The organism is Paenibacillus sp. J2R1T-4 (genome assembly GCF_059692235.1).
This window is the reverse complement of sequence record NZ_JCAUBA010000006.1, coordinates 230,686-323,322: the sequence shown is the minus strand read 5'-3', so window position 1 is coordinate 323,322 and position 92,637 is coordinate 230,686. Positions and strand designations below refer to the sequence as shown.

General features: G+C 45.9%; 74 protein-coding genes, 5 pseudogenes and 1 other annotated feature (1 of these 80 only partly in view). Of the genes and pseudogenes, 72 read left to right on the top strand and 7 right to left on the bottom strand.

Annotation, left to right across the window (positions count from 1 at the left end):
• The 14 genes and pseudogenes from AC58QD_RS13530 to AC58QD_RS13465 form a co-directional block, all read left to right on the top strand.
• A partial coding sequence (locus tag AC58QD_RS13530; RefSeq protein ID WP_497333964.1) for an OmpL47-type beta-barrel domain-containing protein occupies window positions 1–2,272 on the top strand: 2,272 nt, incomplete at its 5' end.
• A gap of 227 nt (window positions 2,273–2,499) precedes the next feature.
• Window positions 2,500–7,311, top strand: coding sequence for an Ig-like domain-containing protein (locus AC58QD_RS13525; RefSeq protein WP_497333962.1), 4,812 nt, complete (start codon window positions 2,500–2,502; stop codon window positions 7,309–7,311).
• 5 nt (window positions 7,312–7,316) lie between these two features.
• Complete coding sequence (locus AC58QD_RS13520; protein WP_497333960.1) at window positions 7,317–8,288, top strand: hypothetical protein; 972 nt, start codon at window positions 7,317–7,319, stop codon at window positions 8,286–8,288.
• 60 nt (window positions 8,289–8,348) lie between these two features.
• Window positions 8,349–8,867: an RDD family protein gene (locus AC58QD_RS13515; protein ID WP_497333958.1), complete on the top strand. Its 519-nt coding sequence runs from the start codon at window positions 8,349–8,351 to the stop codon at window positions 8,865–8,867.
• Window positions 8,868–9,066: 199 nt separating this feature from the next.
• Complete coding sequence (locus AC58QD_RS13510; RefSeq protein WP_497333956.1) at window positions 9,067–10,491, top strand: hypothetical protein; 1,425 nt, start codon at window positions 9,067–9,069, stop codon at window positions 10,489–10,491.
• A 187-nt stretch (window positions 10,492–10,678) separates the two neighbouring features.
• A pseudogene (locus tag AC58QD_RS13505) lies at window positions 10,679–10,837 on the top strand (sigma factor); the annotation flags it as partial.
• A 112-nt stretch (window positions 10,838–10,949) separates the two neighbouring features.
• Window positions 10,950–11,126: a hypothetical protein gene (locus AC58QD_RS13500; RefSeq protein WP_497333998.1), complete on the top strand. Its 177-nt coding sequence runs from the start codon at window positions 10,950–10,952 to the stop codon at window positions 11,124–11,126.
• Window positions 11,050–11,217: a recombinase family protein gene (locus AC58QD_RS13495; RefSeq protein ID WP_497333954.1), complete on the top strand. Its 168-nt coding sequence runs from the start codon at window positions 11,050–11,052 to the stop codon at window positions 11,215–11,217. Before AC58QD_RS13500 ends, AC58QD_RS13495 begins: the two co-directional genes overlap by 77 nt.
• Window positions 11,199–11,567, top strand: a complete 369-nt coding sequence (locus AC58QD_RS13490) for a recombinase family protein (protein ID WP_497333952.1) — start codon at window positions 11,199–11,201, stop codon at window positions 11,565–11,567. The genes AC58QD_RS13495 and AC58QD_RS13490 overlap by 19 nt, the downstream gene beginning before the upstream one ends.
• Before the next feature lie 25 nt (window positions 11,568–11,592).
• On the top strand, window positions 11,593–12,531 hold the full coding sequence (locus AC58QD_RS13485; protein ID WP_497333996.1) for a recombinase family protein: 939 nt from the start codon (window positions 11,593–11,595) through the stop codon (window positions 12,529–12,531).
• 602 nt (window positions 12,532–13,133) lie between these two features.
• The gene (locus tag AC58QD_RS13480) at window positions 13,134–14,834 is read left to right on the top strand and encodes a hypothetical protein (protein WP_497333950.1); all 1,701 of its coding nucleotides are present in this window, start codon (window positions 13,134–13,136) and stop codon (window positions 14,832–14,834) included.
• A gap of 8 nt (window positions 14,835–14,842) precedes the next feature.
• Window positions 14,843–18,214: a hypothetical protein gene (locus AC58QD_RS13475; RefSeq protein WP_497333948.1), complete on the top strand. Its 3,372-nt coding sequence runs from the start codon at window positions 14,843–14,845 to the stop codon at window positions 18,212–18,214.
• A gap of 119 nt (window positions 18,215–18,333) precedes the next feature.
• Complete coding sequence (locus AC58QD_RS13470; RefSeq protein ID WP_497333946.1) at window positions 18,334–18,675, top strand: BC1872 family protein; 342 nt, start codon at window positions 18,334–18,336, stop codon at window positions 18,673–18,675.
• Window positions 18,676–18,804: 129 nt separating this feature from the next.
• Window positions 18,805–19,172, top strand: a pseudogene (locus tag AC58QD_RS13465) (sigma factor-like helix-turn-helix DNA-binding protein); the annotation flags it as partial.
• A 153-nt stretch (window positions 19,173–19,325) separates the two neighbouring features.
• Here AC58QD_RS13465 and AC58QD_RS13460 read toward each other — a convergent pair.
• Window positions 19,326–19,847 carry an IclR family transcriptional regulator gene (locus AC58QD_RS13460; RefSeq protein ID WP_497333944.1) on the bottom strand — a complete coding sequence of 174 codons (522 nt, stop codon included), beginning with the start codon at window positions 19,845–19,847 and terminating at the stop codon, window positions 19,326–19,328.
• Between the two features lie 291 nt (window positions 19,848–20,138).
• Here AC58QD_RS13460 and AC58QD_RS13455 point away from each other — a divergent pair.
• The 12 genes and pseudogenes from AC58QD_RS13455 to AC58QD_RS13400 form a co-directional block, all read left to right on the top strand.
• Window positions 20,139–21,074, top strand: a pseudogene (locus AC58QD_RS13455) (4-hydroxybenzoate 3-monooxygenase); the annotation flags it as partial.
• A 53-nt stretch (window positions 21,075–21,127) separates the two neighbouring features.
• Window positions 21,128–21,202, top strand: a pseudogene (locus tag AC58QD_RS13450) (RNA polymerase subunit sigma-70); the annotation flags it as partial.
• A 259-nt stretch (window positions 21,203–21,461) separates the two neighbouring features.
• Complete coding sequence (locus AC58QD_RS13445; protein WP_497333942.1) at window positions 21,462–23,738, top strand: helix-turn-helix domain-containing protein; 2,277 nt, start codon at window positions 21,462–21,464, stop codon at window positions 23,736–23,738.
• Between the two features lie 184 nt (window positions 23,739–23,922).
• On the top strand, window positions 23,923–24,837 hold the full coding sequence (locus AC58QD_RS13440) for an ABC transporter permease (protein WP_497333940.1): 915 nt from the start codon (window positions 23,923–23,925) through the stop codon (window positions 24,835–24,837).
• Between the two features lie 33 nt (window positions 24,838–24,870).
• The gene (locus tag AC58QD_RS13435) at window positions 24,871–25,746 is read left to right on the top strand and encodes a carbohydrate ABC transporter permease (RefSeq protein ID WP_497333938.1); all 876 of its coding nucleotides are present in this window, start codon (window positions 24,871–24,873) and stop codon (window positions 25,744–25,746) included.
• Between the two features lie 101 nt (window positions 25,747–25,847).
• Window positions 25,848–27,521: an extracellular solute-binding protein gene (locus tag AC58QD_RS13430; RefSeq protein WP_497333936.1), complete on the top strand. Its 1,674-nt coding sequence runs from the start codon at window positions 25,848–25,850 to the stop codon at window positions 27,519–27,521.
• Window positions 27,522–27,704: 183 nt separating this feature from the next.
• Window positions 27,705–28,679 (top strand): hypothetical protein, encoded by a 975-nt coding sequence (locus tag AC58QD_RS13425; RefSeq protein ID WP_497333934.1) that lies wholly within the window; start codon window positions 27,705–27,707, stop codon window positions 28,677–28,679.
• A complete protein-coding gene (locus tag AC58QD_RS13420; protein ID WP_497333932.1) occupies window positions 28,676–28,894 on the top strand; it encodes a hypothetical protein in 219 nt (72 codons plus the stop codon). The genes AC58QD_RS13425 and AC58QD_RS13420 overlap by 4 nt, the downstream gene beginning before the upstream one ends.
• A 240-nt stretch (window positions 28,895–29,134) precedes the next feature.
• Window positions 29,135–29,419 (top strand): heterocycloanthracin/sonorensin family bacteriocin, encoded by a 285-nt coding sequence (locus AC58QD_RS13415; protein WP_497333930.1) that lies wholly within the window; start codon window positions 29,135–29,137, stop codon window positions 29,417–29,419.
• 166 nt (window positions 29,420–29,585) lie between these two features.
• A complete protein-coding gene (locus AC58QD_RS13410; RefSeq protein ID WP_497333994.1) occupies window positions 29,586–31,526 on the top strand; it encodes a putative thiazole-containing bacteriocin maturation protein in 1,941 nt (646 codons plus the stop codon).
• Window positions 31,523–33,466 (top strand): TOMM precursor leader peptide-binding protein, encoded by a 1,944-nt coding sequence (locus AC58QD_RS13405; RefSeq protein ID WP_497333928.1) that lies wholly within the window; start codon window positions 31,523–31,525, stop codon window positions 33,464–33,466. The genes AC58QD_RS13410 and AC58QD_RS13405 overlap by 4 nt, the downstream gene beginning before the upstream one ends.
• A 21-nt stretch (window positions 33,467–33,487) precedes the next feature.
• Window positions 33,488–35,074: a SagB family peptide dehydrogenase gene (locus tag AC58QD_RS13400; protein ID WP_497333926.1), complete on the top strand. Its 1,587-nt coding sequence runs from the start codon at window positions 33,488–33,490 to the stop codon at window positions 35,072–35,074.
• On the opposite strand, the gene AC58QD_RS13395 is transcribed toward AC58QD_RS13400, so the two are convergent.
• Window positions 35,063–35,656, bottom strand: coding sequence for a hypothetical protein (locus AC58QD_RS13395; RefSeq protein WP_497333924.1), 594 nt, complete (start codon window positions 35,654–35,656; stop codon window positions 35,063–35,065). The genes AC58QD_RS13400 and AC58QD_RS13395 overlap by 12 nt on opposite strands.
• A 337-nt stretch (window positions 35,657–35,993) precedes the next feature.
• On the opposite strand from AC58QD_RS13395, the gene AC58QD_RS13390 reads away from it, so the two are divergent.
• The 8 genes and pseudogenes from AC58QD_RS13390 (at window position 35,994) to AC58QD_RS13355 (ending at window position 46,920) form a co-directional block, all read left to right on the top strand.
• The gene (locus AC58QD_RS13390; protein ID WP_497333922.1) at window positions 35,994–36,971 is read left to right on the top strand and encodes an ABC transporter permease; all 978 of its coding nucleotides are present in this window, start codon (window positions 35,994–35,996) and stop codon (window positions 36,969–36,971) included.
• Window positions 36,972–37,844: a carbohydrate ABC transporter permease gene (locus AC58QD_RS13385; protein WP_497333920.1), complete on the top strand. Its 873-nt coding sequence runs from the start codon at window positions 36,972–36,974 to the stop codon at window positions 37,842–37,844.
• Window positions 37,845–37,908: 64 nt separating this feature from the next.
• A complete protein-coding gene (locus AC58QD_RS13380) occupies window positions 37,909–39,504 on the top strand; it encodes an extracellular solute-binding protein (protein ID WP_497333918.1) in 1,596 nt (531 codons plus the stop codon).
• 27 nt (window positions 39,505–39,531) lie between these two features.
• Entirely contained in the window at window positions 39,532–41,883 is a 2,352-nt protein-coding gene (locus AC58QD_RS13375) for a helix-turn-helix domain-containing protein (RefSeq protein WP_497333916.1), read from the top strand.
• A gap of 15 nt (window positions 41,884–41,898) precedes the next feature.
• Window positions 41,899–43,611 (top strand): DUF8769 domain-containing protein, encoded by a 1,713-nt coding sequence (locus AC58QD_RS13370; RefSeq protein WP_497333914.1) that lies wholly within the window; start codon window positions 41,899–41,901, stop codon window positions 43,609–43,611.
• A 145-nt stretch (window positions 43,612–43,756) separates the two neighbouring features.
• Window positions 43,757–44,884 (top strand): annotated as a pseudogene (locus AC58QD_RS13365) (MFS transporter); the annotation flags it as partial.
• Between the two features lie 32 nt (window positions 44,885–44,916).
• Window positions 44,917–45,243, top strand: a complete 327-nt coding sequence (locus tag AC58QD_RS13360) for an ArsR/SmtB family transcription factor (RefSeq protein ID WP_497333912.1) — start codon at window positions 44,917–44,919, stop codon at window positions 45,241–45,243.
• Window positions 45,244–45,324: 81 nt separating this feature from the next.
• Window positions 45,325–46,920 (top strand): SulP family inorganic anion transporter, encoded by a 1,596-nt coding sequence (locus AC58QD_RS13355; RefSeq protein WP_497333910.1) that lies wholly within the window; start codon window positions 45,325–45,327, stop codon window positions 46,918–46,920.
• 25 nt (window positions 46,921–46,945) lie between these two features.
• Here AC58QD_RS13355 and AC58QD_RS13350 read toward each other — a convergent pair whose 3' ends face one another.
• Window positions 46,946–47,791, bottom strand: a complete 846-nt coding sequence (locus AC58QD_RS13350; RefSeq protein WP_497333908.1) for an AraC family transcriptional regulator — start codon at window positions 47,789–47,791, stop codon at window positions 46,946–46,948.
• A gap of 189 nt (window positions 47,792–47,980) precedes the next feature.
• Here AC58QD_RS13350 and AC58QD_RS13345 point away from each other — a divergent pair, with 189 nt between their 5' ends.
• Window positions 47,981–49,237: a DegT/DnrJ/EryC1/StrS family aminotransferase gene (locus tag AC58QD_RS13345; RefSeq protein WP_497333906.1), complete on the top strand. Its 1,257-nt coding sequence runs from the start codon at window positions 47,981–47,983 to the stop codon at window positions 49,235–49,237.
• An 89-nt stretch (window positions 49,238–49,326) separates the two neighbouring features.
• On the opposite strand, the gene AC58QD_RS13340 is transcribed toward AC58QD_RS13345, so the two are convergent.
• Window positions 49,327–50,094: an IclR family transcriptional regulator gene (locus AC58QD_RS13340; protein WP_497333904.1), complete on the bottom strand. Its 768-nt coding sequence runs from the start codon at window positions 50,092–50,094 to the stop codon at window positions 49,327–49,329.
• Between the two features lie 120 nt (window positions 50,095–50,214).
• The gene (locus tag AC58QD_RS13335; protein WP_497333902.1) at window positions 50,215–51,294 is read right to left on the bottom strand and encodes a bifunctional 3-deoxy-7-phosphoheptulonate synthase/chorismate mutase; all 1,080 of its coding nucleotides are present in this window, start codon (window positions 51,292–51,294) and stop codon (window positions 50,215–50,217) included.
• Between the two features lie 530 nt (window positions 51,295–51,824).
• Between AC58QD_RS13335 and AC58QD_RS13330 the strand changes: the two genes are divergently transcribed.
• From AC58QD_RS13330 to leuS, 16 genes are all read left to right on the top strand, one after another.
• Entirely contained in the window at window positions 51,825–53,054 is a 1,230-nt protein-coding gene (locus tag AC58QD_RS13330; RefSeq protein ID WP_497333900.1) for an MGDG synthase family glycosyltransferase, read from the top strand.
• Window positions 53,055–53,560: 506 nt separating this feature from the next.
• Window positions 53,561–54,520, top strand: coding sequence for an AAA family ATPase (locus AC58QD_RS13325; RefSeq protein WP_497333898.1), 960 nt, complete (start codon window positions 53,561–53,563; stop codon window positions 54,518–54,520).
• Between the two features lie 26 nt (window positions 54,521–54,546).
• Window positions 54,547–55,770 carry a DUF58 domain-containing protein gene (locus AC58QD_RS13320; protein WP_497333896.1) on the top strand — a complete coding sequence of 408 codons (1,224 nt, stop codon included), beginning with the start codon at window positions 54,547–54,549 and terminating at the stop codon, window positions 55,768–55,770.
• A 1-nt stretch (window position 55,771) separates the two neighbouring features.
• Entirely contained in the window at window positions 55,772–57,994 is a 2,223-nt protein-coding gene (locus tag AC58QD_RS13315) for a transglutaminase TgpA family protein (protein ID WP_497333894.1), read from the top strand.
• A gap of 149 nt (window positions 57,995–58,143) precedes the next feature.
• Window positions 58,144–58,662 carry a YqeG family HAD IIIA-type phosphatase gene (locus AC58QD_RS13310; protein WP_497333892.1) on the top strand — a complete coding sequence of 173 codons (519 nt, stop codon included), beginning with the start codon at window positions 58,144–58,146 and terminating at the stop codon, window positions 58,660–58,662.
• A 31-nt stretch (window positions 58,663–58,693) separates the two neighbouring features.
• Complete coding sequence (yqeH, locus tag AC58QD_RS13305) at window positions 58,694–59,797, top strand: ribosome biogenesis GTPase YqeH (RefSeq protein ID WP_497333992.1); 1,104 nt, start codon at window positions 58,694–58,696, stop codon at window positions 59,795–59,797.
• 30 nt (window positions 59,798–59,827) lie between these two features.
• The gene (aroE, locus tag AC58QD_RS13300) at window positions 59,828–60,682 is read left to right on the top strand and encodes a shikimate dehydrogenase (RefSeq protein ID WP_497333890.1); all 855 of its coding nucleotides are present in this window, start codon (window positions 59,828–59,830) and stop codon (window positions 60,680–60,682) included.
• Between the two features lie 55 nt (window positions 60,683–60,737).
• Window positions 60,738–61,028 carry a ribosome assembly RNA-binding protein YhbY gene (gene yhbY, locus AC58QD_RS13295; protein ID WP_497333888.1) on the top strand — a complete coding sequence of 97 codons (291 nt, stop codon included), beginning with the start codon at window positions 60,738–60,740 and terminating at the stop codon, window positions 61,026–61,028.
• A 45-nt stretch (window positions 61,029–61,073) separates the two neighbouring features.
• Window positions 61,074–61,661 carry a nicotinate-nucleotide adenylyltransferase gene (locus AC58QD_RS13290; protein ID WP_497333886.1) on the top strand — a complete coding sequence of 196 codons (588 nt, stop codon included), beginning with the start codon at window positions 61,074–61,076 and terminating at the stop codon, window positions 61,659–61,661.
• Entirely contained in the window at window positions 61,651–62,241 is a 591-nt protein-coding gene (gene yqeK / locus AC58QD_RS13285; RefSeq protein WP_497333884.1) for a bis(5'-nucleosyl)-tetraphosphatase (symmetrical) YqeK, read from the top strand. The genes AC58QD_RS13290 and yqeK overlap by 11 nt, the downstream gene beginning before the upstream one ends.
• 6 nt (window positions 62,242–62,247) lie before the next feature.
• Window positions 62,248–62,595 carry a ribosome silencing factor gene (gene rsfS, locus AC58QD_RS13280; protein WP_497333882.1) on the top strand — a complete coding sequence of 116 codons (348 nt, stop codon included), beginning with the start codon at window positions 62,248–62,250 and terminating at the stop codon, window positions 62,593–62,595.
• Window positions 62,592–63,503 (top strand): CvfB family protein, encoded by a 912-nt coding sequence (locus AC58QD_RS13275; protein ID WP_497333880.1) that lies wholly within the window; start codon window positions 62,592–62,594, stop codon window positions 63,501–63,503. The genes rsfS and AC58QD_RS13275 overlap by 4 nt, the downstream gene beginning before the upstream one ends.
• A gap of 10 nt (window positions 63,504–63,513) precedes the next feature.
• On the top strand, window positions 63,514–64,284 hold the full coding sequence (locus AC58QD_RS13270; protein WP_497333990.1) for a class I SAM-dependent DNA methyltransferase: 771 nt from the start codon (window positions 63,514–63,516) through the stop codon (window positions 64,282–64,284).
• A 58-nt stretch (window positions 64,285–64,342) separates the two neighbouring features.
• Window positions 64,343–65,002: an HD domain-containing protein gene (locus AC58QD_RS13265; protein WP_497333878.1), complete on the top strand. Its 660-nt coding sequence runs from the start codon at window positions 64,343–64,345 to the stop codon at window positions 65,000–65,002.
• 361 nt (window positions 65,003–65,363) lie between these two features.
• On the top strand, window positions 65,364–66,137 hold the full coding sequence (locus tag AC58QD_RS13260; protein ID WP_497333876.1) for a dioxygenase family protein: 774 nt from the start codon (window positions 65,364–65,366) through the stop codon (window positions 66,135–66,137).
• A gap of 93 nt (window positions 66,138–66,230) precedes the next feature.
• Window positions 66,231–66,502 (top strand) — a binding site (T-box leader).
• A gap of 72 nt (window positions 66,503–66,574) precedes the next feature.
• Window positions 66,575–69,040: a leucine--tRNA ligase gene (gene leuS, locus AC58QD_RS13255; protein WP_497333874.1), complete on the top strand. Its 2,466-nt coding sequence runs from the start codon at window positions 66,575–66,577 to the stop codon at window positions 69,038–69,040.
• A gap of 133 nt (window positions 69,041–69,173) precedes the next feature.
• Here the strand turns inward: leuS and comER are convergent, their stop codons facing one another.
• A complete protein-coding gene (comER, locus tag AC58QD_RS13250; RefSeq protein WP_497333988.1) occupies window positions 69,174–70,007 on the bottom strand; it encodes a late competence protein ComER in 834 nt (277 codons plus the stop codon).
• A gap of 130 nt (window positions 70,008–70,137) precedes the next feature.
• Between comER and AC58QD_RS13245 the strand changes: the two genes are divergently transcribed.
• The 11 genes from AC58QD_RS13245 to AC58QD_RS13195 all read left to right on the top strand — a co-directional run bounded on the left by AC58QD_RS13245 (window position 70,138) and on the right by AC58QD_RS13195 (window position 81,280).
• The gene (locus AC58QD_RS13245; RefSeq protein ID WP_497333872.1) at window positions 70,138–70,578 is read left to right on the top strand and encodes a ComEA family DNA-binding protein; all 441 of its coding nucleotides are present in this window, start codon (window positions 70,138–70,140) and stop codon (window positions 70,576–70,578) included.
• Window positions 70,579–70,654: 76 nt separating this feature from the next.
• A complete protein-coding gene (locus tag AC58QD_RS13240) occupies window positions 70,655–71,950 on the top strand; it encodes a homocysteine synthase (RefSeq protein WP_497333870.1) in 1,296 nt (431 codons plus the stop codon).
• A 32-nt stretch (window positions 71,951–71,982) separates the two neighbouring features.
• Window positions 71,983–72,501 (top strand): deoxycytidylate deaminase, encoded by a 519-nt coding sequence (locus tag AC58QD_RS13235; RefSeq protein WP_497333986.1) that lies wholly within the window; start codon window positions 71,983–71,985, stop codon window positions 72,499–72,501.
• Window positions 72,502–72,687: 186 nt separating this feature from the next.
• Window positions 72,688–75,123, top strand: a complete 2,436-nt coding sequence (locus AC58QD_RS13230; RefSeq protein ID WP_497333868.1) for a DNA internalization-related competence protein ComEC/Rec2 — start codon at window positions 72,688–72,690, stop codon at window positions 75,121–75,123.
• A 114-nt stretch (window positions 75,124–75,237) separates the two neighbouring features.
• On the top strand, window positions 75,238–75,462 hold the full coding sequence (locus tag AC58QD_RS13225) for a hypothetical protein (protein WP_497333866.1): 225 nt from the start codon (window positions 75,238–75,240) through the stop codon (window positions 75,460–75,462).
• Window positions 75,463–75,482: 20 nt separating this feature from the next.
• Complete coding sequence (locus AC58QD_RS13220; protein WP_497333864.1) at window positions 75,483–75,803, top strand: hypothetical protein; 321 nt, start codon at window positions 75,483–75,485, stop codon at window positions 75,801–75,803.
• Between the two features lie 122 nt (window positions 75,804–75,925).
• On the top strand, window positions 75,926–76,729 hold the full coding sequence (locus AC58QD_RS13215; RefSeq protein WP_497333862.1) for a lipid II flippase Amj family protein: 804 nt from the start codon (window positions 75,926–75,928) through the stop codon (window positions 76,727–76,729).
• 146 nt (window positions 76,730–76,875) lie between these two features.
• Window positions 76,876–77,424 carry an RNA polymerase sigma factor gene (locus AC58QD_RS13210; protein ID WP_497333860.1) on the top strand — a complete coding sequence of 183 codons (549 nt, stop codon included), beginning with the start codon at window positions 76,876–76,878 and terminating at the stop codon, window positions 77,422–77,424.
• Window positions 77,421–78,779 carry an anti-sigma factor family protein gene (locus AC58QD_RS13205; RefSeq protein WP_497333858.1) on the top strand — a complete coding sequence of 453 codons (1,359 nt, stop codon included), beginning with the start codon at window positions 77,421–77,423 and terminating at the stop codon, window positions 78,777–78,779. Before AC58QD_RS13210 ends, AC58QD_RS13205 begins: the two co-directional genes overlap by 4 nt.
• Window positions 78,780–79,040: 261 nt before the next feature.
• Window positions 79,041–80,054 carry a DNA polymerase III subunit delta gene (holA, locus tag AC58QD_RS13200; RefSeq protein ID WP_497333856.1) on the top strand — a complete coding sequence of 338 codons (1,014 nt, stop codon included), beginning with the start codon at window positions 79,041–79,043 and terminating at the stop codon, window positions 80,052–80,054.
• Window positions 80,055–80,164: 110 nt separating this feature from the next.
• Window positions 80,165–81,280, top strand: coding sequence for an SGNH/GDSL hydrolase family protein (locus AC58QD_RS13195; RefSeq protein ID WP_497333854.1), 1,116 nt, complete (start codon window positions 80,165–80,167; stop codon window positions 81,278–81,280).
• Between the two features lie 75 nt (window positions 81,281–81,355).
• On the opposite strand, the gene rpsT is transcribed toward AC58QD_RS13195, so the two are convergent.
• Window positions 81,356–81,628, bottom strand: a complete 273-nt coding sequence (rpsT, locus tag AC58QD_RS13190; protein WP_497333852.1) for a 30S ribosomal protein S20 — start codon at window positions 81,626–81,628, stop codon at window positions 81,356–81,358.
• 232 nt (window positions 81,629–81,860) lie between these two features.
• On the opposite strand from rpsT, the gene gpr reads away from it, so the two are divergent.
• The 10 genes from gpr to AC58QD_RS13140 form a co-directional block, all read left to right on the top strand.
• Complete coding sequence (gpr, locus tag AC58QD_RS13185; protein WP_497333850.1) at window positions 81,861–82,859, top strand: GPR endopeptidase; 999 nt, start codon at window positions 81,861–81,863, stop codon at window positions 82,857–82,859.
• Between the two features lie 70 nt (window positions 82,860–82,929).
• Window positions 82,930–84,039, top strand: a complete 1,110-nt coding sequence (locus tag AC58QD_RS13180; RefSeq protein ID WP_497333848.1) for a hypothetical protein — start codon at window positions 82,930–82,932, stop codon at window positions 84,037–84,039.
• Between the two features lie 26 nt (window positions 84,040–84,065).
• Entirely contained in the window at window positions 84,066–84,875 is an 810-nt protein-coding gene (locus tag AC58QD_RS13175) for a divergent polysaccharide deacetylase family protein (protein WP_497333846.1), read from the top strand.
• A 123-nt stretch (window positions 84,876–84,998) separates the two neighbouring features.
• Complete coding sequence (locus AC58QD_RS13170) at window positions 84,999–85,787, top strand: YheC/YheD family protein (RefSeq protein WP_497333844.1); 789 nt, start codon at window positions 84,999–85,001, stop codon at window positions 85,785–85,787.
• A 256-nt stretch (window positions 85,788–86,043) separates the two neighbouring features.
• Window positions 86,044–87,285: a stage II sporulation protein P gene (spoIIP, locus tag AC58QD_RS13165; protein WP_497333843.1), complete on the top strand. Its 1,242-nt coding sequence runs from the start codon at window positions 86,044–86,046 to the stop codon at window positions 87,283–87,285.
• Between the two features lie 12 nt (window positions 87,286–87,297).
• On the top strand, window positions 87,298–88,569 hold the full coding sequence (gene spoIIP / locus AC58QD_RS13160; protein WP_497333841.1) for a stage II sporulation protein P: 1,272 nt from the start codon (window positions 87,298–87,300) through the stop codon (window positions 88,567–88,569).
• 32 nt (window positions 88,570–88,601) lie between these two features.
• Window positions 88,602–89,033 carry a hypothetical protein gene (locus AC58QD_RS13155; protein ID WP_497333839.1) on the top strand — a complete coding sequence of 144 codons (432 nt, stop codon included), beginning with the start codon at window positions 88,602–88,604 and terminating at the stop codon, window positions 89,031–89,033.
• Between the two features lie 123 nt (window positions 89,034–89,156).
• Window positions 89,157–90,971, top strand: a complete 1,815-nt coding sequence (gene lepA / locus AC58QD_RS13150) for a translation elongation factor 4 (protein WP_497333837.1) — start codon at window positions 89,157–89,159, stop codon at window positions 90,969–90,971.
• 300 nt (window positions 90,972–91,271) lie between these two features.
• The gene (hemW, locus tag AC58QD_RS13145) at window positions 91,272–92,426 is read left to right on the top strand and encodes a radical SAM family heme chaperone HemW (RefSeq protein WP_497333835.1); all 1,155 of its coding nucleotides are present in this window, start codon (window positions 91,272–91,274) and stop codon (window positions 92,424–92,426) included.
• Between the two features lie 116 nt (window positions 92,427–92,542).
• Window positions 92,543–92,637, top strand: the start of a protein-coding gene (locus AC58QD_RS13140; protein ID WP_497333833.1) for an N-acetyltransferase. The gene runs 373 nt beyond the window's last position; only the first 95 of its 468 coding nucleotides appear in the window; it begins with the start codon at window positions 92,543–92,545; its stop codon lies off the right edge, out of view.

The window sequence follows — 92,637 nt, the reverse complement described above, 5'->3', positions numbered from 1 at the left end:
CACAACGGCTTGGTCCAGTACGAATGTAACCGCAACCCTAACGTCAGGAACGGATAGCGGAAGCGGCGTACAGAAGAGCCAATACAAACTGGGAGCCGCAGGGACGTGGACGGATTACTCCGCACCTATTGCGATAAACGTTGAAGGTCAAACAACTGTGTACGCCAGGACAATGGACAATGTGGGGAATATCAGTGCTGAAGCGAGTGCCATTGCTATGGTGGATAAGACTCTGCCTAATGCCCCTGTAGTGAGATTAGACTCAATTACTGGGGGAACAGCGTTATTGAAGTGGGACCCCTCTAGCGACAATTTGGGTTTAGCTGGTTATGAAGTATGGAACGATTCAACCTTTAATACTACTCTATCCGCAGCAAGCATTCAGTTTGCTGTCACTGGTGTGACCGATAGCACATGGTATTCCTATTCAATTAAAGCCAAAGATCAGGCGGGAAATATATCCGCAGCCACCACGATTCAATTCGATAGGTATGAGCCGAATGATACCATCGCAAATGCATACTCCGTAACGGCGAGCACTTCCGTTCATTCGTATTTGCTGGTGAATGGAGACAAGGACATGTATCGTTTCCAAGCTTCGGCTACGGGGAAGCTGTCCATTAGTCTGAATTCAACAATGGCGTATTCGGTTCGCTTGTACTCGAGCAATGGAACAACCGTGTTGGCTTCTAGCACAATCTCCAACGGGCAGGCGACGATTCAATCGCATGTGGATAGTAATTCGGTCTATTATCTTGAGGTTTCAGCTTTTTCAGGCATCTATGGACTTGAGCCTTACAATTTAGCTCTCGGAAATATTGAAGCCTATCAACCTACTCAGACCTTTTTAACAGATACCGATGAGCCTAATAATACAGTCAATAATGCAACAACTGTAACCTTGCTCTCGACTAAGGCTTCGTATTTATCTTATTCCGGTGATCAGGATTATTACAAGGTCATTGCGATTAGCAGTGGCAAGCTGACGGTAGGCCTTCTTCCGCCATCTGGGAAAACATTTAAGTTGGATATCTATGGCCCGGACGGGTCTACGTTGCTCGCAACTGCCAATGGTGGGAATATCAATGGCCTGAGTGTTAACGTGCAACAAGGCTCTTCCTTTTACTTGAAAGTATATGGAGCGACTTCAGCAGACTACTCTAGCGAGAGCTACACACTTAATCTTAACTCAATCAATCCGGATACGAACGAACCTGGCAATGATAACCGAGATACAGCGCCCTTATTGAATTTCGGCTCCACTGTTCAAAGTTATATCTCTTATGCCAATGATCTGGATTATTATCGTATCGTCGGAGGAAGCCTGAAAGGTCGAGCTACTCTGCAATTAACCATGCCCTCCGGTAAACAGTATGCACTCCGAGTCTATCGAGCCAATGGGAACCAATTGTCGGGTGTGGATACGAGTATGCCTTTAATAAATAAGGCTATGTTAGATCTGGATGCGAACGCGGTTTACTATGCACAAGTGGTTGGAGTGAGCAATCAAGATGTAGATCTCATTAACAAATACACCTTGACATTAGGAACGCTTCAAGCTCAAAACGATGAACCTAACGATAGTTATGAGCAAGCGACCAGTCTTACTCCTGGATTGTCCTACTCAAGCAAGCTTGACATCACGGGGGATATAGACTTTTACAGCTTTACAGCCAACACAACAGGGCGCACAATGGTTTCTCTTCAAAGCGCTACTGGAAAGGACTACAACTTAGATGTATACAATGCGGATGGGAATCGACTACAGGCGATCAATCGTCATGTTGGAGGGATTGAACAAGCAAGTCTGCCCGTTGAGAGTGGTAAAAAGTATTACATCCGAATATCGGGTGCAGGACCAGAGGATTATTCGTTATTAAACACGTATACCGTCGAAATAAGCAGTGTGATTACGGATACCAATGAACCCTATAACGACACGATAAGTATGGCTACTCCTATAACAATGGGTCAGAGTATATCATCCCGATTATCTGCCCCCGGTGATCAAGATTATTACACCTTTGTCAAGGGAAGTTCCACGGGAACGGTCCAGGTGCAACTCAATGTTTCGGCCATTCCAACTGGCAAGAACTATGAACTTGAAGTATATGATAGCAGCGGAAATCGTTTGATTAGGAACAAGAACGGTGCAGGCCAGAATGAGAATATAACCTTTCAAGCGGCCGCGAATACGCAATATTATATCTTGGTTTATGGAGCCAGTTCCACGGACTTCGATACGGCCACGTATTCGATATCTGTTTGGTGAACTTGAGGTTGCAAGGAAGAAGGAAGAATCTATTAACCGGATCGGGTGATAATATAGTGATCAACCATTTTATGAAAATAAAGTTTAAGCGACGAGTTTCAGTACTACTATTATTGATGCTGATAATGCAAGTGATTACACCGATATTCCCGATAAGCACAACCTATGCTGAGAACGTTTACTCAGACCCTGGTCCTGCTCCGAATTGTGGTTCAGGAACTGCCGAGTTGGAAAGTATATGGCAAAGTTCGGAGGGCGATACCCATTATTATTTGACATCATGGGTTTGCTGGTACAATGATTACTCTCCTCCACAACCTTCTCCTGATTGCACCGGGGAAAGCAATTGGAATTATAGTTCTAACTATGTACATTACTTTATAACCACTTGGACTTGTCCGACACCGACGCCAACACCGACACCGACACCGACACCGACACCGACACCGACACCGACGCCAACACCGACACCGACACCGACACCACCAACACCAATGCTTCCCAGTCTGTACGTATATTCTCTGGATGACAATGACGAGTTCGTTAGTGGCACTACCGACGGCAGTAGTGTCAAAGTTTTCAAGTCCGGAATCCAAATTGGGAGTGCAACGGTCAGCGGTAATTTCAGTGTTGGAATTCCGCCACAACCTGCCGGTACTTCTTTGCAAGTTGTGGCATACAACTCCGGACAACAGAAGTCTGAAACTCGAATTGTAGCGTCCGCTCCTCTACTGCAGAATGTGAACAACGTAGACAGTAACGACGTGAAGGTAACTGGATATACAAGTGGGTCTAATGTAACCATATATCGTCTGGTTGCCGGCCAGTACATAGAAATTACACAACTGAATAGCGGCGGCTCTTTTGAGGTGACCATCCCGTCGCAGACGCCGGGAACTCAACTGAAGATTACCGCCAGAGATGCCTCCGGCAACGATACATCCATTTATCGCAATGTGTTGACAGCACCGACCCTAACTATTAAACCGATTGGATCATCATCGGTAAATGTAACGGGCACCTCAACAGGCTACCACATTTATGTGTACGCAAATGGAAATCTAGCCAACCAGATCGCACAAGGCATCGTGAGTAACAATAGTTTTAATATACCTATCGATCCTTTTCCACAGGGCAGTCAATTGACAGTCAAAGCAACCAGCTATGATGGGAGAGCCGATACTTCACAAACCATTGCAGTACAAGGTGTGCCCGCTATACTGTTGAATCCGGTAGATGTGAACGATACGACCGTCGAAGGTACGACAGAAGGTACCAACATACATGTGTACAGTAATGGCGTTCCTTTGACCTCTGTTAGTGCAAGCAATGGAAATTACTCGGCATCAATTCCACCGCAACCTCTAGGTGCTAACATTGTGGTGCAGGCAGTCGATGTGCATGGAATTTCAGGATATGCCAGTCGTACTGTCTTATCAGCACCGACTCTATCAATCGACCCAATCGATACGGACGATTTGGTCATTACAGGGAGTTCCAATGCACAGCATGCCTATCTGGAGGATGCGAACAGGAATGTGCTAGGCTATGCTTCCATTATTGACGAAAGCTTTAGCATGTCGTTAACCAGTACGATCAGCTTGGGGACCACGATCTATATTCGTGTTGAAACGACGGAAGGTGCAAACACGAGATCTAATAAGACCGTGACGACTACCACCCTGGTGAATAAGATTGATAGTAATGATATAGAGATATCCGGTACCTCTACCCCCAACAGGTTCGTGGAGGCGGTTGATGCTGCTGAAGTTGTAATTGGTTCAGGATTAGTCGCGACGAATGGCTCATTTAAATTCCCGATAAGTCCTCAATCAGCAGGTTCTGTAGTGAAAGTGAGAGTCTTTGATCACGCGGATACTCTGAAAACAGTACTTACCGCTCCTGTATTGAATGTAAATCCCGTATACAAGAACTCTAATAAGATTTCGGGTACTTCAACCGGCCATACGGTGGAACTCTCCATCAATAACGTTCTGACTTGGACGGGAGCCGTCTCGAACGAAACCTTCAATATTCCTATTCCAAAGCAGGAAGCCGGTACTCATATTTTAGTTCGCACATATAATAATGCCGATTTGAGCGACACGATTAGAACGAGAGTAGTAGAAACAACGCTGGATTACGGCGAAGGCACGATTGGCCCCGGAACGCCAACACCGGGAAATACGAATCTAAGCTGTACGATCGCGGATGCCGAGTTTAACGATGTTGAGAGCGGAGCACGGGAACTGCCCATGGACGGCTCGGTGAATCAAGCACGCATTGCTTGCAAGCAGGATGTGGACTACTTCTACTTCGACACTGGGAGCCATAGCGGACCTGTCACAGTGCTGATGAAGCCACCGGGGATCGATCTGGACATGCAGGTATACAAAGCGGGCACAACGCCAACTTCCGCCGACACGTCCCAACAACCGGCAAATACGGAAGAAGTCTTGGTCAAGACCGTAAACGTCAATGAGCGTTACTACATCAAGGTGTATTCACCTTCCAGTTCTGCGAGCAGCGATATCCCTTACGAATTGCGTATCACGACGCAGGATATGTGGACACCTGGAATACCTGCAGGAGTGTTGGCCGTTTGGGATAATGCGAACTGGAGCAACAACGGGAAATGGGCGTCAACCGATTGGACGGATGTGCCTACGGGAACCGCAGGCGTACTCGCGGATATTAATGACTATTGGGCAAGTGAATCCGATTATCTGCAGGAACTGATTGCCAATGGGGCGCCAGATGTACAAGCGTGGGCAGAGGAACAATTCAAGTGGGAGAGCCAGCGCGTCTATCTGATTACGCTGACCGTAACCGGGAATGAAGGCCAGGTGGCCTGGGCGAATCAACAGTTGTATCTGGTGAACGAGCTATTGTATGGGAACGAAGGGAACCAGGCTTGGGCCAAAAGTGTTCTGGAACTGCAAAAGCAACAAGCGGAATACCAATGGATCTACGATAACGGGTCGGATGCCGATGAGCGGGCGCGCGCCGGAGAGAAAGTAAACACGATCGGTGTGATCCTGAGTCCTTATACAAGTGACGAAGAAAAAGCAGCAGCATCGGAACGACTGCATTGGCTGGACATCCGAGACTACATGTTGCATGTTGTCGAGACGAGCGAAGACCCGGGAGCCCAGTCGTGGGCGCGAGATCGGCTGTACCTGATCGACCTGATATTGAACGGCAATGATGGGCAACGAATCTGGGCAAAGACGCGATGGAACCTGCTGGAGATTCTGGCGAACGGGACAGAAGCGGAGAAAGCGCAAGCGCAGCATGAATTGAACGTGATGGACGGGAAGGTATTCGTGAATCCTTCACCCCCTGAAAGCGGAGTAATTTTAACCTCGCCAGTCTCTAGTGTGTGCAATACGAGCCAATGTCAGGAAGTAGTATACGAGCTGCAACTTCGGTCGAGCTACGAGGTGGAGGTTAGCCAAATTCAGAACCTGCTCGCTTCCTGTACCGATCCATCCTGTACGATGGAGATGAGTCAGGCACTAGAAGCCTTGAACAATCGGTACACGACACGGACGCTTACGAACACGGTGAACGATATCGCCAACAGCTATGGGAACAGCCCAACGAGTGTGACAAGCGCGAACAGCACGAGCGTGACGATGAGCAGCATCCTGGACAGCATCGTGAAGCTGAGCGGGAAGTTTGGGCAAGGGCTGTGGGAAGGCTTCAAGGGATATGTGACGGACCTGTGGTCGTTGATCTGGAACATGAAGGATACACTCAAGGGACTGATGGCATTCTTCGATCCACTGATCGAATTTGTGAAGAGTGGATTTGACTTGAATGTGATGAAAGATTTCCTTGACGCCATTGCGGACGGACTGCTGAGTGAGTTCGAAGGCATCTGGAATAGAGTGAAGACGGGCGCGGCGCTGACTGTGGTGTTCTACGAGCTGGGGAAATTCTTCGGGGCGAAAGTAGCGGAATATCTGGGGGGATCGACAGCGAAGATCGCAGAGTTCGCCCTGAAGGTGAAAAATATTCTGAAGCTGAAGAAGCTGAGCGCTGGCATCTGTAATTGCTTCACGGCGGGAACCAAGGTTGTGACGCAAGACGGGGAGAAGGCGATTGAGCACGTACAACTGGGAGACTTTGTACTGGCGAAGAACCCGGACACAGGCGAAATGGCGTACAAGGAAGTTGATCTGCTGTTCCAGAAGGAGATTACGGAGTCGTGGAACATTATCGTTGGTGATGAAGTAATTACGACGACGGACGAGCATCCATTCTGGATCAAGGGCAAAGGCTGGGTTGTTGCGAAGGACCTCGTGGTTGGCGACTTGTTCGAGACGAGCGATGGCTCGTACTTGGCGGTTGACAAGATTGAGGTTAAGGAGCAGCATACGACGGTTTACAACTTCCGGGTTAAGGACTTTCATACGTATTATGTTTCAAATTTGAAGATTTTGACGCATAATAGTAATTGTCCGAATTTTGATCAGTTCATGATTAACATGAAAGGACAGCCGAAAGAAATTCAAATTGATACCGCAAAAAATATTGATTACTCTGCGCTGAACATTACAGAAATGAACAAGTTGATTAAGAGCGGGTTCTACGGTAATCCAGATGCACAATTTGAGGCATTGTCCAAAGCGGGCTTTCTCTATAGTGATCGGATGTGGGATTTCCCTGCGACGGATCGGGGGAATTACATTGAACTACATCTAAGTAAGACGGAGTATAAGGATTGGTGGAATATCGGTCAGCTGAGTGAAGGTTACTTTCAGACGATAGATTTTCATCTAGGCATAAGGGTAATAAGTTTGAAATCCCTAGATCCGAGTACATCGTCATATGCTGGATATGCTGCGACGAACAAGGTAATTAATTACATTGATGAATTAGATCGAGACATTACTGTAGATGGCGAAACAGCTGAGAAGATACTAAATCTTAGAATTCCAAAAGGAACAAAGGATCGTTTTGATATGCAAACAATAATTAGTTATGCTAATGACCCCGACGTAAATATTATTGTTGAGATTGAGGAGTATTAATGAATATGTCAGAGTTAAATTTTGAGATAATTATAAGTAATGAAATCGTTAGCGAATCTATAGTTGAAGTACTTTTTAAGAATTTCAAATTGTTTAACCCCCTCAGTATGAGGGGGTCAACTCTAACGAGTGCCAATCTAGTCCCATTTAATGAAAGTAAATTCTATAAAGGAATTAGAAAAGAATTTGAGAAAAAAAATAGGTTCATTTTTGCTATTGAGGCAGATAGGCAATTTTTCATATTTAAAAAAAGCATTAGCAGCAGTATGATTACCGGAAGAATAAAAACGAATTTTAACCAAGGTGCAGTAAATATTATAATACAATACGTAAATGAAGTTATGCAGAAATATAGTGGTATTGTATCGTTCATTAATACCGCTGAAGATAACTTTTGGCAAAATAATACCGACACTCAGTATTTTGAAGTAAAGAATAAAAGCCTAGAAAACTATAAGGTAATTCCTAAGCCGATGTTTCCTGACAAAGTGATTGTTGATCTAGAGGCAAATCCAGGTCATAATCACTATTCAGATGGTGCCTGGTTTGGTTCGAATTGGATGATGTGGTTTGGTAGAGAATATTTCAAATTCATACCTAAAAAAGTGCTTACAACATTTAAAGACTGCTTTGAGAACGTAGAATTACAAGAGGATATTATACGAATAAAGCTTTATGAAGACGTCTGGGATTACGAGCTCCTTGAAAATCGTGAGAAACAATGGGCGTTTAGAAAATGGACAGGTATTGATGAAGTGGCTCATGCTCTCATGAAGCAGCCCAAAATAATTGATGACCCTGCGATCCGTATTGAAACGGCAGAACACTGTCAGCATGGTGGAATAAGACGCATTACCTATTATTTCAATAGTGAGGATGAAGTGGTATCCAGATCTAAAGCGGAAGTCAGTAAGACATATGAGTTTGATCAGCACGGTAACGTTCTCTGGTCTGCGGAGGAAATAATGAAGAAATAAGTATTACAGAGTAAGGTGCGGACGGGATCAAGTCCTCCCACAATAACGGAGTGAATAAAATTGCCAATTGAGCAAATCGTATCCAATTACCGCTTTAGCATGATCGCAAGACGCTGGGCAGCGTTATGGATTGACGGAGTTATCCTGCTTGCTTTTCTCGCTATTCCAGCATTGTCTTTAAGCGAAGACACCTATCATAATACCGTCTGGCTGTGGTGCATCAGCATGTTTTCCTATCAATTTGTGCTAGAAGGTCTATTGGGTTGGACAATCGGAAAGCTATTAATGAAAATCCGAGTAGTCAACGCAAAAGGCAAACCTCCAGGATTATTTCGATCACTCATACGTAATATCTTACGTCTAATCGAAGCGAATCCCATCCTGTTTGGTGGCGGTTTAGCTGGCATTGTAGCGCTTCTATCCAAGAAACGGCAACGCGTAGGGGATATGCTGGCAAAGACCTATGTGGTGATGCGGGATGATGTGGACAAGATCACACCACCAGAGGAATCCCCGGATGCGGAACCAAGCTTCGTAAACGTTGTGAAGTCAATTCAAGACCCCGAAGTCGCTACGTAATTGTAAAAGCCGCAGCAAGCGAACGAAGCTTGCATGCGGCTTTTTTGTAGTTTGACACCATCGTATCTCCCGAATCCGGTTGAAATGCCCACCATTTCGTAAACACATATCTCAATCGACCCGTCCAAACTGCTGAGAATACGGAAGAAATCTTGGTCAAGACCGTAAACGTCAATGAGCGTTACTACATCAAGGTGTATTGCAGGCGGATATTAATGACTATTGGGCAAGTGAATCCGATTATCTGCAGGAACTGATTGCCAATGGGGCGCCAGATGTACAAGCGTGGGCAGAGGAACAATTCAAGTGGGAGAGCCAGCGCGTCTATCTGATTACGCTGACCGTAACCGGGAATGAAGGCCAGGTGGCCTGGGCGAATCAACAGTTGTATCTGGTGAACGAGCTATTGTATGGGAACGAAGGGAACCAGGCTTGGGCCAAAAGTGTTCTGGAACTGCAAAAGCAACAAGCGGAATACCAATGGATCTACGATAACGGGTCGGATGCCGATGAGCGGGCGCGCGCCGGAGAGAAAGTAAACACGATCGGTGTGATCCTGAGTCCTTATACAAGTGACGAAGAAAAAGTAGCAGCCTCGGAACGTCTGCATTTGCTGGACATCCGAGACTACATGTTGCATGTTGTCGAGACGAGCGAAGAACCAGATGCTCAGTCGTGGGGCAGGGATCGGCTGTACCTGATCGACCTGATATTGAACGGCAATGATGGGCAACGAATCTGGGCAAAGACGCGATGGAACCTGCTGGAGATTCTGGCGAACGGGACAGAAGCGGAGAAAGCGCAAGCGCAGCATGAATTGAACGTGATGGATGGAAAGGTATTCGTGAATCCTCCACCCCCTGAAAGTGGAATGATTCTAACCTCGCCAATCTCTAGTGCGTGCAATACGAGCCAATGTAATGAAGTAGTTTACGAGCTGCAGTTGCGGTCGAGCTACGAGGCGGATTATGGCGGGTTACAGCAACTGCTTGCATCCTGCGGGGTTAATGCCGCGTGTACGATGGAGGCGGAACAGGCGTTAGCTGCATTAGAAAACCGCTATACAACGAGAACGGTCACCTTAACGGCGAACGATATTGCTAACAGTTACGGGAATAGTCCAACGAGTGTGACGAGCGCGAATAGCACTGATAAAACGATGGAGAACATCCTGAACAGTATTGTAAAGCTGAGCGGGAAATTCGCACTAGGGTTATGGGAAGGGTTTAAGAACCACTTTACGAGTATGTGGTCGCTGATCTGGAACATGAAGGACACAATCTCGGGAATGATGGCGTTCTTCGATCCGCTGATTGAATTCGTGAAAAGCGGATTTGATATGAATGTAATGAAGGATTATCTGGCGGCAATCAGTGAAGGACTCCTGAGTCAATTCGAAGGTATCTGGAACAGCGTGAAAACGGGAGTAGCGTTAACGACGGTGTTTTACCAACTAGGAAATTTCTTTGGAGAAAAAATCGGGGAGTACATCATTGGTGGAGCGGGAGCGACGATTGCGAAGCTGGCTCTGGATGTGAAGGATATCCTGAAGTTGAAAAAGCTGAGCGCGGGAATATGTAATTGCTTCACCGTGGGGGACCAAGGTTGTGACTCAAGACGGTGAACGTTCCATCGAGCAAGTTAAATTAGGTGACTTCGTCTTAGCGAAGAATCCCGACACGGGCGAGATGTAGATTGGAAGCATATATTTGCTGCTGCAAACTTATGGGTTAAGTAATATCCTCTAAATAAAGTTTTAAACTAATGAGGGTCGCATATCACGGCAACAATTTTTTACATCGGTTTGTGTTCACATCGTCAAGAAGTTTGACAATACTGGAGAGGACCTGGAAGACCTGATCTCGATCGGAACGATCGGGTTAATTAAAGCGATCGAGTCCTTTTCACCGGACAAAGGAACGAAGCTCGCCACATTCGCGGCACGCTGTATTGAAGACGAGATTCTAATGTCAGAAGGGTGCATAGCTGAAACCACCATAACAAGCCTCCAATATGTTACTGCATGAGGACTAGGACAATCTTTAGTCTTCGTATAGTGGTAACGTAAAGGAGGCTTGTTGCATGGAGATACGAATTCACGAAGGTGAATATTCCAAGGAGGCTCGTTCAAATGCTTACAAATACCTGAAGGAAGTGTACAGGAGGGAGAAGCTGAACGGCGATGGCGGACGCAATTTACGGAAGGGTGTCAACAGAAGAACAGGCAAAGAGCGGATACAGCCTAAGCGAACAGACTAGGGCTTGTAGAAGTAAAGTACGATCAGGCGTAGAAGTAATCGAATATATTGACGAGGGCGTGTCTGGAGAGTTTTGGATCGACCAGCTCTAACCAGGTTAAGAAATGATGTGCGGGATGGACTAATAGAAAGAGTCATCTGCTTAGATCCAGACCGGCTTTCCCGTAAACTTATGAACCAGTTGATCGTTTCGGAAGAGCTTGAGAAAAGAGCAGAACTAGTTTTCGTTAACGGAGAATACGCGCGTACTCCAGAAGGGATGCTCTTTTATCAGATGAGGGGCGCCATTGCGGAGTTTGAAAAAGCAAAAATCAATGAACGTATGTCTCGTGGCAGAAGAGAAAAAGCCCGCCAGGGCAAAGTTCTGAGAGATTTTCAAATCTACGGATATGACTATGACGCTGAATCTGAGCAGCTGATTATAAACGAATACGAATCTTGAGCTCTTTACAAATTCGGTAGAATGGATAAAGGGTATTAACGGCATAGCAAAATACTTAACCGGTCAAGGAGTGCCTACCAAACGAAACGCAACTCAATGGCATAGGCAAGTAGTCAGACAAGTCATCATGAATAGAGCCTACATTGGGGAATTTTATCAGAACAGATGGAACACAGAGGGTATGCTCGGTAATCAATATCGGAGCGATGAGGACAAAGTGAAAATGAAGCTGCGCTCCAGAGACGAATGGATTCTTGTTCTGAGTCCACCAATTATCAGTGATGAACAATTCATGTTAGCACAGAAGTTGCTCGAACAGTCACGCCGCCTTTGGAGCGGTGTAAAGAAAAATAGTTATTTATTGAGCGGTTTGGTGCGTTGTGCAGACTGCCATAACACGTTAACCGGACGGAAAAGTAAAAATTGGGGGAAATATGTACTGGAGTATAGTGATATTAAGAATACTGCTGGCGCTAAACATAACGGTTGCGGCAATCGGATCAGCTGTGAAAAGCTCGATGAGATCGTATGGGATACCGTCTCAGGATGGCTAAAGAATCCGGAGGAGATTGCAGCGACAAAAGATGAAGAAGGAGAGCAAATCCCTTTTGAGTTAGCTGAGATCCAGCGAATCGAACAAGAACTCGAGAAGATCAAAAACGGAAGACAACGGCTAATAAACATCCTAATGGAGGAAGACTTCGGGGTAGATGATGTACGTGACAAGATAAAAGAGCTTAAGCAGAAAGAGGAGCAGCTTAGAGCTCAGAAGCAACAACTTGAAGAGAGAATAAATATTGAAGAGAACGATAAAATCAGCTTCAACATTATCCAAGAAGCCTCCGAGTATTATTTATTATCTGATAAGGAATTAACATTTGATCTGAAGCAGGATTTATTACGTAAGGTAATCCGTGAAATTCGCGTGAGTAAGGATTTGCAAGTTGATATCTTTACATTTTAATAAATTTCATTGAAGGGAACCAGATTTCGGTTCCCTTTTTTGTCGCGTTATTAAACTATTTTGAACAGAACCTTCAGCAATTCCGTATCATTTATCACGAGATAATAGTTGTAGGTTCAATGACGAGAAATTTTTATTATTACAGGAATATTTTAACTTTAAGTCGAATTAGTTAATATCAAAAACTGTTCGAAGATTTTATCGAGGGACACCATACAAAACCAATCTCGGAAATGGCTGGTGAATACCACGCCAAGATTGAGGATATTGGTTGGTTTGCTCAAGTTGCCATCGTATGCTTCACCGTAAACGTCCATGGCTTAAAATGAAGGAGTTAAAAGGCTTGTTGAGTACATGAAAAATATATTTTATTTTAAAAAAGTTGGTATGGGCTGGCGCCAGTTATGCAGAAACCTGCTTACTGGCGCTTTTTATTTTACGCAATACATTTGGAAGAAAGTCCTCTCTCGCTACTTTAGTATCGATTACTGGAAGAAATATGCAATAATTATGGATTTATTTGTTGAATTTTGGAAGAAAAAAAGGGATTGGGTTATTGTTTGTAGAATTAGTTTTGTATTTACTTAAGAGGGGTATGAAACATGGTTGAATTTAAATTACTCGAACATTGTTTTACAGATAGAAGTATTATTCCCGATTTTAATTTTCATGCTGAACAATCACATTCGTATTCTATCCTAAGGTTACAATGTCAAGCTGAGATAAGCGCCGCTGCCGACAAGGGTCCGACAATAGCGTCACCAAGACATAGAGAATTTTGCAAAAATTCACTTATAGAAGCGAATTCCCAGAATGCAGATTTATTGATCACTCCTGAATATTCTTTTCCGATGGAATTAGTTGAGGAAATATTAGATAACGATCATCTAAAACCGTCAGAAAAAAAACTGTGGTGTCTATCTTGTCAGGGTGAAATGACTAATAAGTTTTTTGAATACATCACTTTATGGGAAAGTAAAGGCGCACTAGTAATAAAAGACTCAATTAATCAACCCGTTTACTCTAGTCAATTTGTAGGTTGTCTAATTTATTTATTCCGATTAAACGATAATCGGATGTGTTTGGTTCCGCAACTTAAAACGCATGCAATGTCCGATCCGAATTTTTATTGTGAGGGAAGTGGACTTACTTTAGGAAAGACAATTTTTGTTTTCGGTGGTAATAGCCAAAATAAATTACTATCCATTATTTGTGCTGATTCATTGAACCAGAACATTAATAGGACCAATATTTTTACAAGTGGAAATAGCGGAACAATCTTGCTCCATCCACAACTAAATACCGAACCTAGAAATCCTTCTTTTTCATCGTTAAGAAGGGATTTGTATGACCAAATGCAAGGAAACAATTTAACTTACATTTCAGCAAACTGGTCTTGTGACACAAACATTGTGTTACCAAGTGGTAAGAAACTGAAAATAAAGACACCTTGGTCTTGCATTTATAATAAAAACTTGCATGTTGAAATGCTACAGGGTAAATACAAAATTCTAATCAGTGAAAATTATGACCAAGGTTTAGGCTATTGCTACTGGTCAAAGAAAAAAGTTAACATCTGGTACTCTGTAAAATTAGAGAACGCTCAGCTTATCAGGATCAGAAAACATGGACAAGCAGGTTTCAATGTAACAGAACCGAGTGAAATAAAAGCAGTTAAATATTATGAAATAGATGATAGAGGACTATTAAAATGTTTAAATAAGGTACCTGAAGAAGATAATTTAAAAGCTAAATTTGAAGAGATAGATACGGTAATAAATAATCCAGCATATTCTTTCCCAGTTGATGTTAAAGAATTTAGAGATTACTTTTTTGGTCTGTGTTTCGGGCATCTTGAGAAGGGTCAACTCATAGCAAATGAAAATGAAATATGTGACAGACTTGCCGTGCATATTGATGAAGAATGTGAAGTGTATAGGGGGAAACTCGCAGAAAATTACATTAAATTGATAAAATGCGTAAGAGATAAGCTTCCAGAACACCTTTCAGATTTAAAAAATGAACATGAATTTGAATTGTCCCAAAACTATAAGTATTTCAATTTATTTTCAAAAGGTACTCCTGATAATAAAGGGGCATATGTTGCTTTTAATTTTGATTTCCAAGATGCAAAACAAGCAGTAGAGTATGCAAAACGTGCTATTGATTTGGATAAGCATAATAGAATTTGTGTGTTTACATATAAGCCTGGAGATATTGATATTTCATACTACCCACAATTAGATACTACAATTTCAGCTGTTTCAAGAATTAGAGAAATGACCCAAATTAACAGGGGGTAAAAATGAATATGTTTAACATTAAAGATGTTTTAAACAAAAATGATTTTTCATTGATTGACACTCACAAGATATCCAACGCAATCATTTTTGATGTGTTAAATATAAATGTGGATTTTATGGAGTATGAGAAGTATTTATCTTTTTATGAAGTCGATTATGTAGTTAAAGATAATCCAGTAAGTAAGTATTTTTTTGTTCCCATTAGCTTGGACTTATTTCTTGAAATATCTAGAACTAATGAAATTTATAGCAATTTTGAGATTAAATTCATTGAACCCATCTTTTTTAAAGTGCATGGGGATTTAAGTTGGAACATATACTTTATATTCATACTAAATAACGATGATTTCATGATGCTTAATCAACTGAATAAAGGAATTGTGGAAAATAGTAAGCAGTATGCTCGTAAAATTGTAATAACAGATTCATTAATTCAAAATAATGTTCCTGTTTCCCAGATTAATGAGATACCTTCTGAAACAACTGACCTTCCTGATCCCAAGATTGACTGGTTTAGAGAACTAGAAAAAAACAATTTGCTCTTTTGCTTTGAAAAGTTTTCTAATAAAAGTGTTAATGATTATTTGTCCGGATCAAGCAAGGGGGTGAAACCCAATCTGGATCTAGATTTATTCTCTAAGGAAGAAAATTATAGCTCATCAGATATTAGTAATACTGAGGTTGAAGAAATATCATTTGGCAGCAAGTATAGAAATCATTGTTTCAAAGAAGGGACTAACATAAATTTTGCTTCTGTCAACTTACTGCAGGGTGCAAACGGATCTGGAAAAACATCAATTTTAGAGGCAATAGAATTGCTCTTTACTGGTGATATACAGAGAGAAAAATTAAAATCTAAGAACAATATATCTTATGAGTGGGATGGATTTTTGAAATTTAATAACGGGAAGACGTTAATAAGTTTACCTGATAATTTAGAGAAAAAAAATCGCGAAAGCGTATTTTATAAGAATCGTGAGAAGCGAATATCTAGAATAAATGAAGCGTTTCATCAATACAATTATTTTTCGTCAGAGGCTGTACATACTTTTTGTTTTGGTGATCAGCCTGATTACAAAACTGAATTTTCCAGAATTATTTTTGGAGAAGATTTGGCAAAAGTACAAGACAATTGGGTTCGTTACTATGATGAATTTATGGAAAGAAACTCCAAGATAGTCAAAGAAATTGAAACTATTAAATCTAGATTAGAGATATTCGGTAAACCATCAAACGATAATCATAATGTTTCAATTGGAGCGAAAATAGAACTGATTCAAGAATTAATTGAAATGATAAGTCTAGAGTTCAAGAAACCACAGGGAGATGAAACTTCGAATTTAATAGAGTGGTCGAAGGCTTTATATAAAAAAATATCATCGATTGATATCTATAGAGAAACAATTAACGAAATTATATCTGAAAATATTCAAGACTTAAATGGACTGCAAGCGAAAGAACAGGGTATAAAAAACAATATCCAATCGACAAAAGAACAACTAAATGAAATTCAAAGAATTGAGAGTGTATATCAAAGAAATCTCAAGGATAAAGAGGGAATAAAGAATTCACTTGAAAGTGAAATAAAAAATGTACATAAAGAATTAATTACTATGAATAAACTAATCGAAGATATGGCTCAAGTAAAGCACCTTTTCAATAAAGAGAAAATTGAGAGACGTGAAAAGAAACATCAAAAGTATCTACAGTTAAAATCACAATATGAAAAAGTGAGTAAGTTTTTCGAACGATATGGATATCTTCTCAATACACCAATTAATAATTACAAACTTGATGATTTAAATGAAAAGAAATTAAGTTTAGAGCGAAACATTCAACAAATAAAGGCTGATCAGAAAAACATTGAAGACGAAATATCAAAAATAAGTGCTAAGAACAATTATCTAGTTGAGCTTAAATCAAAAATTAAAGCTCTCGGAAGAGATTACCTTCATCAGAAACCCGATGAGCCTGTATGTCCACTCTGTGGAACAGACCATAAAGTTATTTCTACTCTTGAAGAGTTAATATTGATGGAGAATAAAACAGACAATCCCAAATTAATTGAACTAAATGTTCTAATCCAGAAACATCAAACAGCTTTAGTAAAGCTAACTTTTGATCTAAATGAATTAACTAAAGAGATCAAAATATTGGATGAAATTATGCACGCAGACAGCGCTTTGACTTTATTAGAGTTAACGCTTGATGCTCAGCAAACGGAGGATTATGAAAAAAAGTATAAAAAATTAGTTTTTGCACATGAACAGATGGAACAAATGAAAACTGATTTAGAAGTGTTAAACAGAGAGATTACTAACCTCTCAATAGAGGGTTATTCTCCAGAAAATTTAAAATTAATTTCAGAAATAATTACTAATCCTATTTTTCTCCCGAATACTGCTCAAGGATATGATTACGTTAATTATCAAACATATTTGAACAAACAGCTGGCTGAAAAGAATGAATTACTATTACCACTTAAAGAAAAATTAGAAATAAATATTAATGAACTGAATAGTGATAGTTCTGAGAACAAGAAAGTACAACAAAAAAAGCAAGAGCTTTCGGAAATTTACGAGTCGGAGTTTGTTAAGAAAAACAAAATTGATGGTTGGCTAGACACCGTTTTAAACAAACTTAGTTATGAAGGAGTAAGTATACAGAAATCTAAATCATTGAAAGACTGGGTAAGGTTTTTATTAAAGCTAGTTACCGAAAGTAAAGAATTGAATAAAGAAATGGACGACTATTCTAATTATCAACAACAACTTGAAATTAAGCGTTCGTTGGAAAATGAATTAGAAACAAATCAAGCTAACTTGACTAACTGTTTAACAGCAATATCCAGTCTTAAAAAATTAGTTAAATTAGAGAAGTATAGTGAAAATTTCATAAGAGCAAACATCAAATCAATCAGCAATCTTTTTTTGTTGCTGCATTCACCGAAGGAATTTTCAGGTTTGAAATTAAGTGACAATGGTGAACTAGTGGCGTATCGAAGTAATAAGAATTTTGATCATATACATCAATTAAGTACAGGTCAAAGAACAGCTGTAGTATTATCTGTTTTTTTCTCTTTGCACTTAAGTATGACTTCTGCGCCTAAATTTTTGTTGCTTGATGAACCTGTAGCAAATCTGGATGATTTAAATGTATTAGGACTCCTTGATTTTCTAAGACAGCTTAACATTCATAGAAATACACAAATCTTTTTTACGACTGCAAATCCTGTTGTAGCTGCGCTTTTTAGAAGGAAATTCAGCTTCCTAAGAAGTGGATTTAGAATGTATCACTTTACTCGCTTTGGTGAACAAAAGGTTGATATATCCATCAAAGAATTTGAACCAGAATCTGAAAAAGAAATAAAAATTGTTTAACTTATATATTTGGCAGTACAACTTAGTTTGTACTGCTTTTTCTTTTCTGGAATATTTTTAAATTTTCATTAGTATATTTGGTGATAATCTTGTCCAAAAAATTAACGGTGGGTGATTTAATGGAGAAAGATTATCCTCAAGAGGAATTAATAATAAATACCTTAATAGGTGAAAAGATTATGGGGTGGTCCTTAGTTGGGGATCACTGGATTTGTTGTGAGAATGAAATATCGGTATGGGATTTTAGACCGTTAATAAACATTAAGGATACATGGGTCATCGTTGAAAAAATGAAAGCATTAGGGTTTGGCTTTGTGCTAATCGATTCACCGAATGGAAATAAGTCGAAAGTTGTTACTGCCGACTTTGCGAACAATAATATGAGAATAATTGAAAGTGGATCAACTGCCCAGGAAGCAATATGTAAGGCAGCTCTAATCATTATGGGTGACTCAGCTTAACCGATTAGACTTAACAAAAATTTGACATGAAGTTTTTTAATTAGATATCGATGTAATTATATTGATTGGACATGCAATCTCCGTTAAGTTGGTACTAACGAGGCTCACTTGGACGGCTACACGTTTGACATTAGAATAGAGATCCTTATGCACTTGCGTTCGCTGAAAAAGACGCGTAAGGATGTTTCACTGCATGATCCAATCGGAACGGACAAGGAAGGTAATGAAATCACTTTGATCGATATCCTCGGCACGGAAGCCGACGATGTCGTCGACAAGGTACAGCTGAAGATAGAGAAGTCGAAAATATACAAAAACCTGGATATACTGGACGAGCGGGAAAAAGAAGTGGTCATCGGGCGTTTTGGCCTGGAGCATGGCGGGGAGGAGCGGACGCAATTGCCAAGGAGCTTGGGATCAGCCGCTCTTACGTGTCGCGGATCGAGAAACGAGCACTAATGAAGCTGTACCATGAGTTTTATAAGGTGAAGCGTTAGGTGTGATAGTGATGAGCTGTCACAAGGTGAGATTATCCCCTTAAATAGAAACATGCAGAGTAAGACTGTATGTTTCACTTAAGGGGGATTTTCTATTGGAGAAAAACGGAATACGAACAGGTACGATAGTAATATTTATGCATGACACGTCGGCTAGGTTAAATAACCAAGATTTTTAGATATTTCTTGGGCTACCTTTATTACTTTGTTTCTGATAGCAGTATGCTGATGTTTTTGTATCCTGTGTTTCGGCCCTACTAATGATACGGCGGCGATAACCTTGCGCGTGTAATCGCGAATGGGGGCTGCAAAGGAAACGACATCCTGTAAATATTCGCAATCGCTGTAACTAAATTCAGCTTGTTTGATCTCGATCAGTTCGTTTCGCAAGATTTCCGGATCAGTAATCGTATTAGGCGTGTAAGCTTCCAAGTTTTCCTGAAGCAGCTTGTCAACTGTCACCCTGTCTTGAAAAGCATAGAAAACTTTACCCGAACTGGTGCAATGAACCGGGTTTCGCCGTCCGACATATGACAAGATACGTACCGGATGAGAGCACTCGATTTGCTCTAGATAGACGACCTCATGATTTTCCAACACGGCAATATGTGCGGCTTCCCCTGTCTCGTTTACCAGATTCCTGAGGATCGGACGCGCCTCACGGGTTATCTCCAAGTTTGAAGTGACGATGCTGTTTAATGTAAGAATCCTTAACCCTAGCCTATATTTTGAGTTCCTGGATCCTTGATTACGAAGGACTCGCTGGCTAGAGTGCTTAATCATCGACTTATTGTGCTTTTTCCGAGCTGCAGCTCATTAGCTAAGTCGATCACTCTTTTTTCAGGTTCTTCAATTGTGAAGGAATTTAGGATCCGCAATGAATTTTTAACGGATGAGAGCAAGTAATCTCCTGTGGGTTTATCAGACATTTAAATCCCCCATTACATAAATGTCGCATATATAAGTCACCGTATCAACATACATGAGCTTACTGGCGGGAAGCATGTCACGGTTTATGCCCAGCATGAGGTTATCAAGGATTTAGTTGACGCGCGGTTCAAAGCCGGAGGAGAGATTGTGTTCAATGTTGGGGATGTAAGCCTACACGGTCTCGACACTCCGACGCCGCAAATTAGTTTCCGCAAGGAAAAGGACGGCATGCTTGAGAGTATCATTTGTGATTATATCGTCGGTTGTGACGGCTCTTGCGGTCAAACTCGGATGGCCATTCCTAGTACCACTCGCAAGGAATACCAGAAAGTTTACCCGTTCAGTTGGCTCGGAATTCTCATCGAAGCGCCGCCGTCAGCGCAAGAGCTGATCTATGCTAACCACGAGCGCGGTTTTGCTCTCCTTAGCACGCGTTCGCCCGAGATCCAACGTCTTTATCTCCAGGTCGACCCCAAGGATGACATTGCCAACTGGTCTGATGACCGGATTTGGGCGGAATTGCATGCGCGGCTTGAGACCAAGGATGGGTGGAAGCTGATCGAGGGCCCGCTCATTCAGAAAGGCATTCTCGCGATGCGCAGCTTTGTCTGTGACCCGATGCAACACGGCAGACTTTTCCTTGCCGGTGATGCGGCACACATCGTTCCGCCAACCGGCGCCAAAGGGCTCAACCTGGCTGTTGCGGATGTCCAGGTTCTGGCGCGAGGCTTGAATGACTTCTATATGTCCGGAAAAACCGAACTGCTCGAGAGTTACACCGCTACCTGTTTGCGCCGCATCTGGCTGGCGGAGCGATTCTCCGGATATATGACTTCCATGTTATACCGGCATTATGGTCATTCCCCATTCGAGCATCGCCTCCAGCTGGCCGAACTGGATTATGTGACATCCTCGCAAGCGGCATCGACCTGCCTTGCCGAGAATTACATCGGTTTGCCCATGGTGTTCTAGGAATGCAGCTTTTTACACCTTGGTTGCATATCTCGGAATCAGATAGTGGAGTCCGCTCTTATGTGTCGCGGATCGAGAAACGTGCACTAATGAAGCTGTACCATGAGTTTTATAAGGTGAAGCGGTGATAGTGAGAGGATGATCGTGCGGGTAAGCAAATAATCGGGGTATAGCATTTCGCCTGCGAGGAAGTTGGCAGTTATATGATTTGGTATGAACCGTATGCGCCGGATATGATCAGGCTGTCCCACGAGACACGAGGTGTCTATGGGGCAGCCCTTTGTTTTTGATTGGCGCATATAAGGGATAATGACAACACACCGCTTGCCCTAATTCATGTATAATGACTATATTAAAAAACGGTCCGTATAAATGAGGAGAGTCTCCGTGAAAGAGAAAATAACCAGTAACAAAATATGGTTGCGCCGTCTGCTGCTTTCTTATGTCTCTATTTTTCTCTTCATCGTTCCTCTTCTCATGTTTGCCTTACTAATGGCGTTCAGCGAATTGTCGCGCAAAAATGCGATCGAATCGAATGCCATTTTTACGAAACAAGTGCTTCAATCCGTCGACAATCAACTGCAACTGATCGACAATTCGATCACGAACGAGATCGCGGCCGACGAGACGCTGCTCGCGTTCTTTAACCCAAGCCTTCGCAATGATCGCTATTATTCGGGCTATTTGTCATCCGTCAGAGTGAAAAATTTGATGGCCACAATGCCGCTCATTGATTCCATCTACATGTACCGGCTATCGGACGGAACGGTGCAGACGCCTTATTCTGTGTCCACGCTGGATGCTTTTATCGATAAGCAAGCCATTTCAGACGCTTTGAAACAGCCCGTTTTGAATCGTTCTTGGTCGAATGTCCGTAAGGGCTATACCGAACAAAGTGAGCTGACGGATTACATCTCGCTGGCGCGAAATGTACCGCTCAATTCCGGCAATGACGGGGTTATCATTGTAAACGTTAAGCTACAGACTCTCAGCCGGTTCGTGCAGACATTAACGACGGCGAACTCGAATCATATCCGTATCAATGACCGTAGCGGCTCGCCGATCTATCACGATACGGGCGATAGTGGATCCGTCCTTACGAATATGCCATCGGACTATACCGGATGGACGATTTCTAGCGGGATCGCGGACGGCAATGTGTTCCGGTTCGTTTCGGCATTGTCGAATTATTGGCTTGCCGTTTGCATCGTGTTCTTTCTATGCGGAGCCCTATGGGTTGTAGTGGTATCCAAGACCAAATACAAGTCGATTCAATCGATCATGCAGCGAATTCAGGCATTCTCACAACAGAAAAGCGTTGAACTTTTTCGAAGAGGCGCCCAGGATGAATATAAGTTCATTGATACCGCGCTGGACCATATGATCGAGCAGTTCCATACGTTCCATAAACGGCATGAAGAGGACTTAGTTTACCGAAGGAGACATTTCTTTTTCGAATGGATCGAAGGGAACCGGCCGCTTACTCCGGAGAAGTGGCAGCAGGAGATGGTCAGCCTCGGCATGCCTCACCAGTTCACCACTTTGTGTGTGGCGGTAATCGAAATCAACAAATACGGCATGTTCACCGATACTTATTCGCCTCATGATCAAAGCTTGCTAAAGTTCATTTTATCCAGCGTAGTGAAGGAAATCGCCGAAACGAAGAACGTTACGATCTGGTCAGAATGGACGGCGAACGATCAATTAACCGTGCTGTATCAAATCACCGTCGTTTCGAGAGAAGAAAATCCGGAATCGATCGTGCGCGATTTGTCGGAGAAGCTACACCATTGGGTTGCCGCTTATCTCGATTTTGGCATTACGGTAGGGATTGGCTCGAGCGTCGACCGGATTGAGCTTGTACATGACGTTTGCGAGGAAGCTTTGAAGGCTCTCCAATATAAACCGTCGCTCGGTCAGGAGAACGTTATCGGTTATTGGCAAATTCCGCCTGGCGGGAAGCAGCAGTCGCTGGACCTTATTCATTACATTCGCGCCGAAGCCTATTCTCTCCGTACCGGGAAAGGCAAAAGGCTCGAACATTTTGAGCAGCTGTTTGCGGAAATTCGCACGGGTATATATATGCGGGAAGAATTGGCGAACCTGATCAGCTACATGATTTTTTTCCTGGATAAAGAGATTATGGAACTCCCTGCGGATGTGCAGGAGCTTTGGACAAGCGGTGCTGTCGAAAAGCTCCACAAAGCGGCGGCGAATTGGGATTCACTGGATGAGTTGCAGCAGGAGCTTCGTGGCATATTGATGGAGTTCGCGAATGAGATGGAAGCGCTTCGTGAAACGAAAAGCAATTACGCGCTTATACGCCAAATGAAAGTTTATTTGGAGGAGCACTACCCGAATCCGGATTTGTCATTGCTTCATCTGAGTGATGCGTTTGACTTCCAAATGAAAAACATCAGCCGTCTGTTTAAGGAAGAAATCGGTGAAAATTTCATCGATTATTTGTCCCGCATCCGCATTGAACGCGCGAAGGAACTTTTGCTTGAGACCGACCGTTCGATTCAGGAGATTACGATCCAGGTTGGCTACCTGCATCCGAATACGTTTATTCGATCGTTCAAAAAGCTGGCCGGCCAAACGCCCGGGGACTACCGGAAGGATGCTCGCACTCGCCTCATGTCCGGGAAATCCGTTGATCTGTAAATATTGTTGATCGCTGCGATCTCTGACGCATAAAGAACCGTCATCTACCAGGTTAATCTGGTGTATGGCGGTTCTTTTCTTTGCTCGTAATTTTTGTTGATCCGGCGAAAACGATCGATTGTACGGACAGATCGCCCGTTGTACAGTAAGAGACAGAAAAACGACAGAGAGAGGAAGCCAATGCATGCAACTAACCCGAAAGTTCGATAGGAAGCGTTTCCGTCAAAACATTCCGCTGCTTATCATGTTTGCCCCGGTCGTGGCGTTTTATCTTATTTTCAGATATGCGCCTATGGGAGGGCTCATTATCGCTTTTAAAGACTACAACCTGTTTGACGGCATGCTGCACAGCAAGTGGGTCGGATTCGATAATTTCCATAAGCTGTTCAATTCGCCGAATTCGCTTAAGATCATCCGCAACACATTGATTTTGAGCGCGCTGCAAATTTTTGTCGGGTTTCCGTTTCCTATCGCACTTGCCATTCTATTGAACGAGGCGAGGACGATGTGGTTTAAGAAAACCGTGCAGACGCTCGTTTATCTGCCCCATTTTTATTCATGGATTATCGTTGGAGGCATTGTCGTCAGTATTTTCGGTATCGAAGGGAGCTGGCTCAATCACTGGATTACCGGGCTGAAGGGGGAGCCGTTTCCGTTTCTATACAACATACAGTCATGGATCGCGATTTTTGTGGGCTCCAGCATATGGAAGGATATGGGCTTCAGCGCGATTATTTACATGGCGGCCATGTCGACCATCGATCCTTCCCTATACGAATCAGCCAGTATCGACGGCGCAAACAAATGGAGACGAATCATTCATATCACGATTCCGGGCATCATGCCTACTATCATGGTTATATTCATTCTCTCGATGGGTCGCGTTCTGGAAGTCGGATTCGATCAAGTGTATGTGCTGCAGAATCCCGCGGTGAAAGACATTGCCGACGTGATCAGCACCTATATTTACCGGGTCGGGCTGCAAGGAGCCCAATTCAGCTTGACTACGGCTATGGGCATGTTCGAGTCCGTCGTCGCGCTGATCCTCATCGTTACGGTGAACAGTATTGCAAGACGGTTCCAGCAAGGCTTATTTTAAACTATCAGAATTCTTGATCGGGAGAGAGTGAATATGCGCACATCCAATGGAGAAAGGCTGTTTTACGCCGTCAATTACATCGTTTTGGCGATCATCGCTTGTTCAAGTTTATTTCCGCTCCTGCACCTGTTTGCGCTTTCCATAAGCGACCCGTCCGCGGTTGAAACGGGAAAAGTCAATTTGTGGCCGGTAGGCATAAGTATGGAAACCTTTAACCTGCTGTTCAAAGGAACACCGATCGTGCATTCGTTTCTAAATAGCGTCAAGCTGACGGTCGTCGGCCTTATCCTTTGCATGGTCATGACCACTTGCGCCGCCTATCCGCTATCCCGTCCCTATTTTTACGCGCGCAGATGGTTTACGCTGGCCATGATCTTTACGATGATTTTTTCAGGAGGACTGATTCCATCGTATTTGATCGTGAAGAGCCTCGGCTTGATCAACACCTATTGGGCGATTTGGCTGCCCGCACTTGTCAGCACCTACAATATGCTTGTACTGCGCACTTATTTCGAGGGCATTCCTCCGGAGATTGACGAGGCGGCGCGAATGGACGGCTGCGGCGAATACCGGCTGCTGCTGCAAATCATTTTGCCTGTGTCGCTGCCCGTCATCGCCACGCTGACATTGTTTTACGGCGTAGCCTTCTGGAATGTGTTCGTGAGCATGCTGATCTATATCAACAGCACGGATAAATACAATTTGACGGTTCTGGTGCAGAAAATGATCCAAAATCAAAGCGCGCTTCAGCAAAGCTTGATCGTTCAGCCGGACGACCAAAGTCACATCGTGGAGGAGGGGGTTAAGGCGGCGGGGGTCATCGTGCTTATCGTACCTATGCTGCTGGTCTACCCGTTCTTGCAAAAATATTTTATCAAAGGCGTCATGATCGGATCCGTAAAAGGATAGGAATTCCCTTCCTGAAGGAGGTGATGCGAACCGCTAATGAAGGATGGAAGGCAAGGCTGTGCGAATAATACAATGAGGGAATCGAAAGGGGTATAACAAGCATGAAAAAGTGGATAGCAACATCAATAGGAGTATCTTTAACGGCCAGCCTGGTTCTTACGGCATGCAGCAGCAATACGACCAAATCAGACTCGACAAACGGCGCATCCGCAGCCCCGACAAATTCTGCCGCACCGGCTCCGGCGAAAAAAGCCGATCTCACCGTGTCCGTTTATGACCGTGGAAACATTCCGGCTGCCGAAGGAACGGCGGAGAACAACCGCTGGACCAAATGGATCAACGAGAACGGCCCTGTCAACGCCAAATTCGTACCGATCCCGCGCACCGAAGCGACGCAGAAATTCAACGTGCTGTTTGCTTCCGGCAGTGCGCCGGATGTCATTAACGAATTCGACGGCAATATCGTGAATCCGCTTATCGAACAAAAGCAGCTTCTGCCGCTGGATGATCTGATCGCCAAGAACAGCGTGGAATACAAAAAAATACTGCAGGATTATCCCGCATTGAAAAAAGCGACAACAAGTCCGGACGGGAAAATGTATAAAATCGGAAGGGTGTTGGAGGCGTTTCCGAGCTATGCCATTTTTATCCGTGCCGATTGGCTGAAAAAATTGAACCTGGAAGTTCCGAAAACGACCGAAGAGTTGTATAAAGTGGCAAAAGCATTTACAGAACAAGATCCGGATGGCGACGGCAAGAAGAATACGTACGGAATGGCGCTAAGCTATCGTTCCGATTTTGCGATCAGCATGATGTTCGGGGATCCGATCAACTCCTATGGACTCGTGAACGGTCAACCGAGCCGGGCATTCGAGAACGGGAAGATGGCGACTGAGTTCAAAAAGCGGTTGTTTGACGAAGGCCTGATCGATAAGGATTTTGTCAACGACAAGAATGGCGCCAAGGGGAGACAGGACTTTTTGAACGGGAGGCTGGGCATTTACCCGGTATTTGTAGGCAGTTGGTTCGACGCGACCGTCACCGATCTGCAAACGTTGAAAAAAACCGTCCCTGGCGCCGACGTCATTCCGATCGCCTTCCCGAAAAGTCCGGCCGGCGAGTTTATCCCCGATATCCAAAGTCCGGTTCAAGCGACGACCGCCATCAATGCCAATGCCAAGGATCCCGTGGCGGCGATCAAATATATCGACTTCATCAACCGTCCGGCAACAGGTACGGCATTGCTTTCGGGCTTGGAGGGCGTACATTACAACAAGGATGCGAACGCATGTCCGAAGGTCATCGATCCAGCGAAAAACACCGCAGAAGTCGCATGGGCAGGCGATTACGCGCAGTCGTTCTCCCGGTTGCTAACGGGTAAATGCTCGCTAATTGAAAACGGGTTCAATACGGACGTTCCCGAGCAAAAGGCAGGGCTCGAGCTGTATAAGAAAGCGCAATCGCTGTATCTCGACCCAAGCAAGCAATATCGTTTCGTTACCCTTCTCGATCAAATGCCGGCTTTGCCTAAGGACTTGCAAACGTCTTTTAATACCGTCAACAGCGATATTTCCAATATTTGGCTGAAATCGGTATTGAGCGGCGATAAATATTCCGTCGAGCAAGCCTATAAAGACGTTACAAGCGCATGGGACAAAGCGGACGGCAAACAAATCGACGATTTCATGATCAAATGGTATAAAGAAAGCCAGAGCACCAGCTTTACGATAAAAGATCTATGGGACACCGTTGCCAAGCAGAAGCAAATGAAATAAATGATCGGCGATTGATGGCGTAAGTAGCAGGAGCGGGACAACAATTCTTATGAGTTTTATAAGGTGAAGCGGTGATTTTCTCCATTCTGTAGATTTGTCATTTTGTGTCTTTACAATAACATAATTTGTCCCTTATATTATATGAATTACGGAAGTTTTCATAAAATATGGGGGACTTTTTGCATGAGAAAACAAGTTCAGTTCTGGACGAATGTTAGAGATGATATGGCTAAGAGTCCAACGAGGTCATTAATCGTAGCAGCCATTCTTATTATCATAGGGATGTTTACAGGAGTCGTAACCAACAAAATATCCGAAGTGGATACGCTTTGGAAGCAATATGTAATTACAGGATCTGCAGGGCTTTCAATTGTTCTGTGCGGGATATTTTTCATGGTCCCCTATTTTCAATTTAGATGGCGGTATCGTTTTATTGAGGATCAAGAGAAGGTGCTGGTCAATAAGCTTGTAAAAATAAATAACAAGTCTAAAAGTATTATACGAACGACTGACGGTATTCTGGCCTTTCAATTGTTTGCTGTAGAAAAGCATACAAACGATACGGACATTAAGTTTATGTATCAAAAATTGATTTCCAACAAAAGTAAGGGTGGGGATATCTCGAAATTTAAGAAAAGTAAAGTGGATGTTCCAATAGAATTATTTGATGAGTTGTTACACTTATATAAAAATAAAACGTTACGAGGGGACTATGGCTCCTATTTAAATGCATTAGTCTACCAATTGTTGAAAGATTGGGGCAACTCTCCTATTGATCCTGTTATACTCAGTGCCATGAATAACTGGGGCGCAACAGTGAATGAAAATGAGCGAATAACAGGTATCCACTATATTACTATTTTTGATATTACACCAGTTGTTAATCTGAATGAAAACCAAGATTTTATGGATGCCATTCATGAGTACGAGTATTCCGGAAAAAAGAAGGATCATGGATGGCGAAAATACTATTCATTACGTATCGTATTAGATGGAGGCGTGGCAGGATTTTCTCATTATACAGCCTTAGTTATTGCGAATGATAAACTTATCGATAAACATGGTGTATATGTTATAATGAAAGAAATATTGTGCGAACATAAATATCTCCTCAAGGATACGCAACATTTTTGGTCGGCTAGGAGGAAAAGACTATGAGGCTTACAAAACGCATCGGACTATTGCTTTCACGAAGTTTTGGCGCTAAAAAAATTACAGTACGTGAAATGTACAACAGGAATGAACAGTATATCAAGCAATCAATCTCCCCAGTCATGATTAATGAAGGACTAGAGAGACAATGGAAAAGGTTACATGACCGTGAATTCCAACTTAAAGAACTAAAGGAACATTTCGGAACGAGCAAAAAATAAGTACAAATGTTGATTAATTGACTTATCGGTACAGAAAGTTTGAACCGGTATTTTTTTTGCGCCATCAGCGCTTTAGATGAACCACCAACTTGCTTTCCTCCTACTTTTGTAGGGGGATTTTTTGTTCCTTTCGAATTGTTTAACTTTTAAGTGTCTGTAAACAGGAACACTAGCGGAGAAGATTTCATAGCATATTGCAGAGCATTTGCAAGTTCAAATAATGAATTGGAGGTTTTATTAATGACGGATTTCAAAAAGGATCTTCAGAAACTGAAAGTTAGCGATTTCAATGCAAGCGGTATTACGCCAACGGCGGGTCAAGGTCAGAACGATCCTGAAGGCGCTCGCCTTTGTGTTGGATTTGGCTTCGGTTTTTGCGTAGGCTTTTGCAGCAATTGTTTTTTCCAATGCTTTAACTGCGTCCGTTGCAGCAATTGTTTCCAATGCAGTAACTGTGTCCGTTGCAGTAACTGTGTCCGTTGCAGCAACTGTGTCCGATGCGGAAACTGTGCCCGTTGCCACTAATTTTTTGAAGAAATGTATCACTTTCTGAGTTAAGAGACGCCCCCGCAAGCTCGAGCTGGAGGGGCGTCTCTTTATTTTTTGGCATGAGGGACAAATCGTAATACATACCATTAGATGGAGAATGACTTGTGAAATGTTTGAGGGGGGATGATAGTTGAATTCTTCTATGCGTCTGAAAGTGAAAGGGGATACGTTTTTTCTCCCTGATCCAAATGGAGGCGTCTATTTCCGGAACAATGTGGGCTCGCTTCGAATGGAAGGCAGCACAATCGATCAATGGATTGAAAAATTGATACCGGTGTTTAATGGCGAGCATACGATGGAAGATTTGACGGAAGGGCTGCCAGACGAATACCAGAGGCGGATCTATGAAATCGCGGAAGTGTTGTATGGAAATGGTTTTGTCCGGGATGTGAGTGAAGACCGTCAGCATCAATTATCGGATGAGGTACTCCAAAAGTATGCTTCTCAAATCGGATTTTTGGATAGTTTTGGCGGTTCGGGCGCATACCGTTTTCAGTCTTATCGTCAGGGAAAAGTATTGGCGGTCGGTTCCGGTCCGTTTTTTGTCTCGCTCTTCGCGGCTTTGTTGGATTCCGGATTACCCCAATTCCACATGCTGATCACAGACCCGATCACGACTAATCGGCAGCGGTTGTCGGAGCTCGTGGCGCATACACGTAATTCGGATCCTGAGGTCGAGGTGGAGGAGATCTGCCTGCCGAAGGAGGGTGGTATGGCTTGGCGTGAGGTTGTGCAGTCGTTTGATTGCGTACTGTTCGTATCGCAGGAGGGTAATGTCGAAGACTTGCGGACGCTTCATGAGGCTTGCAGGCAGGAGAAGAAGGTGCTGCTCCCCGCCATGTTTCTGCAGCAAACGGGTATAGCGGGGCCGCTGGTGCATCCGGATTCGGAAGGCTGCTTAGAGTCGGCTTGGCGCCGCGTACACCATGCTGCGCTCTGCAGGGATCCCGTGCTGCATGCCGCCTCCTCTACGGCTGAAGCGATGCTTGCGAACGTGATCGTATTTGAATGGTTAAAAACGGCTACAGGAGTGACGGATTCGGAACTTAAAAATAAGTTGTTCCTGCTGAATCTGGAGACGTTGGAAGGAAGCTGGCATTCGTTCCTGCCTCATCCACTCGTAAACGGACGCCCAACAGCCGAGCGGGTGCCGGACTTCGATTTACGGCTCGAAGAGAATCTGGGCAAAGAGGAGTCGAACGGAATGATACCTTTCTTCAGCCGATTGACATCGGCAGAAACGGGCATCTTCCATAGTTGGGAGGAGGGAGATCTGAAGCAGCTCCCGCTCTCTCTGTGCCGTGTGCAGGCAGCTGATCCGTTGTCTGAAGGACCTGCAGGGCTGCTGCCGGAAATCGTCTGCTCAGGGTTAACTCATACAGAGGCTCGGAGGGAAGCTGGGCTGGCCGGGATCGAAGCGTACGTGTCGCGAATGGCCGATTTATACGAGACGAAGCTTCCTTTTCATCTGGAATTCGGGAGCCCGATTCAGCCGTTCGAATATATAGGGGTCGGTGCGGGGGAAACGGTTGCGGAAGGCATTTGTCGCGGGTTACAAAAGTGTTTGGCTGAGGAACTGGGCAGGCAGCTGCAAGCTCGTGAGCCTTCTGTATTACGGGTACGGCTTACTACGGTAGAAGATGAACGATGTCGCTATTATTTGGAAGCATTGACTACTATGAAGGGAGCGCCGGAAATTGGTTTGGGGGAGGAAGTGACAGGATTCCCTCTGGTATGGGTCGGTACAAACGGTTGTTGGTACGGCAGTGTCGGCTTGAATCGTACATTGGCGTTGCGAAAGGCGCTGCAGCAAGCGCTGCTGAAGGCTCAAAATCCAGACGCGATTCTAACAACGGATGCATATGAGATTTCGTCCGTAAAAGTGGAACGAGATGTGATGCAGGGTATAGCCATCCATGCGTATGAAGAGGCGGAGCATACAGAGGTTCTGCAGGCAGTTAAGCATATTCTGAAAAGGAAGCAGAAGGGTTTATTGGTCTTCGATCTGGCTTCAGAACCATTCATGAAAGAGGAGCTGGCAGGAGTGTTTGGCGTGTCGCTGCGAGAGGAGGAGTGCCAGTGAACGCTATCGTTGCAGTAATCGGAGAAGGGCTGCTCACGGATATTGTGTGTGAGGAGCTGTCCAACCATTATGAGCTTGTTCGTCAGTCCGATTTCGGAACCGGTGTGCCAGAAGCAGTTGAATTGGCGTTGGTGTTGAACGATGCGTGGAATCCTTCCATTCATCTCCAAGCAGAAGAAGTGTTCCAACAGACCGAAACGTCTTGGCTTCGCGGCTTTGTTGCATTTGGCGAGGGCGTGGTCGGGCCACTGATTCGCCCGGGTAAGCCGGGATGCTCCCAGTGCGCGGACCTGCGGAGCTTAATGGCAGGTAACGACCGCAAAGAAACGTGGCAACTGCGTGAGAAGTTATCGGCGAATGAGGGAATACCGAGTGAGCCGTGGGCCTCTCGCTCGGGACTCAGGCAGGTGGCTCACCTTCTTGTGGCGGAAGCTCAGAGGGTATTGCAAGGTCGGCGGGCTCAAACGGAAGGCCGGGTGTTCTTGGTCAATCTGCAGTCGCTGAAAAGCTCGCGTCATCTCTTTTTGCCTGATCCGCTATGTCCGGTCTGCAGCCGATTGCCCGACGATTCCGCTGCAGCGGCCCGTATCTCGCTTAAACCAAGTCCAAAGATCAGCGTCGATAGTTACCGGTGCCGTCCGATGGATGATCTGAAGGGAGTGCTGGCCGAAGAGTATCTGGATTCTCGGACGGGCTTCTTGAACGGCAAAATGCTTGACCTCGTGTCACCTTTTGCCGATTCGAGCATTAATCTCCCGTTATTCTCGGGGGATGAGGGATGTGCAGGCCGGACTCATTCCTATGCGGATAGCGAAGTGACGGCGATCTTAGAGGGCCTGGAGCGTTACTGCGGTCTATCTCCCCGAGGCAAAAGGACAGTGGTCTACGATAGTTTCAACAATTTGAAAGAGCAAGCGTTTGATCCTCTACAGGTTGGTGTACACGAAAAGGAACAGTATGAGAGGCCAGATTTTCCGTTCCAGCCGTTTGACCCCAACCGGTCGATCAATTGGGTATGGGGTTACTCGTTTTTGCAGGAGCGTCCGATTCTCGTGCCGGAGCTGCTCGCTTACTACAGTTCGGGCTGCGGCCAAGGTTTTGTCTATGAGACTTCCAACGGCTGCGCATTAGGCGGCAGTTTGGAGGAAGCGATTTTCTACGGTATTTTGGAAGTGGTGGAGCGCGATTCGTTCCTTTTGACCTGGTACGCACAGTTGCCACTTCCGCGGCTTGATCCGTATTCGGCCGATGATCGGGAATTGGATTTGATGGTCGAGCGATTGCGGGCGGTTGCGGGATATGATGTTCACTTCTATAACTCGACGATGGAGCATGGAATTCCAAGTGTTTGGGTTGTGGCTAAAAACAGGAAGCAAAAGGGAGTGAATATCATCTGCGCGGCCGGAGCTCATCCGGACCCTGTGCGTGCGGTGAAAGGTGCGATCCACGAGGTTGCGGCCATGTTGATGACGTTCAGCGAGAAATTCGAAGCGAACCGGGAGCAGTACGAACGAATGCTTCACGATCCGTTCCAGGTACGGGACATGGAGGACCACTCCATGTTGTACAGCTTGCCGCAAGCAGAGGAACGCCTCCAATTTTTATTGGATGAAGATCGTCCGTTGCGAACATTTAACGAGGAATTCAAGCCAAAGGTCAGGTATGCCGATCTGACCGACGATCTGAACTTGTTCCTCCAGACGTTCCGCCGATTGAACCTGGATGTGATCGTCGTGGACCAGTCGACACCAGAGACTAAGCGAAACGGACTGTATTGTGTGAAAGTGCTGATTCCAGGCATGCTGCCGATGACATTCGGACAGCATCTTATCCGTTTGACTGGGCTCGAGAGGGTGTTAACAGTGCCAGTGGAACTAGGATATGCGCAAGAGCCGCTGACACCTGAACAGCTCAATCCGCACCCGCATCCGTTTCCATGAAACTTTTAGGGGGGATACAGGATGAGTCTGAAAGCATTTCTGCACCAGCTGCATTTTGACCCTGACAAGGTCAAACCCCCGGACTGGGAGGCGGATTGGGAAGACTCACCGCTTCCATATAAGCTATATCGCGGCTTGCCGACCACCCAATTGTCTGCGGAAGTGCCGCTGACGCTGGATGGAGGGGAAGCGCCCGAGAATCCGCAGCTTCGAAGTATCAGTCACTTTCTCTGGTACGTATATGGGCTCACGCAAGTGAGTCAGTCTGTTCTTGTCCCTGACTCCACTGAGGAAGAAGCGGGAGTATTCTTACATCAGATTTACCGACGCTTCATTCCTTCCGGAGGAGGATTATATCCAAACGAACTGTACATTTATTTGAAAATGGAGGATTTGCCAGCAGGCGTTTACCATTATGATGTGGCGCACCACCGTTTGATATTGTTGCGTGAAGGCAACTTTGACTCTTATCTGGCCACGGCTCTAGGAGACCGCTGTGACGTGTCGTCTTGTTTCGGCGTCGCTTTTGTTACGACCTTATTTTGGAAAAATTTTTTCAAATATAATAACTTTGCCTATCGCCTTCAAGGGCTGGACGCCGGCGTACTGATCGGGCAACTCCTGGAAGTGGCGAAACGTTTTGAATTTGCGACCGGTGTGTACTTTCAGTTTCTTGACCAGGCCGTCAATCATCTGCTCGGGTTAACTCAGGAGGAAGAGAGCGTATATGCGGTTGTTCCGCTATCGGCAGAGCCTGTGATGAATTGGGTTGCCTGTAGAAATAACGATAACCGAATGATCTCTGCATCCGAATTGTGTCAGGAGCTGCCGACGGTCCGGCATGATCATTACGTCAGGTCACAGAGGATAAGGCCGTATCCGACGCTGATCGAGATGAACGAAGCATCTCTTCAGGATTCTGTGCAATTGTTCAAGCAGATCAAACGGGAGAATGACATGACTAATGGGGAGGATGTGTACGCTTTACCTCGCGTGGATAGGTTGTCCTATGATTTGGCATCGGCTTGCCGTAAACGGCATTCGCCAGAAGGGGATTACGTCTTACGCGAAGTCAGCCAATCTCAGTTGGCCGCTCTATTACAAGAGGCGACCTTGTCATTCCGATATCGCAATGATATGGACGGAGCGCAAGAAAGACCTGTGCCTCGTGTTGACTTATATGGCTGTTTCTATGGCGTCCAAGGCATTCCAGATGGCGCCTATCGCTATGACAGCGACGCTCATGTGCTACGACAGGTACGTCCCGGAGATCATCGGTCTTGGCTGCAGCAAGGAATGTCTCTTGATAATATCAATCTATTTCAAGTGCCGCTTTGCTTTCACGTGGCAGGAGACAGGAACAACCTCCAATCACAGCTTGGGTATCGAGGCTACCGCATCCAACAAATGGAGGCTGGAATGCACGTTCAACGTTTATTGTTGGCCGCATATGCGCTTGGGTTTGGGGGACGCCCGCTTCTCGGATTTGATGCGAATACTAGCGATGATATCTACAAGCTGGCTCCTCAGGGAACAACCAGCCTGATCCAAATTCCGGTTGGTCCTTATCGTGGGCGTTCTCGGTTGGAGGGAAGTTTAGGTTGTTAAGATTATGCTATTCTTCACTTCATGAAATCTATGGAACTCCCTTGTCAAATATTTAATTTTTTTTTCGATTTTCCTGGTTTTAGCTGGATGGTTACTCTCAAGAATATGATCAATATAACGGTCAAGTGTTTCTTTTAGTTCGAGTATCCAGAAGGGGTAGTGGTACGGTTTCTGATCCTCCAAATCCAAGGCAAATGCTTCTGACAAATGGCGAATATTCGGAATCTTAATCCACTCATCCATTCTGAATTCGGAAGGCGTGAAATCCCTGCGATATTCTTGCCCAGGCACTTGCTCCCAGAATTTATACCATTCCTTGATTAATCCAGCCTCATAATAAATAAACTTCAGAAAACCGCATAACCAGGCCGTACAGCTTGTATTCCTTTGTTGACAACCGACTCCATCTTCTAAAAAACGGCAACCCGAACAGCAAGAAGCACCGCTAGAGATACAAACCTTGCAAATATGATCGGCACCAACACCAGATAAATGCTCCAGTCCAGTATTCATTACCTTGAGTCTGGTTGAAAGAGGCTCTACTGTATGGTTGGCCGTACACATATTCTCGGTTGAAGACATACATTTACCTCCTTCAAAAATTTTTATAAATTCATATATCTGAATATATAAATATTAATTGCTATACTTATACTTTACTACAATATTGTTATGTATGGTATTTAAATGAATATTAGTGCTTCGGGGACATGTGAGTAGCATGTCCCTTTGGCCTGTTTATTAGGCCTCTAACAAAAAAGGAATGCAATCACAAAAAATGAAGGGTCTCCAAAATGGATAAGGAGTCGTGTAACAAAAAGTGATGATTTGTTTCCATTTCCGCATCTGCTACCTTCAATGTAATGGCAAATCGGCCAGATCTGCATCACTAATAACAGAGATATCAAGGAGGGAGTCTATGGATTCGTCAGCCAGGCAGCAGAACATTCTTTCAACCGCAGCGACCGTTGCAGCCGGGCCTCGCAGAAAAATACCGCCTTGGCGGAAGCAATGGAGCAGGGATAAATATTTATATCTTTTGCTTGTTCCGGTCGCGTTGTATTTCTTGATCTTTAAATACGCGCCGTTGTTCGGCGAGATCATTGCATTCAAAAATTATCGTTTGATGGAAGGCATTTGGGGCAGCCCCTGGGTCGGGCTCGATCAATTTCGAAAGCTTTTCACGAGCCGCGATTTCCTTCAAATACTGAGGAATACGCTGCTTCTCAACTTGTACAGTCTAGTGTTTGCATTTCCTGTTCCGATCCTCTTGGCTCTGATGCTGAATGAGCTTCGCTCAGAATGGTACAAGCGGGTTTTGCAAAATTTCCTGTATATTCCGCATTTCATGTCATGGATCGTGTTAGGCAGCATCATTACTGCCTTATTGTCTCCTAGTACGGGGGTTGTGAATTCGATTCTGAAGCTGTTCGGGTTGGAGCCGATTTACTTCATGGCCAGCACATTCTGGTGGCCGATCTCATTTGTTGGATCGAGCATCTGGAGGGAAGCAGGATTCGGAACGATTCTGTACCTGGCTGCAATGGCGTCCATCAGCTCGCATTTGTATGAAGCGGCTGCGATCGACGGGGCGAACAAATGGCGGCAAATCTGGCATGTGACGCTGCCAGGCATCCGCAGCACAGTGGCCATTCTTCTCGTCCTGCAAATGGGACGTATGATGGATGTTGGATTCGAGCAGGTGTTTGCACTGCAAAACTCAGCTGTCGGGAGCGTCTCCGAAGTTATCAGTACGTATGTATACAGTCGCGGGATTGTCGGGCTGCAGTATAGCTATACTACCGCGCTCGGGCTATTCCAATCGATTGTGTCCCTGGTGCTGGTGGTCTTTGTCAACCGCTTGATTCGGGCCATGGGCGAGAGGGGGTTGTGGTAAATGGTTAGCTCTTCGCGGTGGTTTCGATGGTTGAATGCAGGTTTGCTTGCCATCATTGCTTGTGCAACATTGTTTCCATTCATAAATATTCTAGCCGTTTCCATGAGCAGCAGCCGTGCCATTAATGCGGGTGAAGTTTCACTATGGCCCATTGAGTTCAGCTTGGATGCCTATATCAACTTGATGGAAGACGGGCAACTGTTTGTAGCGATGAAGAATACGGTGATCATTACGGTGGTTGGCACCGCTCTGAACATGTTGCTCACCATTCTGGCCGCATATCCGTTATCCAAACGGCGTTTGAAGGGGCGCAACGTCATGTTGATGGCCGTTCTGTTCACGATGCTGTTCGGAGGCGGACTCATCCCTAACTTTCTGTTAATCAATTCGTTAGGCTTGATCAACTCCTATTGGGGACTTTGGTTGCCTGCGTTAATCAGCGCTTACAATATGTTTGTCATGAAGTCATTTTTCGAGGGATTGCCCGAAGAATTAGAGGAATCGGCCTCTATTGATGGAGCCAAAGATCTAACTATTTTATGGAAAATCATTCTTCCCCTATCGCTGCCGGTCATTGCAGCCCTAACGTTATTTTATGCGGTGGGCTGGTGGAATTCTTACTTCAACGTGCTGATCTACATCAAAAGCACTGACAAGCTGTCTCTAACCGTAAAGCTGTATCAAATGCTGCAGAACATCAGCTCCGATCTGCTCAGCACGACGAATGGAGAAGGGGTTACACAGGCCACCATTACACCTGAAGGTGTACGCGCCTCAGCTATTATTATAGCGATTTTGCCGATTCTGTGCGTATATCCGTTCTTGCAAAAGCACTTTGTCAAAGGGGTCCTGATGGGCTCCGTTAAAGGATAAGTTCATATAGGCCTTGCAGCCTTGTGATAAAGTAGGTTATTTTGAAAATATGAGGAGGAGTCACATGAACAAGAAAGCAACCAAATGGGGTACAACGGTGCTGGCGATTTGTCTGGCGGCTGTTGTCGCACTATCCGGGTGTACGAAGAGCGGGGATTCACCTTCAGCAAGCACAAGCCCTACAGATGGCAAGCAGGAGGACAAGTACGACAAACTGCCGAAGGATGTCAGCATCTCGATGTTTGACAGGGGACAGGTGTCGAGCGACGAGGGAACATACGAGGAGAACCGTTGGGTTAAGTGGATCCGTGAACAGTCGGGCATTAATGTGAAAGTCGTTCCCGTACCGCGGAATCAGGCCCAAGACAAACTTAACGTCTTAATTGCCTCGGCTCAGGCTCCTGATCTAATCTGGGAATTTGATCGCAATTACATCGGCAACTTAGTCACGCAGGGCGTTATTCAGCCTATCGACGAATACATTGAGAAATACAGCACCGTTTACAAAAAATATTTGCAGGAAAATCCGGACTTGAAGCCGTATATTACTTTTGACGGGAAAACGTACGCGGTAACGACGAGACGTACGATTAGTACAGTAGCGAATCATGGGATGTGGATTAGACAAGACTGGCTAGACAAGCTGGGTTTGAAAGCGCCTACCACAATGGATGAATTTGTCGCAGTCGCTCAGGCGTTCAAGGATAAGGATCCGGACGGAAACGGCAAAGCCGATACAGTTCCGATCATCGGTTATACTACTGGCGATTTGTACGCAGCCATGCACGGCACGACGTGGGTCGACTGGTACTTGGAAAACGGCAAAATGAAATACGGACCGACCTTGGACCGTTACGGCGATTCGCTTGCTACCGAGAAAAAGATCTACGATCTGGGCCTTGCCGATAAGGAATACTTTACGGATAAAGACAACTCCCGGGCCAAACAGCTGTGGTCCACCGGTAAAGCCGGTATTTGTATGTGTCAATGGGGCGGCACTGCAACTACTATGAACCGAGATCTGCTGCAGAACGATGCAAAAGCAACTCCGGTTCCACTCGAACCCGTTTCGACGAAGTACGGCAAATACGGCTTATATCAAGAAACCCCAGCTCTCATCTATGTTACATTTAATAAAAACATGAAAAATCCTAAAGCCGCGATTCAATATTTGGACTGGATGATGGAAAAAGGCTGGTTTACACTCACGAATGGCACGGAAGGGGTTCACCATAAACTGGTAAACGGCATTCCTCAGAAATTGGACGCCGATAAAGTGAAGAAAGAAGTCGCGTACGCATCCGAGTATGCGGTTTTGAAGCCCATGCAGGAAAAGCCCGAGGATTTGATGATCAGAGCGGCACAAGATCCGCTTTCTCAGCAGCTCGCCAAGCTAGAGTCCGAATCACTTAAGATAGCAACAAAGAACAAGTTCCGTCGCGACATCCCTTATCAACCTAATGTCACAGAAATCAACGAGTTAAAAGCATCTTTTCAGAAGACGATTGATACGATCCGGGCTAAGACCGTCACCCAAGGCAATTACTCAGCGGAGAAAGCGCTCGAAGACATCCGTGCAGAGTGGAAACGTCTTGGCGGTGACAAAGCAGAACAATTGGCGCAGGAATGGTATGATAAGAACAAAGCTAACTTCAAATAACAGCTAGTGAAACGGAGGGAACAGGGCATGAACATCTTTCATTACCGGTCAACGAAAAAGACGGTTTTGGTGTTGATCTTGCTCCTGTTCTTTGTTGTGTCCATGATCTCTTTTGTATCGTATTGGGTGGCAACCAATCGGTTGAAATATGAGTCAACGAATACCCACATGGCGCTGCTCAGCCAGATCGATCATAAAATAGAGCTCATGCTGCAAACGATTGATAAAGAAACGATTCAGATGCTGGAAAATGAAGATATCAAGAAGTTTTTCGACTCCGAAATGAATGAAGAGGAGAACCGGAACAACGTTTATCGGCTCAGCAGCTATTTCAACCGCATTGTGAATTCCGGTGAATACGTCTATTCCTTGGATATGTACTCGTATGGCAGGAAGCTGCTGTTCTCAGGAAATACATTGAAAGATGAACAAACACCGGATGACCATGACTGGATTCGTCAATTCGAGAAGTTCGAGGGGTATTCAAGCTGGCTGCCGACCCGCAAGCTCTCGTTAAGTTCTTCGAATTTCCCAATCTATCGCAACGTCGTGACGTTAGTCCGAACGTATCCGCTGATTCATTCTCCAGGGTATAGGCGCGGAGCAATTGCGATCAACATCAAGGAAGAAGCATTGTACCAGCTGTTGACAGACGCGAATAACCGAAGTCTTGGCGATACGTTGATGCTCGATCCTAACGGCCTTATCGTATCGAGCGCAGATAAGAGCCTTCTTGGCGCAGATATGAGTAAATCCGAAGTCATGGCAAGAGTGTTGAGTGGATCCAGTGAAGGGAGTTTCCAAGCGAAGGTCGATGGTGAACCCAGCTCTATATTCCACGTAACCTCTGCCTATACGGGATGGAAAATCGTCAATGTTGTGCCGGAAATTCAACTAAATAAACCGCTGATCAAGGTGAGAAACGCCCTGATCTTCATTGCTGCCGTCTTATTCGTTGCGGCCGGCATTTTAGCTGTTCTTGTTGGACTCTGGACCTTGAACCCGCTCAACCGGTTTATCGCCAATCTCTCCAAAAAGCTGAAATCCCATCCGTTATACGAAGGGTCGGAGTGGAAGAACGGCAATGTGTTTGTGAATTTTGAGAATGTGGTTCAGAACATATTGTCGGACAGTGAGCAGCTGCAGAAGCAGATCAAGGAGAGCAAGCCGATCATGAAATGGCGGCTCTTGATGGAGATCTTGACGAATTACCCTGCGCAAAATCGTAATTTCGCTCAATACATGGAGCTTGTAGGCGTACAGCTTCACCCGAACTTCTATATCGTCATGAGCGCTGAGTTTGACCGGAAATCAGACATTGCCTCCGCCCGCGATCTGCATCTGTATGCCTATGCCTTATGTAACATTGCCGAAGAGCTGATCAACGCGGAAAGCAAAGGTGCTGCAATCGAGTGGGAAGACGGGCAATGCGCCATCATTCTGAGCTTCGATGATGAAGATGTGGAGAAACATGCGCTTCGTGCGGTCGCAGTAGCCGACATGCTCAAAAACTTCGTCCAAGAGCATTTCAAGAAGACCGTTACGATTGGAATTGGTGCAGAGGTACGCAACATGCGGGATATTCATGTATCCCATAAGCAATCGATGGAAGCATTGAAATATAAGCTCGTCATGGGGAATAATACGATTATTTCCGCGGATGAGCTTCAAGTGTATAACACCGGGCAGTTTCACCGCTTGTTCGCCTTTACGGACAGCATGATCGATTCGATTAAGGTTCTGGACGAGGACAAGCTGCAGCATCAGGTGCGAATCTGGTTTGATTCGCTTGCTTCCTCCAATGTCCCTCCCGACATAATCAGGCAGCTTATCGTGCAGCTTCTGATGAAGGCTGCTGTTGTGGCTGGTGAGATCGGGGTGTCCCAGGAGGAGCTGGTGCCTGCTCAGAATGTCCATGAAGTGCTAGAGCAGCATGAAAGCTTGGTGCAAATTCGTGATTTTGCTGCCGGAATCTTGATCGGATATATCAATGGGATCAAAAACCGGCGGAGCAACCGGGAGAAAAATGATGCCATTGAGAAAATTATTCAATTCATTCAACAAAATTATATGCACGGCGATTTGTCACTGAATTATTTGTCTGATCAATTCCATTTGAGTGTGTCTCACTTAAGTAAAATGTTCAAAGATTATACGGGCGGTAATTTCATCGACTACCTTATGGAGATTCGCATCGACAAATCGAAAGAGCTGCTGAGCGGAAGCAGCGAGAAGATCCGCGACATAGCGGAGTCGGTGGGATACACGAACGTTAACAGCTTTACCCGCATTTTCAAAAAAATTACCGGTCTTACCCCAAGCGAGTATAGAGATCGGGAATGGGAAAAGCGTGAGAAGCTGGAACGTCATTCGATGTAGAGAGGGAGAAGTGTGATGTCTAGGATCGAGAAGGATATATGGGTTCCCGAATTCCTTAAGAGCTTGAATTCCTTTCATAAAGAGTACAATCCGGAGCTGCGGATGCTTCGCAGACCTTTCAAGAGCCCTGGCTATCATACGACCATAAAAGCGGCTGATTTCGTTCACCCAACACGGGATGCTCTCCTATATGCAGTTGCATTGTTGGATAGCGGGCTTTCGGAATACCGCGAAAGAGCGTTTCACATTATCGACCAAGTGGTATCGTTGCAGGATACCGATCGATCGTCGCACACGTTTGGTATTTGGTCGTGGTTCTATGAGGAGCCTCTTGAGCAAATGTCGCCCCCTGATTGGAATTGGGCCGATTTCTGCGGCAAACAGCTGCTGCTTGCTGTTTCCCGGTACGCCGACTTGTTTCCGCAGCCATTGTTGGACAGGACTAAACAAGCCATTTATAACAGCTGCGATGCCATTATCAAGCGAAATGTCGGACCGGAGTACACGAATATAGCCATCATGGGAGCTTTCGTAACCTTAATCGCCGGGGAATGTTTCGGGGAAGAGCGATACCGGAGCTATGGTCTTGACCGATTGGAACGGTTTTACCTATATACCAAGCAACAAGGTTCATTCAGCGAGTATAACAGTCCAACCTATGCCATTGTCTCCATCGAGGAACTGTCGAGCATTGCAACGGAAACTCAGAATGCCGAAGCTCGTCTTATGGTATCAGAGGTTCTGGACATCGCCTGGAGCATGGTGGCCTATCATTTTCACCCGCGGTTGAGGCAATGGTCCGGTCCGCATAGCCGTGCCTATGAAACTCTGCTTCCGCCCGAAAAGCTTTCTTTTCTGCAGTTGGCTTGCTACGGGGAAGTCGAATTTATACCGGAGCAAGATTTTAAATACGGCATCACATGGTATGGCAATCAGATTAAATGCCCAGACAAATACTACTCCTTGTTTACCGAGCAGGTAGATAGGGAGTCGAATCAACCCGTATCCAAACCAAAGGAGGACGGGCAGGAGAAAAGAGCAACGCTGTATATGGACAGCACTCTATCATTGGGCACTTTCAATTGCAATATTATGTGGAATCAAAGCCGGAATTTACTGGCGTACATAGCTAACGGATCACAGAGCACTTACATTCATTTGCGTGTCCTTCACGATGGTTACGACTATTCATCGGCGGTATTTACGAGTGTACAGAAGCGGGGGAACGTGCTGTTTGGCATTAATTTCGCCACTGACGGCGGGGGAACGCATCCGAATCTGGATCGGGTTCATGGGAGAATCGTGGCTTCCGATCTTAGGGTGCGTTTTGAGCTAGGCGGTAATCAGGACAATATCCGGATTGAGAAGCAAGGCGGAAGGGTAGATGTATGCATCGAATCGATTCGTGTAACGTTAGAAGCGATGTACGGGCTGTTGGGCGAAAAAACCGACTTCGAATGGGAAATTTCCGAGGATGGCTTAAGGAAGTACTTGGATCTTGTGATTTACTCTGGAGACTCGCAATCGTTTGATTTTCATCAAATCTCAAGCGCCTGCTTCCTGTTTGCCTGTATGATTAGTAGAGGCGATAATGCACATACGAAGGAAGTTGTTCAGCAAGAGGGTCATATCAGAAGCAGAGTTGCTGCTAGTGATGGCATGGAACTTGAGCTTAACCTCCCGATTAAACCGGATACACTCGCGACACTCTTGAATTTTCAGCCCTGATATAGAGATGATGCTACCGACAGCAGCCAAAGTCAATATGATTTGGCTGCTGTTGTATTTATTCGCGATTCTGTTAAAGTAGAAAATAAACTCGATTGAAAGGTAGTGAGAGAGTACGAAATCCAATACTTTTCTACTTTATTACGTTATTCTTTATATGGGAGCGGCCGTATTCGGAACGTTTATCCCCGTGTATTTACATAATACCGGATTTTCGCAGCCTCAAATTGGCGTCCTGCTCGGACTCGGTCCTTTTATTGCCATGCTGGGCCAGCCTATATGGGGGAGTATGGCCGATCGATCCAAAAAGAAAAATGATGTGTTGAAAATTTTGATCCTGGGCAGCGCACTTACTGCTCTATTATTTCCTATCTCCGATCAGTATTTATATTGTCTGATCCTGATTTCAGTCATCACTTTTTTTCAATCTTCGATTCCAGCTATCAGTGACGCGATCACCTTGGAGGAATTGGACAAACAGACCAAATGGAGCTTTGGGACGATCCGCATGGGCGGAACGATCGGATTTGCAATCATGTCCGTCGGTTTTGGCACACTTGCACGGGAAAGCACAGATTCTATGTTTGCGGTGTACGCTTTTATTATGGCGATTGCATTCTTGTTGGTGCTGCGCATGCCTTCCGTAGCCGGTTATCCGAGAGGTGAACGGAAGACACGCATTTGGGTCTTATTCCGTAATAAGAAGCTTTTGATGTATTTAGGATTAAGTTTTGTCATTCAGGCCACTTTGGGATACTATTACACCTTTTTTGCCATTCATCTACAAGAAATGGGCGGCAGCAATGCGTTAATTGGCTGGTCGATGGTAATCTCCTCGCTCAGTGAAATTCCATTTCTCCTATTTGCTAATAAATTGTTAAAACGAGTAAAGATTCACTATATATTAATAGGAGCTGCATTGGCCTCGTCTGCCAGATGGTTTCTATTCTACAAGATTTCAAGCCCTTATTGGACATTGCCGGTTCAAGGCTTGCATGGACTGACTTTTATTGTGTTGTCGGTTACGATGGCGATATATATCAATAAAGAAATGCCTGCCGAATGGAAGGCAAGCGGACAAACATTGTACGGATTAATTAGCTTAGTCGGTGCGCGTATTATCGGAAGTTTATTAGGAGGATTTGTGAGTGGTATAATTGGTGTGAAGCTAGTCTTCCTGTACAATTCCATTCTTTCGCTGGCAGCGGTTATTGTGTTCGGGCTTTGTGTATTTGAGTGGAAACGCATCCGAATTTTCAAATCATCACCCTAACATTAGGATAAAAGAGTAAGGGGCTTTGTAATATGAATCGTGATATTCAGAATTTCAAATCAGAGTTTTTCAAAGCTTTAGCGCACCCTCTTCGCATACGGATCCTGGAAGTGTTGAGCGAAGGGGATCGCAATGTGAATGAGCTGCAAACGATCCTTGGAAGTGAAGGCTCGGCAGTTTCGCAGCAGTTAGCCGTGCTTCGCAGTAAAAGTGTAGTCATTGGCACAAAGGAAGGAACGTCGGTAATATATTCCCTTCGAGATCCACTGATCAAGGATCTGCTTAGTGTAGCCAGGCAAATTTTCGATAATCATCTGGTTGACGCGATTTCCTTGTTAGAGGATATCCGCAAAGGCTGATTGTGTATTGACAGGACTTGCTACGCAGATGTATATTCTCTATATATTCAAATAATCAAATATATGAGAGAAGAGATTTCTGTGAAGCTATCTGGAAGATTTGAAGGGTACAGCACAAGTCATTTGCGCAGGGACATCACTTCAGGGGTAGTTGTAGGGATTATTGCCATTCCATTAGGGATGGCTTTTGCTATTGCAGCGGGAGTTAAGCCTGAATTTGGGATTTACACTACAATCATTGCAGGCTTCATCATTTCTCTCTTAGGTGGGTCCAAGTTCCAGATTGGGGGACCGACTGGAGCCTTTGTGCCTGTTCTGCTAGCTGTAGTGCTTCAGTATGGGTATGAGAATCTGCTCATAGCGGGGGTATTATCGGGAATATTGCTCATCTTGATGGGTCTGTTCAAGCTTGGAGCGTTAATCCGCTATATTCCGCGTCCGGTTACAATCGGCTTTACTGCTGGAATTGCGGTTATCATTTTCACAGGGCAAATAGCTAATTTTTTGGGTTTAAGCGGAATCAATAAACATGAGCATTTTCTACCGAACATGAAGGAGATAGCACTTCACATTATATCGCTGAATCCATACAGTTTGATTACTTCCATCGTATGTTTAGCAGTGGCCTTAGTAACGCCGAGATTGCTACCCAAGATTCCTGGCTCGCTCATAGGTCTTGTTGTTTCCACGCTACTTGCAATTTGGTTGTTTGACGGCCGGATAGCGACGATTGGCTCCACATTTGGCGCAATTCCCAGCACATTTCCAGGTTTAGAGTGGCCTGAGATCACGTTTGAGCGAATCAGGCTGCTCATTCAACCAGCAATTGTGATCGCGCTGCTAGGGGGGATCGAATCCCTTTTATCAGCAGTAGTTGCAGATGGCATGACGGGTGAGCGCCATAAGAGCAATCGTGAATTGATCGCACAAGGGGTAGCGAATATTGCTGCTCCGTTATTCGGGGGGATTCCGGCTACAGGGGCGATAGCGCGAACGGCAACGAATATCAAAAGCGGTGCTGCCAGTCCGATTGCGGGCATGGTGCATAGCCTTGTAGTATTAGCCGTGTTGGTTTTGTTTGCCCCGTACGCTTCCAACATTCCACTAGCCGCAATGGCTCCAATCCTAATGGTGGTTGCGTGGAACATGAGTGAGCGGCGGGAGTTCGCCCAAATTCTCAGGATGAGAACGAGCGATTCAGTAGTTCTGCTTAGCACTTTCCTGATAACCGTATTGCTCGATTTAACTACGGCCGTTGAGGTTGGATTCATTCTGGCCGTCCTGTTCTTTGTCAGAAAGATGAGTCATCTAACAGTAGCGGCAGATGAAGCATCCCACACGTTTGATCAAAAAGTTACACTTGTTCATGTGGAGGGGGCGCTATTCTTCGGAACGGCTTCCAAGTTCGAGCAAGGCGTAATCGGCAAGTTCCGCAAGCCTTCTGAAGTGTTGCTGTTGGAGATGAGCATGGTTCCGATGATGGATAGTACAGGGGAAGCGAGCATGGCCTCAGCCGTAAGGCGCATCAGCCAACTAGGCGGTGAAGTGTGGATTGCAAATATTCAGTCACAGCCTAGAGAGGTTTTGAGAAAGTCGGGGCTGGATGAGAGGATCGGGTTGGAGCACATTTTTGCACATACGAATGAGGCTCTGGATCAGGGCGGCTCAATGGACTAAAAGTTATCGGGAAAAGCTCCTCATTTTAAAGCGTTTCATCCGGAGTGAGGTGAGTATCGCGGAAATCAGATGCGCTCATGCCGGTTGTTTCTTTGAATACTCTTGTAAAGGAGCGCAGAGAGGAGAACCCGACGTCATAGGCGATCTCGGATATTGACATATCAGTGGCTGCGAGCAAGCTGGATGCTCTACGCACACGCAGCAGGTGCAAGTATTCCAGAAAGTTTTTACCTAGCAGACGCTTGAAGGAATTACGAACGACAAAGATGCTGACGCCGAACCGATCTGCAACATTCTCGAGCGACAGCTCTTCTTCGAGAAAGTGCGTGTTAACGTACTTCACGAATTCCCATTCAGCGGGTTGTGTTGCGATAGGCTGCCTTGCTGTATTGAATTCCGGATGGTGACGGAAAAAGAGATAGATCGTCTCCAACAGCTTGAGCCGCATAAATCCTTGTTTGCCAATGGAATCAGAAGCATATTCAGCTTCAATCGAGCACATTGCTGCTCGGATTGACTTGTAAGCCTGCTCGGGAAGATCATAGAACGGGCAGGAATCATCCGTTAACTGGACAAGCCATTGACCGACTTCAGAGAACTCGGCTTGGAACAATAAGTTGATGTCGAACATGCAGCAAAACTTGCGCAAAGGCTTCCCGGCATCAATCGTCAAAGCATGCAGATGATGCGGAAGAAGCACACAAATACTGCCAGGCTTTAACTTGTGCTCAGCGCCATTTATAATTTCAGTCCCGCTGCCATCGGTAACTAGCGAGATCTCTACGAATTCATGATGGTGAACGGGATAGCTGTTCAATACATTATAATGTGTGATGAATAGCGGGAGCTCCCCTCTTTTAAACGTATTCAAACGCAAACTATCCTGGAAAATGGGGAAATGAGTCATAAAACGCTCCTCGCTTTGCCGTCTCGGTAATATGTTCATACTTTCTCTATTGTAGCAATTTTTGTCCTATTTTTATATACAAATTGGCGTGTAACCGCTTCTTCCCAGTACTATAATGAAGGCAAAATTAGCACTGCAAAGGGGATATTCGCAATGACTGATCAGAAGTTGGCCATACACGGCGGACCAAAAACGAAGACTACACCATTCGGAACCGGGAAGCGATTCGGACTTGAAGAAGCCAAGGAGTTAGTAGAAGCACTGGAACAGAATACACTATTTTATCACTTCGGTAAAAAGGTCAAGCAGTTCTTAAGTGATTTCAATGACATTTATGGGGTCAAATACAGCGTAGCCACTACCTCCGGCACTGCATCTATCCATGTAGCTCTAGGCGCTATCGGTACTTCAGTCGGGGATGAGATTATTACCAGCCCAATTACAGACCAAGGTACTTTAATCGGGATTTTGTATCAGAATGCTATTCCAATCTTCGCCGATCTTGATCCTAATACGTATAATATGGATCCCAAGTCGATTGAAGCCAAAATTACACCTCGTACGAAGGCGATCGTTGTCGTCCATCTGGCAGGCAACCCGGCTGATATGGATCCTATCATGGAGATAGCGCGCAAGCATAACTTGAAGGTTATTGAGGATTGCGCTCAAAGTTATTTGACTAAGTACAAAGGTCGCTATATTGGAACGATCGGTGATTACGGTTGCTTCAGCACGAATGATTTCAAGCATATCTCAACAGGCGATGGCGGAATCGTAACGGTTAACTCTGGCGATGAGCAGGACTATAAGGTAACTCATGCATTCGCAGACAAAAATTTCAAACGCCTTGGTGATGATGTCCAGAAGGATCTTCATTTCGTGGCTCCCAACTATCGGATGACTGAGCTTCAAGGTGCTGTCGGTATTGCTCAATTGAAGAAATTGCCTTGGATCTGCGACCAACGCCATGTTTACGGCGATCGGATAACTCAAGGCATTAGCGGCTTACCTGGTATTTCTGCCCACAAGGTAGAAGAAGGCAACCACTGTACGTACTGGTTCTACATGATGCGGATCGATGAATCCCAGTTGAATTGCACGCGCAAAGAATTCAGTGATGCATTGGCAGCCGAAGGAATCCCGAACCAGGCAGGGTACATCGCAGCTGTTATGTACATGCAGCCTATCTTCCAGAAGCGTCAAGCTTATTTGGGCAGCAACTTTCCGTTCGATATTACGGGTGTGACGTATAGTGAGGGAGATTGCCCGAATGCGGAAGCGATTCTGAGTACAGCGATCCGATTCGGAGTGAATGAATTCTACACCGAGCAGGACATTGAGGATACGATCGCCGCTATCCGTAAGGTAGCCAATCACTTTGCCAAAGTGCCTGTTAACGAGAAGGCCTAATAGATTCCCAATATACAAAAAACCTGATCGCGATAGGACTCCGCGTTCAGGTTTTTTGTATATTTAACGGCTGTTGGAGGTCGATTTTACTACTGCTTGTATCCAATACTGCGGGATATTTGCATAGCGATATCGCTTAAATATTGTCCGACCTCTTGGAATTTGCTAGTTGGCAAATCGTTGCGCAGCGCGGTTATGCTGATCGCAGCGACAACATCCTCTGCATTGTTCCATATGGGAGCGCCGATACAGCGGATGCCTAATTCACCTTCCTCGTCTTCTACTGCGTAGCCTGCTTCCCGAACCGTTCTTAAAAAATCCTTATATACATTAATATCGGTCATAGTATTGGCTGTTGTCGCTTCCATACCTTGAATCTCAATAATACGATCCAGCTCTTTCTCTGGCAAATAGGCAGCAAGTGTTTTGCCGATCGCGGAGTTGTGCAGCGACCAAGCCAAGCCAACCTTAGTTGAGAACTGGACGAACCCGGGACCGTTAACTTTCTCGATGTAGACCGCTTTTCCGTATTCCATTTGCGCCAGGTGGACGGTGAAACCCAGATCCTGCGCTGTTTTCTCCATAAACGGTCTTGCCACTTCACGAATATTTAATTTGGTTAACACCAATTCTCCCAGATTATATAGCTTCAATGTAAGCTTGTATTTATCCCCGGCTAATTTCTCTACGAAATTCAAATCTTCCAAGGTCGTAAGAATCATGAATACGGATGATTTGGGCAAGCCGCAGAGCGCGTACAGATCGGTTATCCCAAGCGGCTGTTCGCTTTTGGCCAATGTTTCAATAATTAGCAGCCCTTTTTCGAGGGCCGGAACGTTATATCGGTTTTGCTTCAAGATAGGAACCCCTTTTTTGCTTAGAGTTTTTGCTATATCAAACTAACATTTGTTATATCATATCCTCATTATAAGCAAAAAATAGGGTCCTTATCAATGCTAAGAGCCACAGCACCTATTTTACTTCTGGTTAAACAGTCCTGACTGTTTCAATTGAGAGAAGAATTGATCGAATTGAGGGATCGTCAGTTGTTGGTCGGCGTCAGAGAGAGCAGTTGGGGGATCTGGGTGAACTTCGATCATAATACCATCGGCTCCAGCGGCGAGCGCGGCTTTTGCACAAGGCAGCACGATATCTTTGCGTCCTGTAGAATGACTTACGTCTACTAGCACGGGAAGATGGCTTTCCTGTTTAAGAATCGGTACCGCAGAGATGTCTAACGTGTTCCGTGTCCATTTCTCGTACGTTCGAATACCTCGTTCAATCAACATCACTTGGGTATTCCCGCGTGAGACAACGTACTCTGCGGCCATCAGGAACTCTTCCATCGTCGCAGCGATTCCGCGCTTCAACAGCACTGGGATCTTCGCCTCGCCCGCGGCTTTCAACAGCTCGAAGTTCTGCATATTGCGGGCCCCGATCTGAATTACATCGATGTATTGTTCAGCCAGTTCCATATGAGCGGGATTAACGATCTCACTTATCGTGACAAGTCCGAACTCGTCAGCAACTTCCTTCAGAATCTTTAACCCTTCTACGCCTAGACCTTGAAAGTCGTACGGGGACGTGCGGGGTTTGAACGCACCGCCTCTTATGACATGAACACCGGAAGCTTTAAGGGCTGCTGCTACGGTCCTCACCTGCTCATAGCTTTCAATTGAGCATGGACCTGCGACCATGATGTGAGCTCCGCCGCCAATGGCTACATTTTTTGATTTCACCACGGTGTCATCGGTCTGGCGTTTGCGGCTCACGAGCAAATGTTTCTTGTGATCCTTTTGCTGCAAATCCAGCGATGCTTTGAATATTTGCTTGAACAGATGACGAATAGTAGCTTCGTCGAATGGTCCTGTATTTGCTGCTGCAAGTACATCGAGCATTTGCTTCTCCCGGACAGGATCATACTTAGGCATTCCTTGAGTCTGTTTAACAATTGCGATCTCTTGGGTGATGGACCCCCGTTTGCAAATTAGTTCAAGCAGCTCACGATTCAACTCATCCAGCTGACCACGCAGCGCATCCAACTCTTGGTTACTCATCTTGAATCCACTCCTTTTCCTTGATTAGATTATGAAAAAACAAAAAAGGCCCCCGTCCTGGAAAGGGACGGGGAACCGTGGTACCACCCTAATTAGAGCATGTTATCCCGACAAGCCGTTGGCTCGATCGTGAATATACGCATCTCACTTGTCACGGTAACGGTGTGTGGCCGGATAACCTCTACATACCCACATACAATCTAGGGCGTTCAAGAATCTGCTCAGGAGTGAATGTTCAGCTGCTGTTTCCTTCGGGGTGCTCTCAGTCGGTGGCACTCCGTCCCTGATCAGGACAGCCTAGCTTACTTGTCTCCATCATCGCTTTGATCAACATTTAATGATTCTAACTTTATTTGAATTTAGCCATCCATGTCAAGCCCAATTTTTACTACCCCATATTCTAGACTTAGGTCTAGCCCTTATACCTGCAAAGGTCTGTTTTGATCACAGCTCATTTTGGGTTAATATGAGGATAACAAGATGAGCTTTGGCTAGAAGGCCATATAACAAGATTTAAGGAGTGGCGATTAATGGAACGGACTAGGACTATGAATGAGCGGATACTCATCTTAACGGGCCGCTATGGTGAAGGCCACCGTCAAGCTGCGTTAGCTCTGCAAGAAACTTATGAGCAGACATACCCCAGATCCTGTGTCCGCGTCGTTGACTACATGGAGTGGATGCATCCTCATACCCATGAATTCGGCAGATCCTTGTTCGTAAGGGGTGTTTGCATATGGCCCAGTCTATACGGATTTCTATTCGAGCGAACGAGAGAACCAGGTGTAATATCCAAATCCATGCATATGCTTGCGAGACTTGGAACGAGCAGGATGATGGAATTGTTGAATGAGTTTCAGCCAACGATGGTTGTCAGCACATTTCCTCCAGCAGCTGCAGCACTTTCAGTCCTGAAGGAGCAGAAATTAATCGAAGTGCCCACTGTAACGGTAATAACGGACCATACGGATCATAGCTATTGGGTTCATCCCTGTACGGATCGTTATCTTGTAGGCTCAGATCAAGTGCGCAGGCTCCTGCAAGCAAGAGGAATTTCCTCACAGAGAATTCGTGTGACGGGCATTCCGATTCGAAGCCGTTTCTACAGCAGCGGGAAGAGCAACATAGCACATTTGCGTGAAAAACATGGTTTACGCACTGATCAACCTGTCATTCTGTTGATGGGAGGCGGCTGCGGGCTGATCGGAGCCAAGCTGTTGAGACAGCTGGAAAGCCCTGCCTTAACTTCCAATCTCCAGTTCATCGTATGCTGTGGACATAATCATAAAGCGATGGAGCAGCTGAAGGAGCTCGCTCAAGGGAGTAGACATCACATCTTGCCCATAGGGTTTGTAGATCATATCGACGAGTATATGGCCTTAGCCGATCTTGTCATAACCAAAGCAGGGGGACTCAGCACAACGGAGGCGATTGCGATGCAGCTTCCCATACTGCTCTACCGTCCATTACCAGGTCAGGAAGAAGATAACGCGCGGTTCCTCCTGCAGGCTGGAGTAGCGCTTAGAGCTGAAGGTGAGAATGATCTCGTAGAGAAGCTGGAGTATTTGCTTGGAGAGACGGAGGGGCTTGCAGTCATGAAAGATCGAGCCGCCAAGTTGAATATGGGCCGCTCCGCTGAGCGAGCCGTGAAGACGATTGCGGGATTAAGGCCTGAACCTGATTACGCTCCGCGAACATCGAAGAGAGTCTGGACGCCTTGGAGAACTAAACTTCTACCTACAATTTCTAGGTTGAAATAGGCAAATGTCCGGTTTGCAGGCCTAGTATTGCGGCATAGGATAGGGTAAATGACTATTCTAGTGACAGGAGTCGGACGCGAATGAGCTCGAATCAACGAATATCAGAGTTTACCCTTATTCTTATCCTGTTTGTGCTGCTTGTCATCTTGCTGCTCTTACTTTTGTAGAATTGCAAAACGCTCATCCTTAAGCCGCTTCCAGGAGCGGCTTTATGCTGTTGGGAGGAATTAAGAAACTTGGACTTTGGTCCTGCTTTTTGAAACAAAAGTTTGTTCTTATTCGTATTGATTATGGACGGCCTTTTTTTTAGGCTAAATTGCTTTAACACAGTCGTATATGCTTCTGGCTCAAGTAATTGCAATAGGCTAATTAATACAAATTTTTCTGTAAGGACGGGTACTATACGGGTTTTACTATTTCTAGTAATATAGAATTAACACAATTGTATACACTTTCAGAACACTCAGTTTAATTGGCAGAGAGACCTAGAGGAGGAGCGGGATCAAATGGACGCATTGTTTAACGAGGATGTACGACTTTTACAGGCAATTCAAGCTAATTTAAGCTCCTGCATATTGGGAAAAGAGCAAGAAATTACACTATTGTTAACCGCAATGCTTGCTGGTGGACATGTACTGCTAGAAGACGTGCCAGGCACGGGTAAGACCCTTCTGGTTAAAGCTCTTGCCAAGTCAATTAACGGCCAGTTCCGCCGTATTCAATGTAATCCCGATCTCCTGCCTACTGATATTACTGGTGTTTCCATTTTTCATCCCAAGGATGAAGAGTTTATATTCCGGCCAGGCCCTGTGCAGACGAATTTTTTGCTGGCAGATGAGATCAACCGCGCAACGACGAAGACACAATCCGCTTTGCTCGAAGCGATGGAGGAACGCCATGTAACCGTTGATGGCGAAGCACATCCGCTCCCTAATCCATTCTTGTTGATGGCTACACAGAACCCGATTGATTTCGAAGGGACTTATGTCCTGCCCGAAGCTCAGTTGGATCGGTTCATGATGAAGTTCAGTTTAGGTTATCCGGACCATGAGACTGAGAAACGAATGCTGTTCGCACAAGCAGGCGGTCATCCAGTCGACAAGCTGCAAGCGGTTACTGATATGGAGCGAGTATTGGAAATGCAAAATCGGGTAAGGGAAGTCCATGTAGACGATGCTGTAGCTGATTATGTAGTATCTCTAACACGCAAAACACGTGAGCATGCTTCCGTCTTCCTGGGGGCCAGTCCGAGGGCAACCTTGTCGCTCATGCAAGCAGCTAAGGCGTATGCGTTCATTCAAGGCCGTGATTTTGTCATCCCTGATGACATCAAAACACTTGCTGTTAACGTATTAGGCCATCGGATGATTCTTCATTCTGAAGCCCGAATAGAAGGGACAACGCTTAGCTCTATATTTGATTCGATCTTTACGCAAGTTCGTGTTCCTGTCCGCATAGAGAAGTAACTTGTTGCGAAACGAGGTGATCAGGGATGAGTCTATTAGCTAAATATTCACCCCGTTTCTGGGGTGTTTCACTAACCTTTGTGTTCAGCTTGATGTATTTGCTTTTTCAAGGCGGTAAACTGGCATTTATGGTTTTTATTATTGTTTCGGTGCTATGTCTGTACCTCGGCTTAAGCCGTTGGAGCGGCATTGCCAAGACACAGGGTGAACGAATGCTGCTTAATCCCAATCATGAGCAGGTGCTTGAGGCTGGAACTTCGTTAGCCGTTCAGATCCGAGTGCAAATTCCAGGCTTTTGGCCTATTCCCTTCGTGTCGATCAAGGATCAGCTTGTCCGCAAAGGAGCAGAGGAACAAGTATTCGAATCTTACCTTACTCCGGATTGGAAACGCCGAGGGGAGATTTCGTACCGGACGCCTCCTCTGCGTCGAGGGTTCTATACTTTCGGTCAAACGGACTGCTCCACGGAAGATATATTTGGTCTGTTCGAATCCAAGGGACGCATGTCGATGCCGTACTCATTCGGCGTCCTTCCGCGCAAAGTACATATTCGCGAGTGGAAGCAGCTGCATCAAATGTTCAGAGGCATGCATCATCATTCTGCCTCGACCAGGTCGCATCGGGAAACGACTCAGATCAACGGTGTCCGAGAATACATTTACGGAGATCGATTATCCCGTATTCATTGGAATGCTACGGCCAAGACAGGAACGTGGAAGTCCAAAGAATTCGAGCGGGAATCCTTGCCTAAGACGATTATTTTGCTGGACCGCAATCCCAAGCATTACAAGAATAAGGAACATTTCGAGCTGGCGGTTTCCATTGCCGCTTCGCTATTAGATTACGGGGCACGCAAGGATCTCGCCCTCGGTCTAGTATCAGTCGGCAAGGAATCGAACTACTTTGAGCCCAAGCTAAGCTCCAGCCATCATAAAATTATCGGGAATCACCTGATTGATGTAGAACCCGACGGCCCATACACTTTGCTCGAGGTTCTGAAGAATCGTGCCAGACAATTTACGCCTGGGACTTTCTTTACTGTGATTAGTCCTCAATATGGCGAACCGCTTCTTCAGGCAATGGCTTGGATTGATCATAGAGAGATGAATCCTTGTCATATGTGGATAAGCTCGGAACAGCCTGAATCAGCACAGGAAGCTTGGAGAAAGCAGATGCATGTTAAAGGTTTTATGGGTTACCCGGTCGCTTCTCTTGAAGATTTGACTCAAGGTCTGGGGGTGCGAGGCTAGAATGAATACTAACAATTGGTTTCGCTCCATCGTTTTGAAGGATTGGCCTATTCGCCTGACTGTTTTTTTTGTAGGGCTGTATATGCTGCAATATATATTATGGATTTCCAAGGAAGATCAGCTATGGCTGCCAGAGACGATTGTTATTGTGAAGTTGACCCTCCTTTGTACCGTTTTCATTGAACTGTTTCCTCGGTTGCCTTGGGTTCTAAGAGTCATTATTCAACTCGGATTATTGCTCTATGTACTTAGCTCTCAACTTGGTTATGAATTTATAAGCGGTAGTGTAGGCTCCTGGGATGAGATCGTTCATCTGGTGGATGTGAACGGTTCACAGCTGCTGCCTTACCTTTGGTTCAGCATCGTCACTTGGGCCAGCTTCTGGGTGGCCAGATGGTGGGTGGGTGCCAAATGGCGAATTTTTGTCCTTATGATCGCGACCTTGTTATTCTACGCGGTCAAAGATTCATACAGTGTAGTCGTGCTTTGGCCGCAAGCTGCAATGACCATTCTATGCGGACTATTCCTGCTCATCATCCATCACTTCGCAAGCTTGCGGAAAAAGAATCCCGTAGGCTGGTCCAGCTTGGCCGAGTATCCAGCTTCTGTTGCAGTTCCGATCGTGTTCTTGGTGTCGCTTATCGTGTTCTTAGGAACACTTGCTCCAAATGTAAGTGCTGTACTTAAAGATCCTTACACCATGTGGAAAAATTGGCAGGGTGAAGAGGTCAGCTTTTTCAATAAAGGGTTCGGTACTAGTTCGATCTTCCCGGGTGATGCAACGTCAGGATACAGTCGGAACGATTCCACATTGGGCAGTAATTTCGAATTTGACTATTCGCCTGTAATGACGGTAAGTACGACTCATCGAAGCTATTGGCGCGGTGAAACCCGATCCCTGTATACGGGCAAGGGTTGGATTAAGAGCGATTCAGAGAAAAGGTCTCCTGTATCCGCTGTTACACCGGAAACAGATCTGCAGCAGGATAGCCGATTGAATATTTCGAACCTTAAGACTGTTGAAGTTACCCAGACGGTAACCATGTTGAACAAAGATGAGAAATATCCTGTGCTATTCGGAGCATTCAGTATTGACAAGATCCAGACCATTAACAACGGAGCCATCACGAACTATTCTCCTGTTCAATGGGCTGCTCGTCTGGAGGAGCTGCGCTGGGATGAACAGTCCCGTCAAGCTTACCCGGAAGCATACACTATTGTATCTAAAGTTCCTATCGTTGTAGAGGATGAGCTTCGCAAAGTGCAGCTCGAGACAACGAATCGTTCTTTTGATGAGTATCTTTATTTGCCGGACACGGTTCCTGCTCGAGTGAAGGACATGGCTCTCAATGTAACTCAAGGCGGGACATCGATCTACGATAAAGTGAAGCTGTTGGAGAAATACTTATCCACTTCCTTCAAATACACCAATACCCCGGATTTAAGCAAGGGGAAGAGTAAAGATTTCGTTGATCGCTTCCTGTTCGAAATTCAGGAAGGTTACTGTGATTACTACTCAACCGCAATGGTTGTTATGTCGCGATCGCTGGGGATTCCGGCACGCTGGGTCAAAGGGTATTCATCAGGGGTAAATGTTCTGATCACCGAAGACGGTCTGGGTCCGGAACAAATACCGATAGACCCTAATGGGTCTGGGGACTATACGGTTCGCAATTCCGATGCTCATTCTTGGGCGGAAGTATACTTCGCAGGCTACGGTTGGATCCCATTCGAACCCACTTCCGGCTTCGTATTCCCTCTTGTAACCCCGCCGGAAGAGCCTGTAGTATCTACAGAACCCGCTCTGCCGTCTGATTTTACACCGCAAGAAGTTGCGGAAAGCGGAGTTTCCGTTCGTGTAATTGGTTGGATCTCGGGTGTTACAGCAGTTGTAATCCTTGCAGGATTATTATTGTTCAGCACACGCAAGTCGTGGTTGCCACTAATACGCGCCCGTCGCTTCTCACCGAATTTGAATCAAAGGGTTGTATTGGAATATGAGCGTTTACTCCGTTTCGCCCGCCGGAAAGGGTACTCGCGAGGTGAACATGAGACGGCCAGAGAAATGACCGAGCGCTGGGTTCATAAAGACAAGTGGCTTCAAAATGATCTGGAAGCCCTTCTCAGTCTGTTCGAGAAAGCGAAATACAGTAAAAATTCAATTACCGAAGAAGAAGTATCCGCAGTTTCTCGTATGGTGCACAAGCTGCGTCAAAGCATGTAGATGTCTATGAACTGCCCCGGGAGCAAAGGTTGTATAAGCTCGCCGGGGCAGTTTGTTGAAAGTCGGTCGGCTTAACTTGCTTTTGCAGGTGATGGACACATATGGTATAGTTTGTCGTATATAATAACTCGTTTTGAGGTGACCTCTTTTTGATTAGAAAACTGATACCCCGCCTTAGTGTAAAGTCAATTTATGAAATTGACTTGCAAGGGATGTGGCAGACCGGTGTAAGAGGGATAATAACGGACCTGGACAACACCCTTGTTGGGGCCAAACATCCTCAGGCAACCCCAGAACTGACGAACTGGCTGAGGAAAGTTTCAGCTATGGGCTTCCAAATTGTAATTGTATCGAATAACAATGAGCTTCGGGTCTCACGGTTCTCTGACCCCTTGTCGGTCCCGTATATTTCCGCTGCCAGGAAGCCGAGCAATGCAGCCTTCCGTCGCGCCTTGGGAATGATGAGGCTGAACCCGGAACAAGTCGTTGTAGTCGGTGATCAGATGTTAACGGATGTGCTGGGGGGGAATCGATTAGGATTACATACAATCCTGGTAGTTCCGATCTCGCCGAAAGATGAAGGTTTTTTCACCCGGATTAATCGCCGAATTGAGAGAGTTGCTGTCTCGTGGATGCGTAGAAAAGGGCTTATGGATTGGGAGGAGTGACAAGTTGGATTTAACAATACAAGCCGATCGCATGGAACAGACATGCTCAGGCTGCGGCGTGAAGCTGCAAACAGAACATTCGGAGAAGATCGGTTATTTGCCGACGTCCGCTCAGGAGCGCGATCCGCTATTATGTCAGCGGTGTTACCGAATCAAGCATTACAATGAAATATCCAGCGCAACGGTCAATTCGGCTGATTTTTTGGAGATTTTGAGCCAGCTGGGTAGAACGGATGCGCTTATTGTGCATATTGTGGACTTGTTCGACTTTGAAGGAAGCTTAATTACCGGCTTACATCGATTTGTAGGCAATGCACCTGTGTTGCTTGTAGTTAACAAGATCGATTTGCTGCCGAAGTCCATCAATTCGAACCGTATCTTGAACTGGGCGCAGAAGCAAGCCAAACTAAACGGAATTTGGACGTCTAAGGTCGTTCTGTGCAGCGCGCGCAAAAATATCGGCTTCGATCGAGTAGTGGATGCCTTAAGCGAATTCAGAGGAAACCGTAATGTTGCTGTTGTTGGCGCGACGAATGTAGGGAAATCGACGCTGATTAATCGATTAATTCGTGACTTCAGTGATCTGGACGGCGAGTTGACGACATCACCCTACCCTGGAACGACCTTGGGAGTTGTCAATATTCCGCTGGATGACGACAAATTCATTATCGACACACCAGGAATTGTATACACCAGCAGGATGTCGGAGCTAGTGGAGAAAAAGGATCTTCAGATCGTTCTTCCGGACAAGCCGATCAAACCGACCGTATTTCAATTAAATGAACAGCAGAGCTTATTTTTCGGCGGATTCGCGCGATTCGATTTCGTCAAAGGAGAACGTCAGTCATTCACTTGTTATATGTCAAACGCTTTATCCATTCATCGAACAAAGCTTGCCCGTGCGGATGATCTGTATAATGAGCATAGAGGGACATTGCTTGCCCCTCCATCCAAGGAAGACATCGACAAGCTGCCTCCGTTCACGAAACATGCGATTCGCATTCCTAAGGGCGGCGAGAAGGATGTACTGATCTCGGGGCTTGGCTGGATTAAGGTCAATGGTACAACAGGAGCCGATCTTATGATTCATGCCCCAAAGGGTGTCAAGGTTGTCATGAGAGATTCGCTTGTCTAATCAATCGCGAGATATATGGGAGATTTAGCAATGAAACAGGGGATAATAGACAGTCAGACCATTATGCACGGCCTATTCGGAGATCCAGTCAAGCATTCCAAATCTCCGCTTATGCATAACACCGCTTTTCATGAATTGGGGCTCAATGCAGCATACGCAGCTTTTCAGATCGGCCCTGGACAATTACAAGCAGCTGTTGAAGGAATTCGCTCCCTCGGGTTCAGAGGTGTGAACGTTACGATTCCTCACAAAATTGAAGTCATGGATTACCTGGACGAGATTGATGAGCATGCAATGGCGATAGGTGCGGTCAATACGATTGTGAACAATAACGGTCATCTGATCGGCTACAACACCGATGGTATAGGCTACGTTCGTTCTCTGAAAGAGGAAGCCGACTTCTCTGTAAAGGGAAAACGGGTTCTCATGCTAGGCGCTGGCGGAGCAGCAAGAGGTGTAGCATATGCGCTGGCCGCTGAGGGAACTGAAGAGATGTGGATAGCCAACCGCACCGAGGAAAAAGCTACAGAATTAGCAGACTCGCTGAACGGCTATACTAAGACGCACGGAATCAGATACGATCAAATCAACGAAATCCGTGACCATGTAGATCTGATTGTTCACAACACCTCGGTCGGTATGCATCCTAATGTGGATGAGGTGCTAGTTGATACCTCTTGGTTCCATGAAGGACTAACGGTCAGTGATCTTGTGTATAATCCTCTTGAGACCCGGCTGCTTCGTGAAGCAAAAGCCCGCGGGGCAAGGACACACGATGGATTAGGCATGTTTATTTATCAAGGCGTCTATGCTTTTGAATATTGGACAGGTGTCCCGGCTCCCGTAGCAGTTATGCGGGAAGCGGTTGAGAAAGCGCTGCGCTGACACTTTATGATTCAGGCTTACATTTATGTAATTAAAGAATAGAGGGTTACTACACATGTTAACAGGTAAACAAAAAAGATATTTGCGCTCGCTCGCCCATCATTTGGACCCGATCTTCCAGATTGGGAAGGGCGGAGTGAATGACCATCTGATCCGACACATCGAAGAAGCTATTGAGGTGCGGGAACTGATGAAGGTTTCCATACTGAACAACTGCCTTGAAGATCGTGAAGAAATCGCGGCCGAATTGGCAGATAAATCAGGCGCAGACGTCGTACAGACAATCGGAAAAACGATTATTTTATACAAGCCGTCCAAAAACAACAAGCAGATCGTGCTCCCATAGTGTTTAGGAGCTACAGCTGGTCTGTGGACTGGAGTGGTTGGGGAAATGAAAGTCGGAATTATGGGCGGAACGTTCGATCCTATACACATCGGTCATCTATTAGCCGCTGAGCGGGCAAGGGAAGAAGCGGGACTGGACGAGGTATGGTTCATGCCCGCATACACCCCTCCGCATAAGCCTAATCCACCCAAAGCAGCACCTGAGCAGCGCTTGGAAATGTTAAAGCTGGCCATAGCGGATCATCCGCATTTTCGTGCAGAAGATATGGAGATGGTCCGCGAAGGGACGTCTTATACCGTGGACACGGTAGACCAATTATGCCGCCGTCATCCGAACGTGCGGTTTTGTTATATCATCGGAGCAGATATGGTTCAGTATTTGCCCCATTGGGTGCGTATCGAGGACATACTGCAAAAAATTTCGTTCATCGGCCTGCAAAGACCAGGTTATTCGATCGATATGAGCCATCTGCCGGACTTCATTCAACGGGGTGTACAGGTGGCGCCAATGCCGCAAATCGAGCTCTCCTCAACGGATATCAGAAAACGGTGTCTATCAGGACGATCGGTTCGTTATATGGTGCATGAAGCTGTGTACGCTTATATAAAGGAGCTTAGATTGTATGAATCTTGATCTTGATGCCCTGATTCAGCGAACCCAGGAGCAGATGCCGTCAAGACGATGGGACCATACGCAAGGGGTCCGGACAACGGCTGTGCTGTTAGCGAATCGTTTCGGTGGAGATCCTATACGTGCAGATCTTGCTGCGTTGCTTCATGACTATTGTAAGTATTGGCCGATTGATAAGCAGGTTGAGTCTTATCAGAGCTATCAATTACCGGAGGATGTATTAGCCTATGACCCGCAACTGCTGCACGGTCCATTAGCTGCTGCAATAGCACAAGCGGAATTCGGCATTCACGATTCAGAAGTGCTTGATGCGATTCGATACCATACTTCCGGGCGGGAAGGAATGACGTTACTGGATAAAATCGTTTGTTTAGCAGATTATATGGAACCAGGACGAGATTTTCCGGAAGTAGCTGCTATTCGGGAGATATCAGAACATAGTCTGGATCAAGCTTTATTGGCTGGTTTTAATTCCACGATCCAGTTCCTGCTGAGCAAAGGCAAAAAGATTTATCCCTTAACCTTGATTGCGCGAAATGGTTTGATTGATGAAATTGTTGCACAAAGAAAAGATAGGAGTTGATATTGGATGAGCAGACAACCGGAGCGAGTCATGAATATGGCCGTCCAAGCGGCTGAAGATAAAAAAGCGATGAATGTGGTTGTGCTTGATTTGCAAAAGATTTCACTTGTAGCCGATTATTATGTAATCTGTCACGGAAATTCAGATGTGCAGGTTCAATCTATCACTACAGAAATTCGCAAGCAAGCCAATGAAAAAGGGATTCCTGTAAAGGGAATTGAGGGATTTGATTCCGCGCGATGGGTATTAATCGATTTAGGGGATGTAGTCATTCATGTCTTCCATCGTGACGAACGTGAGTATTACAATATTGAACGGCTCTGGTCGGATGCGAAAGTGGTTGAAATCGTATGACATTAGAAGCTGGAACGATAAGAAAGTTAGAAATTGCGCGTGATGTATCACCGAATGGTTATTTCTTAACCGATGGTTACGATGAAGTGTTGCTGCATTACAGCGAAGTTATTGGGACTGTAGCGGTTGGGGATCAAATAGAAGTATTCTTGTTTCACGATACACAGGATCGTTTATCCGCGACTATGAAGGAGCCGTTGATTCGCCTTGGCGAATTAGCATTGCTGGAAGTCGCTGACATCCATCCGCGCTTTGGCTGTTTCCTCGAGATGGGACTCGGCCGGCAGCTTCTGCTGCCGGTGCGTGAGTTGCCCGAGTGGACGGAAGCACGCCCGAAAAAGGGCGACCGCGTGTTCGTCACATTGGCGCACGACAAGCAAGGGCGGCTGACCGCGAAGCTGGCCGGCGAGCGGGAGCTCGCGGAGCACGCTTTCTCGGCACCTACGACCTGGCGGAACGAATGGGTCGATGCACGCGTCTATAAGACGCTGCAGGATAGCACATTCGTATTGTGCGACGGCGGAGTGCTTGGTTTCGGCGCGATCGGTATGATCCACGAGAGCGAACGCACGCGCAGCTTGCGGCTTGGCGAGCAAGTGAATTGCCGTGTGACCTTCGTTCGCGAGGACGGACGCGTGAACTTGTCTATGCGCGCCGCGAAGCATGTAGGTCAGGTTGAAGATGCAGACCGCATTTTTTCGTACCTGCAAGAGCGGCCTAATGGCTCGATGCCTTATTCAGACGAGACCCCTGCCGATATAATCAGCGAGAAATTCGGGATTAGCAAGGGTGCATTCAAACGCGCAATCGGCAAGCTGATGAAAGACGGCTTAGTTGAACAGCAAGGCAGCTGGACCAAGCTAAAAGCAGTGGAGAATAGTGAGTCCGTGACAGAAGGAACAGAATAGAAGGTGATCGATAGTGGCCTATGAGAAATTCGCCTATACATATGACCGACTAATGGAGGATATGCCCTATCCCCAATGGGTACGATTCGCAAGTAAGTGTTGGGAAGAGCATGGCAAACCGGTTACGGTTGTAGACTTGGGCTGCGGAACCGGTAATATAGCCATTCCGTTAGCTCAGATTGGCCTTAAGGTCACTGGGATTGATCTCTCTGAGGATATGTTAGCCGTAGCTCGCGATAAGGAAGAGCAGCATCGGATCCGCTCTTCATTTGCCGCAGGCGGCGCATTGAATTGGGTCCAACAGGACATATGCGAATGGGAACTGCATGAGCCGGTAGACTCCGTTATTTCATTCTGTGACTGCTTGAATTATTTGACGGAGCCTGAGCTGTTGATTCAAGCCTTCCGTCAAACGTTCAACGGTCTAAATGAGGGCGGCACTTTCCTCTTCGATATGCACACCATAGCTCAGTTACAATCTTATGCCGAAATGCAGCCCTTCCTGCTCCGGGAAGAGGAAGTGTCCTATATTTGGACCTGTGAGCTCGATGAGGAGCGGTTCGAGATTGAGCATGAATTGACCATCTTCGTGAAGGATGACCGCTCGGGCTCGTATCGCCGAATCGATGAGCTCCACTTACAACGTGCGTATAAGCTGGATTGGATTGAGGAGCAGTTGTATACTAGCGGATTCAGTCAAGTGCTCCGTTACGCCGACTTTAAGATGCAGCCGTCCGATGAGAAGACCGAACGGGCTTTTTTTGTTGCGCTCAAAGGATAAGGGATGATGTCTGTTAATGTTAACGTCGTCGTAACGCAATGTAGGGGGGATCTGAGCCGTGGTTAAGATAAGTAAGGAACTGGAACAAGTGTTGCTGGATGCTGAAGTCTTCGCCCGAACGGTACACGAGAGCGACCGCTCCGGTCATGATTGGCCGCATATTGAACGTGTAGCCAGGTTGTCAAGCGAACTGGCGGAGAAAGAAAGGGCAGACCGTTTTACTTGTATATTGGCTGCACTTATTCATGATGTTGGAGACGAGAAGCTGAATGATTCCAAAGAGGCAGGAGAGCGGAAAGTTCGCGACTGGCTGGATAGACAGCCAATTCCGCACAACACAAGGGAACATATCTTCGAGATTGTTTCTACGATGTCTTATAACGGCGGACACAACCCCCCGATGCGAACGCAGGAAGGACAAATTGTTCAAGATGCAGACCGGCTGGACGCAATCGGTGCCATTGGCATAGCCCGCACCTTCGTTTACGCAGGCGTCAAAGGCCATCTGATGTATGACCCTGAGCATCCAGCAAGGGAAGCAATGAGCGCTGCAGAATACAGAAGCGGGAGACAATCAGCAATTAACCATTTTTATGAGAAGCTGTTGCTGCTCAAAGATCGGATGAATACGGAATCCGGCCGCAGCTTGGCGGTGGAGCGTCATGAATATATGGAGCGTTTCTTGGAACAGTTTCTGCAGGAATGGAATGGAAAGTAAATTTGTCGTTAAGGGGCCGAGAGGCCTCTTTTTTGACATTATAGGAGAAGTAACTATCTAAAAAAAGTAGACAGGAAAAGGGCAGGAAGATGGAGTGGAAAAGCGTCAGCGTCCGCCTTTGTACTTGGATTCTCACCATTAAATATAATCAAAGAATTCAAGTACAACAGCGGTTGGAACCCATCTTTCTGCCCTCTCGGCGCCAAACTAAACTCAACCGCCAAGGACTTTTCTAGCGATTTTTCTTAGTCCAAGCAATCATTTGACAATCAGGGGGAGTGATAGTATACTGACTTCAGGATAAATAACAATAAGTAACTAACTATTATATAATAAGTAAATATCAAAGGAGTGTCCTACTATGATTCCATCCTTATTTCTAGCGCACGGTTCCCCAATGACAGCGATTGAAGACACAGCATACACTAGATTTCTAGAGCAGCTTGGACCCAAGTATAATCCGAAGGCAATCGTCATATTCAGTGCTCATTGGGAAAGTGAAGTGCTGAGCATCTCCTCGACGGACGATACTTACGATACGATCTATGACTTCGGAGGCTTCCCACCTGATTTATACGCGATTCAATACAAGGCCAAGGGCTCCAAGAAGCTTGCTGCTGAAGTTGCACAGCGATTTACAGATAAAGGCATCACTGTGCAGCTCAACGAAACTAGAGGGCTCGATCATGGCTCATGGACCATGCTGCATCGTATGTACCCTCAGGCGAATATTCCAGTTGTGCAAATATCGGTTCATCCATTTCTCCATCCGAGTGAACAGTACCAGATCGGTGAGGCGCTGAAGGGACTCGGAGAGCAAGATATTATGGTCATCGGCAGCGGAGTTACTGTTCACAATTTACGCATCCTGAATTGGGGCGATCGAAGTGGGACTCCAGAGAGCTGGGCTGTGAGCTTCGACGATTGGTTGATCGAGAATATACAGAGTAACAATACAGAAGCCTTGTTTCGTTATGCGGAGCTTGCCCCATCAGCCAAACTGGCCGTACCTAGACCGGAGCACTTCGTGCCACTATATATTGCCTTCGGAAGCGGGGATCCGAATCGTAAACCTGAGGTCATCCACCGCAGTTATGAATTCGGTACCTTAAGTTATCTGAGCATGCAGTTCTAAAAATCATATCCATACATGTCAGATACATGGTTTCAGTGGGCTCGCTTGACAATACATTCCTGGTAAATGTATAATAGCAAGAAGATTTTATACTGTAAGGCAGCGAACAGGAGTAGTAATTTTTCTGCATCCCATTAGAGAGTCGGCGGTTGGTGCAAGTCGGCAGATGAGAAAAGTGAACTCGCCTTGGAGCCAGACGGTGAACTTCAACAGAATGGATAGACTCTGCAGAGGAGCTTCTAGCCGCATTCGTTGATTTAACCGAATCGTATACCCGCGTTAAGGGTTCAGAGTGGGTTTGAGACGAAGTACGTCTTGAACCAACTAGGGTGGTACCACGGGAACTAGAACCTCTCGTCCCTAGCGATATGCTAGAGGCGCGGGGTTTTTCTTATGTTTACAAACTTCAATATGTTGCTGAAGGAGTCGAGATTGTCATGACACAGCCGGGTCAAGAACAAGTGAAAGAAAGAGAACAGCAAGGTTACACCCCACAGAAGATAGAACCGAAGTGGCAGCAATTCTGGGATGCGAACAAAACATTCAAGGTGGAGGAGAAGTCCTCCAAGCCGAAGTTTTATGCGCTGGATATGTTTCCTTATCCATCAGGTGCCGGACTGCATGTCGGTCATCCGGAAGGATATACGGCCACGGACATCGTATCCCGATTTAAGCGCCTTCGCGGCTATAATGTATTGCATCCGATGGGCTGGGATGCTTTTGGCTTGCCTGCTGAGCAGCATGCGCTTGATACAGGACAGCATCCTCGCGACATTACATTCAAGAACATTGATAACTTTCGCAGACAGATCAAATCTCTGGGTTTCTCCTACGACTGGGATCGGGAGCTTAGCACGACAGACCCGGACTACTACAAATGGACGCAGTGGATTTTCATCCAGCTTTACAACAAAGGATTGGCCTATGTTGCGGAAGTGCCTGTTAACTGGTGCCCAGCATTAGGTACGGTATTGGCCAATGAGGAAGTTATCGATGGTCTAAGTGAACGAGGCAATCACCCTGTTGTTCGCAAGCCGATGCGCCAATGGGTATTGAAAATTACGGAGTACGCTGAACGCTTGCTTGAGGATCTGGAAGAGTTGGATTGGTCGGAGAGCATCAAGGACATGCAGCGCAACTGGATCGGCAAATCCAAGGGCGCAGAAGTTATATTCGCTGTGGAAGGTCATAATGGGCAACAACTGACGGTATTCACAACCCGTCCAGATACCCTGTTCGGCGCGACATATTGTGTATTGGCGCCTGAGCACGATTTGGTTGGTGTCATCGCAACAGCTGAACAAGCTGCCGCTGTGAAGGACTATCAGGAAAAGGCTGCCCGCAAGAGCGATTTGGAGCGAACAGATCTAGCTAAGGATAAAACGGGCGTATTTACTGGCGCCTATGCCATCAATCCGGTCAATGGGGCCAAAGTTCCGATCTGGATTGCAGACTATGTGCTTGGAGGCTACGGTACAGGTGCCATTATGGCCGTTCCTGGCCATGATCAGAGAGACTGGGAGTTCGCCAAGCAATTCGATTTGCCGATTATTGAAGTAGTGAGCGGCGGGGATGTAAGCAAGGAAGCATTTGCTGGAGACGGGCCGCATGTGAACTCCGATATTCTTAACAATTTGGATAATGCCGCTGGAATTGCTGCGATGATCCAATGGTTAGAAGTAAATGGCCAAGGACAGGGCAAGGTAACTTACCGTCTAAGAGATTGGCTATTCAGCCGTCAGCGTTATTGGGGAGAGCCAATTCCGATTCTTCATCTGGAAGACGGTTCTATGAAGCCGGTGCCTTATGACCAATTGCCGTTGCTGCTGCCTGAGGTGGATGAGATTCGTCCGTCAGGTACGGGTGAATCGCCGCTTGCGAATGTAACAGAGTGGGTGAACACAGTCGATCCTGAGACTGGGAAGCCTGCTCGCCGCGAGACGAACACAATGCCGCAATGGGCAGGAAGCTGCTGGTATTACTTGCGGTTCATCGATCCGCATAATGATCAGGCGCTTTGTTCGGATGAACTGCAGAAGGAATGGCTGCCGGTTGACCTGTATATCGGCGGGGCTGAGCATGCAGTATTGCATTTGCTATATGCTCGTTTCTGGCACAAGGTTCTTTACGATCTTGGTGTAGTGAACACGAAAGAGCCGTTCCACAAGCTAGTAAACCAAGGTATGATCCTGGGCGAGAATATGGAAAAAATGAGTAAGTCACGCGGCAATGTAGTAAACCCGGACGATATTGTTAATGAATTCGGCGCGGACACACTGCGTGTATACGAAATGTTCATGGGTCCATTGGAGGCGACTAAGCCTTGGAATACGAACGGGGTAGAAGGTTCATTCCGTTTCCTTAGCCGTGTATGGCGATTGATCGTAACAGACGATGGAAGCTTGAATTCCAAGATTACAAGTGATTCCGATACATCTGAATCATTCAAACGCGTCTGGCACAAAACGATCAAGAAGATCACGGAAGACATGGAAGCTCTGCGCTTCAATACCGCGATCAGTCAGTTGATGATCTTCGTGAACGAGGCGTACAAAACAGACAAACTTCCTGAGGAAGCTATGAAGCAGTTCACTCAAATGCTATCACCGTTGGCCCCGCATCTGGCCGAAGAGCTGTGGGAACGTCTGGGCGGTAAGGAATCGATCACTTACTCGAACTGGCCTTCTTACGATGAGACTTATACGGTTGATAATGAAGTTGAAATTGTCATTCAAGTCAATGGGAAGATCGTTGAGCGTGCTCAGATCGCCAACGATACGGATGAAGCAGCTATGCAAGAAATAGCCCTTGGTCTGGCCAAAGTGCAGGAAGCGATTGATGGCAGAAGTGTACGCAAAGTGATTGCTGTCAAAGGCAAGCTTGTAAATCTGGTTGTCGGATAACAACGGCTCGCAGCTGTAAAGCTTAAGCGACGCGACTAGCTTCAATCCTATACAATAATAAAAGCTTACCTGCGCCGGGAACAGAGACAATCGTCCTCTCCTGAGCAGGTAAGCTTTCCTTTTATATGAACGTCTAATCGGCTATTTTGCCGTAAAATAAACTCTCAACCTTTTCCACATCTTCATAATACTTGGCGTGTGTTATTTGGATTAGCCGGTTGAACATACCATTCAGCTCCGTTGACATCAAGGAAATCGCCGCTGTAGTAATTCCGCCAGGGACCGAGACTCGTTCCCGTAATGTATCTGGGGTGAAGCCGCCTTCGGTTAATAATTTTGCAGTTCCAAGCAGCATTTCGCAAGCTAATTTTGTAGCTTCTTCACGCGGAATACCGGTTTCCTCTACGGCTGCATCAATCAGCTTTTGCAAGAAGAATGATATGAAGGCAGGACCGCAGCTTGATAAGTCAGAGCTAATGCGTGTGAAATCTTCCTTCACTTCCACTGGTGAGCTTATTGCGCTGAATAGCTGGTGAAGCATAGCCCGGTCTTCTTTTGTAACTTGTTTACCGTACACACATAAGGTTGCACCGCTAAGCATGTAGTTGGTGATACTTGGAATCATTTTTACAACTTTGCAATTAAGCAAGTCTTCCAGATGCTTGACCATGACCGGGCTAGTAATTGAAACTACAATCTGGTCGGATACAAGAACCCCTTTTATTTCATCCAACACTCTTTTGTATTCGGTTGGTTTGATACATAGGAAAAGAAGATCAGACTCCTGGGCTAATTGGATATTGGATTTCATGGCCGTAAGTCCCGGGTGCCGGATGGCCAGTTGTTCTGCTTTGCTTAACGTTCTATTGCTTGCTAATATATCTTCAGGCTGAAGCGCTCCCGAACTTATCCATGATTCTATAAGAATGCTCCCCATGCTGCCTGTCCCGATAAACCCAACCTTCATCATGAATCCCTCCCACACATTTCCATGGCCCCAAGGCAGTAGAACCGCTCATATATTATTTATATGTATATGCCAAAAATCTGGAAGTCATGCAGCAAAAACATAAAATAGCGCAAATGCGGAGGTTGGGATGAGGAACGTATCACTTGGATGGCAACGATTTGTTAGCTCAGTTGGGCTCATGGCAGTGCTTATAAGTATCATTCTGTACTTAACCAAACCTTGGATCCCCTCTTCCGTGATCGAAGGCTGGCATCTGCGAAACGATGAGCTTCCCATACTTTTTGCCAATTCCGCTGAACCGTCTGAAAAAACAGTCTCAACAACCCCAGAGATTCACAAGCAAGCTCCCGAACAGCAAGGGACTTCCAAACAACTCGATCTCAACAAGGCAACATTGGCTGAGTTAGATGCTCTTCCTGGGATTGGTCCGGCCAAAGCTCAAGCGATCTTAGATTACAGAGTTAAGGTAGGGCAATTCCGTTCTACTGAAGAACTGCTTAAAGTCAAAGGAATAGGCGTCAAAATATTTGAATCAATCAAAGAAATAACTATAGTAGAATTGAAGTGACAATATCTTTCATTTTGTAACTGAATATGCGAAAATAAGGGAGATTCATATAGATGATATAGGGAGGAAAGTGGTCATGACGGAAGAGCGTAAATTATCTTTGGATACATTAGCAGTTCATGCGGGACAAGAGATCGATCCTACAACGATGTCTCGAGCGGTACCAATCTATCAAACTACATCCTATGGCTTCAAGGATGCTGAGCATGCGGCGAATCTGTTCGCATTGAAGGAATTCGGTAACATCTATACTCGGTTAATGAACCCGACTTCAGATGTATTCGAGAAACGTATTGCTGCTCTGGAAGGCGGAGTAGGCGCATTGACAACCGCATCCGGTCAAGCTGCCATTACATATTCAATCTTGAACATTGCTTCTGCCGGGGATGAGATCGTATCTGCATCCAGCTTGTACGGCGGGACTTATAACTTATTTGCTAACACCTTCCCAAAAATGGGAATCAAGGTTACTTTTGTTGATCCAAGTGACCCGGAGAACTTCCGTAAAGCGATAAATGCTAATACCAAGGCGCTATACGCTGAGACCATCGGTAATCCGAAGGGTGATGTATTGGATGTAGAAGCAGTAGCTGCAATTGCACACCAGAACGGAATTCCTCTTATTGTCGACAATACGTTCCCTAGCCCTTACCTGATGCGTCCGATTGAGTTCGGAGCAGATATTGTTGTACATTCGGCAACTAAATTTATCGGCGGACACGGCACTTCGATCGGCGGAGTTATTGTCGATGGCGGCAAATTCAATTGGAAAGAAAGCGGGAAGTTCCCAGGCTTCACGGAGCCAGACCCAAGTTATAATGGACTCGTGTATTGGGATGCGCTTGGTCCAATATCTTATATTATTAAAGCTCGGGTTCAACTCGCAAGAGATATCGGCGCTTCTATCTCGCCTTTTAACTCGTTTTTGCTTCTCCAAGGGTTGGAGACGCTTCACCTGCGTATGGAACGACACAGCTTCAATGCATTGAAGACTGCTCAATTCCTGAAGCAGCACCCATCGGTAGAGTGGGTTAATTATGTCGGTCTGGAAGACCACCCTTCATACAAGCTGGCTCAAAAATACTTGAGTAATGGCCATGGTGCTATTCTTACGTTTGGCATAAAAGGCGGCCTGGAAGCAGGCAAGAAGCTGATCGCGAGTGTCAAGCTGTTCTCTCACCTGGCCAACGTTGGAGATTCCAAATCACTGATCATCCATCCAGCCAGCACAACACACAGCCAACTTCAAGGCGAAAAGTTAGAATCGACTGGTGTAACACCGGGAATGATACGCCTGTCTGTCGGTACGGAGTCAATCGACGATATCCTGTTCGATCTTGACCAAGCGATTCAGGAGAGTCAGCGCGGATGAACGTAAGAGTGACAGGGTCGGATAACGAAGGGATGAAACATCCTCCTCGCAAAGATTGGGATACGTATTTCATGGATATCGCTTATATGGTAGCAACACGCTCGCAGTGTCCAAGGCGTCATGTAGGTGCGGTACTGGTGCAAGGCAAGAAGCTGCTAGGCACCGCTTATAATGGCGCTCCAATGGGCATGCCTGATTGCTCGGAGGAAGGCTGCATGGTTGTAGAAGAGCTGGAGGTACAACAGGTGGACGGAACGGAGACGATGGTAAAGAAACAACGTTGTATCCGAACGATTCACGCTGAGCAGAACCTGCTTCTCTTCACGGACCGGGAAGATCGTGAAGGTTCCACCGTATATGTCACAGATCAGCCCTGTTGGACTTGCGCCAATATGCTGGCCAATAGCGGCATCGTGGAAATTGTATATCACAGGTCTTATCCGAAGGATCAGGACAAAGTATCGAGTATGATGCAGAGAAAAGGCATCGTATTCCGAGCACTGGCCTCTTATGAAGCTCCTCAGGGAATGATTGGGAATGTAACGAACTGAACAAGATGATTGAGGAAGAACCTCTTACCGCTTAGGCGTGAGGGGTTCTTTTTGTGTTTTTAAAATATCAGAAAGTATAAAATTTATCCTTTTCTGATATTTCTTCGCCAAACGGACGCCGCCTTATAGGACGGCAAAGCCGTTTATGCTTGTTTATTGAGATTCAGGCTGTCAGGGGGGAACTAATTGAAGAATAGGCCGATTGTTCGGGCTGCAATTGTATGGGTGTGCGGTTACAGCATTGCTGAATTCGCTGAACTGAATTGGTTAAGCTGGAGGATTGGAGCTGTCGGGATTGTGTTTTGGGCTTTATCAGGAGCCATGAAACCTCTTGGGCACCGTATCTTGGCCTCTATCTTGCTGCTGGTTATCTCTGCATCGTATTATACGGGCTACGATCAACGGAATGAGACGGCCTTAGGGCTTGACATTCCCATCGGTGAAGATCTAAGGGTGAATGGCGTGATTTCATCAACGGTTGATGTGGACGGTGATAAGGTGTCGTTCACGATCCGGGCCAACCCGTATCAGGGGGAGCGTATGCAGGTTTCGATTCGTCTTACTACCCTGGAAGAGCAGACGGCAGCCCGAAGCTGGGGGAGAGGGGATCGTATCCTGTTAACAGGCACTCTCAAAGAGCCTGAGCCTGCTCGTAACTTCGGTGGATTTGATTACAAGCGGTATTTATATTTGAAGCATATCCATTGGTTATTAACCGTTAAGGGTCTAAGCACGGTTGAAGTATCACAGTCAGATGCCGCTTATTGGTCCCCGCTAACCCTGCTACGCTGGAACGATGACACTCGGACGCTCCTTGGCGGCAGATTCGACCTGTTGTTCGAGCCCGTTCATGCAGGATATATGAAAAGTCTGGTGCTCGGTATTCGTGAAGATTTGGATCCAGAGCGGTTTGGGCAATTCTCGAAGCTCGGCTTGACTCACATATTAGCTATATCGGGACTGCATGTTGCTGTATTCGTAACAGGATGTATGGCTATATTGAGACTTCTCGGATTTACACGAGAAAAGACACAAGTTTTAACAATGGTAATTGTGCCTCTCTATACAGCAATTGCTGGCGGTTCACCATCTGTAGTACGTGCAGGTATGATGGCGATGATAGCTTTATATGCTGCAAGAAGAGGCGTGTTGAAGGATGGTCTGCATTTGTTAAGTGCAGTTGCACTCATCATGCTGATTTGGGAGCCCTACTATTTATTTGATGTGAGCTTCCAACTCTCATTTATCGTAACAGCTGGATTAATCATAGGGGTTCCTAGATTCTCGCAATTATTGCCTGTTCGCTCTCCGATACTGAATTCGGCTCTTTCCGTAACTACGGTTGCTCAATTGATCTCCTTCCCCATTTCGATTTACTATTTCAATTCATTCTCCTTGCTTTCCTGGATGGCGAATTTTTTACTTGTACCGTTCATTAGCTTCTTAACCTTACCTTTAGGATCAATAGCGTTAATGCTGTCTTTAGTATGGCTGCAAGGAGGAGCGTGGGTTGCATGGTTGGCAGATGTATGCAATCAGATCACATTCTGGTCTGTGGAGTATGGAGCAGCCATCAACCTTACACAGCAGATCTGGCCAACACCGGCTTTCCTTTGGATTATGGCTTATTTCGCCTTATTAGCTTTTATGTACAAAGCCTGGTCCTATTGGAAAGATAGTAGACGGTTCGGACCTGTTACCGCGGCTGCATGTGTCATGTTAATCTGGCTAACCTATGCCTATACACCGTTCAAAATGGAAAATTCGGGGGACGTAAGCTTCATCGATGTGGGTCAGGGCGATTCAATTCTGGTTCGCTCTCCTCAAGGGAGAGTCATGTTGATTGACGGCGGAGGGACAATCAATTTCCGTAAACCCGGTGAAGAGTGGAAGGAGCGTCGAGATCCTTTCGAAGTTGGGGCGAAGCTTCTTGTGCCACTGCTCAAAAAACGCGGCATCCATACCATCGATTATTTGGTCATTAGTCATCAAGATGCCGATCATATCGGCGGTTTGCAAGCTGTGCTTGAGCAAATTCCGGTCAAAGCAGTACTATTCAATGATTCGTGGAAAGGGAATCCAAGCTCGCAGAAGCTATTAGAAACAGCTATTCAACATGGGGCGCAGCTTATGGGTGGAAGCTCAGGGGCAAAGGTGAAACTCGACAAATATACAGAAATAATAGTTCTGGGACCCGTATCGGAGAGCAAGCAATCACTTGAAATTGTCGATGACCAGAATGGGGAGTCCTTAGTTCTGTGGATGTCTATGTTTAGTTCGCAATTTCTATTCACTGGTGATATTGGAGTCAACCAAGAGCGAGAGTTGATCAGTACTATCTCAGATGAGGCAGCAACTGTCAACAACCGATCAATCGATGTCCTTAAGATCGCCCATCATGGAAGTAAAAGCTCGACTGCTGCGGAATGGCTTGAGTTCTGGAAGCCCCGGAGAACCGTAATAAGTGTCGGGGCTACAAACTCTTATGGGCATCCGAACCCTCAAGTGCTTGAGCGGATAGATTCAGCGGAAGCGGAAATATATCGTACGGACCGTGATGGGGAAGTGGTTTTCCAAGTCACTAAGGAAGGATTGAAGGTAACCCGGAAGTTGATGAAATGAGTCCTTTCTGCTCAAATGGCGATTGGATGAGTTTGGTTAGAATAACTAGGCGTCGTATTTGGAAATCCTTTAGATATTGAAGTTAGGAATATGACTAAATAAAGGGGTATAGCTATGACACTTTGGATTAGTATTGCTGCTATTGCCGCAGTATTGTTGGTGGGGATGGTCTACTCCATGTTCGCGAACAAAAAATTGCAGCGAAGCAATGTTGATGGAGCTGTAAACCATACAACGACAAAACATCCTATTCTGGCAAATCCAATTTTACTGCTGTACGTTTTGTTTCCCTTGGCTGTAATAGTAGTCGTTATGCTGTACGCATTTTATTATTCATAACTATAACCCGGGGGTACAGAATGGATAAAAAAACTTATTATGTTTCCGTTCAGGCGAATACAATTTTGGAAAATGAGGGAGCAGCAGCCTATGAATTTAAAATTCACGCTACTCCAGAAGAAATGAATTTCTTACAAGACATGATGAACGAAAAAATGGAATTTGATGACGCCACGTTCACACGAGCACATCTTCCAGGCATGCCCTATCATCAAGATGTGGAGAATGATGATTATGATGATTCATTAAAGCAAATTTACAAGAAAATATATGAATATGGGGATGAAGCAGCTAAAGAAACAATCGCATCCATGGATTTAGATGAAGTGGGAACTTTATAATTGGTTTGAACGCGAGATCGGCGAACATTTTGCCGATCTTTTTTTGTTTACTTGAATTTATTACCATTTGCTGAGAGAATGAGTGTAGTCTAGTTGTCCGAATTTGCATGCGAGGTGATTGAATGAATGATAAATTGCTCCTTATTCTCCTCTTCACGCTTCTCATAAACGCGATTGAGACTCTCTCCTATGCGGCCAGACTTGCGGGAACCCGCACCGCAAGGCTGGCTAGTGCCTTCTCGTTATTTAATATCATTGTAATCTTCTCGAGAACAGCTAATATGGTGCAGATGGTATTAATTGCTAGTTTAATCGATCGTGCTATGACATCGGGCAGTCTTAATGTGGTAAAAGAACAATTCCATTGGATCATAGGTTCTGCCACACTAGGGACTGTCATTGGAGCTATGTTGATTCCTACGTTTGTTGCTATTTTTGCCAAAGCGATTGAAAGGCTGGAAATAAGCGGCTCTGTTCCTTATTTGATGAAAGAAGCGCTTCAGGCCAAACATCTGGGAGCCGTTAAGCATTACTTTCGCAGTCCGAACCTGCGCATCATCCACAGCTTCCGAATTGGCGGAGTACCGAAGCGTTTGCTGCTGTTGAACACGGTTATCACCGCTATTTATACAGTAGGGGTATTATCAGCTCTGTATGCAGGTTTGCTTAGTCCAGAACGGGCAACGACTTCGACACTTTCATCAGGTATGATTAACGGCATCGCGACAATACTGCTTGCACTTACCATCGATCCGAAGGTAGCCTTACTGACCGACCAGGTGCTATCCGGCAAGAAGAGAGGCTCGCAAATGAGTCATATGGTGCTTATGCTTGTTTGTTCCCGTTTTCTTGGGACCGTTTTGGCGCAATTCCTATTCTACCCTGGGGCGCGATGGATCGAATGGATGACTCAGTTTTTCGTATGAAAAATTAAGGTATAATTAATGTTTTGATTACCTGATTTCTGTTAAAATGGATGGAGCGTTCGACGGAATATTGAATAAGTTTATAAAAGTGTGCAACCTTTTTCCTATTAGATACGTTTAAAAAGTTGCAAGAAAGGGGGAACCTTGTGGTAGCGAAGGAATTGATTACTGCTGCCCAATCGGGCGATCGCGACGCTCTTATAACCCTATTGCGAGAGATAGAATCCCATATCTATCGTACTGCCTTCTACATTCTAGGCAATGAGCAGGATGCGAAGGATGCGGCTCAGGAAGCGCTCATTCGGGTCTACACCAAAATTAACTCTTATGAGGAAAAAGCCCTATTCAAGACATGGGTGCAACGGATCGTTACGAATATTTGCATTGACAAATTTCGTAGAACGAAGTCGACCGTTTCCATTGAAGAGCATGATTTGGTGTTCTCAGGATCTCAGGATGTTGAAGAAGAAATTTTATCAACATATGTTGCCAAAGATATACAAGAGGCGATCGACAAACTCCCTGAGCATCATCGAGCAGTCGTCGTATTGAGATACTTACAGGACTTTTCCTACAATGAAATTGCAGATTCACTCGATTTGCCGCTCAATACGGTCAAATCCTACCTTTTCAGAGCGAGACAACAATTGCAACTATTACTCCGTGATTATCAGAAAGGTGGTGTGCGGGGATGACATGTCAAGAGGCGGTGGAATTGATGCAGCGTGATCTGGATCACGATCTAAGCGATTCGGAGCGCCAAACCATGTTGGTTCATATGAGCCGATGTTCGGAATGTGCGGATGTATATTCCCGGCTACAACAGCTTTCTCTCGATCTGGCCAACATTCCTAAAGTGTTACCTCCTTACAGTCTGGTCGATTCTATTCTGCCTCGACTCGAGGAGATTGACCGCCTAAGAATCCAAGAAACGACTGAGGAGCACTTAAGTGCGGCTAGTCAGCGTGCTTCAACTGTTCAACCCCTGTATGGAAGAGGCTGGTTGAGAAGATTGCGTCAATCGTTCCCGCTAAGTGCTATTGGCGGTGTGGTGGCCGCAGGAATTATACTAACGCTCTTTATAACGAATCAAGATAGTGTGTCGCAAAAGAAAAATGCGGATTCATCCTTGATGAATCACGAGATGGCAGCTAGCTCAGCGAATCAATCGGATAAGCTGAAGCAAACAACCAGCGCTGGTTCTGGATCTGATACTAAGATGGATGTGCCCAACGCTCAGACAATGATTGCTCCAACTTCAGATTCAACCGTGAGCAAAGAGGCGAAGGATGAGGAGATTGCTTCCGCTCCCCCCGAGGAAACTCCAAGTCCGAACCAGTTGAAGTCGATTGCGCCTTCTAGTGCAGTGAGCACGAACTCGGCTTCCAACGGCACACAGCAGGTTCAAAGGAACACAACACAAGGTGCGACAGAATCGACAGAAGAGAACGGTGTTCCTAAGGACAACGAGAACCCGACTTCGACTTCTGACCTTGCGGATGCTGGCGCAGCGTCGAATTCGACCGCTGACACATATGGCCCGCAGGCTCAAATGGAGAAAGGCGATAAGGATCGGATGGGAGTTTCGGCAGGGTCGACGGACAACAACAAAGCGACTGATACAACTGAACCTTCACCGAAGAGTGCGGATTCTCAGATGCAGCCTAGTCCGACTCCGAGTCCAAACGCACTAGTACCGCCTTTAAGCGGTAAGCTGCCTGGCAGCGGCTATGAGAGCAGCTCGATTATGGGAATGATTAAGGCTGATGTACATCGTCTGGAGTCACCCGATCAATTAAGTGTCGCAATCTATAATGCGGATACGAAGAGAGTCACCATTGTGAAGAAGTCGGACGAGAATCATATTCTCTACACCTCGGGGTATCAATGGTCTGACAAGGATCATATAACTCTGGATGTCTGGAAGTCAAACTCTCAACTATCCTATACGGTTACACAAGGTGAAGTCCGCAAATCGTTCATCATTGATCTAACGACAAAGACTGAAACGTGTGAAACTTCTGCTTGCGACGTCGGAACAGCCAAATAAATATTAAGCGAACGGTATGCACACAATGTCAGTCGGAGCGTATATTAAAGTAACAGATCATTAAACGTTCAACTCCGCCTGACAGCGTATGATCGCAGGCCGGGAGTGCCTAGGACTCCTCGGCTCGTGTTTATATAGATGTGCTGGGACAAAGGGATGATGTCGAAATCTTCGGATTTTGACGTGATCCCTTTGTTTTTGTTAAAATATCAGGAAGCACGGAGGAAGAGATGATCGGTTTAGAAGGATGGGTGTTGAAGGATGGATTACAAAACGGCTTCTAAAGAAATTTCGAAAGGGAGCGCACGGTCTATATACATATGCTATGGTCCAGAACGTTATATGCTGCAAGAGTTCATTCAATTCATAATGGACAAGCTGATCGACCCTAGTGAGCGGGATTTTGCTGTATCAAGATACGATCTGTCTGAGACAAGCTTAAGCAACGTGTTAGAGGATGCGCAGACGCCTCCATTCATGGCAGAGAAAAAGATAGTTATAGCGAAGAATGCCAGTTTTCTTACCGGGGCGAAGGACAGCTCCAAGGTAGAGCACAATACGGATCATTTAATGGATTATTTAAAAGCCCCTGCTGACTTCTCCGTACTCTTGCTCCTAGTCGACGGCGATAAGCTGGACGAACGGAAAAAGCTAGTAAAAGCTTTGAAAGAATGCTCTATTTCTTTTCCGGCCTTGTCTGCGGAAGATTTGCTGCTGTGGGTCAAACGTCAAGCGGCTAGTGTTTCCATCAGCTTTGCCGAAGGGGCTGCCGATCAATTGGTGTTATACGGGGGTGCCAATCTGCAGAACTTATCTGCTGAGATTGAGAAATTATCACTCTATGTTGGGAAAGATGGAGTTGTGACAGGAGACATCATTGAAAGTCTTGTTACCCCAAACACCGAGCAGAATGTATTTATCTTAATAGAAGATATCGTCAGATTGCGTCTGAAGCGGGCATTCACGATCTTGCACGAGTTGATCAAGCAGAAAGAAGAACCCGTCAAGTTAATGCTCCTTATAACGAGACAGTTCCGAATCATTTTGCAAGTGAAAGAGATGTCGCGTCAAGGCTACTCGCAACAGCAATTAGCAGGGCAGCTTGGCTTGCACCCTTATGCTGTGAAGATAGCCGCAGAGCAAGGAGCTAATTATAAGGATGAGCAGCTTACCCGGATTATTTCGGAATTGGCTGATTTGGACTATAAGATGAAGACCGGGAAGATCGACAAAGTGCTTGGCCTTGAACTCTTTCTATTACAATTAGCTGCATGACACAATCTGGCCGATGAACTATCGGTCAGATTTTTTGATATTGACAATAATGTCTGCTTGCCTACAAACTAGGAGCTAGGACGAATTCTTATAGGAAGAGGGAAAAATCTATGGCAGAGCAAGGAAGTGCGAAACGCGTACAAGATCTAGATCCTAATATGCGGTTGGATCAACAGTTTAACGTTCCGATAAGATGGATGTCTCCGGAGGAAGCACCGATTCAACTTGTAGGCTTCCCATGGCTCCAACAGGAAGGATTGTACAGAAGGCTGCCGCAGTCGCCAACACACCAAATCCCGGCTGCAGTTGATCAGCTTGCCAACTGTACATCAGGGGGGCAAATTCGGTTTCAGACTACTTCAGCTAAGCTGTTCATTAAGGTAGAACTAGCCGGAGCATCCGATATGTACCATATGCCGGCAACCGGCCAATCCGGGTTCGATTGTTACATCGGGGGACCTGGGGAACAGAAGTACATAAGCACCACACGATTTGATCACAATCAAGCCAGTTATTCCGTGCAATTGTTCGATCTATCTCAGCTGGATACCCAGATGCGAATGATCACTTTGAATTTTCCACTGTACCAAGGGGTCCGGAAGGTTGAGATCGGATTAGAGCCCGATACGGAACTAGCTGCCCCTGCACCCTTTAGAGATGACCGTAGAGTGATTGTGTACGGCACTTCAATTACTCAGGGCGGCTGCGCAGCCAGACCTGGCATGTCTTATACGAATATATTAAGCCGATACATCAATCATGAATTTATTAATCTCGGGTTCTCCGGGAATGGGAGAGGCGAACCAGAGCTTGCCCATATCATCTCGCAGATTGAGCGGCCTGCTCTACTCGTTCTTGATTATGAAGCCAATATAGGGGAACCGGCGAAGCTGCAAGAGACCTTACCTGAGTTCATCCGTATTTACAGAGAAACCCACTCTGATATCCCGATTCTTGTGCTTTCCAGAATTCGTTATGCCAAAGATCGATTTGATGCCGCACTTGCCAAACAGTGTGACGACCGAAGAGAGATAGCTCGTCATACGGTTCAAGTGTATCAGGATGCTGGTGATTCTAATATAGAGTTCTACGATGGCGCTGATCTTCTCGGAGATGACTATGAAGAGTGCACAGTGGATGGGGTTCATCCTACGGACCTCGGATTTATTAGAATGGCCAATGGATTACACCCTTTGCTAAGACGATTGTTGAAGCTGGACCAATAAAGAAGACCTAAAAAAAGTCCTCTGCAACCCGCTTAGAGCGGGAATGCAGAGGACTTTTTGTGTCTGATTACAAGCTTAGGCTTGTGCAGAAATCGAGTTGAACAATTTCGCCAGACGGGATTTTTTGCGGGCTGCAGCATTTTTATGAATCAATCCTTTGGTGACTGCCTTGTCAAGCTTCTTGGTAGCAGCAACTAGGGTTTCTTTCATGGATTCTACGTTTTGGCCCGCAGCAGCGGTTTCGAACGATTTCACTGCAGTGCGAAGTGCAGATTTCTGAGATGCGTTCAGAAGGCGACGCTTGTCATTTGTCTTTACACGTTTAATTGCGGATTTAATGTTAGGCATTGTGTTCACCTCCTTAAAGACTTTGCGGGGCAAAGCAACTTCATACAACTTTATTGCTAAACGGTCCACATTTCTAAAGCACAACTTTAGATATTCTAGCACGACAAGCATTAAATTGCAATACAAACGACATACATAAGACTTTTGCGATGAGCATATGTGAATAACACAATCCGCTTGTTGGCAACCTATTATGGAAATTCTATTGGTTAGGAAGGAGCTTGAATTCACTATGGAAGACCAATCATTATATATGAACCGGACGGACTTGGCCCTAGAAGCCAAAGAACTAGCCTCAAAAACATTGGGGAATAACATCCCGGGTGTTCAAACAGAAACGATCGAGGACGAGGACTACATTCTCACAAAGATGGATATCCAGAACCAAATGGGAGCGAATGCAGTAGGTAAAATGATCGGTCATTACATTACGATGGAAGTGCCCAAACTAAGAGACAAGGATTCGGATCTGCAGGACCGGGTGGCGACGCTATTCGCTCAGGAGTTCTCCAAATTTCTGGACAAGCTCGGGATTTCCAAAGATGCCAAGGTGCTAATTGTTGGGCTCGGCAACTGGAACGTTACCCCTGACGCACTTGGACCGCTTGTCGTGGAGAACGTAATGGTTACTCGTCACTTCTTCGAGATCATGCCGGATCAGGTGAGCCCAGGTTATCGTCAGGTAAGTGCAGTTGCTCCGGGGGTACTTGGAATTACGGGGATTGAAACTAGCGAGATTGTGCAGGGGATTGTGGACAAATCCAAGCCAGATCTCGTTATCGCAATCGACGCATTGGCTTCCAAGGCTCTGGAGCGGGTGAATACAACGATTCAGATTGCAGATACGGGAATTCATCCGGGTTCCGGAGTAGGAAACAAGCGGAAAGGGCTGACCAAAGAATTCCTTGGGGTGCCTGTCATAGCGATTGGTGTACCGACCGTGGTTTATGCCTCTACAGTTGTGAACAGCACGATGGATATGATGATTCAGCATTTCAAGAAAGAGACAAACGCCACTCAGGCCATATTCGGGATGCTGGATGGGATGGAAGAGAACCAGAGACTGCAAATGGTAAAAGAAGTGCTGAGCCCGGTTGGTCACGATCTGCTCGTTACGCCCAAGGATATCGACCAATTCATTGAAGATACAGCCAATATTATCGCCAGTGGTCTGAATGCGGCGCTGCACGAGGCGATCGACCAAGATAATGTTGCGGCTTATACTCATTAAAATGAGGAAAAGTCGGTTAAGAGCAGCCCGTATCTTAATGGTTCTAAGTTTCTGCATGATGCTGATCTTTGTGACAGATCGTACTGCTGTCGTTGAAGCTGGTGCGCAAGGATTGAACAATGAGGTTCACTTCCAATTAGTTGTACGTTCCAGTGAAAATGCCGATCGAGAGAGCTCAATAGAAGTGAACGATCCTAAATGGAGTAAAGCCTGGAATAAAAAAAGTGAATCCGTGCCTGCATTGTCGCAGGAAGAGTTACTCGAAGTAATACTGCCATTGTCAGATGTGGAGCTTAAGGTTATGGGCAGCGACGGAGAGACGTTGAGGTTAAATTTGGTACCGCCATCTAACCTTGTGGAACTAGGCACAGGGAAACAGTGGAGCTTGAATGAATCTTCCTTCAAGCTGCTCATGGATAAAGTGAGACAATTACGGGCGCAACATTATGGGACTTTATTAAGCTGGGAAGAGGCAGAGATGAAGATGCCCCGGAAAAGTGTCGTTCAAGTGACTGATTTGGAGACAGGCCTATCCTTTCGGGTTCAGCGCAGAGCAGGGAGTCAGCATGCGGATGTGCAGCCTATGACAAAGGCTGACACCGCTATTATGAAACAAATCTATGGCGGTGAGTGGAGTTGGAAGCGGCGGGCGATCATAATCAGCACAGATAATAACGATCGTCTGGCAGCATCTATGCATGGAATGCCGCATGGAGGAGACGGAATTCCGAATAATGATTTCTCCGGGCACTTCTGCATCCACTTTCTCGACAGCACGACTCATAAGTCTGATTCCACCGATCTGCCTCATCAATTGATGGCATACAAAGCAGCTGGGAGGCTCTATTCTTATCTTGAATCAGTCCCTCCTGATATTCTGGCCGCAAGCTTCCTCGAGGGTGTGAACCAACATGACGCATCTATAATTAGCTATGCAGGTCAAGGATTACCCGCAGCTGCTAGGGAGTCGTTTCTTCAACAACTTGGTCCTTTGACATTATTGAAATTGGACAAACAGCAACCCGCTGTTAGGAGCAAGGGGGAATTAGAGAAAGAAGTTGAATTGACGGCGTTAGTTGCGCGGAGAGGGAAGAAACCAGTCAGAGGAACATTTGCTTTCCAGCTTGTTCGAAAGTCCATGGATTCGCCTTGGCGAATATCTGATATCCGAATGCGCTAATAATAGAAAAGGAGTCGATCCGATTCATGAAATTGTCTCGAAGAACACAGCTAGCGGGACTAGCCGTTTTTCTTACAGCAATGACGATCTTCACAGCAGGAGTGCCAAATGCCGCATCAGCTTCTGGACGAAAAGCATTAACGGAGGGAAGCTCTGCTGCAACCGGACAAGTCGCCATAGTAATCGACGATTTCGGGAATAACATGGGCGGAACGGACTTGATGATGGAATTGAAGATCCCGATCACAGTTGCCGTCATGCCATTCCTGCCAACAAGTCAGAAAGATGCAGAATGGGCGCATAAGGCTGGTCATGAGGTTATTGTACATTTGCCGATGGAACCGTTACGGGGTAAGAAAAGCTGGTTGGGGCCAGGTGCAATCACGACAGATTTGACGGATGAGCAAATTCGCCAAAAAGTGAATGAAGCGATTGATAACGTGCCCCACGCGATTGGAATGAACAATCATATGGGCTCCAAAGCCACCTCCGACGCACGTGTTGTTAGAATTGTACTTGAGGTATGCAAGGAGCGCGGATTGTTTTTCTTAGACAGCAAAACAAACTATCGGAGCGTAATCAAGAAAGTCGGTCAGGAATTAGGTGTCCCAGTTGTAGAGAATGACCTTTTTCTTGATGACATAGCCAGTCAAATCCATGTAAAAAAACAGTTGAGAAAAATAGTTACCTATCTGAATGATGATAAACGCTGTATTGCGATTGGACATGTAGGCATAACTGGGAAGCATACAAGCACGGCACTGCAAGATTCCATTCCGGAGCTGTCCAAACAGTTCCAATTCGTGAAGCTCACAACGTTTCTGCCTCAGCCATAGTGTACCCATTGTTGGATTAGTCTGTTGATCATCAGGTCATTCGCACTTACGTTTGTCCTTCCCCTTGCATAGCATGAACGATGATAGCCCGTACAGGGCTCATCGGAAGGGGAGAAAGGATGAGTGAGCATTCAACGTGTGAACAGCAAGTGGCGTAAGACAGCAGTTCTTATGGCAGACCGCAGGACTCGGCCTTATGTACCGGTAACCTATAAGTTATCCTCCTCCAGACTTAGCAGGATGCTGAAACGCTTCGGGATGGTATATGTGAAGCCGAGCCAGGGCTGTCACGGGAACGGGGTTATGCGGTTGGAGCGAAGGGGAAACGACCGGTATTCGTTGCATTCGGGTGCGCGTAAAAGGCAATTCTCGTTTTACAGCAGGCTATATTCGTCGCTTCAAAAGGCCAGGAGCAGCCACAGATTGCATCTGGTACAACAAGGGATTCATCTACTGCGTCACAGAGGTCGTCGATTCGATATCAGGGTGATGGTACAGCAAACCCCTAAGCATAATTGGGAAACGACAGGGATGTTAGCTAGAACGGCCCATCCTAGCCGAACAGTGACGAACTGCCATAACGGGGGGAAGGTTGAATCGCTCAAAACCATATTCCCGCAATCAGGAACCAGATCCGTGGTACGCAGGAAACTGAATCGACTGGGAATGTCCACAGCGCGGGTCATGCTTCGCAGGTACAAGGGAATTAAAGAAATAGGACTAGACGTAGGGCTAGACCATTCCTTGCATCCCTGGATCATTGAAGTGAACACGAGTCCGGATCCCTTCTTATTCAAGAAGCTGAAGAGTCATAAGACATTCCGCAAAATATACAGCTATGCGCAAGCTTTTGGCAAATACCCTTCGAAACGCTTCAAACGTTCTGTTCGTTCTAAGCGAAGAATTCGTTAATAAGCCATATTTGTGACCTGACGGTGAGTGAAGAGCCGATCAGGTTTTTTGCTGTTCCCATCATGCTTCAATTCCAATCTATGAGAGTTTTACAGATTTGCAATAGACAGACTGAAGTCACTCATTCTCAGGTCAGGTGCAATCCAACTTGGATTATTTGTGGACATGAAGTTCTATGCGGGCTCGCTTTTTCATAGATTGAGAGTAGCTAGATTCACAGAACAGAATTTGCTCTTTCTTAGGAGGTATGTGAAATATGAAATGGGTTGTAGCCACTTTGAATTTAAGCCGAGTAAACCGTACGTTCCGCAAAGTACGTTCAATGAGTCGATTGATGTCCTTGCTTGCAGTAGGGACTCTCGCATGTTTTTTGTTTTCGGGACTTTTAACAATGGCTCAGAACAAAGGCAACGCTTCCTCCATCTCTTCCATGAAAGGAATGGCAGCTAACTTATCACTGTCCTTTTTTCTGGACATGGTTGCAATGGAGATGCCGTTTTTACATAATAACGCAGCAAAACACTCCCTATCACCAGGGAATACAGCCCATTTCCTTATCCGATATGCAACCAATATCAACATGCACGACCCTAAGAGCTTGATGGCTGCAGAGCTCCCTGGACTAGCAAATGAAACGAGCGCGCTTTTGTATTCGGGACAAGCAACGAAAATAACCGATTCCCCAGCGGATTTCATGCCTTCCCCTCAAGCGATCCAACCCGCACCGACTAATAATGGGAACTCAGAAACAGGACAAGGATCAAGTCAAGGGCAAATCGGCGGAATAAATACTGGAACAGGCACGCAAGGAGGAAGCTCAGGAGGTTCACCGACGGCGCCGGAACAGTCGAAGCAACCCAAAGTATTCATTTATCACTCCCATAACCGTGAATCCTTTCTTCCCGAGCTGAAATCAAGAGGAATTAAGGATCCAGACTCCGCTTACGACACCGATGTCAATATTACGCTGGTTGGAAAACGGCTGAAGGATAAGCTTGAGGGGTTAGGCGTCCCTTCTCTTCAATCAGAGGCGGATTATCCATCCACGGTCAAAGGGTTCAACTATGCCAAATCTTACGCTTACTCAGCCAAAACCGTAGAAACGGCGATGGCAGACAATAAAGAGCTCGGCATGATATTTGATATCCATAGAGATTCCTTGAGTCGCGATAGGACGACGATCAAGATCGACGGCAAAGATTATGCACAGGTGTACTTTATTGTCGGTATGAAAAATGCTTCGTGGAAGCAAAATTCAGAGTTTGCCAATCGCATCCATACTTTACTGGAACAACGGTACCCAGGAATTTCTCGAGGTGTATACGCTAAAGCGTCACAAGGGAATGGAGAGTACAACCAGCACTACTCACCGAATAGCATCTTGATGGAGATTGGCGGGCCTTATAATGCTCTGGACGAGATGTACCGCACTGCTGATCTGTTGGGGGACATCATAGCGGAAATGATCAAACAAGCGGAACAAGCCGAGAAGGTCTAGGAGGGGAATGACATGCGAAAATCGGGCTGGTTGTCAGGTATAAACGGGTATTGGCGGGCTGGAGAAGGAATCCGGACGGCCTTCGGAGTGTATATGGCTATGACCTTCCTGCTGTTCATCCTGCTTGGCTTCTTGGGAATCTGGCTAGCGCAAGAAGGAGGAAGCCGGACATCGCCTTCTATGCAAAAGCTTGCTTCATCCGTGGTTCAGCCCTTTTTCATTGATCTTGTAAGTCTGGAGGTGCCGAACATGAGGCAGAATACTAATGGGAGCTCGACATTTGCAGGCAAGCGTGTTCTCGGCTTCTTGTCAGGGATGTTGCTGCAAGTGAATCCTATTCATCCGCAATCTTTGCTTGCTGGGGAATTACGTTGGCTATCGAGGGATTCCGATAGCGTTGGAAATGAGAGTGAAACTAATCTTACCGCTGCTCGCACACCAGGTCCTTCACCCAATAAGGAGACGGAAGCTCCACCCAATGCGATACAACCAACCCCTACAGATTTAGCGCCGACTCCAACTTCAACACCTATAGTAGAAGCAACCACGAAACCAGTGACTGGTTCGATTAGCCAACTCTCCAATCAAGGGAAAGCTGTATTAATCTATCACTCCCATCCGCGAGAGTCATGGGTGCCGGAGCTGCAAGCTAAATCATTGAATGAAGCGGAAAGTGCCGATAAGAACATTACATTAGTAGGTAAAAGATTGGCTGAGCAGCTTGAGCGTGCCGGGATCGGAGCGGTGCATTCAAATAAGGACTATAAGAACGAGGTGCCGGCCTACAATTGGAATTTTTCCTACAAATATTCCTTGCAAACGGTCCAGGAAGCTTTTGCCGTCCATGAGAATTTGAAGTTTGTATTCGACATCCATAGGGACTCTCCTCCTGGTCTTCCATCGAATGCGCGCGAGATTACAACCGCGTCAATAGGCGGTCAGGATTATGCTAAGGTGTATTTCATTGTTGGCAAGAAGAACGAGAATTGGGAACAAAATCAAGCTTTTGCCAAACAAATCCATGATCGATTGCAAACGGAATACCCTGGAATCTCACGAGGGATCATGGACAAAGGAACAGGCGGACATGGGGAATACAACCAGTCTATCTCTCCTAACAGCATGCTCATAGAGGTAGGCGGGGCTTACAACACACTTGATGAATCGTATAGAACGGCAGATGTATTAGCCAAAGTGATTGCCGATCTGTTCTGGAATGCTGAAAAAGTGAACGGCACTGTATCGGCAAATGCGCCCGTTAAATCTCTAGGAGCAGCCGGTTAAAATTCATCTTATCTTGTGAGGAGCTGATCTTGATGTCTCGTTATACATTAACTTTGTTTGGATTGCTTCTGATGGCTGGCTTCGGAATGTTTTTCGGAATCGAGATCGCCACAAGAGGGATGGAACAAATACAAGGACCGCTCACAAATGATCACAGACAACAAGGGATAGATCCTGTATCATCTAATTACAGCTCTGGCACACAGCCCAACCGCAATTTAGTGAACCCAACTCCAAAGCCTACACCGTTGACCAGTAATCGCGTTCAAAACTCCACAACAGGGGCGAATGGAATGATTACATCTCCTGCACCTACAAGCGCTCCGATCGGCTCTGGATTACCTACCGGATCTGGAGATTCAAGTGTGAATCGGGTTGGTAACGGGATCGGAGATTTGCTGCAAGGTGCGGCACACCAGACGATTCGTACCGTAGTCGGTGTTTTCGATGGACTGATTAATTGAGCAGTCTTCTGCATTGCTCCGCCCCATTCTACTGTCGGATTCCTGATGCCCGATCCCGAATACATTGCTGTGTGGTTCTTATACTGGTATAATGAAAAGTATTTGATACGCAGGGGGATCATCATGTCCGATCGTTTGAACAGACAGACCAAAATTCGCAACTTCAGCATTATTGCCCATATCGATCATGGTAAATCTACATTGGCTGATCGGATTCTTGAATATACCGGCGCATTAACCTCTCGAGAGATGCAGGAACAGGTGCTGGATAAGATGGATTTGGAGCGGGAACGGGGCATCACGATTAAGCTGCAGGCAGTCCGTCTGACCTATCGCGCCGATGACGGTGAAGATTATATTTTGAACTTAATTGATACACCAGGACATGTCGACTTCACCTATGAAGTATCCAGAAGTATGGCGGCTTGCGAAGGCGCACTGCTTGTTGTGGATGCTGCGCAAGGAATAGAAGCCCAGACATTGGCGAACGTATATCTTGCTCTGGATAACAATTTGGAGATACTGCCTGTAATCAACAAAATCGATCTGCCGAGCGCAGACCCAGAGCGGGTTAAGAACGAAATCGAGGAAGTAATAGGCTTGGATGCCAGCGAGGCTGTTCTTGCTTCGGCCAAGGCCGGTATCGGCATCAAAGAAATATTGGAACAAGTCGTGCAGAAGGTTCCGGCACCAACCGGACAGGAAGACCAACCATTAAAAGCGCTGATCTTCGACTCCCATTACGATGCCTATAAAGGGGTTATTGTGTATGTGCGTGTGGTCGACGGTACGATTCGCAAAGGGACACAAATCCGTTTCATGGCAACTAATGCTACATTCGACGTTATTGAGGTTGGCGCATTCAAACCAAGCATGACTGTTGTGGATGAACTGACTATCGGAGACGTTGGCTTCGTTGTTGCAGGAATTAAGAACGTTAAAGATACTCGCGTAGGGGATACCATTACAGAAGCCAAACGTCCCGCTGCAGAGCCATTGCCAGGTTACCGTAAGATTAATCCGATGGTCTATTGCGGACTGTACCCAATCGAGACATCGGACTACAACGATTTACGTGAGGCATTGGAAAAGCTTGAGTTAAATGACGCTTCCTTGAAATATGAACCTGAGACTTCCTCCGCACTAGGATTCGGATTCCGTTGCGGCTTCCTGGGATTGCTTCATATGGAGATCATTCAGGAGCGGATCGAGCGTGAGTTCAACATTCCGATGATAACGACAGCTCCGAGCGTTATATTCAAAGTAACGCTGACGAATGGTGAAGTGCTCAGTATTGACAATCCTTCCAACTATCCAGAAACGGGTAAAATCGATTATGTAGAAGAGCCGTATGTAAAAGCATCGATTATCGTGCCTAACGATTATGTGGGCGCCATTATGGAGCTTTGCCAAGGGAAGCGCGGGGAGTTCATCAACATGGAGTATCTCGATACGACGCGTGTTACTCTGACTTACGACATGCCGCTGTCCGAGATCGTATACGATTTCTTCGACCAGTTGAAGTCGAGCACCAAAGGATATGCTTCCTTTGACTATGTCGTATCCGGGTACAAACGCTCCAACTTGGTCAAAATGGATATATTGCTCAACAATGAGCAAGTTGATGCCTTGTCCTTCATCGTTCACCGGGATCGTGCATACAACCGGGGACGTATTATATGTGAAAAGCTGAAGGATATTATTCCTCGGCAAATGTTCGAAGTGCCGATTCAAGCGGCAGTCGGTCAGAAGGTTGTAGCCCGTGAGACGGTCAAAGCGATGCGCAAGAACGTTCTTGCCAAGTGTTACGGCGGTGACATCTCGCGTAAGCGTAAGCTACTGGATAAGCAGAAGGAAGGTAAGAAGCGCATGAAGCAGGTGGGTAGCGTAGAGGTTCCGCAGGAAGCCTTTATGGCGGTTCTGAAGATCGACGAGTAGGCTGGGGCAGAGCAGAAAGAGCATAATGTCGATAACCGTTCCGAGTTTGAAGGGCCTCCGCGCTCCGTTGTAGCCGTGTTTCCTTGATTGTAATATTATACGATGGATGAAACACGGCTACAAAAGTCGCCACTCCGGCTCCTTCAAACCCATCACTGACGACATTAATTTTTTGGGAGGCTCTTGCAGCCTCCTTGTCTATTTTTCAGAGGCGCAACCATACAGGCAGAACCTCCACGCAAAGGGAGTAAGTATAGAAAGAAGAAAGTAGTAAAGTAAGTAGAAAGGAAGTAAGCAGAAATGATACAAACCACAACACTGCCAAAAGCGGTGTACATTCATATCCCTTTTTGTACGAACAAGTGTCACTACTGTGATTTCAATTCGTATGTGCTCAAGGGGCAGCCTGTGATGGATTATCTGGATGCGCTTGAGAGAGAGATGGAGCTTACGGTTCGTCAAATACCAGCCAAAGCGATTAGTACAATCTTCGTAGGCGGCGGAACGCCGACTGTATTGCTGCCGGAACAGATGAGTCATTTTCTGAAATTGGTCAAAACTTATTTTCCGGATACGGTGGAGGATTTGGAATTCTCAATGGAGGCGAATCCCGGGACGACTGATCTGGAGAAGCTGCAAGCAATGAAGGAAGGCGGAGTCAACCGGATTAGCTTCGGGGTGCAGTCCTTTAATAATGAACTTCTGTTGGAGCTGGGCCGCATTCATAATACGGACGATGTATATCGCAGTCTCGAGAATGCCCGCTCCGTTGGCTTCGATAATTTATCTATCGACCTGATGTTCGGTTTGCCGAAACAGACGACCGCTATTATGGAAGATACACTAGACAAAGCGCTTCAACTCGATTTGCAGCATTACTCCATATACAGTCTGAAGATTGAGGAGAATACGCTGTTTCATACGTTATTCAACAAGAACAAGCTTCCATTACCTGATGAGGATGATGAGCTTGAGATGTACTTGTCGATTATGAGAAGACTCAAGGCGGCGGGTTACGAGCAGTATGAGATCAGCAATTTTGCCAAGCCGGGCAGACAGAGCCGTCATAATTCGGCCTATTGGCATAATGACAGCTACTATGGGTTAGGAGCAGGAGCTCATGGGTATATGTTGGGCTGCCGGCATGTAAATATCAAAGGGGTACAGCCATATATTGACGCTACCCATAAAGGACTGCCATTGCTGGAACGCTTCGAGGTTGGCGAGCAGGAAGCTATGGAAGATTTCATGATGGTGGGCTTACGCTTATTAAGCGGGGTGAAGCGGGAAGATTTCCGGCAACAGTTCGGCCGTGAATTGGAAGATGTGTTTCCTGAACAGCTCCGTCGCTTGACGGCTCAGAGCTTGTTGATCTCCGACACAAGTGGGTATCGTTTGTCGGAGCAAGGATTATTGTTCGGAAACGATGTGTTTGCGCAATTTTTAGAGGGATGATGGGGGAGCAGCCCGGATTCCCTTTTTTATTGTAGACAAAAAACTCTTGCTCAAACATGCGTCTTGATGTATATTTATACATATTTCAAGTACGAATTTTACAGGTGGGATGGCAGATGACGTTAACAATTACTTGTCGGAGAGCGGTCGCGGACGATGTGAACGCCTTACACGACCTTATACAGGGATATGCAGAGAACGGCATCATGCT

What these genes read in the sequence shown, in the direction of transcription:
- AC58QD_RS13275 (WP_497333880.1), top strand. Translation starts at nt 62,592, where the DNA reads ATGACATTAGAAGCTGGAACGATAAGAAAGTTAGAAATTGCGCGTGAT.
- gpr (WP_497333850.1), top strand. Translation starts at nt 81,861, where the DNA reads ATGGAAGACCAATCATTATATATGAACCGGACGGACTTGGCCCTAGAA.
- AC58QD_RS13390 (WP_497333922.1), top strand. Translation starts at nt 35,994, where the DNA reads ATGGATTCGTCAGCCAGGCAGCAGAACATTCTTTCAACCGCAGCGACC.
- AC58QD_RS13335 (WP_497333902.1), bottom strand. Translation starts at nt 51,294, where the DNA reads ATGAGTAACCAAGAGTTGGATGCGCTGCGTGGTCAGCTGGATGAGTTG.
- AC58QD_RS13240 (WP_497333870.1), top strand. Translation starts at nt 70,655, where the DNA reads ATGACGGAAGAGCGTAAATTATCTTTGGATACATTAGCAGTTCATGCG.
- AC58QD_RS13520 (WP_497333960.1), top strand. Translation starts at nt 7,317, where the DNA reads ATGTCAGAGTTAAATTTTGAGATAATTATAAGTAATGAAATCGTTAGC.
- AC58QD_RS13155 (WP_497333839.1), top strand. Translation starts at nt 88,602, where the DNA reads ATGTCTCGTTATACATTAACTTTGTTTGGATTGCTTCTGATGGCTGGC.
- rpsT (WP_497333852.1), bottom strand. Translation starts at nt 81,628, where the DNA reads ATGCCTAACATTAAATCCGCAATTAAACGTGTAAAGACAAATGACAAG.
- AC58QD_RS13395 (WP_497333924.1), bottom strand. Translation starts at nt 35,656, where the DNA reads ATGTCTTCAACCGAGAATATGTGTACGGCCAACCATACAGTAGAGCCT.
- AC58QD_RS13475 (WP_497333948.1), top strand. Translation starts at nt 14,843, where the DNA reads ATGTTTAACATTAAAGATGTTTTAAACAAAAATGATTTTTCATTGATT.
- AC58QD_RS13360 (WP_497333912.1), top strand. Translation starts at nt 44,917, where the DNA reads ATGAATCGTGATATTCAGAATTTCAAATCAGAGTTTTTCAAAGCTTTA.
- AC58QD_RS13400 (WP_497333926.1), top strand. Translation starts at nt 33,488, where the DNA reads ATGAGTCTGAAAGCATTTCTGCACCAGCTGCATTTTGACCCTGACAAG.
- AC58QD_RS13480 (WP_497333950.1), top strand. Translation starts at nt 13,134, where the DNA reads ATGGTTGAATTTAAATTACTCGAACATTGTTTTACAGATAGAAGTATT.
- AC58QD_RS13435 (WP_497333938.1), top strand. Translation starts at nt 24,871, where the DNA reads ATGCGCACATCCAATGGAGAAAGGCTGTTTTACGCCGTCAATTACATC.
- AC58QD_RS13470 (WP_497333946.1), top strand. Translation starts at nt 18,334, where the DNA reads ATGGAGAAAGATTATCCTCAAGAGGAATTAATAATAAATACCTTAATA.
- AC58QD_RS13375 (WP_497333916.1), top strand. Translation starts at nt 39,532, where the DNA reads ATGAACATCTTTCATTACCGGTCAACGAAAAAGACGGTTTTGGTGTTG.
- AC58QD_RS13175 (WP_497333846.1), top strand. Translation starts at nt 84,066, where the DNA reads ATGAAATTGTCTCGAAGAACACAGCTAGCGGGACTAGCCGTTTTTCTT.
- lepA (WP_497333837.1), top strand. Translation starts at nt 89,157, where the DNA reads ATGTCCGATCGTTTGAACAGACAGACCAAAATTCGCAACTTCAGCATT.
- AC58QD_RS13245 (WP_497333872.1), top strand. Translation starts at nt 70,138, where the DNA reads ATGAGGAACGTATCACTTGGATGGCAACGATTTGTTAGCTCAGTTGGG.
- spoIIP (WP_497333841.1), top strand. Translation starts at nt 87,298, where the DNA reads ATGCGAAAATCGGGCTGGTTGTCAGGTATAAACGGGTATTGGCGGGCT.
- AC58QD_RS13420 (WP_497333932.1), top strand. Translation starts at nt 28,676, where the DNA reads ATGAGGCTTACAAAACGCATCGGACTATTGCTTTCACGAAGTTTTGGC.
- AC58QD_RS13495 (WP_497333954.1), top strand. Translation starts at nt 11,050, where the DNA reads ATGGCGGACGCAATTTACGGAAGGGTGTCAACAGAAGAACAGGCAAAG.
- AC58QD_RS13290 (WP_497333886.1), top strand. Translation starts at nt 61,074, where the DNA reads ATGAAAGTCGGAATTATGGGCGGAACGTTCGATCCTATACACATCGGT.
- AC58QD_RS13370 (WP_497333914.1), top strand. Translation starts at nt 41,899, where the DNA reads ATGTCTAGGATCGAGAAGGATATATGGGTTCCCGAATTCCTTAAGAGC.
- hemW (WP_497333835.1), top strand. Translation starts at nt 91,272, where the DNA reads ATGATACAAACCACAACACTGCCAAAAGCGGTGTACATTCATATCCCT.
- AC58QD_RS13205 (WP_497333858.1), top strand. Translation starts at nt 77,421, where the DNA reads ATGACATGTCAAGAGGCGGTGGAATTGATGCAGCGTGATCTGGATCAC.
- yhbY (WP_497333888.1), top strand. Translation starts at nt 60,738, where the DNA reads ATGTTAACAGGTAAACAAAAAAGATATTTGCGCTCGCTCGCCCATCAT.
- AC58QD_RS13260 (WP_497333876.1), top strand. Translation starts at nt 65,364, where the DNA reads ATGATTCCATCCTTATTTCTAGCGCACGGTTCCCCAATGACAGCGATT.
- AC58QD_RS13500 (WP_497333998.1), top strand. Translation starts at nt 10,950, where the DNA reads ATGGAGATACGAATTCACGAAGGTGAATATTCCAAGGAGGCTCGTTCA.
- AC58QD_RS13440 (WP_497333940.1), top strand. Translation starts at nt 23,923, where the DNA reads ATGCAACTAACCCGAAAGTTCGATAGGAAGCGTTTCCGTCAAAACATT.
- AC58QD_RS13330 (WP_497333900.1), top strand. Translation starts at nt 51,825, where the DNA reads ATGGAACGGACTAGGACTATGAATGAGCGGATACTCATCTTAACGGGC.
- AC58QD_RS13425 (WP_497333934.1), top strand. Translation starts at nt 27,705, where the DNA reads ATGAGAAAACAAGTTCAGTTCTGGACGAATGTTAGAGATGATATGGCT.
- AC58QD_RS13320 (WP_497333896.1), top strand. Translation starts at nt 54,547, where the DNA reads ATGAGTCTATTAGCTAAATATTCACCCCGTTTCTGGGGTGTTTCACTA.
- yqeK (WP_497333884.1), top strand. Translation starts at nt 61,651, where the DNA reads ATGAATCTTGATCTTGATGCCCTGATTCAGCGAACCCAGGAGCAGATG.
- AC58QD_RS13385 (WP_497333920.1), top strand. Translation starts at nt 36,972, where the DNA reads ATGGTTAGCTCTTCGCGGTGGTTTCGATGGTTGAATGCAGGTTTGCTT.
- AC58QD_RS13235 (WP_497333986.1), top strand. Translation starts at nt 71,983, where the DNA reads ATGAAACATCCTCCTCGCAAAGATTGGGATACGTATTTCATGGATATC.
- AC58QD_RS13195 (WP_497333854.1), top strand. Translation starts at nt 80,165, where the DNA reads ATGGCAGAGCAAGGAAGTGCGAAACGCGTACAAGATCTAGATCCTAAT.
- AC58QD_RS13225 (WP_497333866.1), top strand. Translation starts at nt 75,238, where the DNA reads ATGACACTTTGGATTAGTATTGCTGCTATTGCCGCAGTATTGTTGGTG.
- spoIIP (WP_497333843.1), top strand. Translation starts at nt 86,044, where the DNA reads ATGAAATGGGTTGTAGCCACTTTGAATTTAAGCCGAGTAAACCGTACG.
- AC58QD_RS13315 (WP_497333894.1), top strand. Translation starts at nt 55,772, where the DNA reads ATGAATACTAACAATTGGTTTCGCTCCATCGTTTTGAAGGATTGGCCT.
- aroE (WP_497333890.1), top strand. Translation starts at nt 59,828, where the DNA reads ATGAAACAGGGGATAATAGACAGTCAGACCATTATGCACGGCCTATTC.
- AC58QD_RS13345 (WP_497333906.1), top strand. Translation starts at nt 47,981, where the DNA reads ATGACTGATCAGAAGTTGGCCATACACGGCGGACCAAAAACGAAGACT.
- AC58QD_RS13415 (WP_497333930.1), top strand. Translation starts at nt 29,135, where the DNA reads ATGACGGATTTCAAAAAGGATCTTCAGAAACTGAAAGTTAGCGATTTC.
- rsfS (WP_497333882.1), top strand. Translation starts at nt 62,248, where the DNA reads ATGAGCAGACAACCGGAGCGAGTCATGAATATGGCCGTCCAAGCGGCT.
- AC58QD_RS13430 (WP_497333936.1), top strand. Translation starts at nt 25,848, where the DNA reads ATGAAAAAGTGGATAGCAACATCAATAGGAGTATCTTTAACGGCCAGC.
- holA (WP_497333856.1), top strand. Translation starts at nt 79,041, where the DNA reads ATGGATTACAAAACGGCTTCTAAAGAAATTTCGAAAGGGAGCGCACGG.
- leuS (WP_497333874.1), top strand. Translation starts at nt 66,575, where the DNA reads ATGACACAGCCGGGTCAAGAACAAGTGAAAGAAAGAGAACAGCAAGGT.
- AC58QD_RS13410 (WP_497333994.1), top strand. Translation starts at nt 29,586, where the DNA reads ATGCGTCTGAAAGTGAAAGGGGATACGTTTTTTCTCCCTGATCCAAAT.
- AC58QD_RS13220 (WP_497333864.1), top strand. Translation starts at nt 75,483, where the DNA reads ATGGATAAAAAAACTTATTATGTTTCCGTTCAGGCGAATACAATTTTG.
- AC58QD_RS13215 (WP_497333862.1), top strand. Translation starts at nt 75,926, where the DNA reads ATGAATGATAAATTGCTCCTTATTCTCCTCTTCACGCTTCTCATAAAC.
- comER (WP_497333988.1), bottom strand. Translation starts at nt 70,007, where the DNA reads ATGAAGGTTGGGTTTATCGGGACAGGCAGCATGGGGAGCATTCTTATA.
- yqeH (WP_497333992.1), top strand. Translation starts at nt 58,694, where the DNA reads ATGGAACAGACATGCTCAGGCTGCGGCGTGAAGCTGCAAACAGAACAT.
- AC58QD_RS13325 (WP_497333898.1), top strand. Translation starts at nt 53,561, where the DNA reads ATGGACGCATTGTTTAACGAGGATGTACGACTTTTACAGGCAATTCAA.
- AC58QD_RS13380 (WP_497333918.1), top strand. Translation starts at nt 37,909, where the DNA reads ATGAACAAGAAAGCAACCAAATGGGGTACAACGGTGCTGGCGATTTGT.